Below are 110,419 nucleotides of genomic sequence, written 5' to 3' on the forward strand. Positions count from 1 at the left end.
CAGGATGCCGCGCGCCACCAACTGCCGCGCCACGCCCCGCCAGGCGAATTCGGACAGGTCCTTGCCGACTCCGAAGGTCGGCAGCTTGTCATGCGCGAATTGCGCGACCTTGTCGGTGGTCTTGCCGCGCAGAACATCCACCACATGCGCCACGCCGAAGCGCCGGCCGGTGCGCAGCACGGCTGACAGCATTTTCTGCGCCGCCACCGTTCCGTCGAACAGGCGCGGCGGCGACAGGCAGACATCGCAATTGCCGCAGGGCGGCGGCTCCGGCTCTCCGAAGCAGCGCAGCAGGATCTGGCGGCGGCAGGTCGCCGCCTCGGCGATCGCCACCATGGCATCCAGCCGCTGCCGCTCGATCCGCTTCTGCTCCAGCGCGGCCGGGCTTTCCTCGATGCGATGGCGGCCGAGGGCGATGTCGCCGGCGCCGTAGAGCAGCAGGGCGCGCGCGGGCAGGCCATCGCGGCCGGCGCGGCCGATTTCCTGGTACCAGCTCTCAGGCGATTTCGGCAGGTCGAGATGCACCACCCAGCGCACATCCGGCCGGTCGATGCCCATGCCGAAGGCGATGGTGGCGCACATCACCACACTGTCACCCCGCGCGAAGCGGCGATGCGCGTCGCGCTTGGCCTCGGATTCCATGCCGGCATGGAAGGACAGCGCGTCATGGCCGTCACCGCGCAGCCATTCGGCGGTCTGGTCGGTCTTGTTGCGCGTGCCGCAATAGATGATGCCGGCACCGCCCTTGCTCGCTTCTTCCCGCAGGAAGGCACGCAGCTGGGCGCGTTCGGCTTCGCGGGGCGCGGCCTCAATCCGGATATTCGGGCGGTCGAAGCCGCCGCGGAACACCGGGTCCTCGTCCAGCCCAAGCTGGAGGCGGATATCCTCGACCGTGCGCGGGTCGGCGGTGGCGGTCAGCGCCAGGCGGGGGACCCGCGCGAAGCGTTCCGCCAGCACGCCCAGGCCGCGATATTCCGGCCGGAAATGGTGCCCCCATTGGGAGACGCAATGCGCCTCATCCACCGCGAACAGCGCGACGGGCAGCGTCTCCAGCCGGCTCAGCATGCCTTCCAAGGCGAGCCGTTCCGGCGAGACATAGAGCAGCTTCAGGTCGCCATTGTGCAGGTCACGCAGCACGGCGCGGGACTCGCCCTCCGGCAGGTCGGAATGCAGCGCCGCCGCCGCCACGCCCTGCTGGCGCAGCGCTGCCACCTGATCCTCCATCAAGGCGATCAGCGGGGATACGACGATGCCCACCCCAGGGCGGCACAGCGCCGGCACCTGGAAGCACAGCGATTTGCCGCCGCCGGTCGGCATCAGCACCAGGCCGGACCCGCCGCCGGCGACATGGCGCACCACCTCCTCCTGCCGCCCGCGGAAGCCGGGGTGGCCGAAGACGCGGCTCAGCACATCCAGCGGATCGGTGCTGTCGTCCTGCGATTCGGTCATCAGGTGGGAGAATCGGCCGTCATCGGGCATGGCCCCTGTCTGCCACGCCCGAAGCCGGATGGGGAGCGCCCGAAGGCGAGGCCAGGCTTGTGGCCCGGCTTACGGATAGCCGACGACGATCTCCACCCGGCGGCTTTCGATCGGCACCGAGTCGAAGGGCACCGGGCCGCGGCCCACCACATTGATGCGGCTGCGGGCGACGCCGCGCTTGACCATCTCGGAGGCCACATGCTCCGCCCGGCGCTCGGACAATTCGCGGTTGAAGGCGGCGCCGCCGGCCGGGCCGGCGAAGCCGCGCACCTGCACCGGAACCTCCGGATGGCGGCGGGCCAGGCGGGCGGCATCGGCCAGGACCGCCAGCGCGGGCTCATCCAGCTCGGCGCTGTCGGCCTCGAAGAAGACCACCCGTGGCGGTTGGCCCACAAGCTCCCTCGGGTCCGCGGCGCAGGCCGCGAGGATCACGGCCGAAAAAAGCCCGGTCAGGGCAAGGGCGCGGCGACGCATGGTGACAGACTCCGGTGGGCAGTTGGCCCATAGGTCGCCCGCCAGGGCCGGTTCCGTCAATCACCGTCCTGCGATGCGAGGCGCTGCTCACCTCCTCTTAACCAGCCTTCCCCATCTTGTGCTGGTGCCCGTCCCCTCGCCCCAGACCGACCTGCCAGGCCTGCCAGACCCGCGCGGCTTCGACCCGGTGCGCTTTCCGGGCACGGCCGAGGGCGAGACATGGCCGCCGCCCCATTTCAATTTCCAGTCGAGCTGGCTGCGCGAGCCGGGGCTGGTCTTCGAGCGTGATCCCTCCGGCGGCATCGGCCTGGTGCGACCCTTCGCCCATCTCCGCATGCTGACGGATCTGGAAAACGCCCATCTGGTGCTCGACATCCCCGCCGGCACGCATGACTTCCGCCTGCTGCGGCTGGTGCCAGCGGCGCTGCGCTGCGTCGAACGGATCGCCCCCGGTGACCCCGTGCCCGGACCGCTGCTGGAGGTGGAGACGGAATTGCCGGAGGAGGTGCATCTGGAGGCCGCGACGACCGCCATCGTCGCCCGCCTGGCCGCCACCGCCGGGGAGGAGGGTGAGGCCCTGGCCGAGGCGATGCGCGGCACCCCGCCCGGCCCCGCCATGTTCGAGGCCGCGATCGCGAAATGCATCACGCGGGGCGGCTTCCCGATGGCGACCATGGCGCCGCTGGGGCGACGGCTGCAATTGCTGGCCCATGCCCATGCCCGGGTGCTGGCAGTGGCCGCGAGCCAGCCGGATTATGAGGCGATGGAACGTATGCTGCGCGGCACCCGCAAGGCACTGGCGCAGGACCGCCGCTGGGCCGGGGACCTGCTGACCCGCGCGCTCGACGCGCTGCTGCCGCAGATATCCCGCCCGCGCCGCGTCAGCGTCGCCCTTCTGGCACTGGCGGAGGCGGCGATGCATCGCCCGCTGCCGTTGGAAGCGCCAACACGGCTGATCCGCGAACAGTCGGAACTGCGCGATCGGCTGCTGGACCTCGCGACCTTCTGGCACCGCCTGGCCGCCGCCTGGCTGGCGGTCGACCCCCTTACGACGGATCGGCGCGACATCGAGGCGCTATGCCGCAATGCCCTTCGCCGCCTGGCGCTGGAACCGCTCTATCGGCTGCCCGGCGCAACGTGATCGCGGACTCGCTGTAAGTCCGCCTCACGCCGGTAAGCGCTAAAGCCGTTTCACCGAAAGCGAAGACGGTGAAACGGCTCCAGCTATTTGTCTTTACGCATTTTCCGAGTCGCCCTGCGAAGCAGCAAGGCTTGAAAATGCTCTACCCTTCGTCATCCAGCGCATAGCCGGCGGAGCGGACGGTGCGGATGATGTCCGACTCCTCGTCGCCATTCACCGCCTTGCGCAGGCGGCGGATATGCACATCCACCGTGCGCGGCTCGACATGGATGTCACGGCCCCAGACGGCGTCCAGAAGCTGCTCCCGCGTGAAGACGCGGCCGGGATGCTGGAGGAAGAATTCCAGCAGGCGGTATTCCGTGGGGCCCAGATGCAACGACCGCGCGCCGCGCGTCACGCGATGCGCATCCTGGTCCATCACCAGGTCCTTATAGGTCAGCCGCCCCTTCACCGGCACCGCGCCGGAGCGGCGCAGCAGGGCGCGGATGCGCGCCAGCAGCGCATCCATGACGAAGGGCTTGCTGATGTAGTCGTCCGCTCCGGTATCCAGCGCGCGTACCGCATCCTGGTCCTCGGTGCGGGCGGTGACCATGATGATGGGCAGGTCGCGGGTATTGGGGCGGCGGCGGATCTGCCGGCACACCTCCAGCCCGGACAGCGCCGGCAGCATCCAGTCGAGCAGGATCAGGTCGGGCTTGCCCTCCGCGACCCGCATCAGGGCTTCCTGGCCATCGCTGGCCTCCTCCACCCGGAAGCCCTGCTTTTCGAGATTGTAGCGCAGCAGCGTCAGCAATGGCGCCTCGTCCTCCACCACAAGGATGGTCGGCTTCGCGAGGCTGCCGATGGCGTCCGGCATCTGGAACTCTCCGATCCTATTCGGGCGGCCGGACGACGGCATAGGCGGAGCTGTCCGCCTTGGGTCGGTCGTCCGGAAGGCTGTCGCCACGCACGGCGTAGTGAACGGTTTCGGCGATGTTGGTCGCATGGTCGCCGATGCGTTCCAGGTTCTTGGCGATGAACAGCAGATGCGTCGCCGCGGTGATGTTGCGCGGGTCTTCCATCATGAAGGTCAGCATCTCGCGGAAGATGCCATTATAGACATCGTCCACCGGCTCATCATTGCCCCAGACCCGCGCGGCGGCCTCGGCATCGTCGTTCACCAGGGCGTCGATGGCGCCCTTCAGGTTTTCCTGCACCAGGCGGGTCATGCGCAGGAAGCCGTTCAGGCTGCCCAGTGTCGGCTGCTGCGCCACGATGATGCTGCGTTTGGCGGCGTTGCGGGCGTAGTCGCCGATCCGCTCCAGGTCATGGCTGACCTTCATGGCGGCGACGATGAAGCGCAGGTCGATGGCCATCGGCTGCCGCGTCGCGAGGATGCGGATGCAGAAGGCCTCGATCTCACGCTCCAGCTGATCGAGCGCGGCATCGCGACCGATCACCTCGGCGGCCAGGGTGGCGTCGCGGCGGGTCAGCGCCACGGTCGCGTCGTTGACCTGGCGCTCGGCCAGTCCACCCATGCGCGCCAGCATGTCGCGCAGCTTGCGCAACTGCTCGTCGTAGGATTTCACGATGTGGTCCGATTGGGTTTCCATGGGCATCTGCGTCGTCCTCAGCCGAACCGGCCCGTGATGTATTCCTGCGTGCGCTTTTCCCGCGGCGCGGTGAAAAGCTGCGCCGCCGGCGCCACTTCCACCAACTCGCCAAGGTAGAAGAACGCCACCTGATCGGCGCAGCGGGCCGCCTGCTGCATGTTGTGGGTGACGATGCAGATTGTGAAGTCGCGCTTCAACTCGTCGATCAGCTCCTCGATCTTCAGCGTGCTGATCGGGTCGAGCGCGCTGGTCGGCTCGTCGAACAGCATCACCTCTGGCCGCACCGCGATGGAGCGCGCGATGCAGAGGCGCTGCTGCTGGCCGCCCGAAAGGCCCATGGCGGAGGACTGCAGGCGATCCTTTACCTCGCCCCAGATGGCGGCGCGCGTCAGCGCCCATTCCACCCGGTCGTCCATTTCGGACTTCTGCAGCTTTTCATGCAGCCGGACGCCGAAGGCGATGTTCTCGTAGATCGTCATCGGGAAGGGCGTGGGCTTCTGGAAGACCATGCCGATCTTGGAGCGCAGTTCGTTCAGGTCGACATCGGCCGAAATCATGTTGCGGCCATCCATCAGCACCTCGCCTTCCGCGCGCTGGCCCGGATACAGGCTGTACATCCGATTCAGCACGCGCAGCAGGGTCGACTTGCCGCAGCCAGAGGGGCCGATCATGCCGGTCACCTGGCGGTCCGGCAGTTCCAGGTTGATGGACTTCAGGGCCTTGTTAGAGCCGTAGAAGAAATCCAGGTTCCGGACGGAGATGCGGGAGGTGGCGTTGATCGCCGCCTCGGACCGCGCCTGCATCCCGCCAAAGGAACCGCCGACGGCTTGGGTTGGGGCTTCGTTCATGGTGGACTCGCTCGGCGTCATCGGATCAATCCCACTCACTTGCCGCCGCGCAGCAAGCTGCGGGCCAGGATGTTCAGCAGCAGCACGGCTAGCGTGATCACCAGCGCCCCGGCCCAGGCCAGCTCAATCCAGTCCTGGAAAGGCGAGGCGGCGTAGGAATAGATGGTGATGGGCAGGCTCGGCATCGGCCGCGACAGGTCGGTGGCCCAGGCATTGTTGCCAAGGCTGGTGAAGAGCAGCGGCGCCGTTTCACCCGCGATGCGGGCGACGCCCAGCAGCACGCCGGTGATGATGCCGGAGATGGCGGACCGCCAGCAGACGGTGACGATCATCTTCCACTTCGGCGCGCCGAGGCCGATCACCGCCTCCCGCAGCGTATTGGGGATCAGCGTCAGCATGTCCTCGGTCGTGCGCACCACCACCGGGATGATGATGATCGCGAGCGCGGCGACGCCCGCCCAGCCTGAGAAGCCACCGAAAGGCAGCACCATGAGCTGGTAGACGAACAGGCCGACCAGGATGGAGGGGGCCGAGAGCAGGATGTCCGAGACGAAGCGGACGATATTCCCGAAGGCCGAGCCCTTGGCATATTCCGCCAGGTAGGTGCCCACCAGCATGCCGATCGGCGTGCCGATCACCGTCGCCAGGGAAACCTGGATCAGGCTGCCGACAATGGCATTGAGCAGCCCGCCCCCGGACCCCGGCGCCCGGGTGCTTTCGGTGAAAACGGTGAGGTTCATCGCGCCGAAGCCCCGGGCGAAGAGCGTCACGAGGATGGAGGCGAGCAGCAGCAGGCCGATCGCCGTGGCGGCGTAGGACAGTGTCCGCACCACGAGGTCGGCGCGTTTGCGGCCGCGGCCAAGTGCCGCGGCGACGCGGGCATCCTTGGTGGGGCCGGAAGCGCCCTGATAGGTCGTGCTCATCGGTTCAGGCCTTCAGCCGGGAGCGCAGGAGGAAGCGCGACAGCGCCAGGACGATGAAGGACAACACGAACAGGATGAAGCCCAGGGCCAGCAGTGCCGACAACTTCAGGCTGCCCATCTCGCTCTCGCCGAATTCCAGCGCGATGACGGAGGCGATGGTATTGCCCGGCCCGAACAGCGTGGTGGTGATGCGGTTGGCGTTGCCGATGACGAAGGTGACCGCCATCGTCTCGCCCAGCGCGCGGCCGAGGCCCAGCATCACGCCACCGGCGACGGAGATGCGGGTGTAGGGGATCACCACGCCCTTCATCACTTCCCAGGTCGTGCAGCCCAGGCCGTAGGCGCTTTCCTTGAACACCGCCGGCACCTGCTCGAACACATCGCGCATGGTGGCGGCGATGAAGGGCAGGATCATGATCGCCAGGATCAGCGCGGCGGTGAAGATACCCGTGCCGAAGGGCGGGCCTTCGAACAGGAAGCCGATCAGCGGCCAGGTACCGACGCTGTCGATCATCGCGGGCTGAACATACTGGGACATGATGGGCGCGATGATGAAGAAGCCCCACATGCCGTAGATGATGGAGGGAACCGCCGCGAGCAGCTCCACCGCCGTACCCACCGGGCGGCGCAGCCAGTTGGGCGCCAGTTCGGTCAGGTAGAAGGCCACGCCGAAGGCCAGCGGCACGGCCATCAGGATGGCCAGCACGGCGGTCACGACAGTGCCGTAGATGGACACGCCGGCGCCGAAGACCTCGGTGACCGGGTCCCATTCCGTGGACCAGATGAAGGACAGCCCGAAGGCGCGGAAGGCGGGCAGACCGCCGAGGAACAGCTCCACGATGATGCCGCCAAGCAGCAACAGCACGAAGGCGCCGGACGCCGTGCAGGCGGCGGCGAAAATAGTATCCCCAAGCGCGGAACTACGTCGCGCTGGCCTGGGAACGGCGCCCAATGTGGCGGTGGCGGCCTGCTGCAAGCGGGTGCTCCGGATCCGAAATGACATGACAAGACACGAAAGCGCGGCGGCCGGGACAAAATCCCTGCCGCCGCGCCGAAACCTGGGTGATCAGGCCGGCGGCCACACCGACTGGCCGTTGACCTTCACCTCGGCGGCCCAGGCCGCGCGAATGCGATCCGCGACGACGGTGGGGATCGGAATGTATTCCAGTTCCTTCGCCAGGGCGTCGCCGTTCTTGAAGGCCCAGTCGAAGAAGCGCATCACCGCGCGGCTGCGGTCGGCGTTGTCCGGGTTCTTCGGCAGCAGGATGAAGGTCGGCGAAACGATCGGCCAGCTGGTGGCGCCCTGCTGGTCGATCAGGCTGGCGGCGAAGCCCGGGGTTGACCAATCCGCATTCTCGGCGGCGGCGATGAAGTTATCCTGGTGCGGCATGACGAAGTTGCCGGCCTTGTTGCGCAGCTGCGTCGTCACCAGGCGGTTGGTGATGGCGTAGGCGTTCTCGACATAGCCGATGGCGCCACGGATGTTCTTCACCGTGCCGGCCACACCCTCATTGCCACGCGCGCCGGTGCCGGCGGGGAAGCGAACGGAGGTGCCGATGCCGACCTTCTGCCGGAACTCGGGGGAGACGGCCGAGAGGTAGGAAACCCACACGAAGGTCGTGCCAGAACCATCCGCACGATAGACCGGCGCGATCGCCAGGTTCGGCAGGTTCAGCTCGCGGTTCATCTCGACCAGGCGGGCGTCGTTCCAGCGGGTGATCTTGCCGAGATAGATGTCGGCGAGCAGCTCGCCGGTCAGCTTCATCTTCTCGTTCTCGACGCCCGGGATGTTCACGATCGCAACGAGCGACCCCATCACGGCCGGGAACTGGAGCAGCTTGTGCTCCTCGAGCTGCTCGACCGTCAGCGGGGCGTCGGAGGCGCCGAAGTCAACGGTACGGTTGCGGATCTGGTTGATGCCAGCGCCCGAGCCGACGGACTGGTAGTTCAGGGTGATGCTGGTCGGCTGACGGGCCGCTTCAGCCCACTTCTGGTAAACCGGGTTCGGGAAGGACGCGCCGGCGCCGGTGATCGTCGCCGACTGTGCCATTGCGCCGCGGGCGGAAACCAGCCCGGCTGCGATCGCTGCGCCGGTGCCGAGCAGAAGGGTGCGCCTGTTCACTGTGTCTCTCTCCGGTCCTGTTTCGGGGGGCAAAGCATGCAAGGGTGCCCCGTCCGGCGGCTTCTAGGCGGCGGAGACGACGTGACGATTTCACTTTTATGAACGTTCGATGACACTACCACCCACAACAAGGGCAGGTTATCCGGATATCTCACCCCTCAGGCGCGAATATCCAGGCTGGTGCGGTTGCCGCCGGACTCGGTCCGGGCATAGTCCAGCCGCTGCGCCATGCGGCGCACCAGAGCGAGGCCAAGGCCCCCCACCTCCTCCCCTTCCAGGCTCGGCACCGTCGCCGGGGCGTGGCGCGGATCGAAGGGGGCGGCGGCATCCTCCAGCGCCAGGGACAACACGCCGTCGCGCCAGCCGATCTCCAACCGCGCGGGAGGTGGCGTGCCATCGGGCGTGGCTGGCCAGGTGGCGTGTTCGATCAAATTCGCCACAAGCTCCTCGGTCACCAGCCGAAGGCGCAATGCCTGGGCGGGCGGAACGCCCTCAGCCTCCGCCCAGGCCTCCGCTGCCTCCTGCGCCGCCGCGAGGCCGCCGAGCGAGATCGGCACCTCCAGCACCAGGGGCATCAGCCGAGCCGGGCGACAGCCTCGGCCTCGGTCGCCACCAGGGGCAGCACCTCATCCAGCGCCATCGCCTCCAGCACTTCCGCCACCATGGGCTGGGCGCCGAACAGCACCACCCGGCCGCCGCGCCGCGACACCACCCGGGCGGAGGACAGCAGCAACCGGATACCGAGCGAGGACAGGAAGGTCAGCTCCGTCAGATCCAGCATCGCGCTGCGGCCGCTGGCGGCCACAGCGGCGGTGAAGCCGGTTTCCACCTGCCCCACCGTCGTCGCATCCAGCCGCCCCACGAGAAGGACCTTGTTGGCCGTCGGGCTGATCTCAACCACTTCAAAGCGCACTGACTGTCTCCGTGAATCGGGGCGCGGTTGTCTAGACCGGCGCTGCGTCTTCCCGGCGTGACAGTTTTCTGACGCCTACCAGACCCAGCGCAGGCCGAGCGTTACCACGTGATCGGTGCCGCCGCTGAACCTGGACATATCGTAATCCGCCACCACCGCGAAGCGGTCCCCCCGGAAGGCGGTGACGCCGAGGCCGGCGGTCACCGCATCCTGCCCGGTGCGGGCCGATTCCACGGTGAAGGCGGCGCCACCCAGCCGATGCGTGCCGCGGCCCAGGCCATCCTGCATCTCCCGCGCATAGCCCAGGCGCGCCTCCGGCCGAAGCTGGAAGCCATCACCGAGGCGGAAGGTCTTCGCGGCGCTCAGGCCAATACCGGCGCGCAAGGCATCCGCATCCCGGCCATCCACGCTCAGGTTCAGCGACCCCGCGCCGGTTTCGGTGAAGCCGCCGCGGGCGATGCGGTCCCAGCGCAGGAAGACGCGCGGTTCCAGATCCACCCCCTGCAACCGCGTGGTCAGGCCGAGGCCGAGCTCCGCCGTCGCATCGGTGCCGTCGCTATCCGCCTGGGCACGGCGGGACAGGGTGCCGAAGGCGATGTTGCGGCGGCTGTCATAGCGGCTGAGGCCGGTGCCGAGCGTCGCATCGATGAAGGGCTTCGCCGCAGCCGTGCTGGGCGGCGCATAGACGCCATAAATGCTCGCCTGGTAGCTATCCAGCCGCACCTCCCCGGTGTTGCCGTCGCCATCCACCGTGCCGCGCAGGAAGCCCAGCGCGATGCCGCCGGTCAGGCCGGGGGCGAAGCGGCGATCGGCGCCGACCAGCGCGCCGCCGGATTGCCGCGAATAGCCCGGCGCTGCGCCGTCACCATCGGTGCTGCCCCAGCCACCCAGGGCCCGGCCCCAGACGGACCAGCCGGCGAAGGCATCTTCCGCGCCATCGCCGCCATCCCCGTATCCGGCGTCGCCCATGGCATCGAGGCCGGTCCCTGCGCCGGGCATGGCGCTCATCTGCACGCTGCGGGCGCTGTCCAGCGCGACACGCGGCGCCAGGGCGCCCTGCGCCACGACCAGCGCCGGGTCGTCGGCCCGGATCGCCGCCATGCGCTGGGCGATGCCGCCGCCCAGCATGCGCCGATGCGCGAGAGAGGCTGCCAGCGCATCCGCATGGATGCTGCCGGAAAGCTGGTCCAGCGCAGGAGCGATGGCGGAGGCCGGCAGCGCATAAAGCGCGCCGAAGGTCGTCGCCGTATCGCCTTCCATGCGCAGCCCCGCCGCCGGGCGAATCGCATCCAGCGCGCCGCCGACGGCCACCTGGTTGCCACGCTGGCCGATGCCGAGCGGCGCGAGGTTGGCGTAGCTGGCCGGGGTGGTGATCAGGTCCAGCGTGTTGCTGCCATACAGCGCATCGAAGCGCGCCCCCGCGGGCAGGCCCTCCGTCGGCTGGGTCAGCCCGGCGAAGCTGCCGATCAGCCCGCCCTCCGCCTGGATCACCCGGAAGGACTGGCCGATCACCGGGGTGAAGCTGTTATTTGCCGCGCCGGAAATGCCGCGCAGCACGGGCTGCAAGGTGCCGCCCGCGGTCAGCGTGCTGCTGGCACCGGTAACCAGCACCTGGTCATGCGAGCCCGCGCCTGTGCCGGTGCCCGGCCCGTCGATTTCGAGCCGCGTGGTGGAACCGGCGCCGAGGGTGACAGGCGCGGTGAAGACCATGCTGCCCGGGGAGCTGCCGGGGGACAGGATGCCATCGATGGTGCCGCCGCCGATGCTGCCGCCGCCGGTCAGCGTGCCGCCCGCCAGCACCGTCACGGCGCCCTGGAAGACGCCCTGGATCACCAGGGTGCCGGACTGCACCTGCGCGCCGCCGGTATTGTTGGCATTGCCCAGCAAGGTCACCACACCGCCGCCCAGCACCCGCAACTGGCCCGGGCCGCTGATATTGCCGAGCAGCATCACAGGGCCGAGGCCGGAATCCACCATGCCATGGCCGGATTCGATCACCACCGGCTGCGCCAGCGCCGCGGCGCCGGTCGGGCGGAAGGTGCCGCCGTTGAAAATGACGGTCGCAGCCTGCGCGGCGCCATCATTCTCGTTGAAGCTGGCCTGGCTGCCATCGATGACCAGGGTCACGGGCGGGTTCCCGGGCGGGTCCGAAAGCCCACCGATCGGCACCAGCGCGTAGCGCACCGTACCGCCGCCCCACATGGTGTCGCCGGTGGCGTCACCATAGAAGGCGACGGAGGAGAAGGTCGCGGTGTCGCTGATCGCGGCGACGAAGGTCATCGTCTGGCTGTAGCGGGCCGTGCCGGGATTGTCGGTATTGGCATTCGCGGTGCCGATCAGGATCGGCGTGCCGCCATCGAAGGCGATGTACAGCGCACTCGGAAAGCAGCAGGTCGCCCAGCCTTCCAGCTCGATCGCGAAGGCGTTGATGGGGGAGGAGAAGGTGAAGACCAGGCCGTTGCCGGCGGGGTCGCTGCTGTCCGCCACCATGCGGACGCTGTCGCCACTGTTGAAGGTCCCGCTGGGACCCTGCACGTTCTGGAAGCTGGTGGTGCGTGTGGAACGCGTGGCGCCGTCGCCGGAGGCGATGGTGAAGGCGCTGCGCGCCCAACTCGTCTGGTTGCTGGTCAGCCCAGACAGCAGATCCATGTTCACCGTGCCGCCGGCGGTGGTCACACGCTGGTCGAAGTCGGTGCGCCCCTCGGCAATGCTGTCGAAAAAGGTGGCGGTGTCCGCCGCGGTGGGGCGTGGCATGGTGGCGGCCAGCGCCAGAGCGGATGCCGAAAGAAGCAGCCTTGCCGCCCCCCTCAACAGACGGCGGGAATCCGGGCGTAGGGCGGACATGCTTCAGGGCCTTCCTGGCGATTGCTGAGGAAGGGCATAGGGTGGCGGGGGTAAAAGCGCGGTTAAGCGGACCGCGCTTCGTCGCTGCCTTTGGAAGGCGGGATCAGACCCGCGCCATGCGGATCAGCAATTCCGCATGCAGAAGCTGCGCCGGCAGCGCATCGCGGGCCTGGAGGCGCGCGGGCGTGTCCTCCCGCCGCATCGTCCCGAGCCGGACCACGAGGTCGGCGCGCACGCCGAACACCGCATCCGTGTCGAGATAGGGGTCATCCTCCAGGAACAGCTCCGTCACCAGCGGGCGGAAGCCGGGCGCCTCGGCGATGACATGCAGATGCGCCGGCCGCCAGGCATCCCGCGCCAGGCCGCGCAGCATGTCCCCGGCCGGGCCGTCATAGGGCACGGTGTAGGGCTGCGGGCGGGTGGTGGTGAAGGCGAAGCTGCCATCCGCGGCGCAGCTCAGCATGCCGTGGTAGTTCTTCGCCGGCTGCTCGGCATCCTGCGCCGCGTAGAAGCCGTTATCGGCATTCTGCCACATGTCGAGCGTGGCGCCGGCAACCCCTTCCCCACTCGCGGCATCCAGCACCCGGCCGGTGACCACCATCACCTGCCCGGACTGGCCCTTCCACAGGTCGCCACCATCGGCCAGCGGCGGCGCGCCGCGCTGGTGGAAGGGGCCGAGATTGGAACAGCTGGTCGCCCCCGCCGGGGTGTTCACCATGTCCACCAGGGCGGAGACGCCGAACAGGTCGCTGAACAGGATGAACTCGTTGCGCTCGGGCGTGGTGATCTCCCCCGCCCGGGTCAGGGCCTGAAGCCCGGCCATCCATTCGGCATGGGTCAGCTTCGTCTCCCGCACGAAGCCGTGCAGGTGCTTGGCCAGGCTGCACAGAACCTCCCGCAGCCGGGGGTCCTCGGCCTTCGCGGCATAGGCAGCGAAGGTCTGTGTCAGCGTCTCGGGGGTCACGTCGCGCATGATGGGCGCCTCAATCCGCGGTGGCGCCGGAGGTGCGGATGACCTCGGCCCAAGTGGTGGCTTCCCGCCGCACGAAGCTGGCCGCGGCTTCGCCGGACAGGCCCGGATCGGTCAGCGACAGCGCGGCGAGGCGCGCCTTCAGGTCGGGCGCGGCCATGGCCCGCGGCACCTCCGCCAGCAGCAGGGCAAGCGCCTCCGGCGCCATGCGGGCGGGGGCGAACATGCCGAACCAGGTGGTGGCGGCGAAGCCGGGATAGCCTTGCTCCGCCACGGTCGGCACGTCGGGCAGGTTGGGGTCCCGCTCCGCCCCCGCCACGGCAATGGCGCGCACCCGCCCCTCCCGGATCAGGGGCAAGGCGGGCGGCAGGCTGGTGCTGCCGATCGGCGCCTGGTTGCCGACGACGGCCGTGGCGGCCTGGGCGGGGCCGAAGGCCACCGGCGTCGCCTGCACCCCGGCGAGCGTGCGGAACAGTAGTTCCGCCCCTAGATGCGGCGTGGTGCCGGTGCCGGAATGGGCATAGCCGATGCCGGGATTGGCGCGGATATGCGCGATCAGCTCCGCCAGGTTGGCGGCGGGGATGGAGGGATGCACGAAGAAGGCATTCGGCGCCGTCGCCACCACCGCGACGGTCGCGAAATCCTCCAGCGCATAGCCGGCATTGCGGTAGAGGCTGGGATTCACGCAAAAGGCGGTGGAGTGCATCAGCAGCGTATGACCGTCGCTGGAGGCCTTCACCGCCTGGGTGCCGAGATTGCCGCCGGCGCCCGCGCGATTCTCCACCACGGTGGCGTGGCCTGTGTTCTCGGTGAGCTTCTGAGCCAGCGCGCGGGCCACCACATCGGTGGAGCTGCCCGGCGGAAAAGCCACCAGGATGCGCAGCGGCCGTTCCGGCCAGGCGGCCAGCGCCAGATGCGGTGTGGCCAGCAGAGCCCCGGCGCCGGCCAGCATGGCGCGGCGCCCGATCTTCGTATTTTTCATTGTTGTTTCCTCCCTGTCGGCAGACCCGTTGTCAGAAGGCGGGATCATCCTCGATGCTGTTGCGCAGCACGCCCACACCCTCCACCTCGATCTCCATCGTCATGCCAGGGGCCAGGAACAGCGGCGGCTTGCGGGCATAGCCGACGCCGGAAGGCGTGCCGGTGGCGATCACATCGCCCGGCTCCAGCGTCATCACTTCCGACAGGATCGCGATGCAGCGGGCGACGGAGAAGATCATGTCGCCCGTGGTGCTGTCCTGCACCGTCTGGCCATCGACGCGGGCGGTGATGCGCAGCGGCGCGGCGCCCGGCGGCAGTTCGTCGGCGGTGACGATCTCCGGCCCGAAAGCGCCGGTCCGGTCGAAGTTCTTGCCCATGGTCCACTGCGTGGACTTGCGCTGGTAGTCGCGCACCGAGCCGTCATTGAACAGCGAATAGCCGGCGACGTGGTCCAGCGCCTGCGCCTCATCCACCTTGCGGGCGGTCTTGCCGATGATGATGGCCAGCTCCGCCTCATAATCCAGCTTCTCCGACGCGCCCTTGGGCCGCAGGATCGGCTGGTTCGGGCCGGTCAGGCTGGTCTGCACCCGCAGGAAGACCGCCGGGTAGTCGGGGATGGGGTTGCCGCCTTCCTTGGCGTGCAGGGCGTAGTTCAGCCCGATGCAGACCACCTTTCCCGGCCGTGCGATCGGCATGGCCAGCGTCAGGCCGGACAGCGCCTTATGGGTGGAAGCGGGCGCGGCCTTGGCGGCGGCGCCGAGGCGGGCCAGCGTATTGCCGCCGGCCTGGAGCAGGGCGAGCGTGTCGTCGGGAAAGCCCGACAGCGCCGCGACGGGAACAACCTGGTCCCCGATCCGCACGCCGGCGGCAATCCGGCCTTCATTCTGGAAGCTCAAGAGGCGCATGTTCTTTGGTTCCCGACAAAAACTGGCTTGTTGCACATTTTGTCGATAAAATAGGCCGCATGCAAGAGAGCCGCGAAAACACCCTCGCCACCCAGGTACAGCGCCGTCTGCGTGCCGATCTGCTGCGCGGCCTGCCGCCCCCCGGCACCAAGCTGAAGGTGCAGGCCCTGGCCGCCAGCTACGGCGTCGGCGCCAGCCCGGTGCGGGAGGCGCTGGCCTCCCTGGCCGCGGAAGGGCTGGTGGAACGGCTGGACCAGCGCGGCTTCCGCGCCGCCACCGCCAGCGTGGCGGATTTCGATGAGCTGGTGCGAGCCCGCTGCTGGCTGGAGGAGGTGGTGCTGCGCGAAAGCCTCGCCGCCGGCGATAAGGCGTGGGAGGAGGCGCTGGTGCTCGCGCAGTGGCGGCTCGCCCGGCTGACGCGGGAGGAGGCGGGCTGGGAGGACGCCCATGCCGCCTTCCACCAGGCGCTGCTCGCCGGCTGCCCTTCCCCCACCCTGTGCAGCATGGCGGAGGCGCTGCGGGAAAAGGCGGAGCGGTTCCGCGCCCTGGCGCGGCGCGTCGCCTATCCCGGACGCGACGTGGCGGCGGAGCATGCGGCGATCGCGGAGGCGGCCCTGGCGCGGGATGCGGCCCGGGCCATCCCGCTGCTGCAATCCCATTATCGCGGCACCGCCGGCTTCGTGCGGGCGGCGCTGGCGGTGCCGTGACCCCTCAGTTCAGGAAGGGGTTGCGCGCCCGTGCGGGAGCCTGGGCCGGGCCGTAATGCCGGGCCAGGTAGTCCACGATCGTGTCACGGAACTCGCCCTCCAGCGGGTTCATGCCGTGGCGTTCCGTCATCCAGTCCATCAGCCCATCCCATTGCGGGCGGGTGAAGCGGCTGCGGCGGATCAGCGCGGTGTTGTGGCAGGCGGTGCAATAGCCGAAGACCTCCGAACGGCCCTCCCCCTCCGCCAGCACCGTCTCCTCCTCCGCGCGCTGTTCCAAGGCGCGCGCCTGATCCGCCTGGCTCGCGCCCTGCCCCAGCGCCACGGCTGGCAGCAGCATTGCGAGCCCCATCAGCGTGAACCGAAGCCTCATCCGACGAGGATCGCCGCGCGGCTGATCGCGTTGCCGCCATAGCCCTGCGGATTCCAATTGGCCGGCAGATGCGGCTGCATACGGCCGTCGCTGTCGGTGGCGCGGTACCAGACCTCGTAATAGCCATCGAAAGGCAGGGCCACGCGGCCGGTCCAGCGCTGCCAGGCGTGGCGGTTCGCCGGCGCCGCCACCTGCATCTCGGTCCAGGTCGCGCCGAAATCGACGCTGGCATGCACCGCCCGCACCGTCAGGTCGCCCGCCCAGGCGGCGCCCCGCAGATCCAGCGCGCGCGTCCCCGCCGCGAGCCGCGACCCATGCGCGTGGGAGGACAGGATGGAGCGTACCGGCATGCTCTCCAGATCGGCGAAATCGGCGCCGTTGTTATTGCTGCCCGGCACGATGGGCGTGCGCGGCACGCGGTAGCTGGTGCCACCCATGCCCGCGCCGTCATGCGGCTTGTCGCGCACCCAGATGCGGTTCAGCCACTTCTGGCTGAGGCTGCCCGGCCAGCCCGGCGTCACCAGCCGCAGCGGCGCGCCATGTAGATGCGGAATCGCCTCCCCATTCAGGCGGAAGGCGAGAAGCGTGTCCTCCTCCATCGCCTTCGCGATGCGCATGCCGCGCGCGATGGAGGGTCGGCCCGGCTCGCCCGACAGATGCGGGTCAGCGCCGTAATGGCCGGTGGCGACGGCGGAGGGCTTCAGCCCGGCGGCCTGCAGCACATCCCGCAGCCGCACGCCGGTCCATTCGCCATTGCTGATGGCGCCATTGCCCCATTGGTTGCCGCGGGTCTGTGGCGCGTAGAAGCTGCGGCCATTGCCACCGCATTCCAACTGCAACTGCCGAGTGATGACGGGGAAGCGCGATTCCAGCTCCGCCACCGTCAGTTCCAGCTTGGTGTTCACCTCCCCGTCCACGGTCAGCTTCCAGGCGCGGGGATCGGCGGGCACGTCCGGCAGGCCGCCATTGTTGCGGATGAACATGTTCCGGGCGGAGGTCACCGGTTCATCCAGCAGGGTCTCGGGAGTCTCGGCGTTCAGCGGCCTTTCGCCTTGCAGGATCAGAGGGCCCTTGCCCTCCATCCGCAGGGTCTCGGGCGCCGCGCCCTGGGCCGCGGCCGGCCGACTGAACAGCGCCGGCAAGGTGCCGCCGGGCATGGAGCCCGCGAAGGGAATGGCGGCGCCCACCGCCCCGCCCATGGCCGCCAGCGCCGCGCCCTTCAGCGTGCCGCGCCGCCCGAAGGCCACCGCATCGGCCCGTTCCGGGTCGTCACGATACAACTCCTGCACAGACCGCTCGATCTTGCGCGCCATGGCCATGTCCTCCGTTTGTTGACGGGGAGCATTGGCCATGCGCGCGGACGGGGCAAGTGGAGAAGAGTTTACTCCGCCGCGAGCGGCAGGCTCGGCGCGGTCTTCCAGCCATACTGGCTGTCGAGACCCAGCGCGCGGACGATGGCGAGACCTTTCGCCAGATGGTCCGGCTTCAGCCCGGTCAGCGGCCGGCGCAGATCGCCCGCGGGCAGCCCCACCGCCTTCATCAGCGACTTCACCGCCACCGGGTTGATCGCGGAATAGGTAAAGTGCAGCAGCGGCAGCAGGCGCAGATAGGTGTCACGGAACACCACCGACTGAGCCGGGTCCGCCCAGGGGGTGGAGAGCAGCGCCAGGCCGGCCGGGTCGATATTGCCGGTCATGTTCGCGGTGCCATGGCCGCCCAGCGACATGGTGGGCACCACCAGGCCGAGATTGGGGCTGTCGCAGCACATGATGGTCGCATCCGGCTGCGCCGCGCAGACCTGCGCCACCTGGCCGACGCGCGTGGTGCTTTCCTTCAGCACGACGATGTTCGGGTGCTTCATCAGCCGCAGCAGATGGTCCCAATGCAGGTCGGACTTCACCCGCGGCGGGTTGTTGTAGATGCCGATCGGCAGCTCCACCGCATCGGCGCATTCGGCGAAGAAGGCCTCGATGTCGTCTTCCGGCGCGCAGATATAGGCCGGCGCGGCCAGGATCGCGCCATCGGCGCCGGCGGCCTTGGCGTGCTTCAGATAGGCGATGGTCGCCGCCGTGCTGGTGCCGGTGCAGCCGTAGAACATCTTCATGTTCCCGACCTTCATCTTCGCGGTCTTCTCGACGATCTCGCGCCGTTCCTCCGGCGTCAGCATGGAGACCTCGCCGGTCGAGCCCATGATCAGCACGGCGGAGGTGCCGTTCTTCGCTTGCCAGTCGATCAGCGTGCGGAAGCCGCCGAAATCGACGCTGCCATCGGCATTGAAGGGGGTGATGAGGGCAACGAAGGACCCCTCGATCCGCATCTTGGTCATCGGCCGTTCTCCAGCAGGATGACAGCCAGCCTACAACAGGATTTCGCCGGGCGGTATCGGCCGATGACACGGCATGCACCGGCAAAAGCTTCCACGATGTGGGACCCGCCCCCTTCCGGAACCGTGGCGCGCGCGCAATTGTAGCGACAAATCATCGCCAAGGACCGCCCCATGCCCAGCCGCCGCAGCCTGCTCCGCGCCTCCTCCCTGCTCGGCCTTGCCCCGCTTGCCGCCCCGGCCCTGGCCCAGGCGCCCTGGCCGTCGCGGCCGGTCACCATCGTCGTGCCCTTCCCGCCGGGCGGATCGAACGACCTGCTGGCGCGGCCCGTGGCGTTGAAGCTGCAGCAGGCGCTGGGCGGGCATCCGGTGGTCGTGGAAAATCGCGGCGGCGCCGGCGGCACGGTGGGCGCTGTGGCGGTGGCGCGCGCGCCGGCCGATGGCCACACGCTGATGTGGGGCCATGTCGGCACGCTGGCGGTGAACCCCTGGATCTATCCGAACAACCCCTATGACGTGCTGCGCGACTTCGCCCCGGTGGCACTGGTCGCCACCCTGCCCTCCATCCTGACCATCCACCCCTCGGTCCAGGCGCGCACGGCCGCCGAGTTCATCGCGCTGGCCAAGGCCAATCCGGGCAGCCTGGAATATGGCAGCGCCGGCAATGGCGCGGCGTCGCACATCACCATGGCCGCCTTCTGCGACGCGGCGGGGATCGAGCTGGTGCATGTGCCCTATCGCGGCAATGGGCCGATGTTGGCGGATCTGATGGCCGGGCGGCTGAAGGCCAGCTTCGCCGGTGCGCCGGTGGTGCTGCCCTCGATCCGCGACGGCCGCTTGCTGGGGCTGGGGATGAGCGCGCTGGCCCCCTCCGACGCGCTGCCCGGCATTCCCTCCATCGCCGCCAACGCCCTGCCGGGCTTCGAGGTGGTGCAGTGGCACGGGCTGGTGGCCCCGGCCGCGACGCCGCCGGAGGTGGTGGCCCGCATCAATGCCGCGGTGAACGGCTTGCTGGGCGATGCCGACCTCAAGGCCCGGCTGGTGACGGAAGGCGCGGACGCCGCGCCGCGCTCGCCCGAGGCGTTTCGGACGCTGATCGCGAGCGAGCTGGAGCGTTTCCGCGTGCTGATCGGCCGCGCCGGCATCAAGGCGGATTGAGCGCCTTGCAGACCCTGACCGTCGCCTGCGCGCCCTATGACCGCGTGCGCGCCCTGTTCGATGGGCGCGTGCGCATCCCCGGTGTGCGGCTGGTGCCCGTGCCGATCCATTCCGAGCAGAGTTTTCCGCGCGCCTTTTCGCGCGCGGAATTCGATGTGACGGAGCTCTCGCTCTCCTCCCACCTGTTGCAGGTCTCGCGCGGGGAGGCCGCCTATGCGGCGATCCCCGCCTTCGTCGCGCGGTCCTTCCGCCATGGCTGCATCTATCTGCGCGCCGATGCCGGCATCGCCACGGCGAAGGATCTGGAGGGCCGGCGCGTGGGCATTCCGGAATACCAGATGACGCTGGGCCTCTGGCTGCGCGGCATTTTGGGCGATGACCACGGCGTCGATGTGAACGGCATCGCCTGGCGCACGGCGGGCACCAATGCGGCCGGGCGGAAGGAACGGCTGAAGCTGGAATTGCCGCCGGAGATGGATGTGCGGCCGCTGGGCGAGGGCGCGACATTGAACGCCGCGCTGCTGGCCGGCGACATCGACGCCATCCTGTCCCCCACCGAGCCGCTGGCCTTCGCCGAAGCCGATCCACGTGTGGTGCGGCTGTTCCCCGACCCGCGCGCCGCCGCCCAGGCCTATCACCGCCGCACCGGCTTCCACCCGATCATGCATCTGGTCGGCATCAGGCGTGAGGTGCTGGACCGCGATCCGACCCTGGCGCCCCGCCTGTACGAGGCCTTCGCCGAGGCGAAGCGGCTGGCGCTGGCCGATATCGAGGCCGATCTGCGCCATTCCTCGCTGACCCAGATGCTGCCCTTCCATCCGGAGGAATGGGCCGCGACCAAGGCCCTGCTCGGCGCCGATCCCTGGACCTACGGCATCGCCGCCAACCGCAAGGAGCTGGAGGCCATCTGCCGCTGGTCCCACGCCCAGCACTTGTCGCGGAGGCCGGTGGCGGTGGAGGAGTTGTTCGCGGCGGGGGTGGAGGGAAGCTGACCGCGAATCAGTCCAGGCCGAGCCGCGCCGTGACCGCCGCCGCCTTGAGGTAGGCGCTGGTCGGCTCGACACCCTGGGCCGCGATGAACGCCTCCAATCCGATCGCCGCCAAATCCATCTTGCTGAATTCCTCCAGGATCGGGACGTAGTTCTGCAAAAGAACCCGGTTCCTGGGTTGCAGCCCGGCGACCAGCACCAGGCCGGTGGGCGGCGCATCAAGGCACAGGATCCGGAGTTCCGGCCGGTATTTGCGAAGGATCGGCAAGATCTTCCAGACATCGCCGGACCAGCGTTTGCGGTCCCGGGTCGGCTGGACGACGATTTGCAGCCTTTCGCGGGTGGAGGGAGATTCCCGGCTCGCCATGCCCACATCGGTGGGCAGCATGTCGTGCAGGACGATCACCGAGCCTTCATGGCAGTGCGCCTCCGCATTGTAGAAATCCCGCAGCAGGAATTCCGACAGATGCATCCCGTCCAGGAAGGCCAGATCGATGGGCGACTGGAGCAGGACCTTCGGATCGTAGCTGGCAAAGAAATCATCGCTGCCCATCCGGAACAGCAGGCTGACCGGCCGCCCCTTGGTGATGTCGGGACCGAGTTCGAACACCGGGTCGACAGCGATGCTGGGGCAGGTCGCATGGCGGAAGCTGCCGCCCTTCTGCACGCCGATCTCGAGGTAGGCTTTGGGTTTCAGCATCCGGTGCAATTGGCGCAGCACCGTGATGTAGTCGTCGCCACCCCATGTCGGCACGAAGAAGCGTGGATCGCTGGTATCGACCTCGCCCTCGGCGGGGCTCGTCACCTCATCCATCGTCCCGGCAGCTTCGCTCACGCCGTATCCCCCATCCTGGGTCTTTCGCGGGGGATATCAGCCCAGGGCGATCCGGATGTCACGTTTTACGAGGGTGTCAGCCCCGCCGCACGCACGATGGGCGCGAAGCCGGCGAGTTCCGAGCGCACGAAGGCCGTGTAGCTCTCGGGTGTGCTCTCGGGCGGTGGGGCGCCCGTCAGGTCCTCGAAGCGGCCCAGTATCGCGGGGTCGGTCAGAATCTCGCGGATCGCATCCGCCAGCCGCGTCACGATCGGCGCCGGCAGGCCGGCCGGGCCGGAAATGCCGAACCAGGCGGAATTCACCACATCCACCCCGCCTTCCTTCAAGGTCGGCAGGTCCGGGAAACGGGCGGAGCGTGTGGCGGAGGAGACGGCCATGGCGCGCACACTGCCATTGCGGATGTGCTGCGCGGCGGAGGGCAGGCTGTCCATCATCGCCGGCACCACGCCCGCGATGGTGTCCGTCATCGCCGGACCGGCACCGCGATAGGGGATGGCCGTCACCCGGATGCCTAGCGCCATGCCCAGCCGCACGCCGGTCAGGTGGCTGGAACTGCCGATGCCGGAGACGGCGAAGTCGATTTCCCCGGCGCGGCGCAGATGCGCGATGAACTGTTCCAGATTCTGGGCCGGATGTCCCTTGGTCACCACCAGCACCGAAGGGCTCGTCACCACCAGCGCCACATGGGTGAAGTCACGCATCGGGTCATAGGGGATGGTGGGATAGAGGCTGGGCGAGACGCCGTGCGACCCGCTGTTGGACATCAGCAGCGTGAGCCCATCGGGCTCCGCCTGGGCCACCATCGCGGCGCCGATGGTGGCGCCGGCGCCGGGGCGGTTCTCGACCACCACCGGCTGGCCCAGCTTGCGGCCAAGCTGTTCCGAAACCAGCCGCGCCATCACATCCGTGGTCCCGCCCGGGGCGAAGGGCACGACGAGGCGGATGGGGCGGGAGGGCCAGGCCTGGGCCAGGGCAGGCCCGGCGAGGGCCAGCAGCGGCAGGCCAAGCGCGGCGCGGCGCGGGAACAGGGTCATTGGCATTGTCCTCCGGATTTGGGCCAAACGCGGCCCTTGCCCGGCTATGTGCCCCTGTTCCCCCCGGATGCCAACCCGGGATGCAGCCCGTGTATCAGATCCGACCGAGCACCAGCAGGACCACGACGATGATCAGGACGGTGCCGAGAAGGCCCATGCTGCCATGGCCATAGCCGTAGCCGTAGCCGCCGAAGCGACCACTGACGCCGCCGAGCAGAACGAGGATGAGAACGATGATGAGGATGGTGCCGAGCATGGCGATGCGCCTTCATGTTGGGGGGCGCCGGGCATGAGGCCCGGGCCGGTCGGCCTGGGAGTTTGGCGGGTTGGCAGGCACCCGCCCGCCTTCAGCGCGTCTCGATGGTCAGGCTGCGGCCGCCGACATTCATTTCGACGCCACTGCGATTCTGCTCCTGATAGGCCCAATAGCCGAGGGCACCGACCGCGATCAGCAGCACGCCGATAACGGGGTAAAGCAGGTTACGACTCATCTTCAGCGGTTCCGTCTCTGTCTCCCGCCTCGGATTGTCATCGTCGCGGTTGAGTACAGATCGCCCCACCGGACCGGGAGTTCAGATCATCACGACTTCGTGACACAGATTCCGCAAATCCCGACCCTTGTTCAGGCGGAAAGTCGCTCCAACGCCGCCGCATCCACCTCGAAGTTCGCATAGACGTTCTGGACGTCATCATGGTCGTCGAGGATGTCGAGCAGCTTCAGCACTTCCCGCGCCTTTTCCTCATCCAGGTCGATCGTGGTGCTGGGCCACCATTCCAGCTTGCCGGCCTCGGCCGTGCCGAATTTCTGCTCCAGCGCGTCGCGCACCGCGGCGAAATCCTCCACGGCGCAGGAGATTTCGTGGCCGTCCTCCCCACTCTCGACATCATCGGCGCCGGCCTCGATGGCGGCTTCCAGCATGGTATCGGCATCGGCGGCGGCGGGGGGGTAGCGCAGCACGCCCTTGCGCTCGAACTGGAAGGCCACCGAGTTGGTCTCCCCCAGCGCACCTCCATTTTTCGCGAAGATGGAGCGCAGGTCACCGCCCGTGCGGTTGCGGTTGTCGGTCAGCGCCTCGACGATCACGGCGATGCCGTAGGGGCCGTAGCCCTCATAGCGCATCTCCACATAGTCCTCGCCGACCCCGGCGGTGGCGGCGCGCTTGATGGCGCGGTCGATGGTGTCGCGCGTCATATTCGCCACCAGCGCCGCCTTTACCGCGGCGCGCAGGCGCGGATTCATCGCGGGGTCGGGCAGGCCTTGCTTCGCGCTGACCGTGATTTCCCGGATCATCTTGCCGAAGGCCGCGGCCTTCTTGGCCCCCTGCGCCGCCTTGCGGTGCATGATGTTCTTCGCGTGCGAATGGCCCGCCATGGCCTCGGTCTCCGTCATCGGGCGGGGCGGGGTTGGGTCCCGGCCACCGGCACTGGTCTCGGCGCTGCTATAACGGCCGGGGGGGGGCGGCGGCAAATCCACCCTGCGCCAAAGGACGCCAATCGGCCCGCCTCAATCCCGGGTTCACCAATCAGGGCCACAATCGGCGCATGGACAGCCCTGCCTCTGCCGAAATGATGCAGCGCCTGCTGATGCGCCTCAGTGCTTTCGCGCTGTTGCTCACCTTGGTGGCCGTTGGCGTCAACCAGTTCCTGCTGGAGCGGCTGCTGGGCGCCGCCGCCCAGAACTGGACCGAGCAGTTGGCGACGGACATGCTGCGGCAGGACCCCCGGCTGCCTGCCCTGCTGCGGGGCGCGCCGGCCGAGCCAGGCCAGTTGGAGCATCTGCGCACCGCACCCCTTCCAGGGGAATTTGCTCATGTCCAGCTTCTTGGCCTGACCGGCGATGTCCTGGTGGAGGCCGGCCCCGTGGCGGTCCTGCCCCGGCGCCGTGCGCGCCACAGCTGGGCCGAGGCGCGTGTCGTGGATGCCAGCGGCACGGCCGGCATCCTGGTGGCGGCCTTCCGGGACAGTGGGCGCCGGCAACAGCTGCGTGGCGCATTTCGCACCGCCCAGCTCAGTATGCTCGTCGTCGGCCTGGCCATGCTGGCGCTGCTGATCGGTCTCGGCCGGCGCGGACGGCAGGAGGCGGCGGCCGTTGGCCGGGCCAACCACCTGATGCGCCACGACGCCCTGACCGGCCTCGCCACCCATGCGGAGCTGCATGACCGGCTGGCCAGCACGCTGGCGACGGCGCGGGATCAGAACCGGCAGGTGGGTGTGCTGGTGCTGAATCTGCGCGGCTTCCGCGACGTGAATGCCCTGCATGGCCGGGCCACCGGGGATGCGGTGCTGGCGGCGCTGTCGCTGCGGCTGCGCGGGTTGGTGCGGCGGGAAGATACGGTGGCGCGGCTCTCGGCCGATCGCTTCGCCGTGGTCCAGACCGCGATCGCGGGGGATGAGGATGCGCAGTCACTGGCCGAGCGCCTCGCCAATGCCTTGGCGGAGCCATTGCCCCTGCCGGGCGGCCCGCACATGACGCTGGCGGTGGAACTCGGCCTGGCCATCGCCCCGCAGGACGGAGAGGAGGCGGAGCTTCTGCTGGCCCGCGCCGAGGCCGCGCTCTCCGCCGCCCGGGGCCAGCCTGGCCCCTCCATCCGCGGCTTCGAGCCCGGCATGGACGAAGCCCTGCGCTGGCGGCGGGAGACGGAGGCCGATCTGCGCCAGGCCATCGAGGCGGAGGCGCTGACGCTGCACTACCAGCCCCAACGCCGCCTGAGCGACCGCCGGCTGGTGGGGTTCGAGGCGCTGCTGCGCTGGCCGCATCCGGAGCGCGGCCTGATCCCGCCCATCGAATTCATCCCATTGGCGGAGGAGACCGGGCTGATCGTGCCTCTCGGCGCCTTCGTCATCCGTGCCGCCTGCGCCGAGGCGGCACGCTGGCCGAGCGACCTGCGCATCGCGGTGAACCTGTCCCCGGCCCAGTTCCGGCATGGCAACCTGGTCTGCACCGTGGCCGACGCGCTGGCCAGCACCGGCCTGGCCGCCAACCGGCTGGAGCTGGAAATCACCGAAAGCCTGTTGCAGGAGGATCCGGAGGATGTGGTGCGCCTGCTGCGCGACCTGCGGGGCCTCGGCGTATCCATCGCCATGGATGATTTCGGCACCGGCTGGTCCAGCCTGGCGCATCTGTGGCGCTTCCCCTTCGGCAAGCTGAAGATCGACCGCGCCTTCATCACCGAGCTGGGGCGCGACCCGAAGCTCTCGGCCATCGTCACCACCATCGTGGGCCTCGGCCGCATCCTCGGCATGACCGTGGTGGCGGAAGGGGTGGAGACGGAGGAACAGGCCCGCATCCTGACCTCGGAGGGCTGCGAACAGGGCCAGGGCTGGCTGTTCGGCCGCCCCGTGCCGGCGGAGGCCGCGCGGCGGCTGATCGCGGAGCACCAGGCGCAATTGTCACGCAGCGCCGCCTGACGGCGGGCGCCGCGCCGGATTATCTCCGGCGCATGCTGATCCGCCCCGCCGCCGAATCACCGCATCTGCCCGAGGTCGCTGCCTGGCTGCATGCCCAATGGTGGGCCGTGGACGGCCATGCGCTGGCGGAGACGGAGGCATTCCTGCGTACCGCCACGGGGCCGGCGGCGCCCTGCGCGCTGATCGCGGAGCGGGATGGCCGGCCGCTCGGCACCGCGACCCTGGACCGGGAGGATCTGCCGAGCCGTCCGGACCTGTCCCCCTGGCTCGCCTCCGTCCTGGTCGCGCCGGAATATCGCCGCCAGGGCGTCGCGACAGCCCTGGTGACGGAGGTGCGCCGCCGGGCCGCCGCGCTGGGCCATGCGCGGCTTTGGCTGTTTACCCAGGACCAGGGGCCCTTCTACGCGGCGCGGGGCTGGGTTCCGGAAGGGGAAGAGACATGGCGCGGCCGGCCCGTGCAGCTGATGTCCTGCCGGCCCTGAGCATCGGTTCCGCGCCCTCCGCCAGCGCGTCCAGAAACCCCTTCGCCTCCGCCCGCATCGCCGCCACCTTCTCCGGCGCCATTTTTGTCAGCGTCCGCAGCGGCATGGCCATGCGCGGGTTCCGGGCGAAGCGCGGGGCGTGGCGGGCAACAAAATCCCAGTAGAGGAAATTGAAGGGGCAGGCGCCCGGCCCGGTCGGCCGCTTCACGTCATAGGCGCAGCCGCGGCAGTGGTTCGACATGCGGTTGATATAGGCGCCGCTGGCGGCATAGGGCTTGGAGGCCATGATGCCGCCATCGGCATGCAGCGCCATGCCATGGGTATTGGGCAGCTCCACCCATTCATAGGCGTCGGCATAGACCACCATGTACCAGTCATTCACCTCCGCCGGGTCGAGCCCGGCGAGCAGGGCGAAATTGCCCGTCACCATCAGCCGCTGGATGTGATGGGCATAGGCCAGGTCGCGCGTCTGCCCGATCGCGGCCGCCATGCAGGCCATCGCCGTCTCGCCGGACCAATAGAGCCAGGGCAGCGGCCGATGCGCCTCCAGCGCATTGGTGGCGCGATAGTCCGGCATCTTCAACCAGTAGATGCCGCGCACATATTCGCGCCAGCCGAGGATCTGCCGCACAAAGCCTTCCACCGCGTTCAGCGGCGCATCGCCGCGCTGCCAGGCTTCCTCCGCCGCGCGGCAGGCGCGCATCGGATCGAGCAGGCCGCAATTCATCGCCGCCGAGATCAGCGCGTGGAACAGCGTCGCCTCGCCCTCCGCCATGGCGTCCTGGTAGTCGCCGAAGCGCGGCAGGCGGTGGGTGATGAAATCCGCCAGCGCCTGCTCCGCCGCTTCCGCCGTCACCGGCCAGGCGAATTTTTGCGTCGTGCCGAAATGGTCGGGGAATTCGCGCTCGACCAGCGCGATGACCTCCTGCGTCGTCGTATCGGGCGGGAAGGCGCACGGCGCCGGGGGGCGCAGATCGGCGGGCAGCGCCGCGCGATTTTCGGAATCATAATTCCATTGGCCGCCGGCGGGCTCGTCCGGCGCGTGCATCAGCAGGCCCGTCTCCCGCCGCATCTCGCGATAGAAGTACTCCATGCGGAGCTGCTTCCGCCCCGCCGCCCAGCTGCGGAAGCGGTCCAGCGTGCAGAGGAAGCGCGTATCCTCGCGGATCTCCACCGGCAGCCCGGTGGCCTCCGCCCAGCCCTGCATATCCTGCAGCACCCGGAATTCGCCGGGATGGGTGCAGAGGATGCGAAGTGCGCCATGCGCCTTCGCCGCCCGCGCCACCTCCCCCGCCAGGGTCTGCGTATTGCCGGGATCGTCGAGCCGCACATAATCCACGGTGATTCCGCGCGCGCGCAGCGCCTCGCAAAAATGCCGCATGGCGGACAGGACCAGCGCGATCTTCTGCTTGTGGTGGCGGACATAGGTGCATTCCGCCCGCACCTCCGCCATCAGCACCACGTCGTGGGCGGGGTCGAGTCCCTCAAGCGCGGAAAGCGTCGCCGTGCACTGGTCGCCGAGGACGACGCGCAGCGTCCTCACGCGCGTTCGTAGCGCACCGCGCTGCCATCCTCGCCCGTGGTGGTGAAGCCCACCCAGGTGCCGGCGGCGTCGTAGAGCACATCCGCCCCCTCCCCACCGATCACCACCACGCGGCTGCCGCCGGAGGCGGGGGTGATGCGCAGCTCCGGCGTCACGGCCTCGCCCTTGCGGGGGTCGATCAGCGGCACGCCGGGGCGCAGCGTGGCCATTCGCCACCAGGTCATCGGCGCCGCCTGGGCCGGCAGCCGAGCCTCGCCGCCGGCATTGCGCAGCAGCAGGCCGCCCGCCGCCACGCGGGCGCTGCATTCGCTGCGGGTACCATTCTTGTCCAGGCGGGAGTCCAGCGCCTGCAGCCGGTCGCCGCGCCAGGCCTCCAGCGTCTCATGCCGGTAGCGGAAGACGGTGAAGCCCATCAGCTTCACCTCGATCCGCACATCGCTGACCGCCTCCAGCACCCCCGCCTGTTCGCGGAAGCGCACGCTGTGGCGACCGACCTCGTTGCCGGCACGAATGATCCGGAAATCGATCCCCGCCGGCTGCGCCATCGCCGCATCCGCCAGCAGCATCGCCGGTATCGCCGCCAGCGCCGCGCGCCGCCGCATCACCCGCGCCCCGCGATGACGCCACGCCCGCCATCGACGCCGATGACCTGGCCGGTGATCCAGCCCGCGGCGTCGGAGAGCAGGAAGTCGGCCAGGGCGGCGCTGTCCTCCGCCTCGCCCAGCCGGGGAATCGGGTGTTGCTTGGCAATGGCCTCGGCCATCTGGGGACTCCGCGTCAGGGGTTCGGCCAGCGCCGTGCGGGTCAGGCTCGGCGCGATGCAGTTGACGCGGATATGTGGCGCCAGTTCGGCGGCGAGCGCCACCGTCACCCCCTCCACCGCCGCCTTGGCCCCGCTGATCGCCACATGGCTCGGAAAGCCGGTGCGCGCAGCGACGGAGGAAAACAGAACCACGGCCCCCTTCCCCGCCGCCAGCGCCGGCGCCGCCGCCTGCACCGCGAGCGTCGGCGCGGCGGCATTCAGCCGGAAGGTCTCCAGCAGATCGGCCTCGGTCAGCCGGGCCAGCGGCTTCAGCAGGATGGAACCGATGCAGACCGCGAGCCCGGCCAGCGGGCTGCCCGCGGCCGCGACGGCCGCCTGGCGCTGCGCCGCATCCGTCACATCCGCCGCCAAGTGGTCGCAGCCCAGCTCCGCCGCCAGCGCCGCCAGCGGTGCCTCCCGCCGCGCCACCAGGAAGGGGCGCGCACCGCGGGCCGCCAGGCGTCGCGCCAGCGCCGCCCCGATTCCGCCCGTCGCCCCGAAGACCAGCACCTGACCCGCCATGACCCACACCTGAGAAGATTGGCGGCACAGATGGCCCCGTACCCATGAAGGAAAAGGCATGTGCGGATGATCCCGGCGGTGGTCGCCAATCCGGCCCCGCCGTGCCATGCTGGCCGCATGCGCCAATTGCTGCTGCTGCGGCACGCCAAGTCCTCCTGGGACGACCCGCGCCTCTCCGACCACGCCAGGCCGCTGAATGCGCGTGGGCGCCGGGCCGCTGTGGCCATGGGGGCGGCGATGCGGGAGCTGGGGCTGGCGCCGGATGTCGTGCTGGTCTCCTCCGCCCGCCGCACCCTCCAGACGCTGGAGGCGCTGGCGCCGTTGGAAGGCTCGCCCCTGATCGAGCCGATGGACGACCTCTACCTCGCCGCCTGGCCCAGCCTGATCGACGTGCTGCGCCGGGTGCGGGAGACGGCGCGCAGCGTGCTGGTCATTGGCCACAATCCCGGCCTGCACGACCTGGCCATGGCCCTCGCCGGCCCCGCCGCCATGGCCTCCGGCAGCCCGATGACCCAGCGCCTGGCGGAAGGCTACCCCACCGCAACCCTGACCGAATTCGCCCTGGCCCTGCCCTGGGGCCGGGTGGAGGCGGGTGGCGGCAGGCTTTTGCGGATTCTCTCCCCCGCCGACCTGCCCGCCGCCGACCCCTCCGAACTGACCGTCTGACCTTATGTCCGCCACCCTGCCCCATCTGACTTTGGAAGCGGTGCTGGACCCGGCGCTGGCGGCCGGCCTGTTCCGCAACCCGGTGCTGTCGGCACGACGCGCCGGGCGCAGCCGCTCCGTCGCCGCCGCGCTCACCTGGCTCGACACCGCCAAGGGCGCATTGGCGGAGGAAGGCCTGGCGCTGGAGGCGTCCAGCCCGCGCGCGCCGCGCCGGCTTTTCCGGGTGCTGCCCGACGCCAGCTGGCGCCCCGCCAGCCCGCCCGAACTGCTGTCCAGCCTGGCCGCCGATGCCGAGCCGGAGGAGGCCGGCGGCGCGCCGCTGGTGCCGCTGGCGGCCTTCGTCGGACGGCGGCTGACCGTGCCGCTGGCCGGGGCGGTGGAGGCCAGCCTGCTGCATGGCGCATTGCGCGCAGGCACCGCGGAGCAGCCGGTGGCGCGGCTGACCCTGACCGGCCCGGCCGAGGCGGCGCTGGAGACGATGCAGGCCCTCGCCCGCGCCCTGCCTTTGCTGCCACCCCGCATGGCCCTGGCGGAGGAAGCGCGCGCCCTGGCCCAGGGTGAGGCCCCGCGCGCCCGCCGCCTCGGCGCCCCGCGGCTGGAGCCCGAGATGGGCGTCGAAGCGGCGCTCAAGCTGCTGATCGGCCATCTGACGGAGGTGCTTCTGTGGCATGCGCCGTTGGCGCAGGCCGGGCGGGACCCGTCCGGCGTGCACCAGATGCGCGTCGCCCTGCGCCGCCTGCGCTCCGCGCTCAAGGCCTTCCGCGCGGCGGCGGATGGACCGGCGCTGCGTGGCTTCGATGCCGGGCTGAAGACTCTGGCGCGCGGTCTCGGCCCAGCGCGGGATTGGGACGTGTTCCTGGCCGGGCTCGGCGCCGAACTGGCCGAGGCGCTGCCGGAGGAGCCGCGCATCGCCGGCCTGCTGGCGGCGGGACAGGCGCATCGTGACGCCGCCTATGACGCGCTGCGCGACCAACTCGCCGGGGCGGAGTTCCGCCTGCTGATCTGGCAGGCCGTGGCGCTGGATGTGCGGACGCCCTGGCGGGCAGAGTCGGATGAGGAGGCCACCGCCCATCGCGACGCGCCGCTGGAGGATCTGGCGAGCCATCTCCTGGCCAGGCGCTGGCGCCGCATGCAGGCGGTGGGGGAGGAGATTTCGCAGCTTCCGGATGCCGAGTTCCACGCCCTGCGGCTGGATGGCAAAAGGCTGCGCTACCTGGCGGAGCTGTTCACCCCGCTCTTCGGCCGGAAGCGCGGCCGCCGCTTCCTGGAACGGCTGGCGGAGATGCAGGAACAGTTCGGTCTGGCGAATGATGCAACCGTGGCACGCGCCCTGGTTGAGAGTGAGGCGCAGGGTCCCGGTGCCTGGGCCGCAGGCGTGGCAGCAGGCTGGGCACTGGCCCGGTCACGCCGCGCGCGGGGCCGCGCGGAGAAGGCGTGGGCGGCGATGCTGGCGGCGGAACCCTTCTGGAATCAAGGGTGAAGCAGGCGATTTTCGCCTAAGATTTAATATAAATGAATGGGTTGCGCGTTCATCCGCGCTTGGGTTACCCGTAGCCTATCCGGCGGGCATGCCGGCTCAGCAGCATCAGGCAGCGCATCCTCCCCGTGTTCCGACGCCGTCGCATTTTCCGCCCCGCCCCCACCCCGCGTCGTTGGCGCGCGCCCTTCGTCGCGCTCGCCGGGGTGTTGATCGTCGCCGCCCTGTCGGGCATCGGGCTGCCGCCCGATCTGATGGGTTCGGCACCCCGAGAACAGGATTGGTCGGCCCTGGCCGCGGAGGTGCGCGTGGTGGATGGCGACACCCTGCGGCTGGGGGATCGCACCCTGCGCCTGTCCGGCATCGACGCACCGGAACGCGGCCAGTCCTGCACCGATGCGCAGGGCAATTGGTTCGATTGCGGCGCGGCGGCGGCGGAAGCGCTGTCCCGTCTGGTCAATGGCCGGTCGGTGCTGTGCCGGGTGCATGGCCGCGACCGCTACGGCCGCGGCCTGGGCCGTTGCAGCGCCGGCGGGGCGGAGCTGAACACCGGCCTGGTCGGCGCCGGCTGGGCGTTGTCCTATGGCGAGGACGAACTGGCCATGCAGGCGGTGGAAGCCGCCGCGCGCCTGTCCGGGCGTGGGCTCTGGGCCGGCAATTTCACCCGGCCGGAGGCCTGGCGCCGCCGCAACTGACGGCGGCGGTAAGGCTCGCGGCGGGCTCGCCCAACTGTTCATCGCCCCCCACGTTGCCAAGCAGGCAAAGAGGCTCCTATCTTGCGTTGCACCATAACGGTGGCGCGAGTAAGGCGAGTGCCACCGCCCCCTGCCTGCGAGGAAGCAAGCCATGACCGTCACGGCCAACGGGTCCGTCACCTTTACCCTCGACGGGTCCAACCGCAGTACCAGCCTGCCCATTCTGAAGGGAACGGTCGGCCCGGATGTCGTCGACATCCGCAAGCTCTACGCCGATCTCGGCGTTTTCACCTTCGACCCCGGCTATGGCGAGACGGCGAGCTGCGAGAGCCAGATCACCTATATCGATGGCGACGAGGGCGTACTGCTGTATCGCGGCTACCCGATCGAGCAGCTGGCAGAGAATTCGGACTTCATCGAGGTCTGCTACCTGCTGATGAACGGCAACCTGCCGACCGCGGACGAGCTCGCGAAGTTCCGCAAGGGTGTGACCTATCACACCATGGTCCATGAGCAGATCCGCAACTTCTTCAACGGCTTCCGCCGTGACGCGCATCCCATGGCGATCATGTGCGGTGTGGTCGGCGCGCTGGCCGCCTTCTACCACGACAACCTCGACATCAATGACGCGCATCAGCGCGAGATCGCAGCCTTCCGCCTGATCGCGAAGGTGCCGACCATCGCCGCCATGGCCTACAAGTACAGCCAGGGCCAGCCCTTCGTGTATCCGCGCAACGACTTGTCCTACGCGGCCAACTTCCTGCACATGCTGAACTCGGTCCCGGCCGAGGAATACAAGGTCTCCCCCACCCTGGCGAAGGCGATGGACCGCATCCTGGTCCTGCATGCCGACCATGAGCAGAATGCCAGCACCTCCACCGTGCGGCTGGCCGGCTCCACCGGCGCCAACCCCTTCGCCTGTATCGCCGCCGGCATCGCGGCGCTTTGGGGCCCCGCGCATGGCGGCGCCAATGAGGCGGTGCTGAAGATGCTGGCCGAGATCGGCCATGTCGACAACATCCCGGACTTCATCGCCAAGGTGAAGGACAAGAACTCCGGCGTGAAGCTGATGGGCTTCGGCCATCGCGTGTACAAGAACTTCGACCCCCGGGCGAAGATCATGCAGCAGAGCTGCCACGAGGTGCTGTCCGAACTCGGCATCAAGGACGAGCCGCTGCTCGACCTCGCCATGGCGCTGGAGAAGGTGGCGCTGGAGGACGAGTATTTCGTCTCCCGCAAGCTGTACCCGAACGTCGACTTCTATTCGGGCATCATCCTGAAGGCGATGGGCATCCCGACCAGCATGTTCACGGTGATCTTCGCCGTGGCGCGCACCGTGGGCTGGGTCAGCCAGTGGAAGGAAATGATCGAGGACCCTGCCCAGCGCATCGGCCGCCCGCGTCAGATCTACACCGGCCCGGCGCAGCGGGACTATGTCCAGGTGCCGCAGCGCGGCTGACGACCCCGCCTAACCCGCCCGCGGCACCCATGCCGCGCGGCGGGCCAGCCTTAAGCACAACCCCGCCGGCCCTGCCGCGCGGGGTTTTTTCATGCCCGGGCGGCCCCCGCCCGGCCCCGCTCCGGCACGGGCCAGAACAGCCGGTGATAGCCGCATCCCGGGCCACAGCCGTTGCGACATCGAGAAATCCCCGGCGCTGCAATTGTCGCGCCGGGCCAAGCAATTGAATCCCTGTGGAAAAATCACCCGCTGCAATTGAGGGCCAGCTTTTGGGGTGCCGCGAGGCGCTTCCGTCCCCCTCTGCTGTGCCGCGCAACCTGACGTCGTCTGCAACCCCGGCGCGTGTTTTCTTAAAAAACCTTGCAATTTCGCCTTGATGTCGGCGCCCGTTCAGGGAATCTATCTACGTAGGGTTGATATTCACAGGGGACATAAACCGTATGAGCGAAAAACTCCGCCTTGGCTCCGGCAAGGAACTCGATGAGCTGGTGCGCAGCCGCCTGCGGCTCTGGCCACAGCGTCCACCCGGGATCACCCGCACCCCGAAGCAGCCGGGCACCTGGCTGCGCGGGCGGCCGGGCGACCTCTCGATGGTGGCGCAGCCCTTTCTGAAGCTGCCGGGGACCAACACCTACCGGACCATCCCGGACGGCCTCTGGCTGCATTTCAGCCCGGACCCGGCGGATCGCTACGCCGACATCCTCTGCATCGAGGCCTGCGGCTCCATCACCAACCTGCAGGACAAGCGGGCGCGCTTCGCGCCCTCCACTTCCTCGCTGCTGGTGGTCTGCCCGCTGCGCTGGATGCTGGACCGGGTGGGGACGGAGGATGAGACGCCGCGCTGGCGCCTGATCCGCCTGCTGCGGGAAGCGCCGACGGAGCCACTGGTGCTGCCGGTGCGCGACGTGCGGGTGCTGTACGGCCTGAAGGCGCGCCATTACCTCGGCTTCGCCAAGTCCCAGATGCCGCAACCGCACGAGTATTTCTGCCCGATGGACGCGCTGACGGCGGTCGACAGTCATGAGGCGCCGGAGATGCAGTCCCTGATCGGTCGGGCCAGCGCCAGCGCGAATTTTCTGACCCCCCCGTGACCCGGCATCGCCGGTCCCGGATTGGCACGGCGCGGTGGGGCGCCGCGCCGATCAGGGCTTGGCGGCCCCTTTAGTCCGGGCCTAACGGCCACGGTCCCGGAAAAAGCAACAGGAACTTCACAGATCCCCCCTGCCCGATCCGCCACGGTCGCTCTAGATGCGGCAGGGCATCCGGTCACGGCAGGGCATCAATGACACTTCACAGGCGCGGTTTCGGCTTGGCCGCGGCAGGTTTCGCCGCCACCGGGCTGCTCGGCAGGCCCGCGCTGGGCCAGGGGACCTCCTCCGGCGTCTCCGGCCCGCTGGTGCTCTATACCTCGCAATTGGAGCCCGATGCGGCGCAGACGGTGGAGGCCTTCCGCGCACGCCATCCGGGCGTCACCGTCGAATGGATCCGCGCCGGCACCGGCCAGATCATGACCCGGCTCCGCGCCGAGATCGCGGCCGGCCAGCCGCGCCCCGACGTGCTGCTGCTCGCCGACAGCCTGACCTTCGAGGGGCTGCGCCAGGAAGGCCGGCTGCGGCCGAGCCCGGAGGTGCAACTCGGTGGCACGCCGGCCGCGCAGGTGGATGCGGCGCGCGGCTACTTCGCCACCAAGCTCATCACCACCGGCATCGTCCATCACGCCCGCGCCCCCTTCGTGCCCAAGACCTGGACCGACCTGCTGGAGCCCCGCGCCCGCAACCAGGTGGCGATGCCCTCCCCCGCCGTCTCCGGCGCCGCCGCCATCCATCTCTGCGCGCTGGCGCAGAATCCGGCGCTCGGCTGGTCCTATGTGGAGCGGCTGGTCGCCCATGGCGTGCAGGCGCGCGGCGGCAATGGCCCGGTGATGCAGGCGGTGGCCGGCGCCGAGCGCGCCTTCGGCATCGCCATCGACTACCTGCCGATCCGCGAGGCGGCGCGTGGCGCCCCGGTGCGCTTCGTCTTCCCGGAAGACGGCGTTTCCGCCATCACCGAGCCCGCCGCAATCCTGTCCACGACCCGCAACGCCCCGGCGGCCATCGCCTTCCTCGACTTCCTGCTGTCCCGGCAGGGCCAGGAACTGGCCTCACGCCAGGGCTTCTTGCCGATCGATCCGGAGGTCGCGCCGCCGGCCGGCTTCCCGGACCCGAAGTCGATCCGCATCATGCCGCTCGACGCCGCCCGCGCGGCGGAGGAACAGCCCGACCTGCTGCGCCGCTTCGCCGCCCTGGTCGGCGGCTGAGGCCGCCGGTCGCACCTTGACGCGAGAGGGAGAGGCAGGCCCGGGCCTGGGGCGGGGGATCGCGGCCCTGTCGCTCGGCTGGCTGCTGCTGATCGGCGCCTTGCCGCTGGCGCGACTGCTGGCGGAGGCGCTGGCGGGCACCGCCATGGCCCAGGCGCTGGCGGATGCGGCGATCTGGCGCGCGGCCTGGCGGTCGCTCGCCTTGTCGATCTCGGCGGCGGCGCTGGCGACGCTGGTCGGTGCCACGCTGGTCTGGGCGCTGCTGCTGCGCGACCTGCCGGGTCGGCGCGTGCTGATCTTCCTGGCGGTGCTGCCGGCACTGGTGCCGGCGCAAGTCATGGCGCTGGGCTGGATCCAGGCGGGCGGACCTGCCTCCCCCCTGCTGCTGGCGCTGGATCTGGCGCCGCCCATCGGTACGCCCAATCCGATCTACTCGCCGCTCGGCATGGCGCTGCTGCTGGCGGTGCAATCCGCGCCGCTGGTGCTGCTGGCCACCGCCGCCTTGCTGCGCCGCGTGCCGGGCGAGGTGGTGCTGGCGGCGCGCGGGCTGGGCGCGACGCCGGAGGCTGCGCTGCGCCGCGCCGTCTGGCCGCTGCTGGCGCCGGGGCTGCTGGCGGGTGCGGGCCTGGCCTATGTCGCGGCGCTGGGCAATTTCGGCGTGGGGGCGCTGATCGGCATTCCGGCGCGGTTTCCGGTGCTGCCGGTGCTGATCTGGCAGCGGCTCTCCTCCGGCGGCACCGCCTCCCTGGCGGAGGCCGCGGCGCTGGCGCTGCTGCTGGCGGCCATGGCAGCGCCGGCGCTGCTGTTACAGGCCCTGGCGGCACGGCGGGCCCCGGCCTCCGGCCGCCTGCCCTTCGCGGCGGTGGCGCTGCCGGGCCTGGCCGGGGGGGCGGCTTTCAGCGCGGTCGGGCTGTATCTGTTCGTGGTGCTGGCGGTGCCGATGCTCGCCTTGCTGGCGGCCGCGCTGGTGCCCGCCATGGGGATGGAGCTGAACGCGACCTCCGCCACGATGCGCCATTTTGTCGCGGCGGTGGCACCCGATGCGCAGACCGGGCGGGCCTTCGGCAATTCCCTGCTGCTCTCGGCCGGCGCGGCGCTGCTGCTGGCCGCCGCGGCGCTGCCTATTGCGCTGACGCTGCGCGCCCGGCCGGTACGGCTGGCCGCGACCTCGACCGACCTGCCTTATGCGCTGCCGGGCGCCTGCACCGGGGTTGCCGCCATTCTTGTCGTGCTGTCCTTGCCGGGCGGTGGGGCGCTGTATGGGACGCTGGGGCTGATCCTGTTCGCCTATCTCACCCGCTTCCAGGCGCTGGCCCTGCGCCCGGCGGCGGCTGCCGCCGCTCGGCTGGATCCGATCCTGGAGGAAGCGGCGCGCGGCATGGGCGCCGGCCCCTGGCGCCGGCTGTGGTCGATTCATTTGCCGCCCCTGGCCCCGGCGCTGGCGGCCGGCGGCATCCTGGTGGCACTGACGGCGGTGAATGAGGTGACCGTCTCCTCCCTGCTTTATGGGCCGGGGACGCAGACGCTGGGCGTGCTGGTGTTCAGCCTGCAGGAAAGCGGCCAGTCGCCCCTGGCCGCCGCCGTGTCCTGTCTGGCGCTGCTGTTGAGCGCGGCGCTGATGGCGGCGGCGACGCTGGCCGCGCGGCGACTTCCGGCGGGGACGCTGCCGTGGCGGCCGTGAGGGAGCAGGACATCGTCCTCCGCGCCGCCAGGAACGGCGATCTCTCCGGCATGCTCGACCTTTACCGGCATCTCCACCCGGAGGAGCCGGCCCTGGCGCTTGAGGCTGCCGAAGGGCCATGGCGCGCTCTGCTGCAATCGGGGCTCACCACGGTCTTCGTGGTGGAGGCGGGGGGTCAGCTGGTGGCCTCCTGCACGCTGGTGGTCGTGCCCAACCTGACCCGGGGCGGCAGGCCCTATGGCGTCATCGAGAATGTGGTGACCGACGCCGCGTTTCGCCGGCGGGGTCTGGGCTGTCTTGTGTTGCGCGCGGCGCTGGACGCGGCCTGGGCCGCCAACGCCTACAAGGTCATGCTGGCGACCGGTTCCAGGCAGGAAGCGACGCTGCGCTTCTACGAGGCTGCTGGATTTCAGCGGGGCGGGAAGACCTTTTTCCAGGCCCGGCGTCCCTGAGTGGTGGGCGCGCCCGCGCCCGACCACATCGGTAATTCACACCGCCAGCGAATAAAACATCCGCGCCGCCGTCAGGAACAGAAACGCCGCAAAGGCCCGCTTCAGCAGCAGCGGCGGGATGGTATGCGCCAGGTGCACGCCCCAGGGCGCCGCGATCATCGAGCTCGGCACGATCAGCGCGAAGCCGATCAGGTTCACATAGCCAAGGCTCAGCGGCGGCAGCAGGGGATCGTTCCAGCCGCCATAGACGAAGCCGATGGTGGCCGGCACCGCGATGATGATGCCGAAGGCGCTGGCGGTGGCGACCGCGCTGCGGATCGGCGCGCCGAACATCGACAGGATCGGCACGCCCACCGTGCCGCCGCCGATGCCCATCATGGCGCTGACCGTGCCGATGAAGCCGCCGAGGCCATGGCGCAGCGGGCCGGTCGGGAAGGTTTCGCGCAGCTTCCACTCAACGCCGGTGAAGCCCATGTTGAGCGCGACGAGAATGGCGATGACGGCGAAGACCAGCGTCAGCGCCTCACCCTTCAGCCAGATCGCCAGGAAGGTGCCGAGCAGCACGCCAAAACCGATCGACGGCGCCAGCGATTTCAACAGCGGCACATCCATGGTGCCCTTGGCGTAGTGCTTGCGCGCCGATTGGATGCTGGTCGGGATGATGGTGGCGAGCGAGGTGCCGACGGCCAGCTTCATCTGCACCGCCTCCGGAATGCCGAACAGCGGAAAGACGTTGAACAACACCGGCACGATGACGATGCCGCCGCCAACGCCCAGCAGCCCCGCAAGGGTGCCGGAGATCAGCCCGGTGATCGCCATGGCGACGGCAAGCCCCGCCAGCCAATAGGGGTCGGTCATATGCTCCACGGGGACGGCAACTCCTGATGCGGGCGTAGGGTGGGCGTGCCATACACCCGGCCTCCCACCGCGTCATCCCGGGGTCATCCGCTTGCCCATCATCGACGATCCCTGGTTCTGGGCGCTGGCCCTGCCCGCCTTCCTGCTGACCGGGGTCAGCAAGGGCGGCTTCGCCTCCGGTGCCGGCAATGTCGCGGTGCCGCTGATGTCGCTGATCGTGCCGGCGCCGCAGGCCGCCGGCATCGCGCTGCCGGTGCTCTGTGCGATGGACATCTCCTCCATCCGCGCCTGGTGGGGGCGGTGGAGCGTCGATCAGCTGCGCATCATCCTGCCGGGCGGATTGTTGGGCATCGCCGCGGGGGCGGCGGTGTTCGGGCTGATGAGCAATGCGGCGGTGAAGCTGATGGTGGGCGGCATCGCGCTGGCCTTCCTGGCGCGCAGCCTGTGGCAGGCGCGGCCCGGCCGCGCCACGCCGGCGCCGGCCACGCCCAGCCGGCTGCGCGGTGGCTTCTGGGGCATGGTCTCCGGCCTGACCAGCACGGTGGCCCATGCCGGCGGGCCGCCGCTGGCGGTCTATATGTATCCGCTGCGGCTGGACCGGGCGACGCTGGCGGCGACCACCGTCGTCTTCTTCGCCGTGATGAACTACGTGAAGCTCATCCCCTATGCCCTGCTTGGCCAGCTTTCCGTCACCAACCTGCTGACCAGCCTGCTGCTGCTGCCGATGGCCCCGCTCGGGGTGAAGCTCGGCATCTGGCTGCAATCGCGGATGAGCGACAAGGTCTTCTACCGCATCGTCTATGTGATGCTGGGCGTCACCGGCACGAAGCTGGTCTGGGACGGTCTGGCCGGGATTTTCTGATCAGCCCCCCGTGCGATAGGCTGCGAGGATTTCGCCACCCGCGGCGCCCGCCTTCGCTTCCCAGTCCCGCACCGCCTTGCCGCCGGCCTCCTTCAGCGCCGCCAGCAGGGGCGCGCCGGGGCGGGCGATGGTGACGCCGTTCTGGCGCATGCGCGCCTGGTTCGCCGCGTCACGGGTTTCCAGCAGCGTCCAGAGGCCGGCCTCGGTGCGGGTCGCGGCGCGTTCCAGGGCGGCGCGCTGGCCATCCTCCAGCGCCCGCAGCTTCGCCGGATCGCCGAAGGCCAGGCTGACCGGCATGGCGTAGCCGATCTCGGTGAAATGCGGCAGATGCTCCCACAGCCGCCGCCCGGCCCCGCCATCGCCGGAGGACAGCACGGCATCCAGCGAGCCATCGGCCAGCCGCGTCGCCACCGCCTGGAAGCTCAGCAGCTCCGCCTCGGCGCCCAGCGAGCGCAGCGTCTCCGTGCCCGTCGCGTCATAGGTCCGCACCTTCAACCCGCGCAGATCGGCCGGGGTGGCGATGGGGCGGCGGGACCAGATGCCGGTGGGCGGCCAGGGCGTGCAATGCAGCAGGGTGACGCCGAGCTTTTCCAGCGCCGCCAGATAGGCCGGGCGGGCGGCGGCCAGCAGCCGCTTCGCCTCATCGGCCGAGGTCGCCAGGAAGGGCAGCGAGGACAGCAGGAAGACCGGGTCGAGCTCGCCCAGGGCGCCCGCGAAGGCATCGCCGATGGCGAAGCGCCCTTCCGCCACCGCCCGCGGCATGGCGGCGGAGCGCACGCCGCCCGGCGCGTCGAAGGCCGGTGTGATCTCCAGCGGCTTCGCCGTCTCCGCCAGCCGCACCAGGCCCTCGGCCGGCATCGCGCCGGCCGGATATTCGGTGGCGGCGGTCCAGGCGCCCCCACTCTGCTGGGCGGCAGCTTGTTGGGTCATCGACAGCAGGGGCATGGTGGCGGTCAGGGCGATCAGGCTGCGGCGGCGCATGGGGCGGGACTCCGGTGTCGCCATCAGCATAGGACGGGACTCGGGTGATGGCGGAACAAAGTCTTGGTGTTTTGGGCGGCATGGGGCCGCTGGCCTCGGCGCAGTTCATGCTGCGGCTGACGCTGCTGACCGATGCGGCGCGCGACCAGGACCATATCCCCGCCGTGCTCTGGTCCGACCCGCGTGTGCCGGACCGCACCGCGGCGCGGATTGCCGGCGGCGAGGACCCCCTGCCCGCGTTGCTGCGCGGCATTCGCGGCCTGGAGACCGCCGGCTGCGGCGCCATCGCCATCCCCTGTAACACCGCGCATGGCTGGTTCGAGGCGATGCAGGCGGCGACCCCCCTGCCGATCCTGCACATCGTCGATGCGGCGGAGGCCGAACTTTTCCGAGTTGGCGTCGCCCCCGGCCCGATCGGGTTGATGGGCACCGCTGGCACCTTGGCGATGCGGCTCTATCAGGAAAGGCTGGAACCGCGCGGCTGGAACTGCCTGGTGCCTGATGACGCGGAGATGGCGCGGCTAGTCTCCCCTGGCATCGCGGAAGTGAAGGCCAATCGCGTCACGGAAGCTTATGTGCCTCTGGCGGAAGCGGCGCGCAACCTAGTCGCGCGCGGCGCGCGCGCGGTGGTGCTGGGCTGCACCGAAATCCCCCTGGGCATCGCCGCTGGCCCGGCTTTACCCTTCCCGGTCTGCGATACCATCGATGGGCTGGCGCGGGCCGCGATCGGCTGGGCCGGGCGCCCTGCTTCACACGCGATGTGAACGACGCCAGGCAACTTCGGTTGCGTTGGGGCTTTCAAGGAAGGTGAACTACCGCAACGCAGCATAATCGGGGGTGCCCTTGGACAATTTCACCTTGGCCACACGCCGCTTCATCGCAACGCTCTACTGGATCCCGGACTGGCTACTGAGCCTCGCGCTCTTCGCCATCGCGATCGGGGCTGCTCTTTTGGCCAAGCGGATCATCTTCCGCCTTGCCACCAATCTGGTCAGCGAAAAGGACCTGTTCTGGCGGTCCCTGGTGCAGCGGACGGAGGGGCCGATCCGCCTCGCCCTCATCATCATCTGCCTGGGCTTTTTCGTCAGCGTCGCGCCGCTGAGCTTCGGCCAGGCCAGCATGTCCCGGCATCTGCTGCTGGTCTGCTTCATCTTCCTGGTGGGCTGGGTAGCGCGGACCGTGCTGCATATCTGGACCACCATCTATCTGCGCCGCTTCAAGCTGGATTCGGAGGACAACCTCCTCGCCCGCAAGCACACGACGCAGTCGCGCATCCTCCAGCGCGTGGCCGGCTGGCTGATCATGACGATCACCATTGCCGTGGCGCTGATGACCTTCGAGGGCGTCCGGCAGTACGGCGTGTCGCTGCTGGCTTCGGCCGGTGCCGCCGGCCTGGTGCTGGGCCTTGCGCTTCAGCCTCTGCTGAAGAATCTGGTCGCGGGCATCCAGCTGGCGGTGACGCAGCCGATCCGGCTGGAGGATGCGGTGATCGTCGAGGGCGAATGGGGCAATGTGGAGGAGGTGACGGCAACCTATGTCGTCATCCGGCTATGGGACTGGCGCCGGATGGTGCTGCCGCTGAGCTACTTCCTGGAACATCCCTTCCAGAACTGGACGCGCGAAAGCGCCAGCCTGATCGGCACCGCGATGATCCATGTGGACTACACCGCGCCGATCGAGGCCATGCGCCGCAAGCTGAACGAGATCGCCGCCGCCTCACCCCTCTGGGACAAGCGAGTGGTGAACATGCAGGTCACCGACTTGCGGCCGCAGACCATGGAGGTGCGCATGCTGGTCAGCTCGACCAATGCCGGCCGGACCTTCGACCTGCGCTGCGAGGTGCGGGAGAAGATGATCGCCTTCCTCCAGCAGGAATATCCGCATGCCCTGCCGCGCAACCGCGCCGAGCTGGAAGGCCATCAGGAGCGCCCGATCGCGGTGCGCAGCGAAGTCGCGCGGCGGATACGGGCCGCCTGAGCTCAGACGGCTTCAGGGTCGAACAGATAGCCCACGCCCCGCACGGTGCGGATCGCCATCGGTCGGGTGGGATTGCGCTCCACCTTGCGGCGCAGCCGCATGATGCGCAGGTCGATGGCGCGGTCGAAGGCCTCCGGCTCCTCATCGCCGGAGGTGCGCTCCAGCAGCCAGTCGCGGTGCAAAGCGCGGTTGGGATTTTCGACGAACAGCTTCAGCAGGGCGAACTCGCCCTCGGTCAGGGTGTCCTCCCGGCCTTCCGCCGTCAGCAGCAGGCCGCGGCGCAGATCCAGCACGGCCCCGCCAATGCGGACCTTGCCGGGCGGCAGCGCCTCAGGCTTCTGTGCGGCCTGGGCGGCGCTCTCCGCCCCGGCGCGGCGCATCACGGCGCGAATCCGGGCCAGCAGTTCCCTCGGCTCAAAGGGTTTCGTGATATAGTCGTCGGCACCGGATTCCAGGCCGACCACACGGTCCACCAGATCGCCCGCGGCGGTGAGCATGATGATACCGAGCAGCCCGGATTGGCCTCGCAGCCAGCGCGCCAGGGCGAAGCCATCCTCCCCGCCCGGCAGTCCGACATCGAGCAGCGCAGCATCCGGCATCCCCGCCGCCACCGCGGCGCGGCAAGCGCGGCCATCGGCCACCCCTTCCACCGCAAAACCCTGCCCGGCCAGATAGGCGCAGATGGTCTCGCGCTGAAACGGGTCGTCCTCGACAACGAGGAGGTTGGTCGTGCCACCAGCCATAGGATCTATCCCCGCCTGCGCGCTGTCCGAAATGCTCCGTTACAAAGCCCGGCGAGTCCCGTCAAAGGTCGGTTTTACGCGAAACAGGTGAAACACTGCGCGGGGGACGATGAAACACAAGTTACTTCGGATTCGGGCATGATGCCGTGATGCTCCATATCGCCCGCTCCGCCGGGAACTTGCCGGCGGCTGAGCTCGCCGCCTTGCAGGCGGAGGCGCTGGCGAATCTCGCCGGGCCCTTCGCGCTGTTCGCCGCCGACGGCCGGCTGGTTTCCGCCAATGCCTGCCTTCCCTGGCTGCTGCCCGAGGAGGGTCCCGACAGCACGCCGCCCGACAGGCTCGACGACCTGCTGACCGCCATCGGCCGCGCCGGCGCGGCCCTTAACCCCGCCATCGCAGCGGCGGAGAACCCCGCAACCTGGCTGCCGCCGGGCCTTGGTGACGGGCGCAATCTGGACTGGCTGACGCCACGAGGGCAATGGTTCCGCATCCATCTGCGGCGCCTGTCTCACGGCCTTGTGCTCACGGCGACCGATATTTCCGATGTGAAGCGCCGCGAGGCGGAGTTTGCCGCCGCTGAGACCGTGCTGCAGACCGCCTTCGACCACATCACCGACGGCGTCGTGATGTGGGACGCCGATATGCGGCTGCAGTTCTGGAATCGGGAGACGCTGCGGGTCGGCGATTTCCCGGATCACCTCGCCTATAAGGGCGTCAACATCCTCGATGTGATGCGCTACCAGGACCAGCGCGGCGAGTTCGGCGCCCCCCCCGGCAACGAGGCGGAGCTGGAGGAGCGGGTGGCGCGCCGCGCCGCGCTGCTCAACCGGCCGGGCGGCGTCTCCTATATTCGCCAGGCGGCCTCCGGCCTTTGGCTGGAAGTGAAAAGCGTGCCTATGGAAGGTGGCGGCGCGGTGCTGATGTACCGCGACATCACCGAGCTGAAGCAGCGGGAGCAGGAGCTGGCGGAAGCGCGCGCCACGTACCAGCTCATCCTCGACAGCATGACCGATGGTGTCGTGCTGATGAACCAGGACCTGACCTTCCGCCTGGGCAATCGCGCCGCCATCCGCATGTTCGATCTGCCCGCCGAGCTGGGCACGCCCGGCGCTTCGGCCGTGGAGGCCATGCGCTACCGGCTGCGGCGCGGCGACCTCGGCCCTGTGCCGACGGATGAGGCGGCCTTCGAGGCGCTGGTCGAACAGCGCCTGGCACTGGCCCGCCAGCCCGGCCAGGCCCCGCAAATGATCCGCGGTGCCCAGGGCGAATGGATCGAGGCCTCCTCCGTCCCCACCCCGGATGGCGGCGTGCTGGTGATCTATCGCGACATCTCCGCCCTGAAGGCGCGGGAGGAGGAGTTGCAGGCCGCCCGCGTGACGCATGAGCTGGTGCTGGACACGATGAATGACGGGCTGGTGCTCTGGGGCCCCGACCTGCACGTGCGCCTGCTCAACCGCCAGCTCGCCGGCTTCTACGGCATTCCGGAGGAGCTGACGGTGCCGGGCGCCGATGGGCGCGAGATCCTGCGCCTGATGCACCGCCGCGGCGACTACGGCACGCCGCCGGCCGAGGGCGCGCCGCTGGAGGCCGCCGTGGAGGGCCGCGTGCAGGCCATCCTGAACCCCGTCGGCGAAAGCGACATCCGCATCGCCCCCTCCGGCGCCTGGGTGGAGATCACGCGCCAGCGGCTGCCGGATGGCAGCGTGCTGTCCACCTACCGCAACGTCTCCCGCCTCCAGGCGCGGGAGGCGGAGCTGCGCCAGGCGCGCGACATGGCTCGGGCGGCGGAGGCGGCGCTGTCGGCGACCATCGAGAATATGAGCCAGGGGCTGGTGATGTTCTCGCCCGACCGCAAGGTGCAGGTCATCAACCGCCGCGCCATCGAATTGCTGCGCCTGCCGCTGGAACTGGCGCAGGAAGGGACGCCGCTGGAACACATCACCGCCTGGCAGCTCGGCAGCGGCGAGTATGAGGACAGCCCGGAAAACACCGAACGCGCCCAGGCGGTGATGGCGGGCGCGCCGCTGCCGGTCGGCCAGTTCATTCGCCGCCGCCGCGATGGATCGGTGCTGGCCGTGGAATCGGTGCGCCTGCCCGATGGCCGTTCCGTCCGCACCCTGACCGATGTGACGGAACGTCAGCGGCAGGAGGCGGCGCTGGCCGCAGCACGGGACCAGGCGCGCGCGACCAACAACGCCATGGCCGCGACCATCGAGCATATGAGCCAGGGCCTGGTCATGGTGGACCCCGACCGCCGGGTGCGGGTGATGAACCGCCGCGCGGCGGAGATCCTGGCCCTGCCGCCGCATCTGGCCCAGCCCGGCGTGCCCTTCGGCGAGCTGGTCGCCTTCCAGCATGCGCGCGGCGACTATGACGGGTCCGAGCACCGCATCGAGGAAGCCCGCCGCGCCATCGCCGGAGAGGCGCTGAACGAGGAGCGCTACGAACGCGCCCGCCGCGACGGCACGGTGATCGAGGTGCATGCGCGGACCATGGAGGATGGCGGCGCGGTGCGGACCTATATGGACGTGACGGAGCGCAAGCGGGTGGAAAGCGCACTGGCCGCCGCGCGGGATGCGGCCGAAGGGGCCAACCGCGCCAAATCCGCCTTCCTCGCCGCGATGAGCCATGAAATCCGCACCCCGATGAACGGCGTGCTCGGCATGCTGGAAGTGCTGGAACGCACGCCGCCCGGCCCGGCGCAGGAACGCTGCATCGCGGTGATCCGCGAAAGCGCCGGATCGCTGCTGCGCATCATCGACGACCTGCTGGACTTCTCGAAGATCGAGGCGGGGCGGATGGAGCTGGAGGCCCTGCCCTTCTCCCTGCGCGGGCTGGTGGAGGGCGCGGTCGATACGCTGACGGTGGAGGCCAAGCGCCGGGGCCTGCTGCTCTTCGCCGATCCGATCGGGCCGGCGACGCCGCAATCGCCGGACATGGTCTGCGGTGACCCGGTGCGGGTGCGGCAGATCCTGTTCAACCTGGTCGGCAATGCCATCAAGTTCACCGATGTGGGCTTCGTGCGGCTGCGCGCTTCCGCCAGCAGGTCCGGGGATGCGGTGCTGGTTTCCCTGATGGTGGAGGACAGCGGCGTCGGCATGACGCCGGAGCAGTTGGGAAAGCTGTTCCAGCCCTTCGCCCAGGCCGATACCTCCACCACGCGGCGCTTCGGGGGCACGGGGCTTGGATTGTCGATCGTCCGGCGGCTGGCGCAGTTGATGGGCGGCGATGTCTCGGTGGAGAGCACGGCAGGGCGGGGCAGCCGCTTCTCCGTCACGCTGCGGCTCGGAATCGTCGAGGCGACGGATGCCGGCGCCGTGGCCGAGACACTGCCCAGCCTGCCCGCCGCCACCGCGAGCACGGATATCCCACGCCTGCTGGTGGTCGACGACCATCCCGTGAACCGGGAAGTGCTGGCCCGGCAATTGGAGCTGCTCGGCTGCCAGGCCGATATGGCGGAGGACGGGGCGCAGGGGCTGGCGCAATGGCGCGCCAAGCGACACCGGCTCGTGCTGGTGGACCTGCACATGCCGGTGATGGATGGGCTGGATCTGGCGCGTGCCATCCGTCGGGACGAGGCGGCGCAACCGGAGCTCGGCCGCGCTGCCCTGATCGCGGTGACCGCCAATGCGCTGAAGGGCGAGGATGAGCGCTGCTACGCCGCCGGGATGGATGGCTTCCTGGCCAAGCCCCTGGCACTCGACCTGCTGGGCCGCACCCTGGCGCGCTTCCTGCCGGACCGCGCGGCCACGCAGGGCGTCGAGCCCGGCCCGCCCCCGGTGGAAACCGCGCCGCTGTTCGATCCGGAGGCATTGCGCAGCCTGTTCGGAGCCGATCCGAAGCGGCTGGCCGGGCTGCTGGCGAGTTTCCGGGAGGGTGTGAAACGGGATGTGGAGGCGGTGGCCGCCACCCTGGCCGCCGCCGACCTGCCGGGCGCGGCGGCCGCGGCGCATCGCCTAAAGGGCGCGGCGCGTATGGCCGGCGCGCGACCCCTGGCGGATCTGCTGGCGGTGGTGGAGCTGGCCGCGCGCGATGGCAATCAGGATGCGGCGGCGGGCGCCGCCTCGCGGCTGCCGGCGCTGGCGGAGCGCACCCTGGCGGCGGTGCAGGCGGCGGGGTGAGCGGCGCCATTCCGGCGGTTTGAAGCACAGGCTACATTCGGGTCATTGCGGACCAGTTTGCGCGCTGGTATCGATTCTGAAGTCGACGCTCCAGACGGCGGGGCTTACGGGGGCACTGTGATGACCAAGTTTCGAATGGCGGGTGTCCCCTGCTTCGCGGCGTGCGTGCTGGCGCTGGGCCTCGCCGTCGCCCACCCCGCGCCCCTTCACGCCGAGGCCTGCGAGGAGGGCCGGCCGCTTGCCACTGGCCTCTGCGCCTCGGCGGAAGCGACGCTCGACATCATCGGCTCGGTCCGGGGTGGGGTGCGGACCGGCGTCGCCGCGATCGGGCAACTGCGCCTCGGCCTGACGGCCGATCTGGAGACGATGGCCGGGCTTGAGGGCTGGCACGCCGCCGTCAGCGCGATCGGCATCATGGGCCGCCAGCCGACTCCGACCCTGGCCGGCAGCCTGGCGCCGGCCAGCAATATCGAGGCGCTGTCGACGGTCCGCCTGTTCGAAATCTGGCTGGAGCGGCGGGTGGAAGGCTGGGGTTCGCTGCGCTTCGGGCAGCTCGCCGCCGACAGCGAATTCGCCACCTCGGAAGCCGCGGGCAAGCTGGTCAACGGCACCTTCGGCTGGCCGGTGGCCCTGGCCGGCGCGCTGCCCTCTGGCGGCCCCGCCTATCCGCTGGCCACGCCTGGGCTGCGGCTGGCGCTCGGCGATCCGGAGGCCGCGAGCGGGGTGCGCCTCGGCATCTTCTCCGGCGATCCAGGTGGCCGGCACGGCGAAGCGACCGATCCGCAGCGGCATAACCGCTATGGCACGACCTTCAGCGACACCGGCGGCGCCTTCCTGATCGCAGAGGCGGTGACCGGTGGCGAGGCGCCGGAGGACGGGCCGCGCCCCTGGGTCCTGAAGCTAGGCGGCTGGTACCACAATGGCGGCTTCGACTCGCCGCGCTTCGACGAGACGGGCCTGTCCCTCGCCGATCCGCAGGGCAACGGCGTGCCGCGCCGCTTCGGCAGCAACCATGGTGGCTATGCGCTAGGGGAGGTGGTCGCCTGGCGCGGGCAGGAAGGGCATGTCGCGCTGTTCGGCCGGGTTTTCGCGCAGCCGGCGGATCGCAATGCGGTGGATCTGCAGATCGATGGCGGCCTCGCCTGGCACGGCGCCTTCGGACGCGGCGAGGATACGCTGTCGCTCGGTCTTTCCTGGGCGCGGATCGGCCGGGATTCGCGCAGCTTCGACCGCGAGCAGATCGCCTTCGGCGCGACGCGCCTGGTGCGGGACCATGAGGCGGTGCTGGAGCTGAACTACGACCTCGCGGTGATCCCGGATCGGCTTTCGGTCCGGCCGCTGGTGCAACTTCTGTTCAACCCCGCGGCCGGCGACCCGGATGAGCGGCGCGACGCGGCGCGTGCCCTGCCCGACGCCGTGTTGCTGGGCCTGCGGGTGACGGCGACTTTCTGACGGACCCGGCGCCACATGGCGCCATCCCTGACCTCAATTGCGAATCATTCGCAATTGAGGTCAGTCGCAATCGCAGCCGGGCGCCTCGGTGGTCATGCCCTGCACCACATGATGGTCGATCCACTCCGCCACCAGCCGCCGCGCCTCGGTGACGGAGGATTCGGGGTGATGGATGCGGTACAGGGTCGTGCAGGCGGTGAAGGCCGCCAGGTCGGCATTGCCGCCATCGCGCAACTCGCGATAGGCGGTGACGACGGCGCGTTCGCAGCGGCGACCGATGTGACTGAATTCGCGGCCCATGGGCACTCCCGTCTTCCCGCTGGGCGGGGATGCGATGTGATGCGCAACTAAGATGCGAAGCTACGATGCGATGCAGTTGCGAATAATTCTCAACTGCTATGAAAGTTATACGACGAGGCGGCGCCGATATTCAAGTGACGCGCTGCATCATTCGTAGGGGCGGCTTCGATCAGCCGCCCCTCCCTGGCCCGCCGCGTCGTGAGTCAGCCCTTGGAAACGGCCTCCGCCAGCGCCTTGCCGACATCGACCGTGCCGGCATTGCCCCCCATGTCACGGGTGCGCGGGCCGCCTTCCGCCAGCAGCGTCTCGATCGCCTTGACGATGGAGTCGGCGGCCGCCTTCTCACCGAGATGTTCCAGCATCATCGCGCCGGACCAGATCTGGCCGATCGGGTTGCAGATCCACTTGCCGGCGATGTCCGGCGCGCTGCCATGCACCGGCTCGAACATGCTCGGGAATTTCTTCTCCGGGTTGATATTGGCCGAGGGCGCGATGCCGATGGACCCCGCCACGGCCGGGCCGAGATCGGACAGGATGTCGCCGAACAGATTGGAGCCGACCACCACGTCGAACCAGTCCGGATGCTGCACGAAATGGGCGCAGAGGATGTCGATATGGAACTGGTCCGTGGTCACGCCCGGATAGTTCTTCGCCATCTCGGCGAATCGCTCGTCCCAGTACGGCATGGTGAAGGTGATGCCATTGGACTTGGTGGCGCTGGTCAGCTTCCGGCGCGGCCGGGTCATCGCCAGCTCGAAGGCGTATTTCAGCACGCGATCGACGCCGACGCGGGTGAAGACGCTGTCCTGGGTGACGAATTCACGCTCCGTGCCCGGGAACATCTTGCCGCCGGTGGAGGAATACTCGCCCTCCGTATTCTCGCGCACCACGTAGAAGTCGATATCGGCGGGGGTGCGGTCGGCCAGCGGGGTGCGGGCGCCGGGCATCAGCTTGCAGGGGCGCAGGCTGATATACTGGTCGAAGCCCCGCCGGATCGGGATCAGCAGGCCCCAGAGGGAGATATGGTCCGGCACGCCGGGCCAGCCCACGGCGCCGAGGAAGACGCTGTCCGACTTCGCGAGCTGGTCGAGGCCATCCTCCGGCATCATCTTGCCGGTCTGGGCATAGGTCTCGCAGGACCAGTCGAAATGGCTGAGTTCCAGGTCGAAGCCGAAGCGCCGCGCCGCCGCATCCAGCACCCGCAGCCCCTCCGGCACCGTCTCCTTGCCGATGCCATCGCCGGGCAGCACGGCGATTCGATGGGTCTTGCGGGTCATGGCGTTGTCTCCGACGGTTCCGGCGCGAAACTGCCGCCATGGAGGGCCGTCGGCAAGCCCGGCACAGCAAAACGCCCGCACACGCAAAGGCATGCAGGACAGCGTCAAAGGAAAGGGGGGAGAGCGCTGGATGGTGGGCGCGACAGGGATTGAACCTGTGACCCCCGCCGTGTCAAGGCGATGCTCTACCGCTGAGCTACGCGCCCATCCAGCGAGGCGGTGCAATAGCCAAGCCGGAGGCCTAGCGCAACCCCGCCCGATGCGGGCCGGAATCGAGCGGGGATGACAATGCGCCCCGCCCTGTGGCTTGATCGCGCCACCGATGGATATGCCACTTCCCGCCACGACCTTGCCGCCTGACCCACCGCCTTTTCAGGTGGCGCGTCCGTCACGGCAGAGCGTGCCGCTGGTGTTCTGCTCGCCGCATTCCGGCAGCCATTACAGCGCCGCCTTCCTGGCCGATTCCCGGCTGGACCCGCGCGCCCTGCGACGCAGCGAGGACTGCTTCGTCGATGAGTTGTTCGCCGCCGCCCCCACCTACGGGGCACCGCTGCTGACGGCCACCTTCCCCCGGGTCTTCTGCGACGCGAATCGCGAGCCGTGGGAGCTGGATCCCGGCATGTTCGATGGCCCCCTGCCCGCCTGGGTGAACAGCGCCAGCCCGCGCGTCGGTGCCGGCCTCGGCACCATTGCCCGCGTGGTGGCGAGCGGCGAGCCGGTCTATCGCCACAAGCTGGCCTTCACCGAGGCAGAGGCGCGGGTGCGGCAGTACTGGCAGCCCTATCACACCGCTCTGGCCGAGTTGATCGCCGAGACCCGCGCCGCCTTCGGCTTCTGCCTGCTGATCGACTGCCATTCCATGCCGGCGCATCCGGCGCATGGCAGCAATCCCTCCGACTTCGTGCTGGGCGACGCGCATGGCACCGCCTGCGCCCCGCGCGCGACCCGCCTGGTGGAGGAAACGCTGGGCGGCCTCGGCTACCGGGTGCGGCGCAACGACCCCTATGCCGGTGGCTATATCACCCGCCACTACGGCAGGCCGCGGGAGGGGGTGCATGCGCTGCAGATCGAGATCGCGCGCAGCCTGTATATGAATGAGGCGAGGCTGGAACGGGCGCCGGGCATGCAGGCCCTGACGCGGGACATCAGCCGGCTGATCGGCGTGCTGGCCAAGGCGGATTGGACCGCGCTTCGCTGAGCGGCACGGTCTTCACGTCGCGTATACGATAAGCCTTGACTCGCCCCCGCCGCATCCGGAATCCTGCGCCTCGGACCCTGGACGAAAAAAAAGGCGGAGCCTTGCGGCTCCGCCGAGTTTAGGGAGGAAACGTCCAAGAAAGACAGACAACCCGGCAACGCCGTGTTGCTGCGATGCACAATCTAGTCGGAAGCCCCGGGTCTCGCAAGGGGTTTTTTGCAGTGCAGCATTAGCGGAATGTTGCAATGCAGATATGCGCCGATGACATACCCATGACGCCGGCCCCGCGCCGGGCCGCGGGGGTCAGCCCTCCGCGAATTCGGCGCGGATAGCGGCGCTATGGGCGCCGAGCGCGGGCACGGGGCCGTAGGCCCGCGCCACGCCCGCCAGGCGCGCCGCCGGGGCTGCCACCGGCACGGCACCACCCGGCGTGTCCACCACCAGGCGGCGCAACGCGGGATGCGTCGCGAGTTCGGCCACGCCATTGACGAAGCCATAGGCGATGCCGGCCGCGTTCAGCCGTGCGGCGGCAGCGGCCCGCGTCATGCCGGCGAATGTCTCCGCCACGCGCGCATCCACCGCCGGGCGGTTCGCCACCCTTTCGGTGTTGCTGCGCCAGCCGGGGGTCGCGGGCAGCCCCGGCGCATCCAGGAAGCCGGTGCAGAGCGCGGCCCATTCGCGTTCATTCTGGATCGAGATCAGCACCAGCGCGCCGTCCGCCGTGGCGAAGGCGCCGTAGGGGCAGATGGAGGGATGGGCGAGCCCGACACGCTCCGGCGCCCGGCCCGTGCCTTCGAAATACAGCAGCGGCACGTTCATCCAATCCGCGATGCCGTCGAACAGTGACACGGCGATGCCGCTGCCCTGGCCGGTGATGCCGCGGGCGATCAGCGCCTCCAGCACCGCCGCATGGGCGTTCATGCCGCAGGCGATGTCGGCGACCGAGACACCCACCCTGCCCGGCCCCGCCGGATGGCCGGTGACGGCCGCCAGCCCCGATTCCGCCTGCACCAGAAGGTCATAGGCCTTCATCGCCGCGTAATCGCCTTCCTCCCCATAGCCGGAGATATCGACGGTGATCAGGCGCGGATGCCTTTGGCGAAGCTCCGCGCTGCCGAAGCCGGCGCGGGCCATGGCGCCGGGGGCGAGATTCTGGATGAAGACATCGGCCTTCGCGAGCAGCCGGGCCAGCAGTGCCTTGTCGCACGGCTGCTTGATATCCAGCACCAGGGATTCCTTGCCCCGGTTGAGCCAGACGAAATAGCTGGACTGGCCGGCGGCCGCCTTGTCGTAGCCACGGGCGAAGTCGCCCTCCGCACGCTCGATCTTGATGACCCGGGCGCCGGCATCGGCGAGTTTCACGGAACAGGTCGGCGCGGCGACGGCCTGTTCCATGGCGACGACCAGAAGGCCCTCAAGCGGTCTGGCCTGCGTCATGCGTTCCCCCTCTGTCAGGGGCGGATCATGGCATTCGCGGGCGGGCGCGTTAAGCGCGGCGGATCAAGCATCCACCTTGATGAAGACGCAGACCGTCCAGACGCCCTGGCTGTCGGCGGAGGCGACGTCCGCGAACACCTGGCCCCAGCTGAAGATCTTGCCGGCATGCTGGTACATCCAGTGCCGCAGCCCGTCATGCGGCAGTGGCAGGGTGGCGCCGCCCGCATAGAGGCCGCGCGTGACGCCGACGATTCCGTTACCCGCGGGCGGCGAATTGGCCATCATCTGCGAGATGGTCGCCTTCGCGCCCCACATGCGTTCGATATAGTCCTTGACCGCGAGCGGCGGCATGGCGATTCCGAAGCCGCTATCGGCCATGATCGTGGCCTCGCTCATGCCGACCGAGCCGTTGATCTTCGTGATATAGGCGTCGATGTCGAAGGTGGCGAAGGTGCCGCCGAAGCTCTGGGTGAAGCGGGTGATGTCACCGAGCAGCTGACTATTCTCGGCCTTCAGCAGCATCAGATAGGTCTTGATTTCGGCGAGCACATTGAAGGCGCGGTTGGCGTTGTTGAGCTCCGGCCGTCTGCCCTTGTTCTGGGCGAACATGGCGTAGAAGGTGCTCGTGAAACCGCAGACACCCCAACCCTGGTTGATGGTGCCCATCTTGTTCATGGGTCTGGACATACGCCGCGCCTCGCCCCCTGGTTGTGGGGCGGGACGCTAACTCGCGGCGGAACCGGTTTCAACAACGAGACGAGTGACCGGGCTCAGTAGCTCCGCGGCATCCCCAGAACGTGTTCGCCGATGTAGGACAAAATCAGGTTCGTGCTGATCGGCGCCACCTGGTAGAGCCGCGTCTCGCGGAACTTGCGCTCGATGTCGTATTCCTCGGCGAAGCCGAAGCCGCCATGGGTGTTGATGCAGGCCTCGCCGGCGGCCCAGCTCGCCTCGGCGGCCAGCATCTTGCCCATATTCGCCTCCTCGCCGCAGTTCTCACCGCGCTCGAACTTGGCGAGGCCCTTCTGCACGATGGCCTCCGCCGCGCGCATCTGGGCATAGGCCTTGGCGATGGGGAATTGCACGCCCTGGTTCTGGCCGATCGGGCGGCCGAACAGCACGCGTTCCTTGGCATAGGCGGCGGAGCGTGCGGTGAACCACTTGGCATCGCCGATGCATTCGGCGGCGATCAGCAGCCGCTCGGCATTCATCCCGTCCAGAATGTAGCGAAAGCCCTTGCCCTCGACGCCCAGCAGGTTCTCCGCGGGCACCTCCATATTGTCGAAGAAGACCTCGCAGGAATTGTGGTTCATCATCGTGCGGATCGGGCGGATGGTGAGGCCCTTGGCGGTTCGCATGTCGACGATGAAGGTGGACAGGCCATCGGTCTTCTTCGCCACCTGGTCACGCGGCGTGGTGCGGGCCAGCAAAAGCATCAGGTCGGAATGCTCCGCCCGGCTGGTCCAGATCTTCTGGCCATTGATGATGTAGCGGTCGCCTTCGCGACGGGCCGTGGTGCGAAGCGCGGTGGTGTCGGTGCCGCTGGTGGGCTCCGTCACGCCGAAGGCCTGCAGGCGCAGCTTGCCCTCCGCGATGCCCGGCAGGTACTGCGCCTTCTGCGCCGGGCTGCCGTGCCGCAGGATGGTGCCCATGATGTACATCTGCGCATGGCAGGCGGCGCCGTTGCAGCCGCTGGCCTGGATCTCCTCCAGGATCGCCGCGGCGCCCGAAAGCGGCAGGCCGGCACCGCCGAATTCCTCGGGGATCAGGGCGGCCAGGTAGCCGCTCTCGGTGAGGGCGTTGACGAATTCCGTGGGGTAGCCGCGCCGCGCATCCAGCTCCCGCCAATACTCGCCGGGGAAACGCGCGCAGAGTTTCCGGACTTCCTCCCGGATCTCGGCATGCGGATCGGCGGTGGTCTGGTGCATGTCCATCGGATGTCTCCCCGGTCTGCCCCGGGATTACGGTGCGAACCGCCGCGAGTCTACCGCAGCATCGGCACCAGACTGGCCACCAGCAGCAGCGCCATGGCGATGTTGAAGGCGCGCAGATGGGCAGGCTTGCGCAACAGGCGGCCAGTACCCACGCCGATACCGGCCCAGACCAGCAGGCAGGGCAAGGTGATGCTCAGGAAGACCAGCGAAATCGCCACCACCTGCGGCAGCATCGGCTCCCCCGGCCGGGTGAAGGCCGGCACCACGGCGGCGGCGATCATCCAGGCCTTGGGGTTCACCCATTGGAACAGCGCCCCGCCGACAAAGCCCAGCGGCGGCTTCACCGGCCCGGTGGCCGCGCTGGGCGGAGGCGCCGTGGCGATCTTCCAGGCCAGCCAGAGCAGCCAGAGCGCACCCGCCCAGCGCAGCACCTCATGCAAGGTGCGGCTGGCCAGCAGCGGCCCGGCGAGGCCGAGCCCCACCAGCAGGATCATGCCACCGAAGCCGAAGGTGATGCCCAGCATATGCGGCCACACCCGCCGCAGCCCATGCGCGGCGGCGGAGGCGGCAACCATCAGCACATTCGGCCCCGGCGTGACCGAGGAGGCGATGGCGAAACCGAAGAGGGGCAACCAATCCATGCGCTTATCGTGACAGTGATACTGACCTTGTGAAAGCTCAGTTGGCGGAGAGCGCCATGCGGGCGACGATGGTCTGCACCACCAGCCCATCATGCCCCAGCTCCACCGTCGCGGTCAGCAACTGGCTGTCGCCCCAGCGGGCGCGGTAGCGGCAGGATTCGGCGATGCCATCCTGCCGCACCGGCAGGCATTCGAAGCCGTAGGTCTGCAACTGCGCCAGCAAGGGGCCCAGATTGCTGCCCGGCGGATGCGCCGCCAGCAGATCGCTGGCCAGGCGTTCCGCCCCGACCCTGGGGCCAGCCTTCACATAGGCCTCCATGCCCGGACGGGTGGTGAAGCCGCCACTGAAGATCTGCGTGCCGAGCGCCAACGCGCCCAGGATCAGCGCCGCCGCGATCAGCGCATTGCGCGCCGTTCGGGGCTTCGGATCGGGTGCGTTGGCAGTCTGCGGGATGACATCATTGGCGGGCGCCGGCGCCGGCTGGTACCAGGCGCGCGGCCGCGGGGGGAGTTCCGGCGGAACGGGTTCAAGCGCGATGGCGCGTCACCAGCCGGCCCGGCTTTTCCCCGGTGGCCCCACCCTGCTCGCCATAGCCGGCCCGGAAGGTGGGCCGGCCATTGGCCCAGACCTCCTCGATGCCGAGGCTCGGCAGGGTCGGCGTTTCGAAGGTCGCCGCATCGATCACCGTCGCCGGGTCGAACAGGCAGAGATCGGCATAGGCGCCTTCCACCAGCACGCCGCGATCGACGATGCCATAGGCCTCCGCGCAGCGGCCGGTCATCTTGTGGACGGCCGTCTCCAGCGAGAACAGGCCGACATCCCGGACATAATGCCCCAGCACCCTCGGGAAGGTGCCCCAGAGGCGGGGATGCGGGTGGGCGTCGTGCGGGATGCCGTCGCTGCCGATCATCGACAGCGGATGCGCCATGATGCGGCGCACATCCTCCTCATCCATCTGGAAGCTGATCTGGCCGGCCGGCGTCAGGCGCTCCGCGGCCGCCTTGAGGTCGCTGTTCCAGCCGCGGGCGATTTCATGCAGGTACTTGCCCGCCATTTCCGGATGCGGGACGGACCAGGTGATCATCACCTTCACATCGTCGCGCAGCCGGTCCGGCATCAGCACGGTGGAGCCGGCGGGATAGGGGTAGACGTCGTAGGCCACCTCCTGCGTCCGGGCATATTCGGCGATCAGCGGCAGGGTCTGGGTGGAGCGGCCGAAATTTTCGGGCAGCGAGCATTTGTGGTGGCTGATCTGCACCCCCACACCGGCCTTCTTGCCGATCTTCATCGTCTCCTCGATCGAGGCCAGCACCTTGTCGGCCTCGTCGCGCATATGGGTGGAGTAGAGGCCGCCCGTGGTGCGCAGCGCCTCCGCCACCGCGATGACCTCCTCCGTCGTCGCGTGCTTGTTGGGGTCGTAGTACAGGCCGGTGGAGAAGCCGGAGGCGCCTTCCGCCAGCGCCTGCTTCAGGCGCTGGTGCATGTAGTGGATTTCGCGGTCATTGGCGGGGCGAGACACGTCGCCATCCATCGCCTCCACCCGCATGGTCTGGTGGCCGGCCAGGGCGTAGGTGTTGACCTCCGACCCCTGCTTGCGCAGCGCTTCCGCATAGTCGCCGAAATCGCCAAAGCGCCACCAGCCCTCCGCCCCGATCAGGTCGAGCGGCGGCGGCGGGGTGCGCTTGAACCGCGCAGGCGAGAGCGAGACGCCGCAGCAGCCCACCACCACGGTGGTGACGCCCTGGCTGGTCTTGCAGGTCGTGCATTGCGGGCCGCAGAGCACCGCGCGGTCGTCATGGGTGTGCGCGTCGATGAAGCCGGGGGCGAGCGCCTTGCCGGTGGCGATCACCTCCCGATCCCCGGTCGCGCCGCCCAGATCGCCGATGGCCGCGATGCGGTCACCCTTCACGCCGAGATCGCCAATGCGGCGGGGCGCGCCGGTGCCGTCGAACAGGGTGGCGTCACGGATGATGAGGTCGCAGCGGAGCGCCATTCTTGGGGTCCCTCGGGTCAGGCAAGGGCGATCATGCCAAGTGCCGTGGCTTTCCGATAGGGAGCCAGCGCCCCCGCGGCGCGTTGAGGGAGAATGACCCAGGATAAAACCGAGCTTCCCACCGGCGCCGCCGAGCGCATGAACAGCGCCGACCCTGCCAGCAAGACCACGCAGGCAAAGGTCCAGCAGGGTGGCACCACCCGGAATCCGGATGCGAAAGTGCCGTCCGACCTGTATCCGGACCCGCCGGGGGTGACGGATCAGACGAAGGGCGGGCCGGATGACTGAGCGGTCAGCGGCGCGCCGGCAGGATTTCTGAGCCGAGCATCAGCGGCCCACGTTCCGTCCCGAGGGGACCGGGCTCCCATCGCTGCAGCTGATCTGGGCGGCGGGCCAGGCTGTTGTCAGCCGGCGCGCCACAGCCCGCCACCAGCAAGCAAGCCAGAAGGCAGAGTCGAAACATCCTGCGCATCCCGTCTCCGTCGCCAGCGGAGCCTAGCACAGGGAGATGATTCTAGCTGCTGGTGAAGGCCGGCAAAATCTCCTCCGTCAGCAGCGCGTGGCGGGTCTGCACTTGGCCGCGCACCCGTGGCACATCCGGGTCGGAGGTCATGACCACGGTCAGGCCGAGCCCCGGCAGCAGATAGACCATCTGCCCGCCATAGCCCCAGGCGTAGAAGATCGGCTGGCCCCGCGCCTCTGCGATCCACCAGCCCAGGCCGTACATCTGCCCCGACCAGGCCGATTGCCCCCGTGGCTGCCAGGATTGGCGCAGGAAGGCCTCCGGGATCACCTGCCGCCCCACATGCCGCCCGCCATTGCGGCAGCATTCGCCGAAGGCCAGCAGCGCCCGGGGCGAGAGCGCCATCTCATTGCCGCCGAAATGCAGCCCCTGCGGGTCCCGCGTCCAGTCCGGCACCGGGTGACCGAGGGGACGGAACAGCCAATCCGTCGCCAGGTCGCGGATGCTGCGGCCGCTGGCGCGGGCCAGTACGGCGGCCAGGATATGGGAGGTGCCGGTGGAATAGAGCATACGCCCGCCCGGCTCATCCACCATCGGCCGGGATAGCGCGAAGGCCACCCAGTCCCGGCTGCTTACCCAGCGGCCGTAATTGGCGCCGGAGGTCGGCTCCAGCCCCGCCTGCATCGACAAAAGATGGCTCAGCGTGATGTCGCGTACCGCCGGGTCCGCGTCGCGCGGGATACGGCTGCCGAGGATCGGCGCCACCGGCTGGTCCAGGCCGCGCAGCACGCCGCGATCGATGGCGATGCCGGCGAGCATAGCCAGAATGGTCTTGGAGGCGGATTTGACATTGGTCGGCCGGTCCAGCGCCGACCCGCGAAACACCCGCTCCGCCACGGCCGTGCCGTTCTGCGCCACGATCAGGCTACGCAGGCCGGGGGTTTCGGCCGCACGATCGAGCCCGGCGGCAAGACGCCCTGCCGGAGGACGAGGCTGGGCCCGCAGCGCCGGGGCCGCCAGCACCAATAGGCCGCCGGCAAGCGCGGCGCGTCGGGTTGTTGCGTTCATCCCTGGAAATTAGGGACGGCCTCCGCCAGCCCAAGGGCGCGGGAGGCCGCGGTTACACCTTGAAAAGACTACAGAACCGAAACGGGTTCAGGCGCCGTACAGCGCCTTCGCCTGCGCCGGGCTGACCAGCCCATCCGCCACGTCGCGTTCCACCGCCGCGCGGTCGCGCTGCTTCGGGTCGCCCATGCCGCCGCCGCCGGGCAGGTTCAGCAACAGGCGCTTGCCCTTCGGGACCACCTGGAAACCCTTGGTGCGGATGGTGGTGCCGTCCGTATGGCCGACCCAGCCGGCCGCGCCGTCGCCACCGCCATCACGGCCCTTCGGCGCATTGGCCACGCGGTCGAAGATGGCGTTCACGGCGAATTCGGCTTCGCCCTTGGTGCCGATCTCCATGACCTTGCCGAAGCCGCCGCGGGTGCGGCCGGCACCGGCGGAGTCTTCGCGGAGCTGGTTCTGCCAGAAGATCACCGGCGCGACATTCTCGGTCGCCTCCACCGGCATGGTCCGCACGCCGGAGGGGAAGGCGGTGCCGTCCATGCCGTCCTTGGTTAGGCGGGCGCCGGTACCGCCGGAATTGAAGGTGATGATCTCGAAATCCGGCAGCTCCGCCGCCGCGCCCGAAACCTGCGCGCCGCCGCGCAACGGCGGGTTCCAGAGGCAAGAGGAGCCTTCCGCCGTCACCCGATCCGGCACCGCTTGGTGCAGGCAGCCCATCATCAGGTCCGGCAGCAACTGACCCACCACATGGCGCACGCTGACCGGATAGGGGCGTGGTGCGTTGAGGATACAGCCTTCCGGAATCTCCATCCGGAAGGGCGCGAGCGAGGCCCAGTTGTTCGGGATTTCGGGCGCCACCACCACCTTGATGCCAAAGCAGGAATAGGCGCGGCAATAGGCGGCGGGCACGTTGATGCCGCGCCCGGACAGGCCCGAGGTGCCGGCATAATCCACCACGATCTCATCGGCCTTGACCGTCATCGCCGCCTTCAGCGTGACCGGCGCCTCATAGCCATCGGAGGTGATCTGGCCGTGATAGGTGCCCTGCGGCAGCTTGGCGATTTCTTCGAGAGTCGCCTTCAGGGACGATTCAAAGATGTAGTCCGCAAGCGGATCGAGGCTGTCCATGCCAAATTCGAGCAACATCTCGATCAGCCGCTTGGCGCCAGCATCGTTGCAGGCGCAGAGGGAGTAGATATCGCCCTCCAGCTCCACTGGGGTGCGGGTACCGACGCGGACGAAGTCGAACAGCGTCTCATTCGGCTTGCCCTGGTCGAAGCATTTGACGATCGGGATATACAGCCCCTCCTCAAAGACGCTGCGCCCTTCCGGGCCCATGCCGAGGCCGCCGACATCGATGACATGCGCGGTATTGGCGAACAGGCCGACGATCTTGCCACGCAGGAAGGCGGGCGTGACGACGGTGAGGTCGTGCAGATGGCCTGTGCCGAGCCAGGGGTCGTTGGTGATGTAGTGGTCGCCCGGCTTCATCGTCTCGGCCGGGAATTTTGCCAGGAAATGGCCGACCGATTCCATCATGGAATTCACATGGCCCGGCGTGCCGGTGACGGCCTGCGCCAGCATGCGGCCCTGCAGGTCGAAGACGCCGGCCGAAAGGTCACCGGCTTCCCGCACCGTGGTGGAAAAGGCGGTGCGGATCATGATCTGCGCCTGCTCCTCCACCACCGCGATCAGGCGGTTCCACTGGATCTGCTGCTGGATCTTTGTCAGTGCGTCCGACATCACGCAGCCTCCCCACGGGTGAGTTCGAGATAGCCGAGGCCATCGACGCGGCAGCGCCAGCCCGGCCCTACCAGCGTGCTGGTCTCGGCTTCGGAGACGATGCACGGTCCGGGCACCGTGGCGCCAGGCGGCATTTCGGCGCGGTCATAGACCTGCCAGGGCGCCACCTGCCCCGTCGCCGTGTCGCGCACCTGCTGCGCGCGGATCGGCGCGGGGGCGGGCGCATCGGCGACGGGTGCCACCGGCTCCACCGCATCGGCCACCGTCGCGACGGTGACGGCGAAGGAGAGAATCTCCACATCGCTGCCCGGCACGGGCCGGTCATAGAAGCGCGTATATTCGGCGTCATAGGCGGCGCGAATGGCCGCCACGTCCTGCACGGTCAGCGGCCGCGCGGGCAGCGCCACGTTGATCTCATGCCCCTGGCCGACATAGCGCATGAAGGCGATGCGATGCTCCTCGGTCGGCGCACCAAAAGACCCTTCGGCCACCACGCGGGACGCCTCGGCCGACATCTCCGCCAACAGCGCATTCACCGCGCTCACGTCAAACGTCCGAAAGCGCTGATACAGAGACTTCACCACTTCGTAGCCGACCGGCGCGCGCAGGAAGCCGATGGCGGAGCCGACGCCGGCGCCGCTTGGCACCAGCACGCGGTCCACGCCGATCTTCTCCGCCACGCGATAGCCATGCACCGGCCCGCCGCCGCCGAAGGCGATGATGCCGCGCCCGTCATAGCCCTTGCCGCTTTCGATGGCATGGACACGCGCCGCATTGGCCATGTTCTCATCCACCATCTCGACCACGCCGAGCCCCGCCATTTCCGGCGCCAGCCCGAGCCCGCGACCCACATGCGCATCCAGCGCATCCAACGCCGGCTGCACATGCAGCTTCAGCGCGCCACCGGCGAACAGATCCGGCTCATACCGGCCGAGCGAGAGATTGGCATCCGTCACCGCCGGCTTGTCGCCACCGCGGCCATAGCAGGCCGGCCCCGGATCGGCGCCGGCGCTTTCCGGCCCCACCTGGATGCGGCCCAGCGCGTCGAGATGCGCGATGGAGCCACCGCCCGCGCCGATCTCCACCATCTCGATCACCGGAATCCGCAGTGGCAGGCCCGACCCCTTCTTGAAGCGGCCGACGCGGGCCACTTCGAAGGTGCGGGACGCCTGCGGCGCGAAATCGTCGATCAGGCACACCTTCGCCGTGGTGCCACCCATGTCGAAGGACAGCACCTGCGACCAGCCGCGCTGCTTGGCCACATGGGCCGAAAAGATCGCGCCGCCGGCCGGGCCGGATTCCACCAGCCGGATCGGGAAGCGCGCGGCGGTGTCCAGCGTGGTGAGGCCGCCGCCCGACAGCATCATGAACAGCGGGCAGGTGAAGCCGCCTTCCTTCAGCCCCGTCTCCAACCGCCGCAGATAGCTCGCCATCAGCGGCTGCACATAGGCATTGGCGGCGGTGGTCGAAAAACGCTCCCATTCCCGCATCTCGGGCGAGACTTCGGACGACAGCGAAATGGGCAGTTCCGGCCACATCGCCTGCACGATGGCCGCGGCGCGCTTTTCATGCGACGGGTTCACGAAGGCATGCAGGAAGCCGATGGCCAGGCTCTCGATTCCCTCGGCTCGCATCACATCAACCTGGGCGCGCAGCGCGGCCTCATCGAGCTTCAGCAGCACCTTGCCTTCATTGTCCAGCCGCTCCGGCACCGTCAGGCGCCAGCGGCGCGGGATCAGCGGCTGCGGCAGGTCGATGTTGAGGTCGTACTGGTCGTAGCGGGACTCATTGCCCAGCGCGAGCACGTCCCGGAAGCCGTCCGTGGTCAGCAGCGCGGTCTTCGCGCCCTTGCGCTCGATGATCGCATTGGTGGCGAGCGTGGTGCCGTGGATGACCAGCGCGATATCGGCCGGCGTCAGCCCCGCCTTCTCCATCACCAGCTTCACGCCGTTGAGCACGCCGAGCTCCGGCGCATGTGGCGTGGTCAGGACCTTGCCGGTCCAGCGTTCACCGTCGCGCTCGACGGCCACATCGGTGAAGGTGCCGCCGATATCGACAGCCAGGCGCGCGCCAAGGCTCACTGCGAAGCCTCGCTCGCCCAACGCGTCACCACCGCACAGGCCTGTGCAAAATCGTCCATCCGCATCGCTTCCTTCGGATTGTGGCTGCCATTCTGGTTGCGGACGAAGATCATCCCGGCCGGGATGCCCGCCATGGCAAAGGCTGCCGCATCATGGCCGGCGCCGCTCGCCATCGCCAGATGCCTGATGCCCAGCGCATCGGCCGCGCGTGCCAGGCCGGACTGGATCTCCGCATCCATCGGCGCCGCGCGGCTGGTGGTCTCGGCGCCGAGTTCGAAGCGCACGCCGCGGCGCGCCTCGATCTCTGGCACCGCGTCATACAGTGCTTCCATCAGCAGGTCGCAGCTGCGCGGGTTCACGCTGCGCACGTCGAGCTGGAAGCGCGCCTCGCCGGCGATCTTGGTGAAGCCGGCGTCTTCGGTCGTACCCATGACGCAGAAGGTCACGACCAGGGTATGGCCCCGCGCCTCCAGCTCCACCCAGCGGTCATCGACGCGATGCGCCAGCTCGGCGAGCGCGATCGCCGCGTCGCGCCGGTATTTGCGGGGCGTCGCGCCGGAATGGTTGTATTCACCCAGCACGCGCGCCGCGCGCAGGCGCCGGCTGCCGGGAATGCCGGTGACGATGCCAACCGGCACACCCTGCCCTTCCAACACCGGCCCCTGCTCGATATGCAATTCGAGAAAGGCCGCGGTGTCATCGGGCGAAAAGGTCTTGCCGCCGGCCTCGACGAAGCCCGGATCAAAACCCTCGTCCCGCATGTGGTCAGCCAGCGAGCGGCCATTGTCCTGCCGCTTCACTTGCAGTTCTTCCGGCTTCAGCAGCCCGAGCGCGCCGCGCGAGCCAGGGTAGGAGATGGGGAACCAGCTTCCCGCCTCCTCCGCCCGCACCGCCACCACGGTCACGTCACGCCCCGGCACGAAGCCGGCGCGCTTCATGCCGGCCACTGCCGACAGACCGCACAGCACGCCGGCGGCGCCATCGAAATTGCCGCCCTCCGCCACGCTGTCCAGATGGCTGCCGAGCAGCACGCGCTTCGCCGCGCGGTCGCTGCCCGGCAGGGTCATCAGCAGATTCCCCACCGGGTCCGCGCGGCATTCCAGCCCGATCCCCTCCGCCGCCGCCCTCACCATCTCATGCGCGCGGCGCTCGCCAGCGCCATAGGCGTCACGGGTGATGCCGACGCCGTCGAAGGTCGCGGCGCGCAGATCGTCGAACAGTTTTGCGGCGAGTTCGACGTCGGGGGAGAGGTTCGGGATCACGGGCGGGTCCTCCTCAGAGCATGCTGCGAATGTGGATCACAGCATGCTGCGGACGCGGCCGCCATCGACGCGGATCATGCTGCCGGTGATGTAGCCGCCCCGCTCGCTGGCGAGGAAGGCACCCATCGGGCCGAATTCGTCGGGCATGCCGATGCGACGCGCCGGCACCTCCGCCGCCATCTGCGCGATCTCCGCCTCCACCGTGGTGCCGGCCTTGCTGGCGCGGGATTCGGCGTTCTGCGTGATGCGGCCGGTCATGATGCTGCCCGGTGCCAGCACGTTCATCGTCACGCCATCCTGGGCCACCTCGCCCGAGAAGGTCTTCAGCCAGCCCCAGATCGCCGCGCGCAGCGTGTTGGACAGCGCCAGGTTGGGAATCGGGTGCTGCATGCCGGTGCTGCCGACCACGATCACGCGGCCCCAGCCCTGCTTGCGCATCGCCGGCATCAGCCGGTTGCAGATGCGGATGGGGGAGGCGACCATCTGCTCGAACCAGGTGTGCAGCGAGGCATCCGTGATCTCGGAGGCGATGCAGGGCGGCGGGCCGCCATGGTTCAGCACCAGGATATCGACGCCCCCCATCAGGCGCACGGCCTCATCGGCCAGCCGATCCATGTCGGCGCCGCTGGCGACATCCGCCGGCACGCCGAAGGCCTGCGGGGCGCCGGCCGCCTTCAGCTCGCCTGCCACCACATCCAGCTTCGCCTGGTCGCGCCCGCTGACCACCACGGCCGCACCCTCGGCGGCCAGGCTGTCCGCGATCGCGCGGCCGAGGCCCTTGGAGGCCCCCATGACGAGGGCGCGCTTGCCCTTGAGACCCAGATCCATCTTTGCATTCCTTGTCCGGCGGTTGGCGGGAACCTGCTACCACAGGCCCCGGCTGGCAAGCAGGGCGGTCTCTGCTACCCCCAGCCCGGCTGGCAAGCCGGGCGGTCTCTGCTACCAAGATGGGAAACACCGACCGGGAGCCGATCCAACATGCCGAAGCCCATCCTGCTGCTGACCCGCCGCCTGCCCGAGGCGATCGAGGCGCGCGCCGCGCGCGACTATGATGCCCGTCTGAACAGCAGCGATGCGCCTTGGTACCGCGATGGGGCGGAGATCGCCCGGCGCGCGGCGGAGGTCGGCGCCGCCGGTATCCTCTGCGCCGCCGGCGACCCGATGGGCGCGGCCACCATCGCCGCCCTGCCCGACAGCGTGAAGATCGTCGCCACCTTCTCCGTCGGCACCGACCATATCGACATCGCCGCCGCGAAGGCCCGCGGCATCACCGTGGCCAATACGCCGGAAGTCCTCTCCTTCGCCACGGCCGAGACCGCCTTCACCCTGATGCTGATGGCCGCCCGCCGCGCCGGAGAGGGCGAGCGCATGGTCCGTGCCGGCAAATGGGACGGCTGGGCACCGACCCAGCTGATGGGCGTGACGCTGGAGGGCAAGCGCCTCGGCATCGCCGGCTTCGGCCGCATCGGCCGCGAACTCGCCGCCATGGCGCGCGGCTTCCGCATGCAGATCCACTATCGCGACCTTCGTCGGGCCCCGCCCGAGCTGGAGATGGGTGCCACCTTCCATGGCGACGACCGCGAATTCCTGTCCTCCATCGATATCCTGTCGATGCACATGCCGGGCGGCGAGGCGACTCGGAAATGGCTGAATGCGGAGCGGCTGTCCTGGATGCCGAAGGGCGCGCTGGTGATCAACACCGGCCGCGGCGGGTCGGTGGACGATGCCGCGCTGGTCGCGGCGCTGACCTCCGGCCACATCCGCGCGGCCGGCCTCGATGTCTATGACGGGGAGCCGAAAGTGTTCCCCGACTATCTGGGACTGGAGAATGTGGCTCTGCTACCGCATCTGGGTAGCGCCACAATCGAGACGCGCGATGCGATGGGACGCCGCGCGCTGGACAATGTTGACGCCGTTCTGCTGAACGGGATACCCGCAACTGATGCTGTTGGATGAACCAACACAACCGTTCCAACTTGACATTCAACCAGAGGTGGTTTCGATAAGGTGATTGTTGCGTAATTCTTGGAGGAACCTCTCTGGGTCATGAGCCAGGTCGCCCGGATCACCCTGTTCGTCCATGATCGCGCCGGCCGGCTGGAAACCCTGCCCGAGCCGGACTTGCTGCACGCCCTGTTGCAGGAGACCCCGCTCGTCACGCGGCATGACGATGGCAGCCGCACCTTCGTCTTCGACCTGGTGGACCCGGACGAGGTTCGGATCCGGGCCGAGGCCGCGCCGAACTGCACCACGCTCGACACGCTGCGCCTGTGTGGCGCATCTCTGGTGCGGGTCGCGCGCGCGCTCGGCCTGCCGCTGACCGCGGCGCTGGCCGAGTCGGCGGAGCTGGTGGCGGAGGGGGAACTGCGCGCCATGCAGGTGCCCAAGGGCCGGCAGAGCTAGCCCTCCTCTCGACAGCGGCGACAGGGGGCGGCAGTAAGTTCCGAAAGCCGCCGGAGCCCGCCACATGCTGTTCGACCTCGATGCCCTGCCGGCCGCGAGCCGCTACAAGCTGCTGACCTCCACGGTGGTGCCACGCCCCATCGCCTGGGTCGTGACCCAGGACACGGCGGGTGTGATGAACGCGGCGCCCTATTCCTTCTTCAACGTCTTCGGCGCCGACCCGCCGATCGTGGCGCTCGGCATCGGCAACCGGCCGAGCGGCTCGGCCAAGGACACCGGGGCGAATATCGCCGCCACCGGCGAATTCACCGTCTGCCTGGTGCGGGAGGATGCGCTGCCGGCGATGAACATCACCGCCGCCGATTTCCCGAAGGGGGTCGATGAGGTGGCGGCGGCCGGTCTCGCCACCCTGCCCTCCACCAAGGTGCGGCCGCCACGCCTGGCCGCGAGCCCCGTGGCGCTGGAATGCACCCTGTTCAAGACGGTGGAGCTCGGCAGCCATTCGCTGGTGCTCGGCCTGGTGCGGGCCATGCACATCGTCGAATCCGCGGTGATGGACGTCGAGCGCTGCTACATCGACAGCCCGGCACTCGGCCTTGTGGGGCGCATGCACGGCGCCGGCTGGTACACGCGCACCAGCGACCGCCTGGAGATGAAGCGGGTCAGCGCGGCGGAGCTCGCCGCGGCCAAGGCGATGCCGGAGGGCTGAGACGCCGGATGTCGGCCGCCGGCTTTCCCGCGGATCGCCAGAAGCCTGGCGCGCCCCGCAGCCGCCGGCTGGCCCCGGCCTGGGCCTGGGCCTCGCTGCTGGCGGCCGGGCTGATCGCGGCGCCGCTGCTGGCCGTGCTGGTCACGGCGGCGGCGCCGGGCGCGCAGGACTGGTCATATCTGCTGCGGATTCTGCTGCCGGAGCTGCTGGTCAATTCGGTGCTGCTGGCCGTGCTGGTCGGGCTGCTGGCGGCGGTCATGGGCGCGGTCACCGCCTGGCTCGTCGCGACCTGCGCCTTTCGCGGCCGCGGGGTGATCGAGATCGCATTGCTGCTGCCGCTCGCCATGCCGGCCTATGTCTGCGGCTACACCTATGTCTGGCTGCTGGATGTGGCGGGGCCGGTACAGACCGTGCTGCGGGAGGCGACGGGGCTGCGCTGGGGCCAGTACTGGTTCCCGGAAATCCGCAGCCTGCCGGGCGCGGCGCTGATGCTGGCCGCCGTGCTCTACCCCTATGTCTATCTGCTGTGCCGCGCCGCCTTTCTGCAGCAGAGCGTCTGCCTGCTGGAGGCATCGCGCACCCTGGGCCACGGCCTGCCGCGCACCTTCCTGCATGTGGCGCTGCCGATGGCGCGCCCGGCGTTGGCCGGTGGGCTCGCGCTGGTGCTGATGGAGACGCTGGCGGATTTCGGCACGGTGCAGCATTTCGCCGTGCGCACCTTCACCACCGGAATCTACGACGCCTGGTTCGGCCTGGCCGACCGGCCGGCGGCGGCGCAGCTCGCCACGGCGCTGATGGGGCTGGTGGCGATGCTGCTGCTGCTGGAACGCGCCTCCCGCGGCGGGCGGCGCTTCCACCCCACCACCACGCGCAGCCCCCCGCTGCGGCCGGTGGTGTTGCGAGGCTGGAAGCAGGCGGCGGCGATCCTGGTCTGCGCCCTGCCGGTGCTGATCGGCTTCGTCATCCCTGCCGGCGCCCTGCTCGGGCTGATGCTGGAGGCCGGAGATCCCTTCGATCCACAGCGCACTTTGCCCTTCGCCCGCAACAGCATCACCCTGGCAGGGCTGACCGCCTTGCTGGCCGTGGCGCTGGCGGCGCTGCTGGCCTGGGGGCAGCGGCTCTATCCCTCCCGCCTTCGCGCCTCGGCCAATCGCATCGCGGCGTTGGGCTATGCGCTGCCGGGATCGGTGATCGCCGTCGGGGCGCTGGTGCCCTTCGCGGTCTTCGACAATGCGCTGGATGGCTGGATGCGGGCGCGCTTCGGCATCTCCACCGGGCTGCTGCTCTCGGGCAGTATCGCGGCGCTGGTTTTCGCCTATCTGGTTCGCTTCCTGGGCGTCGCGCTGTCGGCCGTGGAATCGGGGCTGTCGCGAATCAGGCCGAGCCTGTTCGGCGCGGCCCGCGTGCTGGGTCGCTCACCGGGACAGGCGGTGCGGTCGGTGGAACTGCCACTCGCCCGCGGCGCGCTGGTCACTGCCGGCGTGCTGGTCTTTGTCGATACGATGAAGGAGCTGCCGGCGACCCTGATCGTGCGGCCCTTCGACTTCGACACGCTGGCGGTGCGGGTCCATAATCTCGCTTCCGACGAGCGATTGGCGGAGGCCTCGACGGCCGCGCTGCTGATCGTGCTGGTGGGGCTGCTGCCGGTGGCGGCCCTGGTTCGGGGGATGCGGCGGGGATGACGGGGACCGGGCATTTGCTTCGCGCGATCCGCCTTGCCCAGGCGGGGGATTGGCAGGCAGCGCATGAGCTGGTGCAGGCTGATCCGGGCGCGGATGCCGCCTGGGTGCATGGCTGGCTGCACCGGCTGGAAGGCGACGCGGCGAATGCCGGCTACTGGTATCGCCGCGCCGGCCGCAGCGCCGGCGAGGGCAGCCTCGCCGCGGAAGGCGAGGCCATCGCGCGGGCGCTGGGGGCTTAGCCCGGGGCTGGCGGCCAGCAAGCCATGGCGGTGTCGACGATCCGCAGGAGTTTGTCCCGGTTAGCGCCATCCTTGGCCAGGGTGGACATGCCCTGGATCACCGCCATCACATGGCCGGCCAGTGCCCCGGCATCGCAATCCGCTGGCAGCCGGCCCTCCTCAACTTCTCGCGCGATGCGCGCCCGCAGCAGCGCCTCGATCCCGCGCCGGATCTCGGCCAGTTCCTCCCGCAACTCCGCCACCTCCGCCGAGCCGCTGACGAGCGAACTGGCGAGAAGGCAGCCGGGCGGCGTGGCCTCCCCGGTATCGCCGATCGCCGCCGTCCGCAGCAGGTCGCGTGCGGCTTCGCGGGCCGTGGCGGCCTCGCCGATGACCTGTTCCACGCTGCGCGCGCCGGTCATGTAGCGGTGTACCGCCTCCCGGAACAAACGCCGTTTGTCGCCGAAGGCGGCGTAGAGGCTGGGTGGGGTGATGCCCATCGCCCGGGTCAGCTCGGCCAGTGAGGTCGCCTCATAGCCATGCTGCCAGAACAGCCGCATGGCCGCGCCAAGCGCGGCATCACGGTCGAAGGAGAGCGGGCGGCCAGTGCGCCGCGGCGGCGCGAGGTCTTTCATAGCGATCGATATATTATCCTTGACCAGGCCGGACAAGCAGCCCATGTAATTTTATAGTAATCGCTATGGAATATGCAGATGGCTTTGACCGACTACCGCACCCTTGGCCGGTCCGGCCTCGCCGTTAGTCCGCTGGCACTGGGCACGATGACCTTCGGCGTCGCCCGCTGGGGCATGGCGCGTCCGGAGGCCGAGGCGGTGTTCAACGCCTATGTCGAGGCCGGCGGCAATCTGGTGGACACGGCGGATGTCTATGCCGCTGGCCGGGGTGAGGAGATGCTGGGCGCGATCATCGCCGAGCGCGGCGCGCGGGATCGCATTGTACTCTCCACCAAGTCCGGCTTCGCCGCCGGCCAGGGCCCGCATGAAGGCGGCAATGGCGCCAAGCATATCCATGCGGCGCTGGAGGGCTCGCTGCGCCGGCTGCGCACCGACCATATCGACCTGTACTGGGTCCATGTCTGGGATTCGGTGACGCCGGCCGAGGAATTGCTGGAGACGATGGCAGCGCTGGCCCGCGCCGGACGCATCCGCTACTGGGGCATCTCCAATGCGCCCGCCTGGTATGTTTCTCGACTTGCGACGCTGGCCGCGTTGCAGGGCAAGCCGGGGCCCATCGCCATGCAGTATTTCCATTCCCTGGTGAGCCGGGAGGTGGAGGCGGAGCATCTGCCGCTGGCGCGGGAGATGGGGCTGGGCTTCATGCCCTGGAGTCCCCTCGCCTACGGCCTGCTCAGCGGCAAATACGACCGCGCGACGGTGGAGGCCGGCGCGGCACGTCCCGGCGGCCTGCCCAATGAAGCGGGCGATGTGACGCGGCCGGAACACGACAAGCGACTGGACGGCGCCAATCCCTTTGGCGACGCGCTGTTCACCGAGCGCAATTGGCGGATCGTGGAAGCGCTCCGCACGGTGGCGCTGGCGATGGAGCAACCGATGGCCCGGGTGGCGCTGGCCTGGGTGCTGGGCCGGCCCGGCGTGACGACATCGCTGATGGGTGTCAGCCGTGTCGCGCAGTTGCACGACAACATCGCGGCGACCGACCTGCGGTTGACGGAAGACCAGCGCGCCGCGCTGGATACCGCCAGCGCGCCGAATCTTCCCATGCTCTATGGCCTGTTCACGCCGGCGCTGCGCCGCCAGGTGGTGTTCGGCGGCAGCAGCGTTTCGGCGTAGCGCGGCCTATTCCTGGTCGGGCGCCGCGTCGCTGTTCAGCAGGATGTAGCGCTCGATGCCGATCTGGCGGATCAGGTCGAACTGGCGGTCGAGGAAGTCCTCGTGCTCCTCCTCATTCGCCAGGATCTTGAGCATCAGGTCGCGGGAGACGTAGTCGCGCACCGATTCGCTGTGCGCGATGCCGTCACGCAGATCGACCAGCGCCTTCTCTTCCAGCTTCAGGTCGCATTCCAGGATTTCCTGGACATTCTGGCCGACCAGCACCTGGTTCAGCCGCTGCACATTGGGCAGGCCGCCGAGGAACAGGATACGCTCGATCAGCCAGTCGGCGTGCTTCATTTCCTCGATCGACTCTTCGTATTCCTTGCGTGCCAGCTTGGTCACGCCCCAGTGCCGCAGCGTCCGGGAATGCAGGAAATACTGGTTGATCGCGGTCAGCTCATTGGTGAGCTGCATGTTCAGATATTCGATAACCTTGGCGTCACGCATAACCGCATCCCCTCCGCACCGGCTGACCGGCCCGGGGATGCGGAGGCGGTCACTTGCCGCCGTTCTCACACCCCGCGCGGACCATCGACAGGATGGTCCCCGTGCAGCCACCGCATTGGGCGCGGCAGCCGCAAGCCGAATAGACATCATGCGGACGATCGGCACCCGACGCCACAGCGGCGGCGATCTGCTTATCCGTCAGCGCATTGCAGATGCAGATATACATCCAGCTCCGGCCCTTTTGCAGCCCTGGTTTCGACACTTCGGAAATGTCTCGCTGGGTGGGATTTCTTCCCACCCAGTTGTCAGCCCGGCGTCAGCGCCAGCCGGCGCGCTGCATGATGCGCAGCGCCTCGGCCGCATTGGCGCCGTAGATGCCGGCGTTGAGCTGGTCCTCACGGAAGGTCCCGAAGGCGGCCAGCACCGGATGTACGGGGGCATCGGACACCACCGGGTATTCCATGTTGCCCACCGCGAAGATCTCCTGCGCCCGTGGGCTGGTCAGGTATTCGATGAAGCGCTGCGCGGCCGCGGCATTCGGCGCGGTGCGGACCACCCCGACGCCGGAAATGTTCACATGCGCGCCCCGATCGCCCTCGCCCTGGTTCGGGAAGATCACCCCGATCCGCTCGGCGATGGCACGGTCCTCGGCGCGGGCGGAGGTCATCATATTGCCGAGGTAGTAGGTGTTGGAGATGGCCAGCGTGCACTGACCGGACGGGATCGCCCGGAACTGGTCACGGTCGCCGCCCTGGGGCGGGCGAGCCATATTGGCGGCCAGCCCGCGCGCCCAGGCCTCCGTCGCCTCCGGCCCATTGGCCGCGAGCACGGAGCCGGTGAGCGAGGTGTTGTAGGGGTGGGAGGCGGAGCGGACGCAGATCTGGCCGCGGTAGCGCGGATCGGCCAGGTCCTCGAAGCGGTTCAGCCCCTCCGGCCGGCCGGCCTGGCGGTCATACATGATGACGCGGGCTCGCTTGGAGACGCCGAACCAGAAGCCCTCGGCATCGCGCAGATTGGCAGGGATGCGCGATTCCAGGACCTGGCTGCGGATCGGCTGGAGAATCCCGGCCTCCTTCGCGCGGGCCAGGCGGGCGGCATCGACGGTGATCAGCACGTCGGCCGGGCTGTTCGCACCCTCCGTCCGGATCCGCTGGATCAGCTGGTCGGCATCACCCTCGATCAGCCGCACCCGGATGCCTGTCTCGCGCGTGAAGGTGTCGTACAGCTCGCGGTCGGTGTCGTAGTGCCGGGAGGAGTAGAGGTTCACCTCGCCACCCTGCGCCATGGCGGCGCCGCTGAAACCGGCGATCAGGCCGAGTGTAGGAAGCATCGAGAGCAGATGGCGACGGCGCATTGCTGAGAGGCCCTTTGGACGTGGCGTATGCCGGATGACTATCGCAACTGAGAGTCGTTCGCAAGACTCCTGGTGAGAGTCGCTCGCAGGCTGATTGCGGCGTTGGCTCCTCCGCGCCTATGCTAGGACACAGGGAAGCGCGCACGGCCCACTCTCCTGAGAGGCGGGACGAGCCATAATGACACGCAGAACCAGTTCGTCACCGCTGCAACGCGCCCTGAGCCATACTCATGCGCAGCTGGCCGGCGAGATGACCGGCGCGGTTGCAAGCTACATCCCGGCACTAGCCGCCATGCCGCCCGACCTGTTCGGCCTGGCCGCGCTGACCCGGGGCGGCACGCTGCTGGAGGTGGGAGACAGCCGCCACCCCTTTACCATCCAGTCGGTCAGCAAGCCCTTCGCCTACGCCCTGGCGCTCGACCTGCTCGGTCGCCGCAAGGTGCGGCAGGCGGTGGGCGTGCAGCCGGTGGGCGACCCCTTCAACACCATCGAGCTGGACCCCCAGACCCGCCGCCCCTTCAACCCGATGATCAATGCCGGCGCCATCGCCGTGGCCGGGCTGCTGGCGGAGGCGCTGGGCGACCAGGCTTTCGATTCGCTGCGCGCAAGGCTGTCCCTCGCCGCTGGGGCGCCGCTGGAGCTGGATGAGGCGGTCTACCGGTCAGAGGCCGAGACCGGCGACCGCAACCGCGCCATCGCCTATCTGCTGCGCGCCGCCGGCACCTTCCAATGCCATCCGGATCGGGTGGTGGACCTGTATTTCCGCCAATGCTCGCTTCGCGTCACCGCCTGCGACCTGGCGGTGATGGGCGGCACCTTCGCCGCCATCGGCACCAACCCGCTGACCGGCGCCGAGGTTTTTGGGCTGGATGCGGTGCGGGACACGCTGGCGGTGATGTTCACCTGCGGCTTCTATGACGGCGCCGGCGACTGGGCCTGCCGCGTCGGCCTGCCGGCCAAAAGCGGCGTTGGCGGGGGCATCGTTGCTGTGGTCAGCCGCCATCTGGGTATCGGCACCTTCTCGCCCCGCCTCGATTCCCATGGCAACCCGCTGCGCGGGATGCTGGCCTGCGAGATGCTGTCCGAGGATCTGGGCCTGCACACCTTCGACGCCACCAATTCCGGCTCCCGCCTGCTCGATGCCCTGTCGCCGGCCGGGGCGGCCTGACGCGCAGCCGGTCGCTTGCATGGCCCGTCGCGCGCCGCTACAAGCCGCGCTCCGCGTGTCATGGCCTCTGATGGGCATGCCTGGCCGCGGGAACGTGTCCCTGCCGCATGGTGCGGTCCGGCCCTTCGCAAGGGGGGCGGGTGCAAGGTGGGACCGCCAAGACCGTCTGGAGGTCCAAATGCCCAAGATGAAGACCAAGTCGAGCGTGAAGAAGCGCTTCCGACTGACCGCGTCGGGCCTGGTGAAGGCTGGCGTCGGCAACAAGCGCCACATGCTCACGGCCAAGACGAACAAGATGAAGCGGCAGAACCGTGGCACCTTCATCCTGCCGAAGCAGGATGGGGATACGGTGAAGCAGTGGATGCCTTACGGTTCGAGCCGGTAAGGGAGGATCTGAAACATGGCACGTGTGAAGCGGGGCGTTACCAAGCACGCCCGTCACAAGAAGATCCTCAAGCTCGCCAAGGGCTATGTCGGCAGGTCGTCGACCGCCTATCGCCCCGCCTTGGAGCGGGTCGAGAAGGCGCTGCAATACGCCTATCGCGACCGTCGCAACAAGAAGCGCGACTTCCGGGGCCTGTGGATCCAGCGCATCAATGCCGCGGTCCGCGAGCACGGCATCACCTATTCCCGCTTCATGGCGGGCATCAAGGCGGCGAACATCGAGATCGACCGCAAGGTGCTGGCGACGCTGGCCTATGAGGACGCGGCGGGTTTTGCGGCCATCGTCGAAAAGGCGAAGGGCGCCCTCCCCGCGCAGGCCTGAACCCCTCGGGTTCGGACTTCAGACCAAACAGGAGGGCCGTCCCGCAGGGGGCGGCCTTTTCCGTATCCGGATGCTGGCATGATGACGGACGATTTGGTGACCCTGCGGCAAGAGGCGGAGGCGGCGCTGGCCGGCGCCGCCGATCTCCGGGCGCTCGATGCGGTGCGGGTGGCGGTGCTGGGCAAGTCCGGCAGCCTGAGCGGGCTGCTCAAGGGCCTGGGCGCGGTGCCGGCGGAGGCGCGCAAGGAACGCGGCGCCGCGCTGAACCGCCTGAAGGGTGAGGTCGAGGCCCTGCTGGAGGCCCGCAAGGCGACCCTGGAGGCGGAGGCGCTGGACGCCCGGCTGAAGGCGGAGCGGCTGGATGTCTCCCTCCCCACTCGCCCCTTCGCCCCCGGCACGGCGGCCGATGGCGGCATCCACCCGATCAGCCGGACCATCGAGGAGCTGACGGCGATCTTCGGCAGCATGGGATTCCGGGTGGTCGAAGGGCCGGATATCGAGGGCGACTGGTACAATTTCGGCGCGCTGAACATCCCGGACCATCACCCGGCGCGGCAGGATCACGACACCTTCTACATGCCGGGCACGGATGCCGCCGGGCAGCGCCTGGTGCTGCGGACCCAGACCTCCCCCTTGCAGATCCGCACCATGCTGGGCGAGGCGCCGCCGATCCGCATCATCGCCCCCGGCCGCACCTATCGCGCCGACCATGACGCCACGCACAGCCCGATGTTCCACCAGGTGGAGGGGCTGGTGATCGACCGCGGCATCACGCTCGGCCATCTGAAGGGCTGCCTGACCGATTTTCTCCGCGCCTTCTTCGGGATTTCCGACCTGCCGGTGCGCTTCCGCTCCTCCTACTTCCCCTTCACCGAGCCCTCCATGGAAGTGGATATCGGCTGGAACCGGAAGACGGGCGAGTTGGGCGGCGGCGGCGACTGGCTCGAAATCCTGGGCAGCGGCATGGTGCACCCCAAGGTGCTGGCCAATTGCGGGCTGGACCCGCGCGAATGGCAGGGCTTTGCCTTCGGCATGGGCATCGAGCGCATCACAATGCTGAAGCACGGCATGCCCGACCTGCGCCCCTTCTACGAAAGCGATTTGCGCTGGCTGCGCCACTGGGCCGCCGACCCGCTGGCGCCGGCCAGCCTGCATGAGGGGATCTGAGCGATGAAGTTTCCCCTGAGCTGGCTGCGCGAGCATCTGGAGACGGATGCGACGCTGGAGACGATTTCCACGACGCTGTCGGCCATCGGCATCGAGGTCGAGGGCATCGAGGACAAGGCCGCGGCGCTCGGCAGTTTTCGGATTGCCCGGGTGATCGAGGCCGTGCAGCACCCGAATGCCGACCGCCTGCGGCAGCTCCGCGTCGATGTGGGCGACGGGCGCGAGCTGTCCGTGGTCTGCGGCGCGCCGAATGCGCGAACGGGCATGAAGGGCGTGCTGGCGGTGCCGGGCGATTTCATCCCGGGTACCGGCATCACCCTCAAGCTCGGCGAAATCCGCGGCGTGAAGTCCGAGGCGATGATGCTGTCGTCCCGCGAAATGGGCCTCGGCGACGACCATTCGGGCATTGTGGACCTGCCGGAGGATGCACCGCTCGGCGAGAGCTATGTGAAGTGGGCTGGCCTCGACGATCCGGTGATCGAGATCAAGGTGACGCCGAATCGCGGGGATGCCCTTTCGGTCCGTGGCATTGCCCGGGACCTGGCGGCGGCGGGGCTCGGCACGCTGAAGGGCTGGGAAGTGGCGCCGGTTGCCGGCACCTATCCGTCTCCGCTGCGCTGGCGCATCGCCGATCCGCGCGCCTGCCAGTGGGTTCTTGGGCGTGCCGTGCGGGGCGTGAAGAACGGACCCTCGCCGCAGTGGCTGCAGGACCGGCTGGTGGCGATCGGGCTGCGGCCGATCAGCGCGCTGGTCGACATCACCAACTACTTCACCTTTGCCGTCGGCCGGCCGCTGCATGTCTTTGACGTGGCCAAGGTGACGGGCCCTGAGCTGACCATGCGCATGGCGCAGCCGGGCGAGGAATTGCTGGCGCTGAACGGCAAGACCTATGCGCTGACGGAGGAGGATGGCGTCATCGCCGATGCCAAGGGCGCGGAAGCGCTGGGCGGCATCATCGGCGGCGAGCATTCCGGCTGCGACGAGAACACCAGCGAATGCTTCATCGAATGCGCGCTGTTCGACCCCGTGCGCATCGCGCTCTCCGGCCGCCGGCATGACGTGCGCACCGATGCGCGATCGCGCTTCGAACGCGGCATCGACCCCGCGCTGCTGCCCAAGGCGCTGGAAGCCGCGACGCGGATGATCCAGGAGCTGTGCGGTGGCGAGGCTTCCGAAATCTCGGAGGCGGGCGCGGAGCCGGATTGGCGGCGGAACGCCACCTTGCGCTTCGCGCGTGTGCGGGACCTCGGTGGGCTGGAATTGGCGGAGGATGAGGTGGTCGACCGCCTCACCCGCCTCGGCTTCGAGGTGACGGCCCGCACGGCGGAGGCCGTGACGGTCGCCGTGCCATCCTGGCGCAACGACATCGCCGGTGCCGGCGCCCTGGCCCAGGACCCGTCCCTGCCCGCCGACCGCGCCCGCATCGCCGCCGAAGGCTGCGCCGAGATCGAGCCGGAATGCGACCTGGTGGAGGAGGTGCTGCGGCTGGGCGGGCTGGATGCGGTGCCGGCGGTCTCCCTGCCTGTGACCTCCGCCGTGCCGCGGCCCGCGCTGTCGCCCAAGCAGGTACGCGCGGCGCTGGCGCGGCGGGTGCTGGCCGCGCGCGGCATGCAGGACTGCGTGACCTACGGCTTCCTGGACCGCGCGACCGCCGCGCTGTTCGGTGAAACGCCGGATGGGCTGCATCTCGAAAATCCCATTGCCAGCGACCTGGACCAGATGCGGCCGACCCCGGTTGCCTCGCTGGCCATGGCCGCCGCCCGCAATGCGGCGCGCGGTTTTGCGGATGTCGCGCTGGGCGAGCTCGGCGGGGCCTATCGCGACCCAGCAGCCGGGGTGAGCCAGCTCGCCGTCGCGGCCGGCGTCCGCGCCGGGCAGACGGCGGCGAACTGGGCGGCGCCCGCGCGGCCCGTCGATGCGTTGGATGCGAAGGGGGATGCGCTGGCGGTGCTGGGCGCCCTTGGCGTGCCGATGGCGGCCGTCATGCTGACCACCGACGCGCCGGGCTTCTACCACCCGGGCCGCTCCGGCGTGCTGCGCCAGGGGCCGAAGACCGTGCTGGCCACCTTCGGGGAGTTGCATCCGCAGGTGGTGAAGGCACTCGGCCTGGCCGGGCCGGTCGTGGCCTTCGAGGTCTTTCTCGACGCCATCGCGGAGCCAAAACGCAGGAAGAAGGGGCTGCCAGACCTGCCCGCCTTCCAGCCGCTAAAGCGCGATTTTGCCTTCGTTGTCGATGCGAACGTGCCGGCCGAGCAATTGCTGCGCGCGGCCCGCAATGCCGACAAGACGCTGGTCACCGACGTCACGCTGTTCGACCGCTACGCAGGTGATCGCATGGCGGAAGGAAAAATCAGCCTGGCGATCCAGGCCACCCTGCAACCGCGCGAGCGCACCCTGACCGATGCGGAGATCGAGGCCGTGACGGCCAAGATCGTCGCCGCGGTGGCAAAGGCGACCGGCGCGGTGCTACGAGGATAGGCGGCAGGAGGCTTTCGATGGGCCGAGTCGTTTCGGTGCGGGTGGATGCGGAGGGCCGGCTGGTTTTGCCGGAGGAAGTCCGCGTCTCGCTCGGGGTGCAGGGTGGTGGCGAGGTGCTGGTTGAAGCCCGCGACGGCCGCCTGCACATCCGCCCCCGCGACGCCGCGATCCGGGACGCGCAGGCCATGGTGGCGGCGATGGTGCCCGCCGGCCTCAGCCTCGCGGAGGAGTTGATCGCCGAGCGGCGGGCCGAGGCCGCACGCGACGTAGCGGAAGGGCTCGAGCCTAGGCCGCATGGCTGACGCAACGCTGCTCGACGCCTCCGCCGTGCTGGCGCTGCTTCAGGCCGAAGCCGGCGCCGACGTCGTGGCCGACGCCATCGAGACCGCGCTCATCTCGTCCGTAACCCGCACGGAAATTCTCGGACGGCTTGCGCGTTTCGGTGGCGACGGAACGCCGGCACTCGACCGGCTGTCCCTGCCAGTGCTGCCCTATACGGCGGCGGAGGCCGATGCCGCCGCCCGCCTCCTCGCCGCCCATCGCGGCGTTCTCTCGCTCGGCGATTGCGCCTGCCTGGCCACCGCCGCGCGGCAGGCGCTGCCGGTGCTCACCGCCGACCGGGTCTGGGCGACGCTCGGCCTGGCGGTGGAGGTCCGGCTGATCCGCTGATCAGTCCCGCCTAGCCAGCCTCTGGGCCGAGATAGGCCGTGGCGTCGATCTCCACCAGGCAGTCGGTCGAGCCCAGCCCGGTGACGATGCAGGACACGCGGTGCGGCGGATTTTCGACGAAATTGGCGAAGTACACCTCGTTCATCGGCTCCCAATTCGCGCGGTCCGTCACATAGACGGTGCACTTCACCACATCGTCCATGGTGCCGCCGGCCTCCTCGATCAAAGCGCGGATATTGTCGAGCGTCTGCTGCGTCTGGGCGCGGACGTCGCCCACCGCGAACTGGCCGTTCACGTCGCGCCCGGTGGAGCAGACGAACATGAAGCCGCCGGCGACCGTCGCCTGGGCGAAGGGCCGGCTGCTCTTGAAGACCTTGGGGGAGGAGATGGCGCGCTTCGGCATGGTTCGTGGTCTCCGTGTGAGAGGTTGCAATTGTCCTGATATTTCCTCTTTCGCATCTGCGAAAGACCCGCGTAATCTTTTGGCCATGATCGCACGCCGCACCCTGCTCGCCGCCGCTGCCGCTCCCCTGGCTGCCCCGGCCCTCGCCCCAAGGGCTTTCGCCCAGATCTCCACCTCCCGCCCCCTGCGGCTGATCGTGCCGAACCCGCCCGGCGGCCAGTCCGACACCATCGCCCGGCTGTATGGGGAGGCGATTCAGGCAACCTCCGGCCAAGCCGTGGTCGTGGAAAACCGCAGCGGTGCCAATGGGTTGATCGCCATGGATGTGGTCGCCAAGGCGCCGCCGGACGGGCTGACCACCGGCCTGTTCAGCATCACCATGTTCACCTCCCTGCCCGCCATGATGACGCGCATGCCACTGGATGTGGACCGGGACGTCACCCCCATCACCAGCGTGGTCACCTCCACCACCCTCTGCTGCGTGCGCGCGGACCGGGCGCAGGAAAGGGGCTGGACCGATCTCGGCGCCATGCTGGAATGGGCGAAGCGCCCGGGCAATGAGCTGACCAATGGCGCGGCCAGCAGCGGCGGCGCCTCCCACCTGCTGACCGCCACCATCGCGCGGCGCAGCGGGGCTGCGATCACCGTGGTGCCCTATCGCGGCGGCGCCCCGGCGCTGAACGACCTGCTGGCCGGCAATATCGACATGTGCTTCGACTTCATGCCGGCCCTGCTGCCGCATGTGGCGGCCGGCACGCTGAAGGCCGTGGCGGTGGGATCGAAGGAACGGGTGCCCTTCCTGCCGGATGTCCCGGCCATGGGCGATTTCCCGGCGCTCGGCATCGCCGATATCGACCTGCAATCCTGGAACATCCTGAGCGGCCCCGGCAGCCTCCCCCCCGAACTCGCCGCCCGCACGCGGGACCTGCTGCAGCGCGCCGCCGCCCATCCGGGGCTGGAGGACCGGCTGCGCGCCAATGGCCTGCTGGCCCTGCCGCCGCTGGACCCCGCCGGCACCCGCGCCCGCATCATGGCCGACCGCCCGCGCTGGCAGGAAATGGTGCAGATCAGCGGCGCCCGGATCGAATAGCCGGCCACCCCCGGCCCGGAAAGGTTTGGACTTCGGCCGGTTCTGCCCTATCTCCCGGGTGACGCAGGCGGGCCTTTCCCGCCATGGCCGGCGCCCGGAAACAGATGACCGACACACCCCTCTCCCGCATCCGTAACTTCTCGATCATCGCCCATATCGACCATGGGAAATCGACCCTGGCGGACCGGCTGATCCAGACCACCGGCACGGTGGCGCTGCGCGACATGAAGGAACAGCTCCTCGACAATATGGAGCTGGAGCGGGAGCGTGGGATCACCATCAAGGCGCAGACCGTGCGCCTGCATTACAAGGCCAATGACGGCGAGACCTATATCCTCAACCTGATGGACACGCCCGGCCATGTCGACTTCGCCTATGAGGTGAGCCGCTCGCTCGCCGCCTGCGAAGGCTCGCTACTGGTGGTTGATGCCTCCCAGGGCGTGGAGGCGCAGACGCTGGCGAATGTCTATCAGGCGCTGGATGCGGGGCATGAGATCGTGCCCGTGCTGAACAAGATCGACCTGCCCGCCGCCGAGCCCGACCGGGTGAAGCAGCAGATCGAGGATGTGATCGGGCTCGACGCCTCCGACGCCGTGATGATTTCGGCCAAGACCAGCCTGAACATCGAAGGCGTGCTCGAAGCCATCGTCACCCGCCTGCCGCCGCCGACCGGTGATGCCGACAAGACCCTGACCGCCCTGCTGGTCGATAGCTGGTACGACGCCTATCTCGGCGTGGTGGTGCTGGTGCGCGTGCGCGATGGGCGCCTGCGCAAGGGCATGAAGATCCGCATGATGTCGAACGGCACCGCCCATACGGTGGAGCAGGTCGGCGTCTTCACGCCCAAGATGGTGGCGGTGGAAAGCCTCGGCCCGGGCGAGATGGGCTATGTCACCGCCGCGATCAAAACCGTGGCGGATACGAATGTCGGCGACACGCTGACGGATGACCGCAACCCGGCCACCGAGGCCCTGCCGGGCTTCAAGCCCTCCATCCCCGTGGTCTGGTGTGGGTTGTATCCGGTGGATGCGGATGATTTCGAGAAGCTGCGCGAATCCGTCGGCAAGCTGCGGCTGAACGACAGCAGCTTCCATTACGAGATGGAAAACAGCGCGGCCCTCGGCCTCGGCTATCGCTGCGGCTTCCTCGGCCTGCTGCACCTCGAGATCGTGCAGGAACGCCTCTCCCGCGAGTTCGACTTGGACCTGATCGCGACGGCGCCTTCCGTTGTCTACAAGATCAAGAAGACCAACGGCGAGGAGACGGAGCTGCACAATCCGGCCGATATGCCGGACCCGAGCGTGATCGAGGAAATCAGCGAGCCCTGGATCAAGGCCACCATTATGGTGCCGGAGGAATATCTCGGCTCCGTCCTCACTCTGTGCAACGAACGCCGCGGCGAGCAGGTGGAGCTGACCTATGTCGGCACCCGCCCGATGGCGGTCTATCGCCTGCCGTTGAATGAAGTGGTCTTCGACTTCTACGACCGATTGAAATCCGTCAGCCGCGGCTATGCGAGCTTCGACTACACCGTCGATGGCTACCAGCCGGGCGACCTGGTGAAGATCTCCATCCTGGTGAACGCGGAGCCGGTGGACGCGCTGTCCTTCATGGCGCATCGCACCCAGGCGGACCGCCGCGGCCGGCAGATCTGCGAAAAGCTGAAGGAGCTGATCCCGCGCCAGCTCTTCAAGATTCCGATCCAGGCCGCGATCGGCGGGCGCGTGATTGCGCGTGAGACAATCAGCGCCATGTCGAAGGATGTCACGGCAAAGTGCTATGGCGGAGATATCAGCCGCAAGCGCAAGCTGTTGGACAAGCAGAAGGAAGGCAAGAAGCGCATGCGGCAGTTCGGCAAGGTCGAAATTCCGCAGAGCGCCTTCATCGCCGCCCTGAAGATGGACGCCTGAACGCCCGAACGAGAAGTGTGACTGAGGGGAACGAGACAAAATGACCAAGATCGGAAAGCGTGGCCTTCTGGGTCTTGCCGGCGCCGCACTGGCCGCGCCGGCTTTCGCGCAGGGGGCCTTCCCCACCCGCACCATCACCATGATCGTGCCCTTCGCCGCCGGCGGGCCGACGGACACCGTGGCGCGGCTGATCGCTCAGGCCATGAGCACCAATCTCGGCCAGACCGTGGTGGTGGAGAATGTGGGTGGCGCCGGCGGCACGCTGGGCGCGCAGCGCACCGCCCAGGCCCGGCCGGATGGCTACAACATCCTGATGCACCACATCGGCATGGCGACCATCCCGACGCTGTACCGCCGCCTGGCCTATGACCCGATCAACGGCTTCGAGACACTGGGCCTGGTGACCGAGGTGCCGATGACACTCGTCGGCCGCAACGGCCTGCCGGCGCAGAACATGGCGGAGCTGGTGGCGCTGGTGAAGCGGGAGGGCGAGAAGCTCAACTACGCCAATGCCGGCATCGGCGCGGCGAGCCATCTGTGTGGCCTGCTGCTGATGCAGGCGATGGGCACGCGCATGACCACCGTGCCCTATCGCGGCACCGGCCCGGCGATGAACGACCTGCTGGCCGGCACCGTCGACCTGATGTGCGACCAGACCACCAACACCACCGAACAGATCAAGGCCGGCGGCATCCGCGCCTTCGCCGTGACCACGGCGGATCGCCTGGAATCCCTGCCCGACCTGGCCACCGCGGCCCAGGGCGGCCTGCCGGGCTTCGAGGTCAGCGTCTGGCACGGCCTTTATGCCCCGAAGGGTACCCCTGCCCCGATCATCGCGCGGCTGAACCAGGCCCTGGTCGCCGCGCTTCAGGACACCAACGTTGGAACGCGCTTCGCGGCGCTGGGCACCAGCCCGGTCCCGGTGGCACGCGCGACGCCGGAAGCGCATCGCGAATTCTGGCAGGCCGACATCGCCAAGTGGCGCCCCCTGATCCAGGCCGCCGGCCAGTTCGCCGACTGATTTTGGGACGCTGCCGCGGTCTGCTGGCGAAATGGGCCGGCTGTTGTGCGGTGGCTGTGGTGGTTGGAAGGGCGGTCCGGGAAACGGGCCGCCTTTTCTGTTTCAGCGGCGGGTGACGGAGAGGTCCAGCACGCGATCCTCGGGGTCCAGGTCGCGCTCCAGCGCATCCAGCGTCGCGCCGAATTCGGCGCGCATCGCGGCCTTCTCTGGCTCCGGCAGCCAGGATCCTTCCAGCCCCGCCAGGCTCAGCTTCCGCGCCTCCGCCACACCCCAGCCGAGATCGGCAAACACCGTGCGCCAGCTATGGCCCATGGTGGTGTCGAAGATGGTCGGGTCGTCGGTGCCCAGGCTGATGTTCAGCCCTGCGTCGAACATCGCCTTGATCCGCTGGCGCCGCGGCGCGCGGTTCCATGCCATGCCGGACCAGCATGCCATGGTGAAGGGCACCTGGTCCTTCACCGCGCGGGCCACCACGGCGGGGTCCGCCAGCATGTTGTAGCCATGGTCCAGCCGGTCGCAGCCGAGCATGTCGCGGCACAGGCTGTAGTGCATCGGCGGCGCCTCGAAGAGCGCCTGATTGTCCTCGCAGACATGGGCGGTGCGGCGGTAGCCATCGCGCCCGGCCTGCCGCCAGGCCTCGACCCAGAGATGCGCCGGGCCGGCGCGCTCGGCCCCATCCAGCCCGATGCCGATCACCTCCGCGCGCCGCCACTTCGCCATCCAGTCCAGCATCTGAAGGGATTCGGAGGGTAGGCAGACGCTCCGGTCGATGCAGGCGATCAGCTTGGCGGAGACGCCATAGGCGGCGTGCCCGCGCGCCAGCCCCTCCAGCAGCCCGTCCACGATCTCCGGATAGGTGACACCGTTGGGCGCAAAGTAGTGCGGGTTGAAGAAGATCTCGGTGTGGCGGACGTTGCCGTGCCGATGCAGGTCCTCAATGCACTCGAAGGCAATGCGAGAAAACTCGGCCGGCGTCCGTACCGCCAGCGCGCCGAGCCGCAGGATGTCGAGGAAATCGTAGAAGGTTTCGAAGCGGTACATCTCGGCGGCCGGCTTCGGCAGGCGCACCCCGTTCTTCGCCGCCAGCTCGTCCAGCGTTTCGGCCCGGATCGCGCCGGCGATGTGCAGATGCAGCTCCACCTTCGGCACGGCATCGAGATAGTCGGAGAAGGAGAGCATCAGCGGCGCTCCATGTTCCAGAGGAACATCGCCGGGCCGCGCAGCACGCCGTTGAGGTCCGACCGCCAGGCGCTGGCCGCGGTGAACTGGCCGAGCGGCATGTAGAAGCCATCCTCCGCCGCCAGGCGATGAATCTCGTCCGAGATGCGCTTGCGTTCAGCGTCATCCTGCGCGCGCGCGAATTCCACGCGCAGCCGCTCCACCTCCGCATTCGCGGGCCATCCAGCAAACCCACCCACACGGCCGGCGCCATTCACGAAGGGGTTCAGCAGCGGGGACTGCATGTCCGGCACCGTGTTGGTGGTATGCGCCAGGTTCCACCCATCCTGCCGCGCGCGCCGCCCGAAGTAGGTGTTGAGGTCCATGGTCTGCAGATCGACCCGGAAGCCGAGCTGGGTCAGCAGACCCTGCGAGACCAGGCCAAGCGCCGCGATGCCCGGCGCATCGGCGGGGTGGATGATGGCGACAGGGCGCGAAAGGTCCGCACCGGATTCGCGCAGCATGCGCCGCGCCGCTTCCAGGTCCGTTGAGGCCGGCATGCCCGCCGTGGTCTCCAGCGGTGTGCCGCAGCCGAACATGGAACGGCATTCGCGGGCGTACTCAGGCCTCCCGGCGACGGCGGCGAGATAATCCGCCTGGTTCACCGCCAGCATCACCGCGCGCCGCACCTGCGGATTGTCGAAGGGCGGGTGCAGATGGTTGAAGCGCAGGATGCCCTGGTAGCCGAAGGGCGAGACGGTCGCGACCGTCACCGCGCGGTTGCGCTCCAGGATCGGCAGCACATCGGCCGGCAGGCGTTCCACATAGTCGATCTCGCCGGTGGTCAGCGCCGAAACCTGGGTCGAGACATCCGGCATGGCGAGCAGCTCCACCCGCTCCATCCGCGCCACCTTGCCGCCGCTGGCCCAGACCGCGGGCTCGGCGCGCGGGCGATAGGCGGCGTTGCGCGCGACGACGATGCGATCGCCGGGGCGGTATTCCTCCCGCACGAAGCGGTAGGGGCCGCTGCCCATCACCTCCGTCACCTGCTGCGTCGGCGGCGTCGCGGCCAGCCGCGCCGGCATCATCATCGGCACCATGGCGCCCGGCTTGCCCAAGGCCTGCAACACCAGGCCAAAGGGCTCCCGCAGCACCAGGCGGAAGGTCTTGGCATCCACGACATCCAGGCTGGCGGAGGCGCGCATCATGGCGCCGCCCAGCGCATCCCGCGCGCCCCAGCGGCGCAGGCTGGCGACGCAATCCTCCGCCGTGACGGGGCTGCCATCATGCCAGGCGAGGCCGTCGCGCAGCACAAAGGTCCAGGTCAGGCCGTCCGCGCTGCGCTCCCACCGCTCCAGCATCTGCGGCGTCGGCTCCCACCGATCGTTCACCGCGACCAGCGTGTCGAAGACCAGATAGGCGAAGTCGCGCGTCGTGAAGCTGGTGGTGAAATGCGGGTCCAGCACCGTGGTCAGCGTCTCCGGCGCCACGCGCAGCGTGCGGGCGCGGTCGGGCGCCTGCGCCGCGGCGGGGGCGGCAGCCGCGATCAACGCGGCGGCGAACAGGGAAAGGGCGGCACGCGACATGGCGCGGACTCCTGGCGGGTCGGATTTTGGGGGGCTGTGGCGGCGTTTCGCCGGGCAAGGTGCCGCCCGGCTCGGCCAGCGTCAACGCGCCCCGCTTGATCGGCACGCCGGAAACGACAAGCATCGTGCCAAAGGGGAGGACCATCATGCGCGCCATCGTCATTCATGCCGCACACGACCTGCGCGTGGAGGACCAGGAGGCCACGCCGCCCGGCCCGGGCGAGGTCGCGGTGCGGATCCGCCAGGGCGGCATCTGCGGGTCCGACCTGCACTACTACCTGCATGGCGGCTTCGGCGTGGTGCGGGTGCGCCAGCCCATGGTGCTGGGCCACGAGATCGCCGGCGAGATTTCGGCAACAGGCCCCAACGTCACGGGGCTGTCGGTGGGCGACAAGGTGGCGGTGAACCCCTCCCGTCCCTGCGGCACCTGCCGCTACTGCCTGGCGGGGCAGGCGCAGCATTGCCTCGACATGCGCTTCTACGGCAGCGCGATGCGGATGCCGCATGTCGATGGCGGTTTTCGCCAACACCTGGTCTGCGACGCGGCCCAGGCGGTGAAGCTGCCCGCCGACATGCCGCTGCAACGCGCTGCCTTCGCCGAGCCGCTGGCCGTCTGCCTGCATGCAGCACGCCAGGCGGGGCCGCTGATGGGCGCGCGCGTGCTGATCACCGGCGCCGGCCCCATCGGCATGCTTTGTTTATTGGTGGCGCGCCATGCGGGCGCGCGGCAGGTGGTGATGACGGACCTGACGCCAAAGCCGCTGACGATGGCCGGGCAGCTCGGCGCCGATGCCACGCATGACCTGCGGGCGGAGCCCGACGCGCTGGCGCCCTATGGCGCGGACAAGGGCACATTTGACGTGGTCTTCGAATGCGCCGGCAGCGGCCTGGCGCTCGCCGGCGCCATCGGCGCGGCGCGGCCGGGCGCCACCATCGTGCAGGTCGGCATCGGCGGCGATGCCTCCGTGCCGCTGAACACGCTGGTGGCGAAGGAGATCACGCTGCGCGGCACTTTTCGGTTCCACGAGGAATTTGCGCTGGCCGTGGATATCCTCGCCCGCGGCGCGATCGACCCGATGCCGCTGCTGACCGAGGTGGTGCCGATGGAGGACGCCGTCGCCGCCTTTGATCTCGCCGCCGATCGCGGCCGGGCGATGAAGGTCCAACTGGCCTTCTGACCCCCTCTTCCCCCCTACCCCGCCCCGGCCCAAACTGCGTTCTGACAGCTGGGGTGAGCAAGGTAATGAAGGTGGGCCGCAACGGATTCGCGCTGACCTGCGAGAAGGCACCCGCCAGCGGGTCCCGTGGCGTCGTCGCCAGCAACCACCCGATGGCATCCGCCGCCGGCGCCCGCGTGCTGCTGGAAGGCGGCAATGCGGTGGATGCCGCCATCGCCACGCTCTTCGCGCTGACCGTGGTGGAGCCGATGATGGTCGGCGTGCTCGGCGGCGGCGTCGGCCATATCCGCATGGCCGATGGCCGCCACGCGGTGATGGATGGCCTCTCCACCGCCCCCGCCGCCGCCACCCCCACAATGTACACGCCCCGCACCGACATGCCGCCGGAGGAGCGGGAGGTGGAGGGCCGCACCAACGCGATCGGCGCCCTCTCCGTCGCCGTCCCGGCCTCGCTGCGCGCCTGGGCCGAGACGCTGGCCCGCTTCGGAAGCTGGTCGCTGGCGGATGTGATGGCGCCGGCCATCCAGCTCGCCGCCGAGGGTTTTCGCGTCACGCCCTATCTCTCCGACTGCATCGGCGATGCAGCCGCCGATCTGGCGCGGGATGCGGACCTCGCCGCGCGCTTCCTGCCGGGCGGCACCAAGCTCGCCGCCGGCCGCCGGTTCATCCAGGGCGCCTATGCCGAAACGCTGCGCGCCATCGCCAAGGAAGGCCCCGACCTGCTGCATGACGGCGCATTGGGCGGCCTGGTCGCCGATGCGCTGGCGCGTGCGGGCGGCATTGTCACCCGCGCCGACCTCGCCTCCAGCCGCCCGATCGAGCGCGCGCCGATCCATGGCAGCTATCGCGGCTTCGACGTCTTCGCCCCGCCGCCACCCGCCTCCGCCGGTGTGCATGTGGCGCAGATGCTGAACGTGCTGGAGGGTTTTGACGTCGCCGCCATGGGCTTCGGCACCGCCGATTCCTGGCACCTGGTGGCGGAGGCGCTGAAGATGGCCTTCGCCGACCGTGCAGTGGCCACCGCCGATCCGGACTTCGTCCATGTGCCGGTGGAGCTTCTCACCTCCCGCCGCTACGCCGATCTGCGCCGGGCGGAGATCGACATGGCGCGCGCCAAGGCCTGGACCGCGCATCCCTCCCTCGGCGAGTCCAACTGCACCACCCATGTCACGGTGGCCGATGCGGCGGGCAATATCGTCGCCACGACGCAGACCATCAACGCGCTGTTCGGCGCCCGCATGGCGATCCCCGGCACCGGGCTGATCGCCAACAACTACATGCACAATTTCGACCCGCGGCCGGGCCTCGCACTGTCCGTGCAGCCGGGCAAGCGGGTCTATACCTCCATGGCGCCGACCATCGCGCTGAAGGACGGCAAGCCCGCCTTCGCGCTCGGCTTGCCAGGCGGGCTACGCATCTTCCCCTCCGCCTTCCAGGCGGTGCTCAACCTGATCGACCACGGCATGACGCTGCAACAGGCCGTCGAGGCCCCGCGCATCTGGACCCAAGGCCTGGCGCTGGAGCTGGAACCCGGCGTGCCGGCGGAGGTCGCGGCGGCGCTGGCGGCGCGCGGCCACACCATCAAGCGCGCACCCACGCTGGGCGGCGGCATGAACGGCATTGCCTTCCACGACGACGGCACGATGACCGGCGCCGCCTGCTGGCGCGCCGATGGTTCGGTGGTGGCGCTCGGCGGCGGGCTGGCGCGCGCCGGCGTGCGCTTCGTGCTCGAGACCGCCACCACCCCTTCCGCTTGACCCTCCCCAGGACAACCGCATGACCCAGAAAATCGCCCTGTTGCAGCCCATCGCCGGCGAGATGGCCGAGATCATCCAATCGCTTCTGCCCGAGGGCTTTTCGGCCACCGCCGTGAAGGGCCGCAGCGTCGAGGATCTGAAGGCCGAAGTCGCCGATGCCGACTACGCCCTGTGGTGGGACGTGCCCGTGCCGGCGGAGGTTCTGGCCGCCGGGCCGAAGCTGAAGCTGCTGCACAAATGGGGCGTCGGCATCGACAATATCGACCTGGACTATTGCCGCGCCCACGGCATCCAGGTGGCGCGCACCACGGGCAGCAATGCCGCGCCCGTCGCCGACTTCACCATCGGCCTGATGCTGGCCCTCGCCCGCCGCATCGTGCCCGCCCATAACAGCACCGCCGCCGGCGGCTGGGCCAAGAACGAGGTGTGGAAGCAGTCGGTGATGGTCGCCGGCAAGACCGTAGGCATCATCGGCCTCGGCGCCATCGGCAAGGGCGTGGCCAAGCGCCTGCAGGGCTTTGATTGCCGCGTGCTGTACTATTCCCGCACCAAGCTGCCGGAGGACCAGGCGAAGGCACTCGGCGTGGAATACCGCGCGCTGGACGACCTGCTCGCGGAGGTCGACTTCCTGTCCCTAAACTGCCCGCTTACGCCCGAGACCGCCGGCATGATCAACGCGGCGGCCCTGGCCAAGATGAAGCCGAGCGCCATGATCATCAACGTCGCCCGCGGCGGCGTGGTGGTGGAGGCCGACCTGGTGGCCGCACTGAAGAACGGCACCATCCGCGCCGCCGCCGTCGACGTGTTCGACCAGGAACCCCCGCCCGCCGACCACCCGCTGCTGCACATGGACAACGTGATCGTCACCCCGCACTGCGCCAGCACCGCCTACGAAAACAGCCGCCGCAGCATCCAGCACTGGCTGGGGAACATGGTGCGGGTTTCGAAGGGCGAGGAGATTCCGGAGCAGGACCGGGTGGTCTGACGAGTGGGCTGGCGCATTTTGAGGTAAGGCCAGGGGCGCTGCCCCTGGACCCCGCCGGGGGCGGGGCCGCCCCCGGACCCGGCCGATTCAGTGGGCACGCAGCGCGTATTCAGCCGCGTGCACCATATAGGCCAAGGCGACAGCCCACATGGACCAGCGACCCTGGCCGTCGGCATGGCCGCAGCAGCCTTCCCGGCAGTAGTGGCAGGCGACGATGGTGAAGACGATGGCGGTGAGCATGGCCAGAACTCCGATTGATCCGGCCTCCTAAAGAACCCATGCTCGCGGAAACGGGGATACCAACAAGGGAAGCATGGCGCGCGCGCGGAAATCGGCGGAAAGCAGCGGAAAGGCGAAGTCGGACTATCGCGCCTTCGCCGCGGCGCTGGCGGCCGCCATCGACACCGGCAGGATGGCGCGGAGCGGAGTCCCCAGCACCCATCAGCGTCTTGCCTCTATTTTGGGTGTTGACCCGCGAAGCGTCCGCAACTGGCGCAATGCCATATCACTTCCCAGCCGCGACAACCTGGAAGGGTTAATGACCGTTCTCCTCGATAGCGCAGGGCAGCGGCCCGGCAATCTCGAGACGCTGTGGCAGCAGGCCCAAAGGCCCATTGACGTGAGACCTCCAAGCCAAACCATCGATTTTGCAGAGCAGCGCGAAAATATATCCCCTGCGGGGCTCGATGCCTCCGTAAGCGCTACATTGGCAGCGACGCCGCCAGAGCCCGATGGAGCAATCTTCGAAGAGGGTGAAGGCCGACTAGTTCTGCAACAGGGTCAGTCAGACGACCATGCGGTCGCTAGCCAACCGAACATGGCCAAGCGTCATCTTATAATCATTGAGAAACTTCAGGATCTGAAAGAGGCAATTGACGAACGCCTTGATAATCAACGCAGCTGGCGCGCGTTGCCAAATAAAGTACAAAAACTTCATGATGCGCTAGAGAATCAACCCACATATACAATTCCAGACCAGTTGGTGGAACTTTACGATCGAACTATGTCCCTCGCATCTTTCGTTGAACTAGACGACATGCTGAGCAGATCGCCTGATGCAATCGACGACCCTCTCGCCCCGGATATTCGCCGCGCCCTCGTCGATGCCTTATCAACACTCGCGCCCTGGCTTCGAACCTTTCCGAGTGTTGTACGCTGGGACAGCGCCAGGCGTGACGCGCTAACAAGGCCTGAACTCTTTGTGGCAGTACGCGCACAACTTGAGGATGCGCACACTCTCATTCATCTGGCTGGGGCAGCAGACGCCCTGTCTCAAGAGGATGTTGCTCGCGCGAGCGAGCCGTTAGAGACAGCGCAGGGCCAAGGGTTTCAAGCCGAGAAGGCCGGTTACAGGGGTCTTTCCACGGCCCGTAATCTGCTAACGCGTACAGTGGCCATTAAGGCACTTGCGCTTACCACGGCTTTTTACACGGGGGCGATTGGCTCGGACTTTTCCACCAAGTCCAAGCTTGTTCAAGCTGCTAGTACCTTCCTGGCACGTGGAGAAGAACAGGCACTAAGACTAGCAATGCATATGCCTGCTGACGTCGCAGCCGCAATTCGTCACGTGCTCACCCGTTCCCAAAGCAAGGATGATGAAGACCGTGCGAGACAACAAACGCCGGTGACGCAGTCAGGCGACCGGCAAGATCCGCCCGCGAATTTTAACCCTGAAGCGGTGAGGCTGATGATTCTGGCAGGCCAGAGACCGCCTGCCGAGTGGGTTCCGTTCATTGATTCGCTCCAGCTGAGAGCGACATCAATTAGCGATCTATCGCCGCTGTCCGGGCTGATCAGTCTAGAGAGGCTCGATATAAGCGACACCGGAGTGACTGACTTGGCACCACTGGTAGGCCTCAGCAGTCTCCGGATGCTCAATCTTGACGGGACGGATGTGACAGATCTGTCGCCTCTGTCTGAGTTGACAAGCTTGACGCAACTCGGGCTTGATTCAACGAAAGTGACCGACCTGACACCGCTGAAGTCGATCGAGAGCCTCACCATCCGTAAGGATGGTGCCACTTTTCACGTGATCCGCGGACAACTCGCAGTTAACCGCCTTGGCGATGGCGGTTTCCGGAACTGGGAAGAGCAAAACCGCCCCCGCTAAGGCCCGTCCTCCTCAACCTCCCACCCCTGCCCCAGAAACCGGGCCAGGACCGTCGCGTGCTGGTCGTCCGGGTAGGACTCCAGCACCTCGTCTTCCTCATCCAGCACTTCGGTTCCCGCTTCGGTGGTGACGATGACCCGTGTGGCCATCTCACCCTTCATCAGCACCGTTTCGCGCATGGCCGAAAACCCTTATCGCCCGCGGGCGGCGCCATCGCGGAAATCGCCTTCGCGCCAGCTGCGGTCCTTCTGGCCCGCGGCCGCCGCGGCCGGGCGGCGCACCGGCTGGTCGCCGCCGCGGGGGGCGCTCGGCGCGGCACCGCGCGGGGCGCCCTGCGGCTGGCCGCCGCGGCCCTGGCCGCCGCCGCCGCCGCCGCCGCCGTTGCGCCCGCGGGACGGGCTGTTGCGGCCGCGATTGCCGCCGGAAGGCTTCACCGCATCCGGGCGCCCGCCGGTGCGGTACATCGGCACGCTCACATCCTGGCGCTCGTCGGAAGCGGGGATGGAGATGCGGATCAGCTTCTCCACGGCCCAAAGCTTCTCGCGCTCATCCGGCGCGCACATGGCGATGGCGATGCCGCTGGCGCCGGCGCGCGCGGTGCGGCCGATGCGGTGGACATAGGCTTCGGGGGTGTCCGGCATGTCGTGCTGGATCACATGCGTCACGCCATCCACGTCGATGCCGCGGGCGGCGATGTCGGTGGCGACCAGCACCGGGGCGCGGTTCGACTTGAAGTCGGACAGCGCGCGTTCCCGCTGGCCCTGGCTCTTATTGCCATGGATGGCGTTGGCGGCGATGCCGTCGGCTTCCAGGTTCTTCACCACGCGATCGGCGCCGTGCTTGGTGCGGGTGAAGACCAGCACGCGGCCCACGCCCTCGCCCTTCAGCAGCTCGGCCAGCTTGCCGCGCTTGCGGCCCTGCTCGATGACGACGAGCTTCTGCGCCACGCGCTCGGCCGTCGTCGCCACCGGCGCCACTTCGATTCGCACCGGATCGCGCAGGATCTCGGCGGAAAGCTTGGCGACCTCAGCCGGCATGGTGGCGGAGAAGAACATGGTGTGCCGCTTGGCCGGCAGCTTCGGCAGGATGCGGCGGATGGCGGGCCAGAAACCCTTGTCCAGCATCTGGTCGGCCTCATCCAGCACCAGGGCATTCACCATGTCGAGGCGCGCGGAGCCCTCATCCAGGTGGTCCTGCAACCGGCCCGGCGTCGCCACCAGGATGTCGATGCCATTCGCCAGCGCCCGGCGCTGCGCGCCATGCGGCACGCCGCCGAAGATCACGGAAACGGTCAGGCCGAGGTGGCGGCCATAGATCTTCAGGTTGTCGGCGATCTGGCTCGCCAGCTCGCGCGTCGGGGACAGGATCAGCGCGCGGCAGCCACCGCGCGGCGGCCGGCCCTTCGATTCGGCGAGGAGATGCAGCAGCGGCAGGCCGAAGGCGGCCGTCTTGCCGGTGCCGGTCTGGGCGATGCCCAGGATGTCGCGGCCGGCCATGGCGTGCGGGATCGCATCGCGCTGGATCGGGGTGGGGGTGGTGTAGCCTTCCTGTTCCAGCGCCTGGAGGATGCGCGGGTCGAGGCCGAGTTCACTGAAGCTCATGAAACTATTCGAATCCGGTCATGCCGTCCGGCGTTGGCGCGGACGGTGGGTGGCGGTGGGCCAACCCGCGTGCCGGGGCCGGTCCGATGTTGTCCGCAAAGCCGCGCCCTGTTCAGGCGAAGGCAGCGCCCCGGTCCGGGCCTCCAGGCGCCCGGTCCCCCTCGCGGGGTGACGGCGCCGGGCCCGCTCACGCGGCCGGGGCGCGGCGGGCAAACCACCCGCCGACCCGCGCCTCTTAGGACAGAATCGCTAACCCGACAAGAATTTTTGGCGGTGCAGCATAAATCGCTGGCTCAGCCATCCGCGAGGCGTTGGAAGTCCTCGCTTTCAGGTGGCGCGCCAGGCGTCTCGGTCACCCGAGTCACCCGCGCCAGCATCGGGCCGCGGTGGCAGGCGGCGATCAGGGCGCGCACGGAGTCGGTGGGGCCGGCCACCAGGGCCTGCACGCTGCCATCCGGCCGGTTGCGCACCCAGCCTGCCACGCCGAATCGGCGCGCCTGCCGCCGCATCCAGTCCCGGTAGCCCACGCCCTGCACCCGGCCCTCGATGGCCAGCAGCAGCGCCAGGGTCATCCCAGCGCCAACAGCCTGGCGGCCAGCGCCACATCGGCGGCGGCCGAATCGCGCCGCGCGGCGGCTTCCGCGTCGTGGCCCCAGCGCTCCTCCTGGAAGCACTCTTCCAATGTGGACAGGCGATGCGCTTCGGCCGGCGTCACTTGCCCCGCCGACATGGCGAGGCCCAGCACCAGGCTGCCGAGGGCGGGCACCGCGACGCCCAGCGCCGCCAATTCGATCAGCCCCTTGGCCGCCACCGCGCGGTGCAGCGCGGACAGCGCCTGGGGCGGCTGGGCGATGGGCATGATGCCGGTGGTGACGCGCAGGGCGGCGTCCAGGTCACGCGCGGCCCAGGCAAGCCAGGGGTCCCAGCCCGCCGCCTGCAACTCGGCAAGGCGGCCGTGGTCGGCGCGGTAGCACAGAAGTTCGGTTTCGCCGTAGCGGGCGATGGCCTCGATGGTGCCCTCGCGGGCCTGGGCGATTCGCTCCATGGCGGTGCCGACGAGGCGGGTCAGCGGCACATCCTCGGGCCGCATCTCCCCATCCTTCGCACCGCCCGCGCGCTGCCATTCCTCCGCGAGCGCCTCCGCCAGGGGGCGGGAGGCGACGCGGATGGGGCCACCGCCGGGCAGGCGCATCGGGCGGCCGTCGAGCAGGATGGCGTAGCCATCCCCCCCTTCGGCCACCCGCGCTTCGTTCCAGAAGCGCTTCACGTCGCAGCCGTGATCAGCGGTCGCGCGACACCGCGGCGGAGCGGGTGTTGGCGGCCGGGCGACGGCGGGCCGGCGTGGTCGCGGCCGGCGCCGGACGGTCCGGGCAGGCGGCCACGGTGACCGGGTTCAGCACATTCCGCTCCATCGACAGGTCGGCGAGCGTGCTGCCATTGCTTTGCGACAAGGCTGCCTGGAACAGCGGCGTGATGTTCTGGCAGAAGCGCGAGCCCTGGCGGATGCCGTCCTGCGACTGCTCATTGGCCAGGGTCGTGATGTAGCCATCCAGCGCGCGCTGACCCTGGGCGCCGGCGGTGCGGCGGTAATGGGCGCGGATGGTGTTGTAGGCGCCGCCGAGCTCGCCCTGGAACTTGCGGACGAAGGCGTTGTAGTCCCCATCGCGCTGGCAGGTAATGGCGGCGACCATGAGCTGGCTCTGCAGGGCACGCAATTCAAAGGCCGTGCGTTCGCTGGGCTGGGCGCAGGCCTGGGCGAGAGCCGGGCCGCCGATGGCGACGGCGGCACCGGCGAGGAGGAGGCGGACAGTCAGGTTGCGGCGCATGCGTGGGAGTCTCCCCTGGGGACGCCTTCCCTGCCCCATCAGCCTCGCTGGCGCAAACACTGTTGCGTCAACCAAACGTGTGGCGGAGCCCCCCGGCCCCCTTGGCATCCCGTGGAGACATGCCTTTACAGCATCCGCGGGCAAATGCCAGCACGATTACGCCCGATGCATCTTCACAAGATTCCAATCAGGTAGAGGACGATGATAATCGGGATTGGTAACCCGACCAGCCACAACAGAATGCCCTTCATGTACCCCTGGCTCCTTCACAGTGTCCGGGGCATGAACGCGACGTCAGGCTGATCGTTTCCTTTGCTGAAAACGCGCCAGCCCGGCCAGCCGCCGGTCCAGAAAAGCGATGGTCGCCGGATGGCCAGGCTCCTCATCCTGCATCCAGAAGGCCAGGGTGGCGCCATAGACTCCGGCGAGCGTGGCGCGCCGCGTGTACCAGGAGAAATCGGCGGAGGTGTCGCCCGCCGCGCCCCAGATGGCATCGGCCGTGCGCGCCACGGTCCTCAGGGCGCTGCCCAGATTCCAGGGCAGCGACTGCTGCGCCAAGGCGCGCCGCACCGCCTCCCGATGCGGGGCCGCCTGTTCCAGGCGGATCAGGATCAGCCGGCGGATTCGCGAGGGGATCTTGCGGGAAAGAAGGTCTTCCTGTGCCGCCTGCGCCTCCATCTCGCGATCCGCCAGGTCAAGCCAGGCCTCGATCGCCTCGGCCGGGCCGCGCGGAAACAGCCATTCCTGCTCAAGGGGGTCGCGGCCAAGATCGGTCAGGCCGGCCGAGAGCGCCGCGCGGGTCCAGCCCAGCGCCGGCACATGCGGCAGGGCGGCGCGGATCGCCTGGTCCCGTTCGTCGCTGCGTTCGATCATGCGGCTGTCTCCTCGGCACGACGCTCGGCCTGGGCGGCGCGGTGCAGTTCCTCGTTGAAGCCGAAACGGGACAGGTCGGTCATCCGCATCGGATAGAGCACGCCGTTGAGATGATCCGTCTCATGCTGGATGACACGGGCGGGCAGGCCCGCCGCCTCCCCCTCCACCAATTGCCCCTCCACATCATAGCCGCGGAAGCGGATGCGGGCGGCGCGCGGCACATGGCCGCGCAGCCCGGGGATGGAAAGGCAGCCTTCCCAGCCTTCCTCGACCTCCTCCCCCACCGGTTCGATCTCGGGATTGATGAGGGCGAGGATATTGCCGGCGCCGCCGCGCCAGACGAACAGCCGCAGCCCGACATGCACCTGCGGCGCCGCCAGGCCGAGGCCGGAGGCATCCTCCATCGTCTCCGCCATATCGGCGACCAGGCGACGGATTTCCGGCGCGGTCGGGTCCTCCACCGGCAGCGCGGGCCGGATCAGGACGGGGTGGCCCATGCGGGCGATCTTCAGAAGAGCCATGTCGCGGGGGAATCCGATGCCTGCCCCCAAGGTAATGCGTGCGCGGCGGTGCGGGAGGGTCTTTCGCTCGGGACGAATCGCGTGCTATGGATGTCGCCTCGCGTCGGGGGTTCGGGGCCTTGTCCTTCGGGACGGCTGCTGGACCCGCTGGCGCGTATCCGCGTTTCGCCCATCCTACCATTCCGAACCAGGAGGTTCCATCGCGTGCAGGTCGTCGTCCGCGACAATAACATCGACCAGGCCCTGAAGGCGCTGAAGAAGAAACTTCAGCGTGAGGGTGTGTTCCGTGAAATGAAGCTCCGCCGCCATTACGAGAAGCCGTCCGAGCGCCGTGCGCGTGAGGCTGCGGAGGCTGTCCGCCGCGCCCGCAAGGTGGAGCGCAAGCGGCTTGAACGGGAAGGCTTCTAAGCCTTTCTCGACCGCCCGCCCCTCCCCGGCGGGCCGCGACCCACGAACGAGCCGAAATACCGCGGTGCGAGATTAAACCCTCGTAGCCCGCGGTTTCGTGCGTCTTCACCTTTCCGCCCCAAGCGCGTCTACTGCGCCCTCCTGACAGGGGAATGGGCGATGGATGGGGTGATGGACCGCGAACAGGCGCTGATGGCGCGTGCGCGGCGGGTGCTGCCGGCCGGCGGCTTCGGCAATTTTCCGGCGGATGTGATCCTGGAACGCGGGCTTGGCGGCCGGGTCTGGGATGTCGGCGGGCGCGAATATGTGGATTTCCTGCTCGGCTCCGGCCCGATGTTCATCGGCCACTGCCACCCGGAAGTGACCGAGGCGGTGCAGGACCAGCTCGGCCGCGGCACCACCTTCTTCGCCAATAATGAGCATGGCATCGCCCTGGCCGAGGCGATCGTCGACGCCGTGCCCTGTGCGGAGCAGCTCCGCTTCGTCGGCTCCGGCACCGAGGCCGACCTCTATGCCATGCGCCTGGCCCGCGCCTTCCGCCGCCGCGACAAGATCCTGAAATTCGAGGGCGGCTATCATGGCATGTCCGATTACGGGCTGATGAGCCTCGCGCCACAGCACCTGGCGAATTTCCCCCGTCCCGTCCCCGATTCCGCCGGCATCCCGAAATCCGTCGCCGATGACGTGCTGGTGGCCCCCTTCAACGATCTGGAGGCGGTGAAGCGGCTGGTGGAGCAGCAGGGGGAGGAGATCGCCGGCATCATCGTGGAGCCGCTGCAACGCCTGATCCCGCCCGCCCCAGGCTTCCTCCAGGGGCTGCGCGATCTCTGCACGAAGCACGGGCTGGTGCTGATCTTCGACGAGGTCGTCACAGGCTTCCGCTTCGCCTATGGCGGCGCGCAGGAGTTTTATGGCGTGACACCGGACCTCTGCACGCTGGGCAAGACCATCGGCGGCGGCTTTCCCCTGGCGGCGGTGGCCGGGCGTGCGGAGATCATGGCGCATTTCGACAAGGCGCTGGTCGGCGATGACGGCTTCCTGATGCAGGTGGGCACCCTGTCCGGCAATCCGGTGGCCTCCGTGGCGGGGTTGAAGACGCTGGAAATCCTGCGCCGCCCCGGCACCTATGAGGCCGTCTTCGCCACCGGCCGGGCGATCATGGAGGGTCTCTCCGCCCAGATCGCCAAGGCCGGCATTCCGGCCCAGATCGTCGGCGAACCGACCCTGTTCGACGTCGTCTATATGGACGGCGCCGTGCGCGACTACCGCGCCACGCTGCGCGCCGACCGGGCCATGCAGGGGCATGTGAACCGCACCCTGCGGGCCAGCGGTATCCTGAAGGGCGACAGCAAGTACTATGTCTCGACCGCGCATGAGGCGCGGGACGTGGATCAAACCCTTGCGGCCTTCGGCAGGGCCATGGCGACCCTGCCTGCCGCGACTGGCTAGGGCCTGTCAGGCCAGCCCGAAATGCAGCGCCAGCGCGTGCATGTCATGCGCTGGGATCACCCCGCTGCGGCTGATATCGGATTCCTTGAGGTTCGGCACATAGAGCTGCCAGGCCTCCAGCACGCCCAGATCGGGTGGCAGTTCGGCCCCGCCGCTCACCTGATATTCCTTCGCCCGCGCCGCGGCGCGGCCCGATGCCGTCGGGGGCGTGGCGCTGAACTTCTTCTGCGGCGCGAAAAGCCCCCAGAAGGCCCGGCATTCATCCTTCAGCTTGATCTGGACAAAGTTGTCCAAGTCATTCCAGTCGACGCAGACGGCCGACATGAAGCGGACCATCGCGCTCATATCGATGCCGTTGAGCTTGGCCTGCTCGTAGCGGCCGAGGGCGCCTTCATAGTCTTCCTTGAAGGGCTTCACCGGCGACCACCAGGGGCTGATCCCCCACTGCGTCGCCTGCGCCTTGCCCGCTGTCAGCTTGAACAGCATGAAGTCCTTCGGCAGCGTCTCGACGCGCACGGAGGGAACCAGGAAGGCGCTTTGGTGCGAGGCCGGCAGCTTGCCGAAATCGACCATGCTGAGTGAACCATTGATCATCGAGACGGGCCCTTCCGGCTGCAACCCTCCGCATCCTGGAGGGTCGCGGAGCCGCAGGCTAGGTGCGGAGGCGGTACAATCGCCGCGGGGCCGTCATATCCAGCCCAGCGACCCGGCCAGGCTGCGCACTGACAGCAGCATGATGACCACGCCCACCAGCAGCATCAGCTTGCGCGCCGGTAGATGCCGCGCGACCAGGGCGGCGAAGGGCGCCGCCAGCACGCCGCCCACCACCAAGCCAAGGATGGCCTGCCACAGCTCCAGCCCGATGGCGGTGACGAAGGCGGCGGTGATGGCCAGGGTGACGAAGAACTCCGCCGCATTGGTGGAGCCGATGGCGATGCGGGGCGCGTCACCGCGCCCGATCAGGGTGGAGGTGACAACCGGCCCCCAGCCGCCGCCGCCCGCGGCATCCAGGAAGCCGCCGACCAGGCCCAGCAGCGTCACCGGCCGCTCCGGCCGGGGCGATGGCGGCCGCAGCGCACGCCAAAGGATCAGCCCGCCCATGATGAGCAGATAGGCGCTGACCAGGGGCCGGATGACCTGCATCGGCAAGGCGGAAGCCACCAGCGCGCCTGCGATGCCGCCGGCAATGCCTGGCAACGCCAGCCGTGCCACCAGCCGCCCATCCCACGTTCTTCAACCGCCAATGGGCGAAGCCGGAGGCGCCGGTGGTGAAGACTTCCGCCGCATGGATGCTGGCGCTGGCCACGGCAGGATGCGTGCCAAGGGAGACCAGCACGCTGGTCGCCGTCAGCCCATAGGCCATGCCGATGGCGCCATCGATCATCTGGGCGGCGAAGCCGACCACGACGAAAAGCAGGAATTCATCCATGCAGATCCCTTTGGCCCTGCCGTGGACCGGCAGGGCGACGGGCGTCTCCCCCGCGACCCGGCCGTCGCAGCGGCCGGGTATACGATAGCGGAGGTTGGGCTACTTCTGTAGCGCCTGCACGATCTGTTGCGTCACCTTCTTGGCGTCGCCGAACAGCATCATGGTGTTGGGGCGGAAGAACAGCTCGTTCTCCACGCCGGCATAGCCGCTGGCCATGCCGCGCTTGACGAAGAATACCGTCTTGGCGCGTTCCACATCCAGGATCGGCATGCCGTAGATGGCGCTGGACTTGTCTGTCTTCGCCGCCGGGTTGGTCACGTCATTGGCGCCGATCACATAGGCCACGTCGGCATCGGCGAATTCGGCGTTGATCTCCTCCAGCTCATGCACCTCGTCATAGGGCACGTTCGCCTCGGCCAGCAGCACGTTCATATGGCCGGGCATGCGGCCCGCGACGGGGTGGATGGCGTAGGAGATCTCGGCGCCTTCCTTCTTCAGCAGGTCCGCCATTTCGCGCACCACCTGCTGCGCCTGCGCCACCGCCATGCCGTAGCCCGGCACAATGATGATCTTCTGGGCATTCTTCATGATGTAGGCGGCGTCTTCCGGGCTGCCGGCCTTCACCGGGGCGCGGTCCGCGGTGCCCGCACCCGGGCCGGCGGCCGCACCGGAATCACTGCCGAAGCCGCCCAGCAGCACGTTGATGATACTGCGGTTCATGCCCTTGCACATGATGTAGGACAGAATCGCGCCCGAGGCGCCGACCAGCGCGCCGGTGACGATCAGCAGCAGGTTGCCGATGGTGAAGCCGATGCCCGCCGCCGCCCAGCCGGAATAGCTGTTCAGCATGGACACAACGACGGGCATGTCCGCCCCGCCGATCGGAATGATCAGCAGGAAACCCAGCGCGAAGGACAGCAGCGCAATCAGCCAGAACAGGATGGGCGAGCCGGTCGCCACGAAGGCAATCACCAGCACCAGCAGCAGCGCGCCGAGCGCCGCGTTCAGCATGTGCTGGCCCTTGAACAGGATCGGCGCGCCGGACATGCGCCCGTCCAGCTTGGCGAAGGCGATGACGGAGCCGCTGAAGGTGATGGCGCCGATGGCCAGCCCCAGCGACATCTCGACCAGGGACGCGCCCTTGATGTTGCCCGCGGTGCCGATGCCGAAGCTTTCCGGCGAATAGAAGGCCGCCGCCGCCACGAAGACCGCCGCCATGCCGACCAGGCTGTGGAAGGCCGCGACCAGCTGCGGCAGGGAGGTCATCTGGATACGCTGCGCCAGAAGCGTGCCGATGGTGCCGCCGATGGCGAGGCCGGCCAGCACCAGCACGATGCCGCCCGCGCCCATACCCGGCTTCAGCAGGGTCGCGACAATCGCGATCCCCATGCCGATCATGCCGAAGAGATTGCCCTGGCGGCTGGTCTCGGGGTTGGAGAGCCCCCGGAGCGCCATGATGAACAGGACCGACGCGACCAGATAGGCCAGCGTGGAAAGGGTCTGTGCCATGCTCAGCTGCCCTTCTTCTTGAACATCGCGAGCATGCGTCGCGTCACCATGAAGCCGCCAAAAATGTTCACAGAGGCCAGCGTTACGCCGATGAAGCCGAAGGCCTTGGCGGCCCAGCTATCGGCCAGGCCGGTCGCCAGGATGGCGCCCACCACGATGACGGAGGAGATGGCATTGGTGACGCCCATCAGCGGCGAATGCAGCGCCGGGGTCACGTTCCAAACCACATAGTAGCCGACGAAGCAGGCCATCAGGAAGATGGTCAGCAGCAGCAGGAAGGGCTCGGCGGCGGCGGCGACGGGTGCCGCGGTCTCGGCCAACTGGCGCGCATGCTCGGCGAGCAGCGCGGCGCGGTCGGAAATCGAGGCCGCCTCATTGGCGATCTGATGCGGGTTCATGGCGCGATCTCCTCAGGCGGCCGGGAGGGAGGCGTGGACCACGGCACCGCCGCGGGTCAGCTGCACGCCCTTCACGATGTCATCCTCTGCGACCAGCACCGGCTTCTTGGCTTCCTTGTCCCAGAAGGTGGTCAGGAAGGTCAGCAGGTTGCGCGCATAAAGCGCGGAGGAGGCGCCGGAAATGCGCCCCGGCCAGTTGCGGTAGCCCAGGATCTTCACGCCATTGCCCGTGACCGTCATCTCGCCCGGCACGGTCGCGGCGCAATTGCCGCCAGCCTCGGCCGCAAGGTCCACGATGATGCTGCCCGGCTTCATGGAGGCAACCATGGCTTCGTTCACCAGGATCGGCGCCTTGCGGCCCTGCACCAGGGCGGTGCAGACGACGATGTCCTGCTTGGCGATATGGGCGGCCACCACCTCGGCCTGCTTGGCGTAGAATTCGGCGGAGAGCTGCTTGGCATAGCCGCCCGCGGTCTGCGCCGCCTTGCTCTCCTCATCCTCATAGCCGACGAAGGTCGCGCCGAGGGACTTGATCTCCTCCTTCGCCGCCGGCCGCACATCGGTGGCGGAAACCCGCCCGCCGAGGCGACGCGCGGTGGCGATGGCCTGCAACCCGGCGACGCCCGCGCCCATGACGAAGACATTGGCGGCCGGGATGGTGCCGGCGGCGGTCATCAGCATCGGGAAGCCGCGGTCGAAGGCGGTCGCCGCCTCCACCACCGCGCGATAGCCGGCCAGGTTGGCCTGGGAGGAAAGCACGTCCATCGACTGCGCGCGGGTGATGCGCGGCAGCAGTTCCATGGAACAGGCCTCGATGCCGAGCTGGGCGTAGGTGTCCGCCATGGCGCGCGTCGCGCCCAACGTGCCGATCAAGATCGCGCCGCGCGGGATCAAAGCGAGTTCATCGACCTCACCCTCCCCCGTGCCGAGCGGGGCGCGCACCTTCAGCACGAGCCCGGCATTGGCCAGGGCGCTGGCCACATCCGGGGCGATCTCGGCGCCTGCCTCGGCATAGAGACTGTCCGGGAAGCCGGAGGTGAGGCCGGCGCCGGTCTCCACGGCCACCGTACAGCCCAGGGCGATCAGCTTCTTCGCCGTCTCCGGCGTCGCGGCCACCCGAGTCTCCGCCCCACGCCGTTCGCGCAATACCGCAACGCGCATCAAAACGACCCCCCGTTCTGCCCCAACCGATTGCAGCCAAAGACGCCGCCATATGAAGCTGTGTTGCAACTCTTGCAAGGAGGCCATTCCGCGGCGGGGTCGATCGTCCGGCCTTTCGCCCGGCGCGACGGGGCCCCATGTTACGGCCATGCTCCTGCGCGAAATGCCCGACGGCTCCCTCCTGGCGATCAGCCAGCCCATGCATGCCCTGGTTTCCGGCCAGATAGCCCGCGCCTGGGGCGCGCCCGGCTTCGCCGCGCTTGACCCCTTCGAGGATGTGGCCACGGCCTGCGCCCAGCATGATGTGGCCTGGATGGGGTGGGAGGCGGCGCCGACGCTGGACCACGAAACCGGCCTGCCCCACGTCTTCCGTGCCGTCGGCGCCCGCAGCCATGCGCCGATGTGGGCGGAAGGGGTCACCCGGGCTCTCGCAGCCTGGGGCCCCTGGGTGGCCTTGCTGGTCAGCCGCCATGGCAGCCTGATCTATGGCAACTATGCCGACCGCCATCAGCTCGACCAGGCCGATGCCGATGCGGCCGAGACCTATCTGCGCGAACAGGCGGTGGTGCAGCACGACCTCGCGCATCACCTGGGCGCGACAGCGGCCCAGGTGGAGACCGCGGGCGCGCTGGTCGCGGTGACGGATGCGCTGAGCCTCGCGGTCTGCGGCGGGATCGAGACGGTGGGCGGCGTCGGCAGCGCGCCGATGGCCGATGGCAGCCGCGTGCCGCTGACCCTGGCGGAGGAGGCCGGCGTGCTGGCGGTGACGCCCTGGCCCTTCCGGCTTGCTCAGGTGACGCTGGAATGGCGCGCCCGCCGCCTGCCCGCCGGCACCCGCTGGACGGATGAGGCAAAGATGCGCGCCGATCTGGCGGCGGCCCCGGTGCAGCCGGTCTCCGCGCGGCTGGTGCCCGGCTGAGCCTTCAGCTATCCGCTGCCACACACGCCTGCCGCCCCGGCTCGCCCCCCCCCCCGCCCGGGCTATCTGAAGAGGATATGACGGCATGACTCAGCCCCATCTGCCGCGCCGCGCCTTGCTCGCCGGCGCCGCCAGCCTGCCCTTCGCCGCCCCCGCCTTCGCGCAGCAGGACTGGCCACAGCGGCCGGTGCGCATCGTCGTGCCCTTCGCCCCGGGCGGCGCGGTGGACATCACCGCGCGCCTCCTGGCGGAACGGCTCCAGCCGATCCTCGGCCAGCCCGTCACGGTGGACAATCGCGGCGGCGCCGGCGGCAATATCGGTGGCGATGCGGTCGCGAAGGCGCCGAAGGACGGCTACACGATCCTGCTCGGCACGGCGACGATCCTGGCCGCCAATAAGTTCCTGTTCCGCCGTTCCATGCCCTTCGACCCGATCCGGGACCTGACCCCGGTGACGCGCGTGACCACGGGCACGGTGCTGCTGGTGGTGAATGCGCAGCGGCCCTGGCGCAACTTCGCGGATCTGGTGGCGGCGGCGAAGGCGGCACCGGGCCGCATCACCATGGGCTCCTCCGGCACCGGCACGGTCAGCCATCTGACGTTGGCCCGGATCAATGCGGCGGCGGGCATGGAGATCACCCATGTGCCCTATCGCGGCGGCGGCCCCGCCATCGCCGACCTGCTGGCCGGCACGATCGACATGATGTTCGACGTCATCCCGGCGCTGATGCCGCATGTGCGCGAGGGCCGTTTCCGCGCCCTGGCCGTGGGTTCCGCCGATCGGGTGACCTATGTGCCGGAGCTGCGCGAGATCCCTGGCATGAACGAGGTTCTGCCCGGCCAGAACATCGACATGCAGTCCTGGTACGCGGTGAACGCGCCGGCCGGCACGCCGGCGCCGGTGGTGGCGCGGCTGCATCAGGCGCTGGTGCAGATCGCGCAGTCGGATGACTTCAAGGGGCGGATGGAGCCGCTGGGCTTCACCCCGGTCTGGGATGAGACCCCGGCCGCCTACGGCACCTATCTAGAGGCGCAGGAGCGCTTCTGGCAGGGGCTGGTCGAGGCTTCGGGCGCCACGCTGGACTGAAAGGGCAAGGGGGGGACGCCCCCTCGCCCCCTCCTCTCCCCCTCTGGGGGAGAGGATTTCTCAATGCACCAGCATCGGCTCCATGTCGTGCTGACGGATCGCCGCGGCGGCGAGGTCGGCATTGGGCGCGGCGCCGATCGGGGTGCCATCGGCGGCATGGATCGAGAAAGCCAGCGCGCCGTTCATCACGACGGGCCGCAGATAGGCCACCGCATCGGCGCCAAGCCGCGCGAAATCCAGGTTGGACAGGCTGCGCAACGCCATCGGGCTCAACACCACCGGGCCGGCCTCGGCGCCACCATCGAAATCAGACATCGTCTTCTCCTTCCGGCACCGCCTCTTTCAGGCCGGCGCCTTACCTAACGCTTGAATGCCCTCAATCGTCCCGCGGCAGCCGCGCATCGACCGCCTGGCCCACCACGGGGCGCTGCGGGCCGTTGCCGCGGGTGGCGATCTGGATGGTCTTCACCCGGACTTCGGGCAGCGGACGTTGCAGGTCGACATGCAGCAGGCCGTTATCCAGCCAGGCGCCTTCCACCTCGATGCCTTCCGCCAGCACGAAGGCGCGCTGGAACTGCCGCGCGGCGATGCCGCGATGCAGGAAGATCCGGCCCTCGCTGTCGTCGCGCTGACGGCCGCGGATCACCAGCTGATTGTCTTCCTGGGTGATCTGGAGATCGTCCATGGAAAAGCCGGCGACCGCCAGGGTGATGCGCAGCCGCGTCTCGGCGGTCTGCTCGATATTGTAGGGCGGGTAGCCATCGGCGCTTTTCTGAACCCGGTCGAGCATCTGTTCGAGATGGTCGAAGCCGAGGAACAGGGGCGAGCCGAACAGGGATGGTCGTGACATTCTATCGGGTGCCTCCTCGCTCAGGAGCGAAGCCTTGGTTCCGCGGGGCCCAAAGGCACCCCGCCTTCCCAATTTTGGCGCCTCGGGCGGCCGTTGCAAGGGGGGCGGGGCGGGGCTACCTCTGCCGACCCTGCATGCCCCTGACAGCCCGCTCCGCGCGGGCAAGCGATTGAGATGACCTCCGCACCCGAACTTCTGCCCATCCTCTTCGTCCCCGATCCCCGGCTGCGCGCCAAGGCCAAGCCGGTGGCGGTGGGCGATGCGCGCATTCCGGACCTCTCGGCCCGCATGCTGGCCACCATGTACAAGGCCCCCGGCATCGGCCTGGCGGCACCGCAGGTGGGGGAGATGCTGCGCCTGGTCGTGCTCGACCTGCATGAAAACGACGTGCCGGCGCCAATGGTCCTGGTGAACCCCGAGATCGTGGCGGAAAGCCAGGAAACCGCGGTGCGGGAGGAGGGCTGCCTCTCCCTGCCCGGCCAGTATGCCGATGTGACGCGCCCGGCCCGGGTGAAGGTGCGCTACCTGGACCTGACCGGCGCGAAGAAGGAGATCGAGGGCGACGGTCTGCTGGCCGCCTGCCTCCAGCACGAGATCGACCACCTGGATGGCGTTCTGTTCGTCGACCACATCTCCGCGCTGAAGCGCAACATGCTGCTGCGCAAGCTGGCCAAGGAGCTGAAGCTGAAGGCGCAGGACAAGGAGTGAGCAAGAAGCTCCGCCTTGCCTTCATGGGCAGTCCGGACTTTTCCGTCCCGGCCCTGCGGGCGCTGCATGCGGCGGGGCACGAGATCGCCTGCGTCTACAGCCAGCCGCCGAAGCCTGCCGGGCGCGGCCAGCGCGAAACCCCCTGCCCTGTGCATCGCGCGGCGCTGGAGCTTGGGCTACCGGTTCGCACGCCGGCGCGGGTGAAGCGCGATGCGGCGGAACATGCGGCCTTCGCCGCGCTCGACCTCGATGTGGCGGTGGTCGCGGCCTATGGGCTGATCCTGCCGCCGGCGATGCTGGCGGCGCCAAGGCGCGGCTGCCTGAACATCCACGCCTCCCTGCTGCCGCGCTGGCGCGGGGCGGGGCCGATCCAGGCCGCGATCCTGGCGGGCGACACGGAATCCGGCGTCACCATCATGCAGATGGAGGAAGGGCTGGACACCGGCCCGATGCTGCTGGCCGAGGCCACACCGATCGGCCCCCACACCACCACGCCCGAATTGCATGACGCGCTCTCCGCCATCGGCGCCCGGCTGATCCTGCGGGCGCTGGACGAAAACCCGCCTGCCACGCCGCAGCCGGAAGACGGCGTGACCTATGCGCCAAAACTGTCCAAGGCCGATGGGCGGCTGGACTGGACCCAGCCCGCCGAGGCGCTGGACCGCCGCATTCGCGCCCTGACCCCCTGGCCGGGCTGCTTCTTCCAGGCGGGCGATGAGGTATTGCGGGTGCATGCGGCGGAGCCGGTGGCCGGCGAAGGCCCCCCCGGCGCATTGCTGGCGCCGGATGTCGTGGCCTGCGGTGAAGGCGCCCTGCGCCTGCTGCGCCTGCAACGCCCCGGCCGCGCGGCGATGCCGGCCGAGGCGATGCTGCGCGGCTACAGCCTGCCCGCCCAACTCGCATAACGATGCCGCGCTACGCGCTGCTGCTGGAATATGACGGCAGCAATTTCTGCGGCTGGCAGCGCCAGAACGACCTGCCCAGCGTCCAGAAACTGCTGGAGGAAGCCGCCGCGCCGCTGAACCATGGCGTGCTGCCCACCGCCACCGCCTCCGGCCGCACCGATGCCGGGGTGCATGCGGAAGGCGCGGTCGCCGATATCGAACTGGCGCTGGACCTGCCGCCGGAACGGGTGCGGGACGCGATCAACTTCCGGACCCAGCCGCATCCCGTGGTGGTGCTCGCCGCCGCCCGCGTGGCGCCGGACTGGTCCGCGCGCTTCGACTGTCTGGGTCGCGGCTACCGCTACCGCATCCTCAACCGCCCAGCCAGGCCGGCGATGGAGGCGGCGAAGCTCTGGCATGTGAAGCGCAAGCTGGACGCGGCGGCGATGCATGAGGCGGCGCAGATGCTGCTCGGCCGGCACGATTTCTCCGCCTATCGCGCCGCCGCCTGCCAGGCGAAGTCGCCGATCCGCACGCTGGACCGGCTGGATGTGTCCCGCTTCGGCGAGGAGGTGCATGTGATCGCGGAGGCCCGCAGCTTCCTGCACCATCAGGTCCGCAACCTGGTCGGCACGCTGTATGAGGTCGGCCAGGGCCGCCGCCCCGTCACTTGGCCGCGCCAGGTGCTGGAAGGGCTGGACCGCGCCAAGGCCGGGCAGACGGCGCCGCCCGACGGGCTGGTGTTCCGCTTCGCGCGATATGAGCCGGCGCCGGACTGGGTTTAGCAGGCGGCCAGCGCCGGCCGCCGCGCCCGCTGCCGCCGCAGCACCAGCAGCATGGCCAGCCCCGCCGCCGCCATCATGGCGCCCGCCAGGGACACGGCCGGGTAACCCAGCCCGGCATCGATCACCAAGCCACCCACCGCCGCGCCGATCGCATTGCCAAGGTTGAAGGCGCCGATGTTCATGGCCGATGCCAGGTTCGGCGCGCCCTTCGCCTCCGCCATCACCCGCATCTGCAAGGGCGGCACCAGGGCGAAGCTGGCAATGCCCCAGAGGAAGATCAGCGGCACGGCCGCCACCTCCCACCGCATGCCCAGCGAAAACAGCACCAGCAGGACCACCAACGCCACCAGCGACCCGATCAGCGTGCCATCGGGCGAGCGGTCGGCCAGCCGGCCGCCCAGCCAATTGCCGATCGCCAGGCCCAGCCCGTAGATCACCAGCATCGCCGTGATGAAGCCGGACCCCGCCTGCGTCTCGCTTTGCAGGATCGGCGCGATATAGGTGAAGACGGTGAACATCGCGCTGGCGCCCACCACCGTCAGCAGCAGGGCGGCCAGCACCGGGCCGCGCCGCAACACCCGCAATTCCGCGCGCATGTCGGACCCGGCCGCCACCGCCATCGGCGGCAGCGAGACCCGCAGCGCCAGCATGGCGAAGGCACCGATCGCCGCCATCCCCCAGAAGGCCACGCGCCAGCCCACAGCCTCGCCAATCCAGGCCGCCAGCGGCACGCCGCCGATCGTGGCCAGCGTCAGGCCGGAGAACATGGCCGCCACCGCCGCGGCCCGCCGGTCCGGCGCCACCACGCTGGCCGCGACCACCGCGCCCACGCCGAAGAAGGCGCCATGGTTGAAGGAGGTGACGATGCGCGCCGCGAGCAGCATGCCGTAGCCATCCGCCAGGGCCGACAGGATATTGCCGATGGTGAAGATGCCCATCAGCAGGATCAGCAGGCGCCGCCGCGGCATGCGCGCGAAGCCGAGCGTCATCAGCGGCGCGCCCGCCAGCACGCCGAAGGCATAGGCGCTGACCAGCAGCCCCGCCGCCGGGATGGACACGCCGAGATCGGCCGCGATCACCGGCAGCATGCCCATCGGCGCGAATTCAGTGACCCCAATGCCAAAGGCGCCGATGGCGAGCGCCAACAGGGGAGGATTGATCTTCATGACCAGGGAAAACCCGCACTTGTTCGCTAAGGGACTTGGTGCATTGCAGCAATCTTGGGTAGGAGCGCGTTCGGACCAAGATCTGTGCGTCGGAGGCACAAATGCAGCGCGATGACCGGGCCGGAGAGATGTCCACCTTCCTCACCGTGGCGCGTGAGGGCAGCCTTTCCGGCGCCGCCCGGCTGCTCGGCCTGACCCCTTCCGCCGTCAGCCGGATCGTGGCGCGCATCGAAGCGCGCCTAGGCGTCCGCCT

Annotated in this window: 113 protein-coding genes, 1 tRNA gene and 1 pseudogene (2 of these 115 only partly in view); 49 read left to right on the forward strand and 66 right to left on the reverse strand. The window is 69.0% G+C overall.

Annotated features, from left to right (window positions below; genetic code table 11):
• Positions 1-1,479, reverse strand: the 5' portion of a protein-coding gene (gene recQ, locus ACVFYP_RS20530) for a DNA helicase RecQ (RefSeq protein WP_499202084.1). Its footprint begins 378 nt before the window's first position; the window shows 1,479 of its 1,857 coding nt (coding positions 1-1,479); the start codon lies at positions 1,477-1,479; the stop codon falls past the left edge of the window.
• 69 nt (positions 1,480-1,548) lie between these two features.
• Positions 1,549-1,953 (reverse strand): OmpA family protein, encoded by a 405-nt coding sequence (locus tag ACVFYP_RS20535; protein ID WP_499202085.1) that lies wholly within the window; start codon positions 1,951-1,953, stop codon positions 1,549-1,551.
• 118 nt (positions 1,954-2,071) lie between these two features.
• On the opposite strand from ACVFYP_RS20535, the gene ACVFYP_RS20540 reads away from it, so the two are divergent.
• On the forward strand, positions 2,072-3,094 hold the full coding sequence (locus ACVFYP_RS20540; protein ID WP_499202086.1) for a hypothetical protein: 1,023 nt from the start codon (positions 2,072-2,074) through the stop codon (positions 3,092-3,094).
• Between the two features lie 142 nt (positions 3,095-3,236).
• Here the strand turns inward: ACVFYP_RS20540 and phoB are convergent, their stop codons facing one another.
• The 12 genes from phoB to ACVFYP_RS20600 form a co-directional block, all read right to left on the reverse strand.
• Positions 3,237-3,950 carry a phosphate regulon transcriptional regulator PhoB gene (phoB, locus tag ACVFYP_RS20545; protein ID WP_499202087.1) on the reverse strand — a complete coding sequence of 238 codons (714 nt, stop codon included), beginning with the start codon at positions 3,948-3,950 and terminating at the stop codon, positions 3,237-3,239.
• Positions 3,951-3,966: 16 nt separating this feature from the next.
• On the reverse strand, positions 3,967-4,686 hold the full coding sequence (gene phoU / locus ACVFYP_RS20550; RefSeq protein WP_499202542.1) for a phosphate signaling complex protein PhoU: 720 nt from the start codon (positions 4,684-4,686) through the stop codon (positions 3,967-3,969).
• A 17-nt stretch (positions 4,687-4,703) separates the two neighbouring features.
• Positions 4,704-5,489: a phosphate ABC transporter ATP-binding protein PstB gene (gene pstB, locus ACVFYP_RS20555; RefSeq protein ID WP_499202543.1), complete on the reverse strand. Its 786-nt coding sequence runs from the start codon at positions 5,487-5,489 to the stop codon at positions 4,704-4,706.
• An 80-nt stretch (positions 5,490-5,569) separates the two neighbouring features.
• A complete protein-coding gene (gene pstA, locus ACVFYP_RS20560; protein ID WP_499202088.1) occupies positions 5,570-6,457 on the reverse strand; it encodes a phosphate ABC transporter permease PstA in 888 nt (295 codons plus the stop codon).
• A gap of 4 nt (positions 6,458-6,461) precedes the next feature.
• A complete protein-coding gene (gene pstC, locus ACVFYP_RS20565; protein ID WP_499202089.1) occupies positions 6,462-7,460 on the reverse strand; it encodes a phosphate ABC transporter permease subunit PstC in 999 nt (332 codons plus the stop codon).
• A gap of 63 nt (positions 7,461-7,523) precedes the next feature.
• Positions 7,524-8,579, reverse strand: coding sequence for a phosphate ABC transporter substrate-binding protein PstS (pstS, locus tag ACVFYP_RS20570; RefSeq protein ID WP_499202090.1), 1,056 nt, complete (start codon positions 8,577-8,579; stop codon positions 7,524-7,526).
• Between the two features lie 158 nt (positions 8,580-8,737).
• Positions 8,738-9,154: an ATP-binding protein gene (locus ACVFYP_RS20575; RefSeq protein WP_499202091.1), complete on the reverse strand. Its 417-nt coding sequence runs from the start codon at positions 9,152-9,154 to the stop codon at positions 8,738-8,740.
• Positions 9,154-9,492, reverse strand: coding sequence for an STAS domain-containing protein (locus tag ACVFYP_RS20580; RefSeq protein WP_499202092.1), 339 nt, complete (start codon positions 9,490-9,492; stop codon positions 9,154-9,156). The genes ACVFYP_RS20575 and ACVFYP_RS20580 overlap by 1 nt, the downstream gene beginning before the upstream one ends.
• Before the next feature lie 75 nt (positions 9,493-9,567).
• Complete coding sequence (locus tag ACVFYP_RS20585; RefSeq protein WP_499202093.1) at positions 9,568-12,246, reverse strand: autotransporter family protein; 2,679 nt, start codon at positions 12,244-12,246, stop codon at positions 9,568-9,570.
• Between the two features lie 193 nt (positions 12,247-12,439).
• Entirely contained in the window at positions 12,440-13,309 is an 870-nt protein-coding gene (locus ACVFYP_RS20590) for a dioxygenase family protein (protein ID WP_499202094.1), read from the reverse strand.
• Between the two features lie 10 nt (positions 13,310-13,319).
• Entirely contained in the window at positions 13,320-14,288 is a 969-nt protein-coding gene (locus ACVFYP_RS20595) for a Bug family tripartite tricarboxylate transporter substrate binding protein (protein WP_499202095.1), read from the reverse strand.
• A 31-nt stretch (positions 14,289-14,319) separates the two neighbouring features.
• Positions 14,320-15,192 carry a fumarylacetoacetate hydrolase family protein gene (locus ACVFYP_RS20600; RefSeq protein WP_499202096.1) on the reverse strand — a complete coding sequence of 291 codons (873 nt, stop codon included), beginning with the start codon at positions 15,190-15,192 and terminating at the stop codon, positions 14,320-14,322.
• 59 nt (positions 15,193-15,251) lie between these two features.
• On the opposite strand from ACVFYP_RS20600, the gene ACVFYP_RS20605 reads away from it, so the two are divergent.
• A complete protein-coding gene (locus tag ACVFYP_RS20605; RefSeq protein WP_499202097.1) occupies positions 15,252-15,899 on the forward strand; it encodes a GntR family transcriptional regulator in 648 nt (215 codons plus the stop codon).
• Positions 15,900-15,903: 4 nt separating this feature from the next.
• Here ACVFYP_RS20605 and ACVFYP_RS20610 read toward each other — a convergent pair whose 3' ends face one another.
• The 3 genes from ACVFYP_RS20610 to ACVFYP_RS20620 all read right to left on the reverse strand — a co-directional run bounded on the left by ACVFYP_RS20610 (position 15,904) and on the right by ACVFYP_RS20620 (position 18,595).
• Positions 15,904-16,269, reverse strand: coding sequence for a hypothetical protein (locus tag ACVFYP_RS20610; RefSeq protein ID WP_499202098.1), 366 nt, complete (start codon positions 16,267-16,269; stop codon positions 15,904-15,906).
• Positions 16,266-17,582 carry a sulfite oxidase gene (locus ACVFYP_RS20615; protein ID WP_499202099.1) on the reverse strand — a complete coding sequence of 439 codons (1,317 nt, stop codon included), beginning with the start codon at positions 17,580-17,582 and terminating at the stop codon, positions 16,266-16,268. Before ACVFYP_RS20615 ends, ACVFYP_RS20610 begins: the two co-directional genes overlap by 4 nt.
• 68 nt (positions 17,583-17,650) lie before the next feature.
• Positions 17,651-18,595, reverse strand: a complete 945-nt coding sequence (locus tag ACVFYP_RS20620; protein WP_499202100.1) for a 4-hydroxy-tetrahydrodipicolinate synthase family protein — start codon at positions 18,593-18,595, stop codon at positions 17,651-17,653.
• A gap of 171 nt (positions 18,596-18,766) precedes the next feature.
• Here ACVFYP_RS20620 and ACVFYP_RS20625 point away from each other — a divergent pair, with 171 nt between their 5' ends.
• Together ACVFYP_RS20625 and ACVFYP_RS20630 are read left to right on the forward strand one after the other, a co-directional pair.
• Positions 18,767-19,750, forward strand: coding sequence for a Bug family tripartite tricarboxylate transporter substrate binding protein (locus tag ACVFYP_RS20625; protein ID WP_499202101.1), 984 nt, complete (start codon positions 18,767-18,769; stop codon positions 19,748-19,750).
• A 5-nt stretch (positions 19,751-19,755) separates the two neighbouring features.
• The gene (locus ACVFYP_RS20630; RefSeq protein ID WP_499202102.1) at positions 19,756-20,742 is read left to right on the forward strand and encodes a substrate-binding domain-containing protein; all 987 of its coding nucleotides are present in this window, start codon (positions 19,756-19,758) and stop codon (positions 20,740-20,742) included.
• Positions 20,743-20,749: 7 nt separating this feature from the next.
• Here ACVFYP_RS20630 and ACVFYP_RS20635 read toward each other — a convergent pair whose 3' ends face one another.
• The 5 genes from ACVFYP_RS20635 to ACVFYP_RS20655 form a co-directional block, all read right to left on the reverse strand.
• Positions 20,750-21,574, reverse strand: coding sequence for a class I SAM-dependent methyltransferase (locus ACVFYP_RS20635; RefSeq protein ID WP_499202103.1), 825 nt, complete (start codon positions 21,572-21,574; stop codon positions 20,750-20,752).
• A gap of 65 nt (positions 21,575-21,639) precedes the next feature.
• Positions 21,640-22,608, reverse strand: coding sequence for a Bug family tripartite tricarboxylate transporter substrate binding protein (locus ACVFYP_RS20640; protein ID WP_499202104.1), 969 nt, complete (start codon positions 22,606-22,608; stop codon positions 21,640-21,642).
• 94 nt (positions 22,609-22,702) lie between these two features.
• Complete coding sequence (locus ACVFYP_RS20645) at positions 22,703-22,864, reverse strand: DUF3309 family protein (RefSeq protein ID WP_499202105.1); 162 nt, start codon at positions 22,862-22,864, stop codon at positions 22,703-22,705.
• A gap of 91 nt (positions 22,865-22,955) precedes the next feature.
• On the reverse strand, positions 22,956-23,099 hold the full coding sequence (locus tag ACVFYP_RS20650) for a hypothetical protein (RefSeq protein ID WP_216877166.1): 144 nt from the start codon (positions 23,097-23,099) through the stop codon (positions 22,956-22,958).
• Positions 23,100-23,230: 131 nt separating this feature from the next.
• Positions 23,231-23,980 carry a YebC/PmpR family DNA-binding transcriptional regulator gene (locus tag ACVFYP_RS20655; RefSeq protein WP_499202106.1) on the reverse strand — a complete coding sequence of 250 codons (750 nt, stop codon included), beginning with the start codon at positions 23,978-23,980 and terminating at the stop codon, positions 23,231-23,233.
• Positions 23,981-24,150: 170 nt separating this feature from the next.
• On the opposite strand from ACVFYP_RS20655, the gene ACVFYP_RS20660 reads away from it, so the two are divergent.
• Complete coding sequence (locus ACVFYP_RS20660; RefSeq protein ID WP_499202107.1) at positions 24,151-26,016, forward strand: putative bifunctional diguanylate cyclase/phosphodiesterase; 1,866 nt, start codon at positions 24,151-24,153, stop codon at positions 26,014-26,016.
• 32 nt (positions 26,017-26,048) lie between these two features.
• On the forward strand, positions 26,049-26,498 hold the full coding sequence (locus ACVFYP_RS20665) for a GNAT family N-acetyltransferase (protein ID WP_499202108.1): 450 nt from the start codon (positions 26,049-26,051) through the stop codon (positions 26,496-26,498).
• Here ACVFYP_RS20665 and ACVFYP_RS20670 read toward each other — a convergent pair.
• Genes ACVFYP_RS20670 through ACVFYP_RS20680 form a run of 3 tightly spaced genes read right to left on the reverse strand, consistent with a single transcriptional unit; the run spans position 26,395 to position 29,365 of the window.
• Entirely contained in the window at positions 26,395-28,041 is a 1,647-nt protein-coding gene (locus ACVFYP_RS20670; RefSeq protein WP_499202109.1) for a cryptochrome/photolyase family protein, read from the reverse strand. The genes ACVFYP_RS20665 and ACVFYP_RS20670 overlap by 104 nt on opposite strands.
• Positions 28,038-28,643 (reverse strand): DUF6134 family protein, encoded by a 606-nt coding sequence (locus ACVFYP_RS20675; RefSeq protein ID WP_499202110.1) that lies wholly within the window; start codon positions 28,641-28,643, stop codon positions 28,038-28,040. Before ACVFYP_RS20675 ends, ACVFYP_RS20670 begins: the two co-directional genes overlap by 4 nt.
• Entirely contained in the window at positions 28,643-29,365 is a 723-nt protein-coding gene (locus ACVFYP_RS20680) for an SDR family NAD(P)-dependent oxidoreductase (protein ID WP_499202111.1), read from the reverse strand. Before ACVFYP_RS20680 ends, ACVFYP_RS20675 begins: the two co-directional genes overlap by 1 nt.
• 66 nt (positions 29,366-29,431) lie before the next feature.
• Between ACVFYP_RS20680 and ACVFYP_RS20685 the strand changes: the two genes are divergently transcribed.
• The 8 genes from ACVFYP_RS20685 (at position 29,432) to ACVFYP_RS20720 (ending at position 38,091) form a co-directional block, all read left to right on the forward strand.
• Positions 29,432-30,031: a SixA phosphatase family protein gene (locus ACVFYP_RS20685; RefSeq protein ID WP_499202544.1), complete on the forward strand. Its 600-nt coding sequence runs from the start codon at positions 29,432-29,434 to the stop codon at positions 30,029-30,031.
• 4 nt (positions 30,032-30,035) lie between these two features.
• Positions 30,036-31,511: a CYTH and CHAD domain-containing protein gene (locus tag ACVFYP_RS20690; RefSeq protein ID WP_499202112.1), complete on the forward strand. Its 1,476-nt coding sequence runs from the start codon at positions 30,036-30,038 to the stop codon at positions 31,509-31,511.
• A gap of 125 nt (positions 31,512-31,636) precedes the next feature.
• Complete coding sequence (locus ACVFYP_RS20695; protein WP_499202113.1) at positions 31,637-32,203, forward strand: thermonuclease family protein; 567 nt, start codon at positions 31,637-31,639, stop codon at positions 32,201-32,203.
• Positions 32,204-32,354: 151 nt separating this feature from the next.
• Positions 32,355-33,662, forward strand: a complete 1,308-nt coding sequence (gene gltA / locus ACVFYP_RS20700; protein ID WP_499202114.1) for a citrate synthase — start codon at positions 32,355-32,357, stop codon at positions 33,660-33,662.
• A gap of 440 nt (positions 33,663-34,102) precedes the next feature.
• Positions 34,103-34,753 carry a hypothetical protein gene (locus ACVFYP_RS20705; RefSeq protein WP_499202115.1) on the forward strand — a complete coding sequence of 217 codons (651 nt, stop codon included), beginning with the start codon at positions 34,103-34,105 and terminating at the stop codon, positions 34,751-34,753.
• A gap of 191 nt (positions 34,754-34,944) precedes the next feature.
• Positions 34,945-35,958 (forward strand): ABC transporter substrate-binding protein, encoded by a 1,014-nt coding sequence (locus ACVFYP_RS20710; protein WP_499202116.1) that lies wholly within the window; start codon positions 34,945-34,947, stop codon positions 35,956-35,958.
• Positions 35,959-35,974: 16 nt separating this feature from the next.
• Entirely contained in the window at positions 35,975-37,639 is a 1,665-nt protein-coding gene (locus ACVFYP_RS20715) for an ABC transporter permease (RefSeq protein ID WP_499202117.1), read from the forward strand.
• Positions 37,627-38,091 carry a GNAT family N-acetyltransferase gene (locus ACVFYP_RS20720; RefSeq protein WP_499202118.1) on the forward strand — a complete coding sequence of 155 codons (465 nt, stop codon included), beginning with the start codon at positions 37,627-37,629 and terminating at the stop codon, positions 38,089-38,091. Before ACVFYP_RS20715 ends, ACVFYP_RS20720 begins: the two co-directional genes overlap by 13 nt.
• A gap of 36 nt (positions 38,092-38,127) precedes the next feature.
• Here ACVFYP_RS20720 and ACVFYP_RS20725 read toward each other — a convergent pair whose 3' ends face one another.
• A complete protein-coding gene (locus ACVFYP_RS20725; protein WP_499202545.1) occupies positions 38,128-38,949 on the reverse strand; it encodes a sulfite exporter TauE/SafE family protein in 822 nt (273 codons plus the stop codon).
• 91 nt (positions 38,950-39,040) lie between these two features.
• On the opposite strand from ACVFYP_RS20725, the gene ACVFYP_RS20730 reads away from it, so the two are divergent.
• The gene (locus ACVFYP_RS20730) at positions 39,041-39,811 is read left to right on the forward strand and encodes a sulfite exporter TauE/SafE family protein (protein WP_499202119.1); all 771 of its coding nucleotides are present in this window, start codon (positions 39,041-39,043) and stop codon (positions 39,809-39,811) included.
• Here ACVFYP_RS20730 and dctP read toward each other — a convergent pair whose 3' ends face one another.
• On the reverse strand, positions 39,812-40,792 hold the full coding sequence (gene dctP / locus ACVFYP_RS20735; RefSeq protein ID WP_499202120.1) for a TRAP transporter substrate-binding protein DctP: 981 nt from the start codon (positions 40,790-40,792) through the stop codon (positions 39,812-39,814).
• Positions 40,793-40,839: 47 nt separating this feature from the next.
• On the opposite strand from dctP, the gene cuyB reads away from it, so the two are divergent.
• Together cuyB and ACVFYP_RS20745 are read left to right on the forward strand one after the other, a co-directional pair.
• Positions 40,840-41,556, forward strand: a complete 717-nt coding sequence (cuyB, locus tag ACVFYP_RS20740) for a cysteate racemase (protein ID WP_499202121.1) — start codon at positions 40,840-40,842, stop codon at positions 41,554-41,556.
• 94 nt (positions 41,557-41,650) lie between these two features.
• Positions 41,651-42,769, forward strand: coding sequence for a mechanosensitive ion channel family protein (locus ACVFYP_RS20745; RefSeq protein ID WP_499202122.1), 1,119 nt, complete (start codon positions 41,651-41,653; stop codon positions 42,767-42,769).
• 2 nt (positions 42,770-42,771) lie between these two features.
• On the opposite strand, the gene ACVFYP_RS20750 is transcribed toward ACVFYP_RS20745, so the two are convergent.
• Positions 42,772-43,512 (reverse strand): response regulator, encoded by a 741-nt coding sequence (locus ACVFYP_RS20750; RefSeq protein ID WP_499202123.1) that lies wholly within the window; start codon positions 43,510-43,512, stop codon positions 42,772-42,774.
• 149 nt (positions 43,513-43,661) lie between these two features.
• Here ACVFYP_RS20750 and ACVFYP_RS20755 point away from each other — a divergent pair, with 149 nt between their 5' ends.
• Together ACVFYP_RS20755 and ACVFYP_RS20760 are read left to right on the forward strand one after the other, a co-directional pair.
• Positions 43,662-47,633: a PAS-domain containing protein gene (locus tag ACVFYP_RS20755; RefSeq protein ID WP_499202124.1), complete on the forward strand. Its 3,972-nt coding sequence runs from the start codon at positions 43,662-43,664 to the stop codon at positions 47,631-47,633.
• Between the two features lie 120 nt (positions 47,634-47,753).
• On the forward strand, positions 47,754-49,085 hold the full coding sequence (locus ACVFYP_RS20760) for a carbohydrate porin (RefSeq protein WP_499202125.1): 1,332 nt from the start codon (positions 47,754-47,756) through the stop codon (positions 49,083-49,085).
• Positions 49,086-49,145: 60 nt separating this feature from the next.
• On the opposite strand, the gene ACVFYP_RS20765 is transcribed toward ACVFYP_RS20760, so the two are convergent.
• From ACVFYP_RS20765 to ACVFYP_RS20775, 3 genes are all read right to left on the reverse strand, one after another.
• Positions 49,146-49,385 carry a hypothetical protein gene (locus ACVFYP_RS20765; RefSeq protein ID WP_216877764.1) on the reverse strand — a complete coding sequence of 80 codons (240 nt, stop codon included), beginning with the start codon at positions 49,383-49,385 and terminating at the stop codon, positions 49,146-49,148.
• 203 nt (positions 49,386-49,588) lie between these two features.
• Positions 49,589-50,662, reverse strand: a complete 1,074-nt coding sequence (locus ACVFYP_RS20770) for a tartrate dehydrogenase (protein WP_499202126.1) — start codon at positions 50,660-50,662, stop codon at positions 49,589-49,591.
• 131 nt (positions 50,663-50,793) lie between these two features.
• Positions 50,794-50,868: transfer RNA gene (locus ACVFYP_RS20775), tRNA-Val, on the reverse strand.
• 116 nt (positions 50,869-50,984) lie between these two features.
• Here ACVFYP_RS20775 and ACVFYP_RS20780 point away from each other — a divergent pair.
• The gene (locus ACVFYP_RS20780) at positions 50,985-51,860 is read left to right on the forward strand and encodes an N-formylglutamate amidohydrolase (RefSeq protein WP_499202127.1); all 876 of its coding nucleotides are present in this window, start codon (positions 50,985-50,987) and stop codon (positions 51,858-51,860) included.
• 303 nt (positions 51,861-52,163) lie between these two features.
• On the opposite strand, the gene ACVFYP_RS20785 is transcribed toward ACVFYP_RS20780, so the two are convergent.
• The 6 genes from ACVFYP_RS20785 to ACVFYP_RS20810 all read right to left on the reverse strand — a co-directional run bounded on the left by ACVFYP_RS20785 (position 52,164) and on the right by ACVFYP_RS20810 (position 57,866).
• Positions 52,164-53,297, reverse strand: coding sequence for a CaiB/BaiF CoA transferase family protein (locus ACVFYP_RS20785; RefSeq protein WP_499202128.1), 1,134 nt, complete (start codon positions 53,295-53,297; stop codon positions 52,164-52,166).
• A 63-nt stretch (positions 53,298-53,360) separates the two neighbouring features.
• The gene (locus tag ACVFYP_RS20790; RefSeq protein ID WP_499202129.1) at positions 53,361-53,963 is read right to left on the reverse strand and encodes a hypothetical protein; all 603 of its coding nucleotides are present in this window, start codon (positions 53,961-53,963) and stop codon (positions 53,361-53,363) included.
• Positions 53,964-54,067: 104 nt separating this feature from the next.
• A complete protein-coding gene (locus ACVFYP_RS20795; RefSeq protein WP_499202546.1) occupies positions 54,068-55,225 on the reverse strand; it encodes an acyl-CoA dehydrogenase family protein in 1,158 nt (385 codons plus the stop codon).
• Positions 55,226-55,281: 56 nt separating this feature from the next.
• Positions 55,282-55,872, reverse strand: a complete 591-nt coding sequence (locus ACVFYP_RS20800) for a LysE family translocator (protein ID WP_499202130.1) — start codon at positions 55,870-55,872, stop codon at positions 55,282-55,284.
• 37 nt (positions 55,873-55,909) lie between these two features.
• On the reverse strand, positions 55,910-56,242 hold the full coding sequence (locus tag ACVFYP_RS20805; protein WP_499202131.1) for a hypothetical protein: 333 nt from the start codon (positions 56,240-56,242) through the stop codon (positions 55,910-55,912).
• A 157-nt stretch (positions 56,243-56,399) separates the two neighbouring features.
• Positions 56,400-57,866, reverse strand: a complete 1,467-nt coding sequence (locus tag ACVFYP_RS20810) for an N-acyl-D-amino-acid deacylase family protein (protein WP_499202132.1) — start codon at positions 57,864-57,866, stop codon at positions 56,400-56,402.
• 93 nt (positions 57,867-57,959) lie between these two features.
• On the opposite strand from ACVFYP_RS20810, the gene ACVFYP_RS20815 reads away from it, so the two are divergent.
• Positions 57,960-58,154, forward strand: a complete 195-nt coding sequence (locus ACVFYP_RS20815) for a hypothetical protein (RefSeq protein WP_499202133.1) — start codon at positions 57,960-57,962, stop codon at positions 58,152-58,154.
• 226 nt (positions 58,155-58,380) lie between these two features.
• On the opposite strand, the gene ACVFYP_RS20820 is transcribed toward ACVFYP_RS20815, so the two are convergent.
• From ACVFYP_RS20820 to ACVFYP_RS20840, 5 genes are all read right to left on the reverse strand, one after another.
• A complete protein-coding gene (locus tag ACVFYP_RS20820) occupies positions 58,381-59,397 on the reverse strand; it encodes a serine hydrolase domain-containing protein (protein ID WP_499202134.1) in 1,017 nt (338 codons plus the stop codon).
• Positions 59,398-59,484: 87 nt separating this feature from the next.
• Entirely contained in the window at positions 59,485-61,137 is a 1,653-nt protein-coding gene (locus ACVFYP_RS20825) for a hydantoinase B/oxoprolinase family protein (RefSeq protein ID WP_499202135.1), read from the reverse strand.
• Positions 61,137-63,218 carry a hydantoinase/oxoprolinase family protein gene (locus tag ACVFYP_RS20830; protein WP_499202136.1) on the reverse strand — a complete coding sequence of 694 codons (2,082 nt, stop codon included), beginning with the start codon at positions 63,216-63,218 and terminating at the stop codon, positions 61,137-61,139. Before ACVFYP_RS20830 ends, ACVFYP_RS20825 begins: the two co-directional genes overlap by 1 nt.
• A complete protein-coding gene (locus tag ACVFYP_RS20835) occupies positions 63,215-64,480 on the reverse strand; it encodes a Zn-dependent hydrolase (RefSeq protein ID WP_499202137.1) in 1,266 nt (421 codons plus the stop codon). The genes ACVFYP_RS20830 and ACVFYP_RS20835 overlap by 4 nt, the downstream gene beginning before the upstream one ends.
• 36 nt (positions 64,481-64,516) lie before the next feature.
• Positions 64,517-65,308: an SDR family oxidoreductase gene (locus tag ACVFYP_RS20840; protein ID WP_499202138.1), complete on the reverse strand. Its 792-nt coding sequence runs from the start codon at positions 65,306-65,308 to the stop codon at positions 64,517-64,519.
• A 150-nt stretch (positions 65,309-65,458) separates the two neighbouring features.
• On the opposite strand from ACVFYP_RS20840, the gene ACVFYP_RS20845 reads away from it, so the two are divergent.
• The 5 genes from ACVFYP_RS20845 (at position 65,459) to ACVFYP_RS20865 (ending at position 69,513) form a co-directional block, all read left to right on the forward strand.
• Positions 65,459-66,436: a 2-hydroxyacid dehydrogenase gene (locus tag ACVFYP_RS20845; RefSeq protein WP_499202139.1), complete on the forward strand. Its 978-nt coding sequence runs from the start codon at positions 65,459-65,461 to the stop codon at positions 66,434-66,436.
• A 90-nt stretch (positions 66,437-66,526) separates the two neighbouring features.
• On the forward strand, positions 66,527-66,883 hold the full coding sequence (locus ACVFYP_RS20850) for a hypothetical protein (protein WP_499202140.1): 357 nt from the start codon (positions 66,527-66,529) through the stop codon (positions 66,881-66,883).
• Between the two features lie 64 nt (positions 66,884-66,947).
• Positions 66,948-67,592, forward strand: a complete 645-nt coding sequence (locus ACVFYP_RS20855) for a flavin reductase family protein (RefSeq protein WP_499202141.1) — start codon at positions 66,948-66,950, stop codon at positions 67,590-67,592.
• A gap of 8 nt (positions 67,593-67,600) precedes the next feature.
• Entirely contained in the window at positions 67,601-69,274 is a 1,674-nt protein-coding gene (locus ACVFYP_RS20860; protein ID WP_499202142.1) for an ABC transporter permease, read from the forward strand.
• Complete coding sequence (locus ACVFYP_RS20865; protein ID WP_499202143.1) at positions 69,271-69,513, forward strand: hypothetical protein; 243 nt, start codon at positions 69,271-69,273, stop codon at positions 69,511-69,513. The genes ACVFYP_RS20860 and ACVFYP_RS20865 overlap by 4 nt, the downstream gene beginning before the upstream one ends.
• Here ACVFYP_RS20865 and ACVFYP_RS20870 read toward each other — a convergent pair.
• Entirely contained in the window at positions 69,510-70,127 is a 618-nt protein-coding gene (locus tag ACVFYP_RS20870; RefSeq protein WP_499202144.1) for a TetR/AcrR family transcriptional regulator, read from the reverse strand. The genes ACVFYP_RS20865 and ACVFYP_RS20870 overlap by 4 nt on opposite strands.
• A 78-nt stretch (positions 70,128-70,205) precedes the next feature.
• Between ACVFYP_RS20870 and ACVFYP_RS20875 the strand changes: the two genes are divergently transcribed.
• On the forward strand, positions 70,206-71,303 hold the full coding sequence (locus ACVFYP_RS20875; protein ID WP_499202145.1) for an aldo/keto reductase: 1,098 nt from the start codon (positions 70,206-70,208) through the stop codon (positions 71,301-71,303).
• Positions 71,304-71,309: 6 nt separating this feature from the next.
• On the opposite strand, the gene bfr is transcribed toward ACVFYP_RS20875, so the two are convergent.
• From bfr to ACVFYP_RS20890, 3 genes are all read right to left on the reverse strand, one after another.
• Positions 71,310-71,792, reverse strand: a complete 483-nt coding sequence (bfr, locus tag ACVFYP_RS20880; RefSeq protein ID WP_499202146.1) for a bacterioferritin — start codon at positions 71,790-71,792, stop codon at positions 71,310-71,312.
• A gap of 49 nt (positions 71,793-71,841) precedes the next feature.
• Entirely contained in the window at positions 71,842-72,018 is a 177-nt protein-coding gene (locus ACVFYP_RS20885; protein ID WP_499202147.1) for a (2Fe-2S)-binding protein, read from the reverse strand.
• A 90-nt stretch (positions 72,019-72,108) separates the two neighbouring features.
• Positions 72,109-73,146, reverse strand: coding sequence for a Fe(3+) ABC transporter substrate-binding protein (locus ACVFYP_RS20890; RefSeq protein ID WP_499202148.1), 1,038 nt, complete (start codon positions 73,144-73,146; stop codon positions 72,109-72,111).
• Between the two features lie 178 nt (positions 73,147-73,324).
• Here ACVFYP_RS20890 and glsA point away from each other — a divergent pair, with 178 nt between their 5' ends.
• From glsA to ACVFYP_RS20925, 7 genes are all read left to right on the forward strand, one after another.
• The gene (gene glsA, locus ACVFYP_RS20895; protein ID WP_499202149.1) at positions 73,325-74,314 is read left to right on the forward strand and encodes a glutaminase A; all 990 of its coding nucleotides are present in this window, start codon (positions 73,325-73,327) and stop codon (positions 74,312-74,314) included.
• Between the two features lie 178 nt (positions 74,315-74,492).
• Positions 74,493-74,699, forward strand: a complete 207-nt coding sequence (rpmI, locus tag ACVFYP_RS20900) for a 50S ribosomal protein L35 (RefSeq protein ID WP_499202150.1) — start codon at positions 74,493-74,495, stop codon at positions 74,697-74,699.
• Positions 74,700-74,714: 15 nt separating this feature from the next.
• Positions 74,715-75,080, forward strand: a complete 366-nt coding sequence (gene rplT / locus ACVFYP_RS20905; RefSeq protein WP_499202151.1) for a 50S ribosomal protein L20 — start codon at positions 74,715-74,717, stop codon at positions 75,078-75,080.
• An 81-nt stretch (positions 75,081-75,161) separates the two neighbouring features.
• Positions 75,162-76,247 (forward strand): phenylalanine--tRNA ligase subunit alpha, encoded by a 1,086-nt coding sequence (pheS, locus tag ACVFYP_RS20910; RefSeq protein ID WP_499202547.1) that lies wholly within the window; start codon positions 75,162-75,164, stop codon positions 76,245-76,247.
• Positions 76,248-76,250: 3 nt separating this feature from the next.
• Positions 76,251-78,725, forward strand: coding sequence for a phenylalanine--tRNA ligase subunit beta (gene pheT, locus ACVFYP_RS20915; RefSeq protein WP_499202152.1), 2,475 nt, complete (start codon positions 76,251-76,253; stop codon positions 78,723-78,725).
• A gap of 17 nt (positions 78,726-78,742) precedes the next feature.
• Positions 78,743-79,027, forward strand: a complete 285-nt coding sequence (locus ACVFYP_RS20920; RefSeq protein ID WP_499202153.1) for an AbrB/MazE/SpoVT family DNA-binding domain-containing protein — start codon at positions 78,743-78,745, stop codon at positions 79,025-79,027.
• Positions 79,020-79,394 (forward strand): PIN domain-containing protein, encoded by a 375-nt coding sequence (locus tag ACVFYP_RS20925; RefSeq protein ID WP_499202154.1) that lies wholly within the window; start codon positions 79,020-79,022, stop codon positions 79,392-79,394. Before ACVFYP_RS20920 ends, ACVFYP_RS20925 begins: the two co-directional genes overlap by 8 nt.
• 10 nt (positions 79,395-79,404) lie before the next feature.
• Here the strand turns inward: ACVFYP_RS20925 and ACVFYP_RS20930 are convergent, their stop codons facing one another.
• Entirely contained in the window at positions 79,405-79,797 is a 393-nt protein-coding gene (locus ACVFYP_RS20930; protein ID WP_499202155.1) for a RidA family protein, read from the reverse strand.
• A gap of 85 nt (positions 79,798-79,882) precedes the next feature.
• On the opposite strand from ACVFYP_RS20930, the gene ACVFYP_RS20935 reads away from it, so the two are divergent.
• The 3 genes from ACVFYP_RS20935 (at position 79,883) to ACVFYP_RS20945 (ending at position 83,818) form a co-directional block, all read left to right on the forward strand.
• A complete protein-coding gene (locus ACVFYP_RS20935; RefSeq protein WP_499202156.1) occupies positions 79,883-80,887 on the forward strand; it encodes a Bug family tripartite tricarboxylate transporter substrate binding protein in 1,005 nt (334 codons plus the stop codon).
• A gap of 104 nt (positions 80,888-80,991) precedes the next feature.
• Complete coding sequence (lepA, locus tag ACVFYP_RS20940) at positions 80,992-82,797, forward strand: translation elongation factor 4 (protein ID WP_499202157.1); 1,806 nt, start codon at positions 80,992-80,994, stop codon at positions 82,795-82,797.
• Between the two features lie 40 nt (positions 82,798-82,837).
• On the forward strand, positions 82,838-83,818 hold the full coding sequence (locus tag ACVFYP_RS20945; protein ID WP_499202158.1) for a tripartite tricarboxylate transporter substrate-binding protein: 981 nt from the start codon (positions 82,838-82,840) through the stop codon (positions 83,816-83,818).
• Between the two features lie 102 nt (positions 83,819-83,920).
• Here ACVFYP_RS20945 and add read toward each other — a convergent pair whose 3' ends face one another.
• A complete protein-coding gene (add, locus tag ACVFYP_RS20950) occupies positions 83,921-84,997 on the reverse strand; it encodes an adenosine deaminase (RefSeq protein WP_499202159.1) in 1,077 nt (358 codons plus the stop codon).
• A complete protein-coding gene (locus ACVFYP_RS20955; protein ID WP_499202160.1) occupies positions 84,997-86,562 on the reverse strand; it encodes an ABC transporter substrate-binding protein in 1,566 nt (521 codons plus the stop codon). Before ACVFYP_RS20955 ends, add begins: the two co-directional genes overlap by 1 nt.
• Positions 86,563-86,708: 146 nt before the next feature.
• Here ACVFYP_RS20955 and ACVFYP_RS20960 point away from each other — a divergent pair, with 146 nt between their 5' ends.
• Genes ACVFYP_RS20960 through ACVFYP_RS20970 form a run of 3 tightly spaced genes read left to right on the forward strand, consistent with a single transcriptional unit; the run spans position 86,709 to position 90,482 of the window.
• Positions 86,709-87,740, forward strand: a complete 1,032-nt coding sequence (locus ACVFYP_RS20960; protein ID WP_499202161.1) for an L-idonate 5-dehydrogenase — start codon at positions 86,709-86,711, stop codon at positions 87,738-87,740.
• A 53-nt stretch (positions 87,741-87,793) separates the two neighbouring features.
• On the forward strand, positions 87,794-89,497 hold the full coding sequence (gene ggt / locus ACVFYP_RS20965; protein WP_499202162.1) for a gamma-glutamyltransferase: 1,704 nt from the start codon (positions 87,794-87,796) through the stop codon (positions 89,495-89,497).
• A 19-nt stretch (positions 89,498-89,516) separates the two neighbouring features.
• A complete protein-coding gene (locus tag ACVFYP_RS20970; protein WP_499202163.1) occupies positions 89,517-90,482 on the forward strand; it encodes a 2-hydroxyacid dehydrogenase in 966 nt (321 codons plus the stop codon).
• Between the two features lie 87 nt (positions 90,483-90,569).
• Here ACVFYP_RS20970 and ACVFYP_RS20975 read toward each other — a convergent pair whose 3' ends face one another.
• Positions 90,570-90,722 (reverse strand): hypothetical protein, encoded by a 153-nt coding sequence (locus ACVFYP_RS20975; protein ID WP_499202164.1) that lies wholly within the window; start codon positions 90,720-90,722, stop codon positions 90,570-90,572.
• Positions 90,723-90,795: 73 nt separating this feature from the next.
• On the opposite strand from ACVFYP_RS20975, the gene ACVFYP_RS20980 reads away from it, so the two are divergent.
• Positions 90,796-92,592 (forward strand): leucine-rich repeat domain-containing protein, encoded by a 1,797-nt coding sequence (locus ACVFYP_RS20980; RefSeq protein WP_499202165.1) that lies wholly within the window; start codon positions 90,796-90,798, stop codon positions 92,590-92,592.
• Here the strand turns inward: ACVFYP_RS20980 and ACVFYP_RS20985 are convergent.
• The 7 genes from ACVFYP_RS20985 to def (ACVFYP_RS21015) form a co-directional block, all read right to left on the reverse strand.
• Positions 92,589-92,771, reverse strand: a complete 183-nt coding sequence (locus tag ACVFYP_RS20985; RefSeq protein WP_216876577.1) for a hypothetical protein — start codon at positions 92,769-92,771, stop codon at positions 92,589-92,591. The genes ACVFYP_RS20980 and ACVFYP_RS20985 overlap by 4 nt on opposite strands.
• A gap of 12 nt (positions 92,772-92,783) precedes the next feature.
• Entirely contained in the window at positions 92,784-94,193 is a 1,410-nt protein-coding gene (locus tag ACVFYP_RS20990) for a DEAD/DEAH box helicase (RefSeq protein WP_499202166.1), read from the reverse strand.
• Positions 94,194-94,486: 293 nt separating this feature from the next.
• Entirely contained in the window at positions 94,487-94,765 is a 279-nt protein-coding gene (locus ACVFYP_RS20995; protein ID WP_499202167.1) for an acylphosphatase, read from the reverse strand.
• The gene (locus ACVFYP_RS21000; RefSeq protein ID WP_499202168.1) at positions 94,762-95,460 is read right to left on the reverse strand and encodes an ATP12 family chaperone protein; all 699 of its coding nucleotides are present in this window, start codon (positions 95,458-95,460) and stop codon (positions 94,762-94,764) included. The genes ACVFYP_RS20995 and ACVFYP_RS21000 overlap by 4 nt, the downstream gene beginning before the upstream one ends.
• 13 nt (positions 95,461-95,473) lie before the next feature.
• A complete protein-coding gene (locus ACVFYP_RS21005) occupies positions 95,474-96,019 on the reverse strand; it encodes a hypothetical protein (RefSeq protein WP_499202169.1) in 546 nt (181 codons plus the stop codon).
• Positions 96,020-96,313: 294 nt separating this feature from the next.
• Complete coding sequence (locus tag ACVFYP_RS21010; RefSeq protein WP_499202170.1) at positions 96,314-96,892, reverse strand: COQ9 family protein; 579 nt, start codon at positions 96,890-96,892, stop codon at positions 96,314-96,316.
• Positions 96,889-97,413 (reverse strand): peptide deformylase, encoded by a 525-nt coding sequence (gene def / locus ACVFYP_RS21015; RefSeq protein ID WP_499202171.1) that lies wholly within the window; start codon positions 97,411-97,413, stop codon positions 96,889-96,891. Before def (ACVFYP_RS21015) ends, ACVFYP_RS21010 begins: the two co-directional genes overlap by 4 nt.
• A gap of 204 nt (positions 97,414-97,617) precedes the next feature.
• On the opposite strand from def (ACVFYP_RS21015), the gene rpsU reads away from it, so the two are divergent.
• Both rpsU and ACVFYP_RS21025 read left to right on the forward strand, forming a co-directional pair.
• Positions 97,618-97,821 (forward strand): 30S ribosomal protein S21, encoded by a 204-nt coding sequence (gene rpsU / locus ACVFYP_RS21020; protein ID WP_007006360.1) that lies wholly within the window; start codon positions 97,618-97,620, stop codon positions 97,819-97,821.
• A gap of 171 nt (positions 97,822-97,992) precedes the next feature.
• Positions 97,993-99,270, forward strand: a complete 1,278-nt coding sequence (locus ACVFYP_RS21025; protein WP_499202172.1) for an aspartate aminotransferase family protein — start codon at positions 97,993-97,995, stop codon at positions 99,268-99,270.
• Between the two features lie 6 nt (positions 99,271-99,276).
• Here the strand turns inward: ACVFYP_RS21025 and ACVFYP_RS21030 are convergent, their stop codons facing one another.
• From ACVFYP_RS21030 to ACVFYP_RS21055, 6 genes and pseudogenes are all read right to left on the reverse strand, one after another.
• Positions 99,277-99,864, reverse strand: coding sequence for a hypothetical protein (locus tag ACVFYP_RS21030; protein ID WP_499202173.1), 588 nt, complete (start codon positions 99,862-99,864; stop codon positions 99,277-99,279).
• A 93-nt stretch (positions 99,865-99,957) separates the two neighbouring features.
• On the reverse strand, positions 99,958-100,482 hold the full coding sequence (locus ACVFYP_RS21035) for a sulfite exporter TauE/SafE family protein (RefSeq protein WP_499202174.1): 525 nt from the start codon (positions 100,480-100,482) through the stop codon (positions 99,958-99,960).
• Positions 100,483-100,528: 46 nt separating this feature from the next.
• Positions 100,529-100,699 (reverse strand): annotated as a pseudogene (locus ACVFYP_RS21040) (hypothetical protein); the annotation flags it as partial.
• Positions 100,700-100,798: 99 nt separating this feature from the next.
• On the reverse strand, positions 100,799-102,208 hold the full coding sequence (locus ACVFYP_RS21045; RefSeq protein WP_499202175.1) for an NAD(P)(+) transhydrogenase (Re/Si-specific) subunit beta: 1,410 nt from the start codon (positions 102,206-102,208) through the stop codon (positions 100,799-100,801).
• Between the two features lie 2 nt (positions 102,209-102,210).
• Positions 102,211-102,606 (reverse strand): NAD(P) transhydrogenase subunit alpha part 2, encoded by a 396-nt coding sequence (locus tag ACVFYP_RS21050; RefSeq protein WP_499202176.1) that lies wholly within the window; start codon positions 102,604-102,606, stop codon positions 102,211-102,213.
• A 12-nt stretch (positions 102,607-102,618) separates the two neighbouring features.
• Complete coding sequence (locus ACVFYP_RS21055) at positions 102,619-103,767, reverse strand: Re/Si-specific NAD(P)(+) transhydrogenase subunit alpha (RefSeq protein WP_499202177.1); 1,149 nt, start codon at positions 103,765-103,767, stop codon at positions 102,619-102,621.
• A gap of 148 nt (positions 103,768-103,915) precedes the next feature.
• On the opposite strand from ACVFYP_RS21055, the gene ACVFYP_RS21060 reads away from it, so the two are divergent.
• Together ACVFYP_RS21060 and ACVFYP_RS21065 are read left to right on the forward strand one after the other, a co-directional pair.
• Entirely contained in the window at positions 103,916-104,686 is a 771-nt protein-coding gene (locus ACVFYP_RS21060) for a DUF3891 family protein (RefSeq protein WP_499202178.1), read from the forward strand.
• Between the two features lie 85 nt (positions 104,687-104,771).
• Positions 104,772-105,773 carry a Bug family tripartite tricarboxylate transporter substrate binding protein gene (locus ACVFYP_RS21065; protein WP_499202179.1) on the forward strand — a complete coding sequence of 334 codons (1,002 nt, stop codon included), beginning with the start codon at positions 104,772-104,774 and terminating at the stop codon, positions 105,771-105,773.
• A gap of 60 nt (positions 105,774-105,833) precedes the next feature.
• Here the strand turns inward: ACVFYP_RS21065 and ACVFYP_RS21070 are convergent, their stop codons facing one another.
• Both ACVFYP_RS21070 and ACVFYP_RS21075 read right to left on the reverse strand, forming a co-directional pair.
• Entirely contained in the window at positions 105,834-106,088 is a 255-nt protein-coding gene (locus ACVFYP_RS21070; RefSeq protein WP_499202180.1) for a DUF1150 family protein, read from the reverse strand.
• A 61-nt stretch (positions 106,089-106,149) separates the two neighbouring features.
• Positions 106,150-106,623 (reverse strand): Hsp20 family protein, encoded by a 474-nt coding sequence (locus tag ACVFYP_RS21075; RefSeq protein ID WP_499202181.1) that lies wholly within the window; start codon positions 106,621-106,623, stop codon positions 106,150-106,152.
• A 174-nt stretch (positions 106,624-106,797) separates the two neighbouring features.
• Here ACVFYP_RS21075 and def (ACVFYP_RS21080) point away from each other — a divergent pair, with 174 nt between their 5' ends.
• The 3 genes from def (ACVFYP_RS21080) to truA are packed head-to-tail and all read left to right on the forward strand — an operon-like array spanning position 106,798 to position 109,000.
• Positions 106,798-107,331 carry a peptide deformylase gene (gene def / locus ACVFYP_RS21080; protein WP_499202182.1) on the forward strand — a complete coding sequence of 178 codons (534 nt, stop codon included), beginning with the start codon at positions 106,798-106,800 and terminating at the stop codon, positions 107,329-107,331.
• Between the two features lie 23 nt (positions 107,332-107,354).
• Entirely contained in the window at positions 107,355-108,236 is an 882-nt protein-coding gene (fmt, locus tag ACVFYP_RS21085; RefSeq protein WP_499202548.1) for a methionyl-tRNA formyltransferase, read from the forward strand.
• A gap of 2 nt (positions 108,237-108,238) precedes the next feature.
• Positions 108,239-109,000, forward strand: a complete 762-nt coding sequence (gene truA, locus ACVFYP_RS21090) for a tRNA pseudouridine(38-40) synthase TruA (protein WP_499202183.1) — start codon at positions 108,239-108,241, stop codon at positions 108,998-109,000.
• Here the strand turns inward: truA and ACVFYP_RS21095 are convergent.
• Positions 108,997-110,166 carry an MFS transporter gene (locus ACVFYP_RS21095; RefSeq protein ID WP_499202184.1) on the reverse strand — a complete coding sequence of 390 codons (1,170 nt, stop codon included), beginning with the start codon at positions 110,164-110,166 and terminating at the stop codon, positions 108,997-108,999. The two genes, truA and ACVFYP_RS21095, sit on opposite strands and share 4 nt — an antisense overlap.
• Before the next feature lie 101 nt (positions 110,167-110,267).
• Here ACVFYP_RS21095 and ACVFYP_RS21100 point away from each other — a divergent pair, with 101 nt between their 5' ends.
• Positions 110,268-110,419, forward strand: the beginning of a protein-coding gene (locus ACVFYP_RS21100; RefSeq protein WP_499202185.1) for a LysR family transcriptional regulator. It continues 754 nt past the right edge of the window; 152 of the gene's 906 nt are visible here — the first part of the coding sequence; it begins with the start codon at positions 110,268-110,270; its stop codon lies beyond the right edge, outside the window.

Source organism: Roseomonas sp. F4, from assembly GCF_053891155.1.

Coding starts and splice junctions, on each gene's coding strand:
- ACVFYP_RS20760 (WP_499202125.1), top strand. CDS start 47,754: ATGACCAAGTTTCGAATGGCGGGTGTCCCCTGCTTCGCGGCGTGCGTG.
- phoU (WP_499202542.1), bottom strand. CDS start 4,686: ATGGAAACCCAATCGGACCACATCGTGAAATCCTACGACGAGCAGTTG.
- ACVFYP_RS20885 (WP_499202147.1), bottom strand. CDS start 72,018: ATGTATATCTGCATCTGCAATGCGCTGACGGATAAGCAGATCGCCGCC.
- ACVFYP_RS20780 (WP_499202127.1), top strand. CDS start 50,985: ATGGATATGCCACTTCCCGCCACGACCTTGCCGCCTGACCCACCGCCT.
- ACVFYP_RS21055 (WP_499202177.1), bottom strand. CDS start 103,767: ATGCGCGTTGCGGTATTGCGCGAACGGCGTGGGGCGGAGACTCGGGTG.
- ACVFYP_RS20820 (WP_499202134.1), bottom strand. CDS start 59,397: ATGAACGCAACAACCCGACGCGCCGCGCTTGCCGGCGGCCTATTGGTG.
- bfr (WP_499202146.1), bottom strand. CDS start 71,792: ATGCGTGACGCCAAGGTTATCGAATATCTGAACATGCAGCTCACCAAT.
- ACVFYP_RS20935 (WP_499202156.1), top strand. CDS start 79,883: ATGATCGCACGCCGCACCCTGCTCGCCGCCGCTGCCGCTCCCCTGGCT.
- ACVFYP_RS20875 (WP_499202145.1), top strand. CDS start 70,206: ATGGCTTTGACCGACTACCGCACCCTTGGCCGGTCCGGCCTCGCCGTT.
- def (WP_499202182.1), top strand. CDS start 106,798: ATGACCTCCGCACCCGAACTTCTGCCCATCCTCTTCGTCCCCGATCCC.
- ACVFYP_RS20685 (WP_499202544.1), top strand. CDS start 29,432: ATGATCCCGGCGGTGGTCGCCAATCCGGCCCCGCCGTGCCATGCTGGC.
- ACVFYP_RS20535 (WP_499202085.1), bottom strand. CDS start 1,953: ATGCGTCGCCGCGCCCTTGCCCTGACCGGGCTTTTTTCGGCCGTGATC.
- ACVFYP_RS20690 (WP_499202112.1), top strand. CDS start 30,036: ATGTCCGCCACCCTGCCCCATCTGACTTTGGAAGCGGTGCTGGACCCG.
- ACVFYP_RS20865 (WP_499202143.1), top strand. CDS start 69,271: ATGACGGGGACCGGGCATTTGCTTCGCGCGATCCGCCTTGCCCAGGCG.
- ACVFYP_RS20970 (WP_499202163.1), top strand. CDS start 89,517: ATGACCCAGAAAATCGCCCTGTTGCAGCCCATCGCCGGCGAGATGGCC.
- ACVFYP_RS21065 (WP_499202179.1), top strand. CDS start 104,772: ATGACTCAGCCCCATCTGCCGCGCCGCGCCTTGCTCGCCGGCGCCGCC.
- ACVFYP_RS20795 (WP_499202546.1), bottom strand. CDS start 55,225: ATGCACCAGACCACCGCCGATCCGCATGCCGAGATCCGGGAGGAAGTC.
- ACVFYP_RS20860 (WP_499202142.1), top strand. CDS start 67,601: ATGTCGGCCGCCGGCTTTCCCGCGGATCGCCAGAAGCCTGGCGCGCCC.
- ACVFYP_RS20990 (WP_499202166.1), bottom strand. CDS start 94,193: ATGAGCTTCAGTGAACTCGGCCTCGACCCGCGCATCCTCCAGGCGCTG.
- fmt (WP_499202548.1), top strand. CDS start 107,355: ATGGGCAGTCCGGACTTTTCCGTCCCGGCCCTGCGGGCGCTGCATGCG.
- ACVFYP_RS21025 (WP_499202172.1), top strand. CDS start 97,993: ATGGACCGCGAACAGGCGCTGATGGCGCGTGCGCGGCGGGTGCTGCCG.
- dctP (WP_499202120.1), bottom strand. CDS start 40,792: ATGCGCCGCCGCAGCCTGATCGCCCTGACCGCCACCATGCCCCTGCTG.
- pstB (WP_499202543.1), bottom strand. CDS start 5,489: ATGCAGGCGCGGTCCGAGGCGGCGATCAACGCCACCTCCCGCATCTCC.
- gltA (WP_499202114.1), top strand. CDS start 32,355: ATGACCGTCACGGCCAACGGGTCCGTCACCTTTACCCTCGACGGGTCC.
- ACVFYP_RS20590 (WP_499202094.1), bottom strand. CDS start 13,309: ATGCGCGACGTGACCCCCGAGACGCTGACACAGACCTTCGCTGCCTAT.
- ACVFYP_RS21070 (WP_499202180.1), bottom strand. CDS start 106,088: ATGTCTGATTTCGATGGTGGCGCCGAGGCCGGCCCGGTGGTGTTGAGC.
- ACVFYP_RS20625 (WP_499202101.1), top strand. CDS start 18,767: ATGCCCAGCCGCCGCAGCCTGCTCCGCGCCTCCTCCCTGCTCGGCCTT.
- ACVFYP_RS20925 (WP_499202154.1), top strand. CDS start 79,020: ATGGCTGACGCAACGCTGCTCGACGCCTCCGCCGTGCTGGCGCTGCTT.
- ACVFYP_RS20615 (WP_499202099.1), bottom strand. CDS start 17,582: ATGGCGCGCAAGATCGAGCGGTCTGTGCAGGAGTTGTATCGTGACGAC.
- ACVFYP_RS21030 (WP_499202173.1), bottom strand. CDS start 99,864: ATGATCAATGGTTCACTCAGCATGGTCGATTTCGGCAAGCTGCCGGCC.
- ACVFYP_RS20785 (WP_499202128.1), bottom strand. CDS start 53,297: ATGACGCAGGCCAGACCGCTTGAGGGCCTTCTGGTCGTCGCCATGGAA.
- ACVFYP_RS21010 (WP_499202170.1), bottom strand. CDS start 96,892: ATGATCGAACGCAGCGACGAACGGGACCAGGCGATCCGCGCCGCCCTG.
- ACVFYP_RS20675 (WP_499202110.1), bottom strand. CDS start 28,643: ATGCGGCGGCGCGCGGCGCTGGCGGCGATACCGGCGATGCTGCTGGCG.
- ACVFYP_RS20710 (WP_499202116.1), top strand. CDS start 34,945: ATGACACTTCACAGGCGCGGTTTCGGCTTGGCCGCGGCAGGTTTCGCC.
- ACVFYP_RS20870 (WP_499202144.1), bottom strand. CDS start 70,127: ATGAAAGACCTCGCGCCGCCGCGGCGCACTGGCCGCCCGCTCTCCTTC.
- ACVFYP_RS20750 (WP_499202123.1), bottom strand. CDS start 43,512: ATGGCTGGTGGCACGACCAACCTCCTCGTTGTCGAGGACGACCCGTTT.
- ACVFYP_RS20995 (WP_499202167.1), bottom strand. CDS start 94,765: ATGACCCTGGCGCTGCTGCTGGCCATCGAGGGCCGGGTGCAGGGCGTG.
- pheS (WP_499202547.1), top strand. CDS start 75,162: ATGACGGACGATTTGGTGACCCTGCGGCAAGAGGCGGAGGCGGCGCTG.
- pheT (WP_499202152.1), top strand. CDS start 76,251: ATGAAGTTTCCCCTGAGCTGGCTGCGCGAGCATCTGGAGACGGATGCG.
- ACVFYP_RS20755 (WP_499202124.1), top strand. CDS start 43,662: ATGCTCCATATCGCCCGCTCCGCCGGGAACTTGCCGGCGGCTGAGCTC.
- ACVFYP_RS20955 (WP_499202160.1), bottom strand. CDS start 86,562: ATGTCGCGTGCCGCCCTTTCCCTGTTCGCCGCCGCGTTGATCGCGGCT.
- ACVFYP_RS20610 (WP_499202098.1), bottom strand. CDS start 16,269: ATGAGGCTTCGGTTCACGCTGATGGGGCTCGCAATGCTGCTGCCAGCC.
- ACVFYP_RS20985 (WP_216876577.1), bottom strand. CDS start 92,771: ATGCGCGAAACGGTGCTGATGAAGGGTGAGATGGCCACACGGGTCATC.
- ACVFYP_RS21050 (WP_499202176.1), bottom strand. CDS start 102,606: ATGAACCCGCATCAGATCGCCAATGAGGCGGCCTCGATTTCCGACCGC.
- lepA (WP_499202157.1), top strand. CDS start 80,992: ATGACCGACACACCCCTCTCCCGCATCCGTAACTTCTCGATCATCGCC.
- ACVFYP_RS20725 (WP_499202545.1), bottom strand. CDS start 38,949: ATGACCGACCCCTATTGGCTGGCGGGGCTTGCCGTCGCCATGGCGATC.
- ACVFYP_RS20660 (WP_499202107.1), top strand. CDS start 24,151: ATGGACAGCCCTGCCTCTGCCGAAATGATGCAGCGCCTGCTGATGCGC.
- phoB (WP_499202087.1), bottom strand. CDS start 3,950: ATGCCGGACGCCATCGGCAGCCTCGCGAAGCCGACCATCCTTGTGGTG.
- ACVFYP_RS20645 (WP_499202105.1), bottom strand. CDS start 22,864: ATGCTCGGCACCATCCTCATCATCGTTCTCATCCTCGTTCTGCTCGGC.
- ACVFYP_RS20765 (WP_216877764.1), bottom strand. CDS start 49,385: ATGGGCCGCGAATTCAGTCACATCGGTCGCCGCTGCGAACGCGCCGTC.
- ACVFYP_RS20665 (WP_499202108.1), top strand. CDS start 26,049: ATGCTGATCCGCCCCGCCGCCGAATCACCGCATCTGCCCGAGGTCGCT.
- ACVFYP_RS20920 (WP_499202153.1), top strand. CDS start 78,743: ATGGGCCGAGTCGTTTCGGTGCGGGTGGATGCGGAGGGCCGGCTGGTT.
- ACVFYP_RS20815 (WP_499202133.1), top strand. CDS start 57,960: ATGACCCAGGATAAAACCGAGCTTCCCACCGGCGCCGCCGAGCGCATG.
- ACVFYP_RS20845 (WP_499202139.1), top strand. CDS start 65,459: ATGCCGAAGCCCATCCTGCTGCTGACCCGCCGCCTGCCCGAGGCGATC.
- ACVFYP_RS21045 (WP_499202175.1), bottom strand. CDS start 102,208: ATGGCACAGACCCTTTCCACGCTGGCCTATCTGGTCGCGTCGGTCCTG.
- pstA (WP_499202088.1), bottom strand. CDS start 6,457: ATGAGCACGACCTATCAGGGCGCTTCCGGCCCCACCAAGGATGCCCGC.
- ACVFYP_RS20575 (WP_499202091.1), bottom strand. CDS start 9,154: ATGCCCCTGGTGCTGGAGGTGCCGATCTCGCTCGGCGGCCTCGCGGCG.
- pstC (WP_499202089.1), bottom strand. CDS start 7,460: ATGTCATTTCGGATCCGGAGCACCCGCTTGCAGCAGGCCGCCACCGCC.
- ACVFYP_RS21075 (WP_499202181.1), bottom strand. CDS start 106,623: ATGTCACGACCATCCCTGTTCGGCTCGCCCCTGTTCCTCGGCTTCGAC.
- ACVFYP_RS20705 (WP_499202115.1), top strand. CDS start 34,103: ATGAGCGAAAAACTCCGCCTTGGCTCCGGCAAGGAACTCGATGAGCTG.
- ACVFYP_RS20640 (WP_499202104.1), bottom strand. CDS start 22,608: ATGACCCTGTTCCCGCGCCGCGCCGCGCTTGGCCTGCCGCTGCTGGCC.
- ACVFYP_RS20975 (WP_499202164.1), bottom strand. CDS start 90,722: ATGCTCACCGCCATCGTCTTCACCATCGTCGCCTGCCACTACTGCCGG.
- ACVFYP_RS20650 (WP_216877166.1), bottom strand. CDS start 23,099: ATGAGTCGTAACCTGCTTTACCCCGTTATCGGCGTGCTGCTGATCGCG.
- ACVFYP_RS20840 (WP_499202138.1), bottom strand. CDS start 65,308: ATGGATCTGGGTCTCAAGGGCAAGCGCGCCCTCGTCATGGGGGCCTCC.
- ACVFYP_RS20980 (WP_499202165.1), top strand. CDS start 90,796: ATGGCGCGCGCGCGGAAATCGGCGGAAAGCAGCGGAAAGGCGAAGTCG.
- ACVFYP_RS20945 (WP_499202158.1), top strand. CDS start 82,838: ATGACCAAGATCGGAAAGCGTGGCCTTCTGGGTCTTGCCGGCGCCGCA.
- ACVFYP_RS20595 (WP_499202095.1), bottom strand. CDS start 14,288: ATGAAAAATACGAAGATCGGGCGCCGCGCCATGCTGGCCGGCGCCGGG.
- ACVFYP_RS20655 (WP_499202106.1), bottom strand. CDS start 23,980: ATGGCGGGCCATTCGCACGCGAAGAACATCATGCACCGCAAGGCGGCG.
- ACVFYP_RS20850 (WP_499202140.1), top strand. CDS start 66,527: ATGAGCCAGGTCGCCCGGATCACCCTGTTCGTCCATGATCGCGCCGGC.
- glsA (WP_499202149.1), top strand. CDS start 73,325: ATGACACGCAGAACCAGTTCGTCACCGCTGCAACGCGCCCTGAGCCAT.
- ACVFYP_RS20620 (WP_499202100.1), bottom strand. CDS start 18,595: ATGACCAAGATGCGGATCGAGGGGTCCTTCGTTGCCCTCATCACCCCC.
- rpmI (WP_499202150.1), top strand. CDS start 74,493: ATGCCCAAGATGAAGACCAAGTCGAGCGTGAAGAAGCGCTTCCGACTG.
- ACVFYP_RS20680 (WP_499202111.1), bottom strand. CDS start 29,365: ATGGCGGGTCAGGTGCTGGTCTTCGGGGCGACGGGCGGAATCGGGGCG.
- ACVFYP_RS20790 (WP_499202129.1), bottom strand. CDS start 53,963: ATGGGCACCATCAACCAGGGTTGGGGTGTCTGCGGTTTCACGAGCACC.
- ACVFYP_RS20890 (WP_499202148.1), bottom strand. CDS start 73,146: ATGCGCCGTCGCCATCTGCTCTCGATGCTTCCTACACTCGGCCTGATC.
- add (WP_499202159.1), bottom strand. CDS start 84,997: ATGCTCTCCTTCTCCGACTATCTCGATGCCGTGCCGAAGGTGGAGCTG.
- ACVFYP_RS20930 (WP_499202155.1), bottom strand. CDS start 79,797: ATGCCGAAGCGCGCCATCTCCTCCCCCAAGGTCTTCAAGAGCAGCCGG.
- def (WP_499202171.1), bottom strand. CDS start 97,413: ATGGCTCTTCTGAAGATCGCCCGCATGGGCCACCCCGTCCTGATCCGG.
- ACVFYP_RS20600 (WP_499202096.1), bottom strand. CDS start 15,192: ATGCGCCTCTTGAGCTTCCAGAATGAAGGCCGGATTGCCGCCGGCGTG.
- ACVFYP_RS20585 (WP_499202093.1), bottom strand. CDS start 12,246: ATGCCACGCCCCACCGCGGCGGACACCGCCACCTTTTTCGACAGCATT.
- ACVFYP_RS20960 (WP_499202161.1), top strand. CDS start 86,709: ATGCGCGCCATCGTCATTCATGCCGCACACGACCTGCGCGTGGAGGAC.
- ACVFYP_RS20800 (WP_499202130.1), bottom strand. CDS start 55,872: ATGGATTGGTTGCCCCTCTTCGGTTTCGCCATCGCCTCCTCGGTCACG.
- ACVFYP_RS20605 (WP_499202097.1), top strand. CDS start 15,252: ATGCAAGAGAGCCGCGAAAACACCCTCGCCACCCAGGTACAGCGCCGT.
- ACVFYP_RS20855 (WP_499202141.1), top strand. CDS start 66,948: ATGCTGTTCGACCTCGATGCCCTGCCGGCCGCGAGCCGCTACAAGCTG.
- ACVFYP_RS20825 (WP_499202135.1), bottom strand. CDS start 61,137: ATGTCGGACGCACTGACAAAGATCCAGCAGCAGATCCAGTGGAACCGC.
- ACVFYP_RS20810 (WP_499202132.1), bottom strand. CDS start 57,866: ATGGCGCTCCGCTGCGACCTCATCATCCGTGACGCCACCCTGTTCGAC.
- ACVFYP_RS21095 (WP_499202184.1), bottom strand. CDS start 110,166: ATGAAGATCAATCCTCCCCTGTTGGCGCTCGCCATCGGCGCCTTTGGC.
- cuyB (WP_499202121.1), top strand. CDS start 40,840: ATGGCGGAACAAAGTCTTGGTGTTTTGGGCGGCATGGGGCCGCTGGCC.
- truA (WP_499202183.1), top strand. CDS start 108,239: ATGCCGCGCTACGCGCTGCTGCTGGAATATGACGGCAGCAATTTCTGC.
- ACVFYP_RS20770 (WP_499202126.1), bottom strand. CDS start 50,662: ATGACCCGCAAGACCCATCGAATCGCCGTGCTGCCCGGCGATGGCATC.
- ACVFYP_RS21060 (WP_499202178.1), top strand. CDS start 103,916: ATGCTCCTGCGCGAAATGCCCGACGGCTCCCTCCTGGCGATCAGCCAG.
- ACVFYP_RS21005 (WP_499202169.1), bottom strand. CDS start 96,019: ATGCGCCGCAACCTGACTGTCCGCCTCCTCCTCGCCGGTGCCGCCGTC.
- rplT (WP_499202151.1), top strand. CDS start 74,715: ATGGCACGTGTGAAGCGGGGCGTTACCAAGCACGCCCGTCACAAGAAG.